70 protein-coding genes and 1 pseudogene (1 of these 71 cut by a window edge) are annotated in these 115,343 nt (G+C 72.6%); 26 read left to right on the forward strand and 45 right to left on the reverse strand.

What is annotated here, in order from left to right; translation table 11 throughout:
* Window positions 1-699 precede the first annotated feature (699 nt).
* From OG738_RS03835 to OG738_RS03845, 3 genes are read right to left on the reverse strand one after another with little or no spacing between them, the layout of a single operon-like run.
* On the reverse strand, window positions 700-1,350 hold the full coding sequence (locus tag OG738_RS03835) for a response regulator transcription factor (protein ID WP_329051250.1): 651 nt from the start codon (window positions 1,348-1,350) through the stop codon (window positions 700-702).
* On the reverse strand, window positions 1,338-2,585 hold the full coding sequence (locus OG738_RS03840; protein WP_329051252.1) for a sensor histidine kinase: 1,248 nt from the start codon (window positions 2,583-2,585) through the stop codon (window positions 1,338-1,340). The genes OG738_RS03835 and OG738_RS03840 overlap by 13 nt, the downstream gene beginning before the upstream one ends.
* 54 nt (window positions 2,586-2,639) lie before the next feature.
* Complete coding sequence (locus tag OG738_RS03845; protein WP_329051254.1) at window positions 2,640-3,038, reverse strand: hypothetical protein; 399 nt, start codon at window positions 3,036-3,038, stop codon at window positions 2,640-2,642.
* A 185-nt stretch (window positions 3,039-3,223) separates the two neighbouring features.
* On the opposite strand from OG738_RS03845, the gene OG738_RS03850 reads away from it, so the two are divergent.
* The 3 genes from OG738_RS03850 to OG738_RS03860 all read left to right on the forward strand — a co-directional run bounded on the left by OG738_RS03850 (window position 3,224) and on the right by OG738_RS03860 (window position 4,430).
* The gene (locus OG738_RS03850; protein ID WP_329051256.1) at window positions 3,224-3,658 is read left to right on the forward strand and encodes a hypothetical protein; all 435 of its coding nucleotides are present in this window, start codon (window positions 3,224-3,226) and stop codon (window positions 3,656-3,658) included.
* Between the two features lie 115 nt (window positions 3,659-3,773).
* Window positions 3,774-4,187 carry a hypothetical protein gene (locus tag OG738_RS03855; RefSeq protein WP_329051257.1) on the forward strand — a complete coding sequence of 138 codons (414 nt, stop codon included), beginning with the start codon at window positions 3,774-3,776 and terminating at the stop codon, window positions 4,185-4,187.
* Window positions 4,188-4,226: 39 nt separating this feature from the next.
* Complete coding sequence (locus OG738_RS03860) at window positions 4,227-4,430, forward strand: DUF2795 domain-containing protein (protein WP_329051259.1); 204 nt, start codon at window positions 4,227-4,229, stop codon at window positions 4,428-4,430.
* Window positions 4,431-4,524: 94 nt separating this feature from the next.
* Here OG738_RS03860 and OG738_RS03865 read toward each other — a convergent pair whose 3' ends face one another.
* Together OG738_RS03865 and OG738_RS03870 are read right to left on the reverse strand one after the other, a co-directional pair.
* A complete protein-coding gene (locus tag OG738_RS03865; RefSeq protein WP_329051260.1) occupies window positions 4,525-4,815 on the reverse strand; it encodes a hypothetical protein in 291 nt (96 codons plus the stop codon).
* Between the two features lie 8 nt (window positions 4,816-4,823).
* Window positions 4,824-5,240 (reverse strand): CBS domain-containing protein, encoded by a 417-nt coding sequence (locus OG738_RS03870; RefSeq protein WP_329051261.1) that lies wholly within the window; start codon window positions 5,238-5,240, stop codon window positions 4,824-4,826.
* 131 nt (window positions 5,241-5,371) lie between these two features.
* Here OG738_RS03870 and OG738_RS03875 point away from each other — a divergent pair, with 131 nt between their 5' ends.
* The 3 genes from OG738_RS03875 (at window position 5,372) to OG738_RS03885 (ending at window position 7,327) form a co-directional block, all read left to right on the forward strand.
* Window positions 5,372-5,713 (forward strand): DUF3140 domain-containing protein, encoded by a 342-nt coding sequence (locus tag OG738_RS03875; RefSeq protein ID WP_329051263.1) that lies wholly within the window; start codon window positions 5,372-5,374, stop codon window positions 5,711-5,713.
* Between the two features lie 152 nt (window positions 5,714-5,865).
* Complete coding sequence (locus OG738_RS03880; protein WP_329051265.1) at window positions 5,866-7,065, forward strand: zinc-dependent alcohol dehydrogenase; 1,200 nt, start codon at window positions 5,866-5,868, stop codon at window positions 7,063-7,065.
* The gene (locus tag OG738_RS03885; RefSeq protein WP_329051266.1) at window positions 7,055-7,327 is read left to right on the forward strand and encodes a DUF6480 family protein; all 273 of its coding nucleotides are present in this window, start codon (window positions 7,055-7,057) and stop codon (window positions 7,325-7,327) included. Before OG738_RS03880 ends, OG738_RS03885 begins: the two co-directional genes overlap by 11 nt.
* A gap of 36 nt (window positions 7,328-7,363) precedes the next feature.
* Here the strand turns inward: OG738_RS03885 and OG738_RS03890 are convergent, their stop codons facing one another.
* From OG738_RS03890 to OG738_RS03905, 4 genes are read right to left on the reverse strand one after another with little or no spacing between them, the layout of a single operon-like run.
* On the reverse strand, window positions 7,364-9,457 hold the full coding sequence (locus OG738_RS03890) for a xanthine dehydrogenase family protein molybdopterin-binding subunit (RefSeq protein WP_329051268.1): 2,094 nt from the start codon (window positions 9,455-9,457) through the stop codon (window positions 7,364-7,366).
* On the reverse strand, window positions 9,454-10,470 hold the full coding sequence (locus OG738_RS03895; RefSeq protein ID WP_329051270.1) for an FAD binding domain-containing protein: 1,017 nt from the start codon (window positions 10,468-10,470) through the stop codon (window positions 9,454-9,456). Before OG738_RS03895 ends, OG738_RS03890 begins: the two co-directional genes overlap by 4 nt.
* On the reverse strand, window positions 10,467-11,000 hold the full coding sequence (locus OG738_RS03900) for a (2Fe-2S)-binding protein (protein WP_329051272.1): 534 nt from the start codon (window positions 10,998-11,000) through the stop codon (window positions 10,467-10,469). The genes OG738_RS03895 and OG738_RS03900 overlap by 4 nt, the downstream gene beginning before the upstream one ends.
* Window positions 11,001-11,019: 19 nt before the next feature.
* On the reverse strand, window positions 11,020-11,970 hold the full coding sequence (locus OG738_RS03905; RefSeq protein ID WP_329051273.1) for a zinc-binding dehydrogenase: 951 nt from the start codon (window positions 11,968-11,970) through the stop codon (window positions 11,020-11,022).
* A gap of 118 nt (window positions 11,971-12,088) precedes the next feature.
* Here OG738_RS03905 and OG738_RS03910 point away from each other — a divergent pair, with 118 nt between their 5' ends.
* From OG738_RS03910 to OG738_RS03935, 6 genes are all read left to right on the forward strand, one after another.
* Window positions 12,089-12,271 carry a hypothetical protein gene (locus OG738_RS03910; RefSeq protein WP_329051276.1) on the forward strand — a complete coding sequence of 61 codons (183 nt, stop codon included), beginning with the start codon at window positions 12,089-12,091 and terminating at the stop codon, window positions 12,269-12,271.
* Between the two features lie 290 nt (window positions 12,272-12,561).
* Entirely contained in the window at window positions 12,562-13,983 is a 1,422-nt protein-coding gene (locus OG738_RS03915) for a M1 family metallopeptidase (protein ID WP_329051278.1), read from the forward strand.
* Between the two features lie 39 nt (window positions 13,984-14,022).
* Window positions 14,023-14,394, forward strand: a complete 372-nt coding sequence (locus OG738_RS03920) for a YciI family protein (protein ID WP_329051280.1) — start codon at window positions 14,023-14,025, stop codon at window positions 14,392-14,394.
* Entirely contained in the window at window positions 14,391-15,629 is a 1,239-nt protein-coding gene (locus OG738_RS03925; protein WP_329051282.1) for an RNA polymerase sigma factor, read from the forward strand. Before OG738_RS03920 ends, OG738_RS03925 begins: the two co-directional genes overlap by 4 nt.
* Before the next feature lie 93 nt (window positions 15,630-15,722).
* Complete coding sequence (locus tag OG738_RS03930; protein ID WP_329051284.1) at window positions 15,723-16,430, forward strand: dihydrofolate reductase family protein; 708 nt, start codon at window positions 15,723-15,725, stop codon at window positions 16,428-16,430.
* An 83-nt stretch (window positions 16,431-16,513) separates the two neighbouring features.
* On the forward strand, window positions 16,514-17,395 hold the full coding sequence (locus OG738_RS03935) for an aminoglycoside phosphotransferase family protein (RefSeq protein ID WP_329051286.1): 882 nt from the start codon (window positions 16,514-16,516) through the stop codon (window positions 17,393-17,395).
* 59 nt (window positions 17,396-17,454) lie between these two features.
* Here OG738_RS03935 and OG738_RS03940 read toward each other — a convergent pair whose 3' ends face one another.
* Entirely contained in the window at window positions 17,455-18,375 is a 921-nt protein-coding gene (locus OG738_RS03940; RefSeq protein ID WP_329051287.1) for a class I SAM-dependent methyltransferase, read from the reverse strand.
* 149 nt (window positions 18,376-18,524) lie between these two features.
* Between OG738_RS03940 and OG738_RS03945 the strand changes: the two genes are divergently transcribed.
* Window positions 18,525-19,130: a VanZ family protein gene (locus OG738_RS03945; protein WP_329051288.1), complete on the forward strand. Its 606-nt coding sequence runs from the start codon at window positions 18,525-18,527 to the stop codon at window positions 19,128-19,130.
* Here OG738_RS03945 and OG738_RS03950 read toward each other — a convergent pair.
* The gene (locus tag OG738_RS03950; RefSeq protein ID WP_329051290.1) at window positions 19,051-20,385 is read right to left on the reverse strand and encodes an NAD-dependent epimerase/dehydratase family protein; all 1,335 of its coding nucleotides are present in this window, start codon (window positions 20,383-20,385) and stop codon (window positions 19,051-19,053) included. The two genes, OG738_RS03945 and OG738_RS03950, sit on opposite strands and share 80 nt — an antisense overlap.
* The gene (locus OG738_RS03955) at window positions 20,382-21,350 is read right to left on the reverse strand and encodes a ScbA/BarX family gamma-butyrolactone biosynthesis protein (protein WP_329051292.1); all 969 of its coding nucleotides are present in this window, start codon (window positions 21,348-21,350) and stop codon (window positions 20,382-20,384) included. Before OG738_RS03955 ends, OG738_RS03950 begins: the two co-directional genes overlap by 4 nt.
* A 206-nt stretch (window positions 21,351-21,556) precedes the next feature.
* On the opposite strand from OG738_RS03955, the gene OG738_RS03960 reads away from it, so the two are divergent.
* Entirely contained in the window at window positions 21,557-22,186 is a 630-nt protein-coding gene (locus OG738_RS03960) for a ScbR family autoregulator-binding transcription factor (protein ID WP_329051293.1), read from the forward strand.
* 57 nt (window positions 22,187-22,243) lie between these two features.
* Here OG738_RS03960 and OG738_RS03965 read toward each other — a convergent pair whose 3' ends face one another.
* Window positions 22,244-22,861: a ScbR family autoregulator-binding transcription factor gene (locus tag OG738_RS03965; protein ID WP_329051295.1), complete on the reverse strand. Its 618-nt coding sequence runs from the start codon at window positions 22,859-22,861 to the stop codon at window positions 22,244-22,246.
* A 293-nt stretch (window positions 22,862-23,154) separates the two neighbouring features.
* Here OG738_RS03965 and OG738_RS03970 point away from each other — a divergent pair, with 293 nt between their 5' ends.
* The gene (locus OG738_RS03970) at window positions 23,155-23,919 is read left to right on the forward strand and encodes an AfsR/SARP family transcriptional regulator (protein WP_329051297.1); all 765 of its coding nucleotides are present in this window, start codon (window positions 23,155-23,157) and stop codon (window positions 23,917-23,919) included.
* Window positions 23,920-23,971: 52 nt separating this feature from the next.
* Here the strand turns inward: OG738_RS03970 and OG738_RS03975 are convergent, their stop codons facing one another.
* From OG738_RS03975 to OG738_RS04025, 11 genes are all read right to left on the reverse strand, one after another.
* Window positions 23,972-24,547 (reverse strand): hypothetical protein, encoded by a 576-nt coding sequence (locus OG738_RS03975; RefSeq protein ID WP_329051299.1) that lies wholly within the window; start codon window positions 24,545-24,547, stop codon window positions 23,972-23,974.
* 126 nt (window positions 24,548-24,673) lie between these two features.
* Window positions 24,674-25,501, reverse strand: coding sequence for an ABC transporter permease (locus OG738_RS03980; protein WP_329051300.1), 828 nt, complete (start codon window positions 25,499-25,501; stop codon window positions 24,674-24,676).
* On the reverse strand, window positions 25,498-26,424 hold the full coding sequence (locus tag OG738_RS03985; RefSeq protein ID WP_329051302.1) for an ATP-binding cassette domain-containing protein: 927 nt from the start codon (window positions 26,422-26,424) through the stop codon (window positions 25,498-25,500). Before OG738_RS03985 ends, OG738_RS03980 begins: the two co-directional genes overlap by 4 nt.
* A gap of 124 nt (window positions 26,425-26,548) precedes the next feature.
* Entirely contained in the window at window positions 26,549-36,829 is a 10,281-nt protein-coding gene (locus OG738_RS03990) for a type I polyketide synthase (RefSeq protein ID WP_329051304.1), read from the reverse strand.
* A gap of 14 nt (window positions 36,830-36,843) precedes the next feature.
* Entirely contained in the window at window positions 36,844-41,559 is a 4,716-nt protein-coding gene (locus OG738_RS03995; RefSeq protein WP_442875927.1) for a type I polyketide synthase, read from the reverse strand.
* Entirely contained in the window at window positions 41,544-46,739 is a 5,196-nt protein-coding gene (locus OG738_RS04000) for an SDR family NAD(P)-dependent oxidoreductase (RefSeq protein WP_442875862.1), read from the reverse strand. The genes OG738_RS03995 and OG738_RS04000 overlap by 16 nt, the downstream gene beginning before the upstream one ends.
* A 116-nt stretch (window positions 46,740-46,855) precedes the next feature.
* Window positions 46,856-47,698, reverse strand: coding sequence for a nucleotide disphospho-sugar-binding domain-containing protein (locus tag OG738_RS04005; RefSeq protein WP_329051309.1), 843 nt, complete (start codon window positions 47,696-47,698; stop codon window positions 46,856-46,858).
* 98 nt (window positions 47,699-47,796) lie between these two features.
* The gene (locus OG738_RS04010; protein ID WP_329051310.1) at window positions 47,797-50,352 is read right to left on the reverse strand and encodes an ABC transporter permease; all 2,556 of its coding nucleotides are present in this window, start codon (window positions 50,350-50,352) and stop codon (window positions 47,797-47,799) included.
* Window positions 50,349-51,107: an ABC transporter ATP-binding protein gene (locus OG738_RS04015; RefSeq protein WP_329051311.1), complete on the reverse strand. Its 759-nt coding sequence runs from the start codon at window positions 51,105-51,107 to the stop codon at window positions 50,349-50,351. The genes OG738_RS04010 and OG738_RS04015 overlap by 4 nt, the downstream gene beginning before the upstream one ends.
* Before the next feature lie 5 nt (window positions 51,108-51,112).
* The gene (locus OG738_RS04020) at window positions 51,113-51,361 is read right to left on the reverse strand and encodes a hypothetical protein (RefSeq protein WP_329051312.1); all 249 of its coding nucleotides are present in this window, start codon (window positions 51,359-51,361) and stop codon (window positions 51,113-51,115) included.
* A gap of 98 nt (window positions 51,362-51,459) precedes the next feature.
* Window positions 51,460-51,894 (reverse strand): hypothetical protein, encoded by a 435-nt coding sequence (locus OG738_RS04025; protein WP_329051313.1) that lies wholly within the window; start codon window positions 51,892-51,894, stop codon window positions 51,460-51,462.
* 77 nt (window positions 51,895-51,971) lie between these two features.
* Between OG738_RS04025 and OG738_RS04030 the strand changes: the two genes are divergently transcribed.
* Window positions 51,972-52,697 (forward strand): TetR/AcrR family transcriptional regulator, encoded by a 726-nt coding sequence (locus tag OG738_RS04030; RefSeq protein WP_329051314.1) that lies wholly within the window; start codon window positions 51,972-51,974, stop codon window positions 52,695-52,697.
* 39 nt (window positions 52,698-52,736) lie between these two features.
* On the opposite strand, the pseudogene OG738_RS04035 reads toward OG738_RS04030, so the two are convergent.
* Window positions 52,737-63,563, reverse strand: a pseudogene (locus tag OG738_RS04035) (SDR family NAD(P)-dependent oxidoreductase); the annotation flags it as partial.
* A 289-nt stretch (window positions 63,564-63,852) separates the two neighbouring features.
* Between OG738_RS04035 and OG738_RS04040 the strand changes: the two are divergent.
* From OG738_RS04040 to OG738_RS04050, 3 genes are read left to right on the forward strand one after another with little or no spacing between them, the layout of a single operon-like run.
* The gene (locus OG738_RS04040) at window positions 63,853-64,536 is read left to right on the forward strand and encodes a PIG-L deacetylase family protein (RefSeq protein ID WP_329051316.1); all 684 of its coding nucleotides are present in this window, start codon (window positions 63,853-63,855) and stop codon (window positions 64,534-64,536) included.
* 33 nt (window positions 64,537-64,569) lie between these two features.
* The gene (locus OG738_RS04045; protein WP_329051317.1) at window positions 64,570-65,862 is read left to right on the forward strand and encodes a nucleotide sugar dehydrogenase; all 1,293 of its coding nucleotides are present in this window, start codon (window positions 64,570-64,572) and stop codon (window positions 65,860-65,862) included.
* Window positions 65,863-65,875: 13 nt separating this feature from the next.
* Window positions 65,876-66,838, forward strand: a complete 963-nt coding sequence (locus OG738_RS04050; protein WP_329051318.1) for an NAD-dependent epimerase/dehydratase family protein — start codon at window positions 65,876-65,878, stop codon at window positions 66,836-66,838.
* A gap of 58 nt (window positions 66,839-66,896) precedes the next feature.
* On the opposite strand, the gene OG738_RS04055 is transcribed toward OG738_RS04050, so the two are convergent.
* Window positions 66,897-67,055, reverse strand: coding sequence for a hypothetical protein (locus OG738_RS04055; RefSeq protein WP_329051320.1), 159 nt, complete (start codon window positions 67,053-67,055; stop codon window positions 66,897-66,899).
* Window positions 67,052-69,631: a helix-turn-helix transcriptional regulator gene (locus tag OG738_RS04060; protein ID WP_329051322.1), complete on the reverse strand. Its 2,580-nt coding sequence runs from the start codon at window positions 69,629-69,631 to the stop codon at window positions 67,052-67,054. Before OG738_RS04060 ends, OG738_RS04055 begins: the two co-directional genes overlap by 4 nt.
* A 163-nt stretch (window positions 69,632-69,794) precedes the next feature.
* Between OG738_RS04060 and OG738_RS04065 the strand changes: the two genes are divergently transcribed.
* Window positions 69,795-70,562, forward strand: coding sequence for a thioesterase II family protein (locus OG738_RS04065; RefSeq protein WP_329051324.1), 768 nt, complete (start codon window positions 69,795-69,797; stop codon window positions 70,560-70,562).
* 118 nt (window positions 70,563-70,680) lie between these two features.
* A complete protein-coding gene (locus tag OG738_RS04070; RefSeq protein ID WP_329051325.1) occupies window positions 70,681-70,947 on the forward strand; it encodes a hypothetical protein in 267 nt (88 codons plus the stop codon).
* 175 nt (window positions 70,948-71,122) lie between these two features.
* Here the strand turns inward: OG738_RS04070 and OG738_RS04075 are convergent, their stop codons facing one another.
* The 8 genes from OG738_RS04075 to OG738_RS04110 form a co-directional block, all read right to left on the reverse strand.
* Window positions 71,123-76,411, reverse strand: a complete 5,289-nt coding sequence (locus OG738_RS04075) for a type I polyketide synthase (protein ID WP_329051326.1) — start codon at window positions 76,409-76,411, stop codon at window positions 71,123-71,125.
* Window positions 76,408-92,163, reverse strand: coding sequence for a type I polyketide synthase (locus OG738_RS04080; RefSeq protein ID WP_329051327.1), 15,756 nt, complete (start codon window positions 92,161-92,163; stop codon window positions 76,408-76,410). The genes OG738_RS04075 and OG738_RS04080 overlap by 4 nt, the downstream gene beginning before the upstream one ends.
* A gap of 108 nt (window positions 92,164-92,271) precedes the next feature.
* Window positions 92,272-93,438: a cytochrome P450 gene (locus tag OG738_RS04085; RefSeq protein WP_329051329.1), complete on the reverse strand. Its 1,167-nt coding sequence runs from the start codon at window positions 93,436-93,438 to the stop codon at window positions 92,272-92,274.
* A 38-nt stretch (window positions 93,439-93,476) separates the two neighbouring features.
* Window positions 93,477-94,739: a methylaspartate mutase gene (locus OG738_RS04090; protein WP_329051330.1), complete on the reverse strand. Its 1,263-nt coding sequence runs from the start codon at window positions 94,737-94,739 to the stop codon at window positions 93,477-93,479.
* A gap of 34 nt (window positions 94,740-94,773) precedes the next feature.
* A complete protein-coding gene (locus OG738_RS04095; RefSeq protein WP_329051331.1) occupies window positions 94,774-95,250 on the reverse strand; it encodes a cobalamin B12-binding domain-containing protein in 477 nt (158 codons plus the stop codon).
* Window positions 95,247-96,455, reverse strand: a complete 1,209-nt coding sequence (locus OG738_RS04100) for a type III PLP-dependent enzyme (RefSeq protein WP_329051333.1) — start codon at window positions 96,453-96,455, stop codon at window positions 95,247-95,249. Before OG738_RS04100 ends, OG738_RS04095 begins: the two co-directional genes overlap by 4 nt.
* A complete protein-coding gene (locus OG738_RS04105; RefSeq protein WP_329051335.1) occupies window positions 96,452-97,900 on the reverse strand; it encodes an AMP-binding protein in 1,449 nt (482 codons plus the stop codon). The genes OG738_RS04100 and OG738_RS04105 overlap by 4 nt, the downstream gene beginning before the upstream one ends.
* A 199-nt stretch (window positions 97,901-98,099) precedes the next feature.
* Window positions 98,100-99,575, reverse strand: coding sequence for an AMP-binding protein (locus OG738_RS04110; protein ID WP_329051337.1), 1,476 nt, complete (start codon window positions 99,573-99,575; stop codon window positions 98,100-98,102).
* 131 nt (window positions 99,576-99,706) lie between these two features.
* Here OG738_RS04110 and OG738_RS04115 point away from each other — a divergent pair, with 131 nt between their 5' ends.
* Window positions 99,707-99,952, forward strand: a complete 246-nt coding sequence (locus OG738_RS04115; RefSeq protein WP_284750721.1) for a phosphopantetheine-binding protein — start codon at window positions 99,707-99,709, stop codon at window positions 99,950-99,952.
* On the opposite strand, the gene OG738_RS04120 is transcribed toward OG738_RS04115, so the two are convergent.
* Together OG738_RS04120 and OG738_RS04125 are read right to left on the reverse strand one after the other, a co-directional pair.
* Window positions 99,945-100,904, reverse strand: a complete 960-nt coding sequence (locus tag OG738_RS04120; RefSeq protein ID WP_329051341.1) for an ACP S-malonyltransferase — start codon at window positions 100,902-100,904, stop codon at window positions 99,945-99,947. The genes OG738_RS04115 and OG738_RS04120 overlap by 8 nt on opposite strands.
* Window positions 100,897-101,847 (reverse strand): proline iminopeptidase-family hydrolase, encoded by a 951-nt coding sequence (locus tag OG738_RS04125; protein WP_329051343.1) that lies wholly within the window; start codon window positions 101,845-101,847, stop codon window positions 100,897-100,899. Before OG738_RS04125 ends, OG738_RS04120 begins: the two co-directional genes overlap by 8 nt.
* A 279-nt stretch (window positions 101,848-102,126) precedes the next feature.
* On the opposite strand from OG738_RS04125, the gene OG738_RS04130 reads away from it, so the two are divergent.
* Genes OG738_RS04130 through OG738_RS04140 form a run of 3 tightly spaced genes read left to right on the forward strand, consistent with a single transcriptional unit; the run spans window position 102,127 to window position 105,166 of the window.
* Entirely contained in the window at window positions 102,127-103,389 is a 1,263-nt protein-coding gene (locus OG738_RS04130; RefSeq protein WP_329051345.1) for a nucleotide disphospho-sugar-binding domain-containing protein, read from the forward strand.
* Entirely contained in the window at window positions 103,380-104,495 is a 1,116-nt protein-coding gene (locus tag OG738_RS04135) for a sensor histidine kinase (RefSeq protein ID WP_329051346.1), read from the forward strand. The genes OG738_RS04130 and OG738_RS04135 overlap by 10 nt, the downstream gene beginning before the upstream one ends.
* A gap of 17 nt (window positions 104,496-104,512) precedes the next feature.
* A complete protein-coding gene (locus OG738_RS04140; RefSeq protein ID WP_329051347.1) occupies window positions 104,513-105,166 on the forward strand; it encodes a response regulator transcription factor in 654 nt (217 codons plus the stop codon).
* Between the two features lie 56 nt (window positions 105,167-105,222).
* Here the strand turns inward: OG738_RS04140 and OG738_RS04145 are convergent, their stop codons facing one another.
* Genes OG738_RS04145 through OG738_RS04155 form a run of 3 tightly spaced genes read right to left on the reverse strand, consistent with a single transcriptional unit; the run spans window position 105,223 to window position 107,721 of the window.
* A complete protein-coding gene (locus tag OG738_RS04145; RefSeq protein WP_329051349.1) occupies window positions 105,223-105,402 on the reverse strand; it encodes an acyl-CoA carboxylase subunit epsilon in 180 nt (59 codons plus the stop codon).
* Window positions 105,402-106,967: an acyl-CoA carboxylase subunit beta gene (locus OG738_RS04150; protein ID WP_329051351.1), complete on the reverse strand. Its 1,566-nt coding sequence runs from the start codon at window positions 106,965-106,967 to the stop codon at window positions 105,402-105,404. Before OG738_RS04150 ends, OG738_RS04145 begins: the two co-directional genes overlap by 1 nt.
* Entirely contained in the window at window positions 106,960-107,721 is a 762-nt protein-coding gene (locus OG738_RS04155; RefSeq protein WP_329051352.1) for a thioesterase II family protein, read from the reverse strand. Before OG738_RS04155 ends, OG738_RS04150 begins: the two co-directional genes overlap by 8 nt.
* A gap of 148 nt (window positions 107,722-107,869) precedes the next feature.
* Here OG738_RS04155 and OG738_RS04160 point away from each other — a divergent pair, with 148 nt between their 5' ends.
* Complete coding sequence (locus OG738_RS04160) at window positions 107,870-108,274, forward strand: ATP-binding protein (protein WP_329051354.1); 405 nt, start codon at window positions 107,870-107,872, stop codon at window positions 108,272-108,274.
* Window positions 108,275-108,896: 622 nt separating this feature from the next.
* Here OG738_RS04160 and OG738_RS04165 read toward each other — a convergent pair.
* The 5 genes from OG738_RS04165 to OG738_RS04185 form a co-directional block, all read right to left on the reverse strand.
* Window positions 108,897-111,641, reverse strand: a complete 2,745-nt coding sequence (locus tag OG738_RS04165; protein WP_329051356.1) for an alkaline phosphatase family protein — start codon at window positions 111,639-111,641, stop codon at window positions 108,897-108,899.
* A 3-nt stretch (window positions 111,642-111,644) separates the two neighbouring features.
* Window positions 111,645-112,985 (reverse strand): ABC transporter permease, encoded by a 1,341-nt coding sequence (locus OG738_RS04170; RefSeq protein WP_329051358.1) that lies wholly within the window; start codon window positions 112,983-112,985, stop codon window positions 111,645-111,647.
* On the reverse strand, window positions 112,982-113,899 hold the full coding sequence (locus tag OG738_RS04175) for an ABC transporter ATP-binding protein (RefSeq protein WP_329051359.1): 918 nt from the start codon (window positions 113,897-113,899) through the stop codon (window positions 112,982-112,984). Before OG738_RS04175 ends, OG738_RS04170 begins: the two co-directional genes overlap by 4 nt.
* A gap of 394 nt (window positions 113,900-114,293) precedes the next feature.
* Window positions 114,294-114,947 carry a polysaccharide deacetylase family protein gene (locus OG738_RS04180; RefSeq protein WP_329051361.1) on the reverse strand — a complete coding sequence of 218 codons (654 nt, stop codon included), beginning with the start codon at window positions 114,945-114,947 and terminating at the stop codon, window positions 114,294-114,296.
* A 2-nt stretch (window positions 114,948-114,949) separates the two neighbouring features.
* Window positions 114,950-115,343, reverse strand: the 3' portion of a protein-coding gene (locus OG738_RS04185; protein WP_329051363.1) for a glycoside hydrolase family 11 protein. Its footprint extends 266 nt past the window's final position; 394 of the gene's 660 nt are visible here — the last part of the coding sequence; its start codon lies beyond the right edge, outside the window; it ends in the stop codon at window positions 114,950-114,952.

Below are 115,343 nucleotides of genomic sequence, written 5' to 3' on the forward strand. Positions count from 1 at the left end.
CTCTGGAGCGACGTGGGAGTAGGTCTCGATGACCCGGTTATCCAGGTGATGGCCGAGCCTCCGAGCTTGGGCAATCTCCGGCGCGCCGCCTGCGATCAGCCAGGTCTTGTGGCTGTGCCGCAGTCCGTGGAAAGTCAGCCCAGGCCGCACCGCCCGCCTTCACAGCGGCCTCCCACCCGGCTGAAACAAGAAGCGTCGCTCCGCAACAGGTGTGGTTCCCTAGCGCGGACATCTCCGGCGTCCGCCCCTAACGACGATGCAGGCGCCGGCCGCCATCCACGAAGCGCAGACCGGGGGCAACTGTAACCCGCCAGGGCGGTTGCAGTGATACCCAGAGGACAACAGTCACTGCGGAAGGAACCACGTGGGTGACCCGGAATTCACCACGGACCAGGTCGACAGTGCAATCGACCACGTGATCGACAATGGCGCCTGCAACAACGGATCGACCATTCGTTACAGCCTGGTGTTCGCCGCCGCTGGCCTGGCTGCGCCGCAGGCACCCGGAAGGGACAGCCCGGAGGCGGCTACTTTCGGATCAACGACCTGCCCGACCCCTTCGCCCAGCGCACCCCACCTGGGCAAGTCGTCAGAGCAGGACGCTTCTGGGAGGACCAGAAGCGGAGCTGCGCAAACTGGGGCACTCAACGACGCCGCGGCCAGATCTAAACTCGCCACCTACGCGACCGCATGGGAAGGTCAGGCCCGGGACGCTCCGAGGAACCGCAGCACGGCCAGGACGCGGCGGTGGTCCGCGTCGACCACGGGCAGGTCAAGCTTGGCGAAGATGTTGTTGATGTGCTTCGCCACGGCGCTCTCGCTGACCACCAGCGCCTGCGCGATGCCGGCATTGGAGCGCCCCTCGGCCATCAGGCCGAGCACCGCCCGTTCGCGGGGGGTCAGCCGCGCGAACGGGTCGCTGTCGCGCCGCAGCAGCAACTGGGCGACGACCTGCGGGTCCAGGGCCGTGCCCCCGTCCGCCACTCGCCGGACCGCCGCCACGAAGTCGGCGACATCGGCAACCCGCTGCTTGAGCAGGTAGCCCACACCGCTGGTGTTCGCAGACAGCAGGTCAGCCGCGTACCGCTCCTCCACGTACTGCGAAAGCAGCACCACCGGCGTCCCCGGCCAGCGCCGACGGATCTCCATCGCCGCCCGCACCCCCTCGTCGGTGAAGCCGGGCGGCATCCGGACGTCGATCAAGGCGAGTTCGGGCCGGTGCTCCGCCACTGCCGCCAACAGCCCCTCCGCGTCGCCGGCTTCCGCGGCGACCTGGAACCCGCCCATCTCCAGCACCTTGATCAGGCCGACCCGCAACAACACCGAATCCTCGGCGATCACCGCGCGCACGGCAGCTCCGCGGTGACGGTGGTGGGCCCGCCAACGGGGCTGCTCACCTGGAAGGCCCCGTCGAGGGAGCCGACCCGCTTGGCCAGCCCGGCCAGCCCCGTGCCGGCGGCGGCGTCGGCACCGCCCAGCCCGTCGTCGGTCACGCGCACTCGCAGCACCTCGCCGACCTGACGGACGATCACCTCTGCACGCATCGCGTTGGCGCGCTTCGTTGCATTGCTCAGCGCCTCAGAGATCACGAAGTACGCGACCGACTCCACGTTGGGCGCCACCCGCTCCTCCAGATCGACCCGCAGCCGCACCGGCAGGGGCGTGCGGGCAGCCAGCCCGGACAACGCCGCGTCCAGACCTCGGTCTTCGAGCACGGCCGGGTGCAGCCCCCGCACCAGGTCATCGAGTTCGGCGATCGCCTCCTTCGCCTCCAGGTGCGCTCTCGCGATCACCTCGCGGGCATCACCCGGCAGGTCCGGGCGGGTGGCCATGGCCAGACCCAGGTTGACTGCGAGGGACACCAACCGCTGCTGGGTGCCGTCGTGCAGGTCGCGCTCGATCCGGCGGCGCTCCGCGTCGACGGCCTCGATCAAGTCGGTCCGGCTCACGGCCAGCTGATCGACCCGCTCCTGGAGCCGCTGCGCCCGGCTGGGCCCGAGCAGGCCCGACGCCAGCCGCGCCTCGGCCCGGGCTGCTGTCCGCGCGGTCCAGGGCAGGGCGCACAGAAGGAGGAGTCCAGCCGCTGTGTAAGCCGGCAGCTGGGTCAGGTAGCCGAACCAGTCCTGGCGGATTCCGGTTGGCAGCGCCCATGACCAGGCGTAGGCGATGACGCCCGCCAGGCACGCCGCTGCCACCGCGAGCACCAGCAGCTCCAGCAGCGCGAGCAGCGGGCCCAGCACGAGGTGGTAGCCGATCTTGCGCCAAGGCCGCGTCGTCGCGAGCCACCGGGCGGTCGAGGCCCACGTCCATTGTTCCGGCGCGGTGGGCGTGAGCCGGGGGACGTCCACACCGATGAGCACCCGGTAGCGAGCCCGCTGAACGGCCGTCAGCACCGGGGTGCCGAGCAGGACCAGGGCGGCCGACACGGAAACCGTGAGGAGCCAGTTCCCCGTCCTGGCGGTAGTCGTCGCCGCCCAGGCCCACACGGGCACCAGCGCCAGGTGCGGCAGCACACCAGCGGCAAGAAAGCCGGTGTCCCGCCGCGCCCGGAGGACCGTGCGTCTCAGTCCAGCTGGAATCGTCATGGCACGACGCTAGGGCACCGCAGGAGGACGATGCCATGAAACCTGTACCCGATCTCATGGTGAACCTAGTACCAGCTGTAGATCTTGATCTTGGCCTGTGGGCGGACAGCATCTCGGGTCGGCAGGTCGGCTTCTGCCGGCCGCCGGCAGGTAGACCGAGAGGCCGCGCCAGGTCCACCTTCTGGCGGTGACCGGCGGGAGGTCCACGCCGAGCACGGCGCGCAGCCGGTTCCACTGAACCACGGTCAGTGCCGGGGACACGGCCAGCAACACGAGAGCCGTGAAGACCACGCCGCCCAAGACGATGTCCCGGGCGAACTTCACCTCGGTCAGGTGCAGGCCGAGCCAGAGTGCTGTGGTGATCCCCAGGGTGGTCAGCTGCACGGACACCCCAGCCGCGACGGACCTGAAAGCCGCCGAACCACCGGCCCGCGTGCGTCGTGCCGTGTCCATGATCCAACGCTAACCGAGACCGGGCCGACGGCACCATCATGCAGGCACCCGGGTCGGTGCGGTAGCAGGCACCACCACGAAGTCGGAACCACGGGCTACTGATCTCGGCTGGCCGCGGCGGCAAGGTTTCGCCGCAGGGCCGCCGACGCCGGCGGCATCACCACGACTTCGGTGGAGGAAATCTCATGACCGTTCGGACGATGCCCCGGCCGCCACGCACGGCGAGGCCGCCGGGTGCCCGGGCGCGACCCCGGACCAGCTGGACGCCCAGGGTGCTCGGCGCGGTCGCTGCGGGCATGGTGCCGTGGGTGTTCGTGCTGGGCCGGTCCCTGCCCGAGACCACGCAGGTACGGCATTGGCCGGCCGTGTGGATCGGACTCGACCTGACCATGGCGCTCGGCTGCGCGACCACCGCGTGCTTGGCCCACCACGGCGATGACCGCGCCCGCCTGTCGGCGTCGGCCGTCGCGGCGCTCGTGGTGATGGACGCCTGGTTCGACGTTCTCACCGCCCAGGCCGGCGCCGAATTCACCCAGGCCCTCGTCTGCGCGGTTCCGGAGCTGGCCTTGGCCGGCCTGTGTACGTGGCTCGCCCTGCGCAACGCTGAAAGGGAGTCATGACGATGAGAGCATCAGCGGCGGCGGCATGCGCGTTCGCCGCAGTGGCGTGCGTTCCGGGAACGGCCGACGCCATCGTCGGCGGCGGACCGGCCGATCAGCCGTACCGGTCGGTTCGTTGCAGTACGACAACAGGAACGACCCGAACTGGCCGGCGTGTGGGGTGTGTGGATCCACGACGGGCGTTCGAGCTCGGTCGGCACGTCTTGCGTACGGCGCCTGGGCGGCCACCGAGGGCAGCAAGCCTGTCGATCCCAGCGATCCGTCCATCTACCACATCTGGCTCGGCTCGCTGGACCGTACGAGCGGCGGGCAGGTCCGTCACGGCCGGGCGATCGCCGTACCGGACTCGTGGGCCTCGGGAGTGCGGGATGCGGAGGGCCGGGTCGGCGACGTGCAGCTCAAGCGCCACCAGCTGCCCGCCGGCTACCTGGCCGGTATCGCCGCCGCGATCGGCGGCCTGATCGCCCTGCCCTACGGCGAAGAACTGCGCCGCTGTGTCCGCGCCGCGAAGCGCCCCCGTACAGCTTGACGCGGTTTGCGCCTTCCGCGGACCGGGTAGGCGGTTTCCATGACCCACCCGGACCGCGAAACCCTGGCCCGTCACCTGGCCGACGTCGACTACCCCTGCGGCCGCGAAGAACTGCTGCGCCGCGCGGCGGCGGCAGGCGGGGGCGACAACGTGCTCGGCCCGCTCGGCAACCTCCCGGCCGACGTCGGCTTCACCTGCGAAGACGACGTGTGGAACGCCATGGCGCAGAGCCGCGCCGGCTGACCATCGGGGTCAGTCGACTTCAACTGCGCGTCAGGATGCCCAAGCGCGCTCTGGCGGCAAGGTGAAGGGCCTCCACACCCGGAGGCCCTTCACGTCACTTCACGCCGAACGCGGGTTGTTCTCCTCCGCCCGGCTCCAGCACCAGGGTCCGGCCGTCCACGACGTCGGCCGTCGCCTGGTCGGCGAACACCCGGGCGCCGGTGTCGTCGTCCACGAAGACCGTGTCGGTCGGGGTCGCGGTCGCCGACACCGACGCCGTCACGCCGGGGCTTCGGGGGTTCGCACCGGCAAGGGCGTGGATCCGCAACCCGCCTTCCGGAGCGGCGCCCGCCTCCCGGACCATCGTGACGATGGTGTCGGCCGCGTCGGGATCCATCGACAGCATCGCGCCACCTACCCGAACGAAAGCGCTTCGACGAGTTCGCCCGCCTGCGGGTTCGGCAACGCCCTCGCGACGTCGGCCTGCGCCACCACGCCGACGAGTTCGTGGCCGTCGATCACCGGCAGCCGGCGGACCTGGTGCGCGGTCATCGTCCGCAGGATCTCCTCGGCGTCGTCGTCCGCGCCGATCGTCACCGCTTCGCCCTGCGCCAGCTCGCCGACGTGCACCGCGCGCGGGTCCTTGCCCTCGGCGAGCACCTTCACCACGATGTCGCGGTCGGTCAGCATGCCCTTGAGCCGGTTGTCCTCGCCGCAGATCGGGAGCGCACCGACCCCTTCGCGGGCGAGGATCTGCGCGGCGTCGTGCACCGTGTCGGACTCGCGGGCGCAGGTCGCGCCGGGGGTCATGATGTCTCGGGCAGTCGTCATGGTCGTTCTCCTTTCGAAGGCCTTTTCGTGCGGCTACCCGGTGTGCGCGGACCTACACTCCCGACCGCCTCGTTTTCGCGACGGCCGGACGGGTAACCGCACCGGACGATCGGCATCCGGAGGTGATCGACATGGCCGCGCAGGCAGCGGTGGACGACGAACTGTGGGCGGAGTTCCACCGGGTGGTCAACATGACTTCCCGCGAACTGGCCGACTGGCTCCGCACGCGCGACGCGGGCCCCGAGACCGAGGCACTGCCCGACCGCGCGGGCACCCCGACCGGGCACGACGTCCTGGGCATCCTCCGGAAACGGAGGTCCGATGTGGACACCCACGACGCCGAGGTGATGCGGAAGGTCGTCGACCGCGTCCACGCCCAGCGCCGCGACGACCTCGAACCCACCGGTGGCGAGGACCACTGGCGGCGGCGCCTCATGTCGCTCGGCCACGACCCGCTGAAGCCGCCCGCGTAACGGCGCCGAAGTCCGCCCGGCCGGCGTCCTCCTCGACGACGACCGCCGCGGTCATCGTGGCCGATCCCGGCATCGTCGAGACGCGGTAGTGGTTTCGATGGCCGCCGACGGGGCAACCGAGCCGCGACGACCGAGCCGAGGAGGCGAAACCCGTGAAGGCAGTGGTGTGGCACGGCGTCGGGGACATCCGCGCCGAGGAGGTACCCGATCCGAAGATCCTGGAGCCGAGTGACGCCGTCATCCGGATCACCCGCAGTGCGATCTGCGGGACCGACCTGCACCTCGTGCGCGGGACGATGCCGGGCATGGTGCCCGGGACCGTGCTCGGCCACGAGGCCGTCGGCGTCGTCGAAGAGGTCGGGCCCGCCGTGCGCGGCTTCACGCCGGGCGACCGGGTCGTCGTGTGTTCGACGATCGGCTGCGGCACCTGCTCGTACTGCCGCGCCGGCTACTACGCCCAGTGCGACACGGCCAACCCGAACGGCCCCGGCGCCGGCACCAGCTTTTTCGGCGGCCCCGAGACCACCGGCCCCGTCGACGGCTTGCAAGCGGAGTACGCGCGGATCCCCTTCGCGATGACCACCCTCGTCCGAATCCCGGACACCGTCGGCGACGACCAGGCCATTCTCGTGTCGGACATCTTCCCGACGGCCTGGTTCGGCGCCCGGCTGGCCGAGGTCGGGCCGGGCGACAGCGTCCTGGTGCTCGGCGCCGGCGCCGTCGGCCAGCTGGCGATCGCCTCCGCGAAACGCCAGGGCGCGGGCCGCGTGTTCGCCGTCGACGGCATCGCCTCCCGCCTCGACCTCGCCCGCGGGCAGAACGCCGAGACCGTCGACTTCAACGCCGAGGACCCGGTGGCCGTGGTCCGGGAACTGACCGGGGGCATCGGCGTGGACCGGGTCATCGACGCCGTCGGCGTGGACGCGCAGCGCCCGGCGCGCGGACCGGCCGCCGGCCAGGGGGAAGACCTCGAAGCCGAGCGGGAGCTCGCCGCGCCCGACGCGGCGCCGGACGGTGACCAGTGGGTGCCGGGCAACGCGCCCAGCCTCGCGGCGCGCTGGGCCGTCGACGTGGTCGCGAAGGCCGGCACGATCGGCGTCATCGGCGTCTACCCGCCGGGGTTCGACCGGTTCCCGCTCGGTGAAGCGATGAACAAGAACCTCACCGTTCACCTGGGCAACTGCAACCACCGCCGGTACGTGCCCCGCCTGCTGCAGCTCGTCGCGTCCGGCGCGGTCGATCCGACGGCCTTCATCACCCAGCACGAAGAGCCGGTGAACGCGATCGACGCCTACCGGACGTTCGACCGGCGCGAGTCCGGCTGGCTGAAGGCGGTACTCGATGTCGACTGAGCGAAACCACCGCGATGACAGTCCGGCCACGGCCACGCCGCCGGACCCGGACCCCGCCGCCACGCCCGACCTGGAACCCGGCGGTGGGGTGCCGCTCGGCAGCACACCGCCGGACTCCGCGCAGACGTCGGGGTTGTCGCACCCGCAGCCGATGCCGTCGAAGGCCATGCCGGCGGCTTGGCTCGTGGTCATCGCGGTGCTGACCCTGATGGCCGCGGCCTTCGTCGTGTCGCTGGCGGCCGGGTGGCTGAAGATGTGGTGACCCCGGCGGGAAGCGCGGTGGTTGCCGCGTCGGCCGTTAGTCCGGCAGGCCCGCCAGCACCTTGTCCAGGGTGATCGGCAGATCCCGCACGCGCACACCCGTCGCGTGGAAGACCGCGTTGGCCACCGCTGCCGCCGTGCCGACGATGCCGATCTCGCCGATTCCCTTGCTGCCCATGGGGTTGAGGTGCGGGTCGTGCTCGTCGAGCCAGTCCGCCCGCAGGTCGCCGATGTCCGCGTTGGCCGCGATGTGGTACTCCGCCAGGTCGTGGTTGACGACGTGCCCGAAGCGCGGGTCGAGGACGCTGTTTTCGTGCAGCGCCATGGACAGGCCCATGGTCATGCCGCCGAGGAACTGCGACCGGGCGGTGAGCGGGTTGACGATCCGGCCCGCCGCGAACGTGCCGTGCAGCCGCGACACCCGAATCTCCCCGGTGTCGGCGTTGACGCGCGCCTCGGCGAACTGCGCGCCGAAGGCGTACATCGCGTACCGGTCCTCGTCCGGGTTCTCCGGCATGTCCGCCTGGGCTTCGGCGCCGTTTTCCGGGTCCTCGCCGTACTTGTCGCGGAACGCCCGCGCGGCCGCGACCACCGCCGAGCCCCACGACGCGGTCCCGGTCGAGCCGCCGGCGACGGTGGCGGTGGGGTGAGCCGTGTCGCCGATCCGGGCCTCGACCCGCTCGACCGGCACGCCGAGGGCGTCGGCCGCGATCTGCGGCAGCACCGTCCACGTGCCCGTGCCGATGTCGGCCGCGCCGATCTCGGCGACATACCGGCCGTCCTCGAACCGGACGACCGCCGTCGAACCCGGCATCCGCTTGGCCGGGTACACCGAAGCCGCGACGCCGGTGCCGACCAGCCAATCGCCGTCCCGCCGGACGCCCGGCCGCGGATCCCGCTCCGCCCAGCCGAAGTTCTCTGCCCCGGTGCGCAAGCACGCGACGAGGTTGCGGCTGGAGAACGGGTTCCCGGTGTCGGGGTCGCGCTCGGGTTCGTTGCGGATGCGCAGCTCGACCGGGTCGATGCCGAGTTCGGCCGCGAGCTCGTCCATCGCGACCTCGGGACCGAACATGCCCGGGCACTCCCCCGGCGCCCGCATCCACGACGGCACCGGCACGTCCAGCGCGGCGAGCCGGTGGGTCGTCGCACGGTTCGGGGCGGCGTACATCATCCGCGCGGGCAACGCCGTCTGCTCGGCGAACTCCTTGATCCGCGACGTCTGCTCGACGACGTCCAGCCCGATCGCCCGCAGCCGCCCGTCCTGGCCGGCGCCGAGCCGCATCCGCTGGATCGTCGGCGTGCGGTAGCCGGCCTGGCTGAACATCTGCTGGCGCGTGAGAGCGAGCCGCACCGGCCGGCCCGGCACCGCACGGGCGGCCAGCGCCGCGAGGACGACGTGGGCGTGCGCGGTGCCCTTCGACCCGAACCCGCCGCCGACGTACGGGCCGATCACGCGGACGTGGTCCGCCGGCAGGCCGAAGAGCTTCGAGACGGTCTGCCGCACCGGGTGGACGCCCTGCGTCGAGTCCCACAGCGTCAGCGTCCCGTTCTCCCAGAGCGCCGTCGTCGCGTGCGGTTCGAGCGGGTTGTTGTGGTACATCGCCGTCGTGTAGGTCTGCTCCACCGTGACGTCGGCGTCGCGGAGGGCGGCGTCGACGTCGCCTTCCGCGCTGTCGGTGGGGAACGACGGGTTGACCTTGTCCGGCTTGTACAGGTCGTCGCGCTCGGCGGACAACGTGACGTCGGCGGTCTCGGTGTCGTACTCGACCTCGACGAGGTCCGCGGCGTGCCGCGCGGTTTCGGAGGTCTCCGCGACCACGAGCCCGATCACCCGGCCGCGGAACGGGATCTCGCGGTCCTGCAGCACGGCGAGTTCGGCGTCTTCGGTGTCGGCGAGCCGCTCGCTCGTGAACGGCGTCAGGACGCGCAGCACGCCGTCGAGGGATTCCGCCTCGACGGTGCCGACCCGGCTGCAGCGGCCCCGCGCGATGGTGGCCTGGACGGGGTGGCAGTGCAGCGGGTTGTCGACCGGCACTTCGAAGGCGTACGGCGCCGTGCCGGTGACCTTCGCGGGTCCATCGCGGCGGGTGTGCGACCGGCCGATCGCGGCCGGTTCCAGCAGTTCGGTCATCGGCCCGGCTCCTCGGCAGTCGGATCGGCGGTCAGGTCGCGCAGCACCGCGGCGAGCGTGCGCCGGGTGAGCGGGATCTTGAAAGCGTTTCCCCCGTCGACACCGTCGAGCGGGCGGGCGTCCGCGAGTTCCGCGTCGGCGGCCGCCCGGAACAGTTCCACCGATGGCCGTTGTCCACGCAGCACCTCTTCGGCGCGGTACGCGCGCCAGGGCTGGTGCGCGACCCCGCCCAGCGCCACCCGCACGTCGTCGAGCACACCGTCCACAAGAGACACTCCGGCGGCGACCGAGACCAGCGCGAAGGCGTAGGACGCGCGGTCGCGGACCTTGCGGTAGCGCGAGCGGCGAGCCCAGGACGCGGCCGGGAGCGTGATCTCCGTGATCAGGTCGCCGTGGCCGAGCACGGTGTCGCGGTCCGGCCGGTCCCCCGGCAGGCGGTGCAGGTCGGCGAACGGCACGACGCGGTCCCCCGCCGGCCCGAGCACGTGCACCCGGGCGTCCAAAGCGAGCAGGGCCACCGCCATGTCCGATGGATGGGTCGCGACGCAGTGCTCGGACGCGCCGAGGATCGCGTGGTACCGGGTGGCGCCGCCCAGCGCCGAGCAGCCGGCGCCCGGCGACCGCTTGTTGCACGGCGTCGTGACGTCCTGGAAGTAGGAGCACCGGGTGCGCTGCAACGGGTTCCCGCCGGTCGTCGCCATGTTCCGCAGCTGCGCGGACGCGCCCGAGAGCAAGGCCTCGGCCAGCACGGGGTACCGCTCCCGGACGCGGGAGTCGGCCGCGAGGTCGCTGTTGCGGACGCCCGCGCCGATCACCAGCTCGCCGTCGTGTTCGCGGATCTCCGCGGAGGTGAGCGTCTTCACGTCGACGATCCGGTCCGGCGCCGCGACGCCCAGCTTGAGGTGGTCGACCAGGTTGGTCCCGCCGGCCAGGTACACGGCGGTCGGATCGGCCGCGACGGCCCGCACCGCGTCGGCCGCGGACTCCGGCCGGTCGAGGGTGAAGGGTTTCATCGCGACTCTCCCGCCTGCCGGATCGCGGCGACGATGCCGACGTAGGCTCCGCAGCGGCAGAGGTTGCCGCTCATCCGTTCGGCGATCTCGTCGTCGGTCCACTGTGGAGTGTCCGAGACGGACGCCGTGACGTGACTGGGCGCACCGGCGTCGAACTCGGTCAGCAGACCGGCGGCGGAGCAGATCTGGCCGGGAGTGCAATAGCCGCACTGGAAACCGTCGTGCTCCAGGAACGCCTGCTGCAGCGGGTGCAGGTCGTCGCCGTCGGCCAGCCCGGCCGCCGTCGTGACGTCGGCACCGTCGCAGGTCAGGGCCAGCACCAGGCAGGCGAGCACGCGCCGGCCGTCGAGCAGGACCGTGCAGGCGCCGCACTGGCCGTGGTCGCAGCCCTTCTTCGGGCTGGTCACGCCGAGCTGTTCGCGCAGCAGGTCGAGCAGGGTGCGCCGCGGATCGACGGCCGGCCGGTACGCCGTGCCGTCGACCCGCAGCTCGATCGTGCGGGAAGCACCCGCGGTCTCGGTGGTCGTCATAACCGCTCCTAGCGCCCGGTCAGGTGAGGTCGAGGATCGTCTTCCCGCGGCCGTGCCCGGAGTCGAGGCGTTCGTGGACCTTCCGGACCTGGTCGAGCGGCAGCACTTCCTGCACCACCGGGCGGGCCTGGCCGCGTTCGAAGACCGGGGTCAGCTCCTCGAGCCGGCGACGTTCCCGGGTGAGCATGATCCCGTGCAGCTGCTGGTTGCGCTGGTAGAGCGGGGTCAGCTCGCCCTTGGGCGGCAGGACGGTCGCGATCCGGCCGAACGCGCGGGTCGCGGCGCAGCTCTTGACCAGGTTCTCCCCGCCGACCAGGTCCAGCACCGCGTCGGCGCCCGCGCCACCGGTCCGCTCGAACGCCACGTCGACCGGGTCGTCCCGGTGGTAGTCGATCGGCTCCGCGCCGAGCTCGCGCACCAGGTCCTGGTTGTCCGGGCCGGCCGTGGCCAGCACCCGGGCACCCGCCGCGATCGCGAACTGCACGGCGAACGTGCCGACGCCGCCCGCGCCGGCGTGCACCAGCACCGTCTCACCGGGACGGACCGCGAGCCTGCGGACGATCGCCTCCCACGCCGTGCCGCCGGCCAGCGGGATCGCGGCCGCCTCCACGTGGCTCAGCCCGCGCGGCTTCGGCGCCACGATGGCCGCCGCCACGACGTTCAGCTCGGCGTAGCTGCCCGACCGCGTCGTCAGCTCGGGCGTGTAGAAGACCTCGTCGCCCACGGAGAATTCGCGGACGCCCGGGCCGACCGCCTCGACCACGCCCGACACGTCACCGCCGAGCACGGCGGGCAGCTCCAGCCCGGGCATCGCCACCCCTTGCCGGATCTTCGCCTCCACCGGGTTCGTCCCCGACGCGACGACCCGGACGAGGATCTCGCCGGGCCCCGGCTCGGGCCGGTCGACGTCCTCGACCGAGAGGATGTCCGGATCGCCGAACTCCGTCATCACCACCGCTCGCATGGACATCCCGATCAGGTACCCGGCGTCGCGACACCGAAACGAGGCACGAGCGGAGAGTTTCCGGTCCCGGCGAGCGGGTAGCCGCAGAAGCGAGGCCTGTTACCAGGGCCCGAAGGAGGTTCTGATGCGCCGAGAAAGCGATCTGCACTCGCCCCGCGAGGACGAAGACGGCCCTGTCGCGAACCCGGAACGCCGTCAGGTCCACTCCGGCGATCCGACCGAACAGGACTGGCGCGAGGTCGGCGACGAGGTGCGCCACGCCGCGGAGCAGGCGGGGCGCAAGCCGGAACAGCCCGAAACCGACTGAACCGACGCCGCGCTGCGGCCGGTCCTCGCTTCGCCAAATCGGTCGTCGTTGCGCCGCAACCGGTCGAACGCCTCGTTCACGCGCGCCGACGGGAGCACCTCCACGTCGGCGGTGACACCGCGCTCCGCGCAGAAAGGCGGCATCTCGCCGCGTTTCGGCGCTGGATTCCCACGCCAAGTTCGCCGGCCCCCACGGTCGTGGGGCGCCGGCCGGGGATCCGGGGCCGAACGCTTGATCCGCGTGTCGGATCGGTCCTACTCTTCAGCGTCGATGCTTGCCGAGGAGGACCCATGCGAGGCGCCCACCGTAGCCGTGGCCACTTGGTGATCATCTCCTGTGCGCTGTCCGCCGGTCTGCTGGCCGTGACGAGCCCGGCAGCGGACGCGGCGCCGGCGCCGCTGTACTCCCCCGGTGCGCCAGGCGCCGGGGATCCGTACTTCCCCGACATGGGCAACGGCGGCTACGACGTCAGCCACTACGACATCCGGCTGGCGTTCGACCCCGCCACCAAAGCGATCAACGCGACGACGACGATTCTCGCCACGGCCACCCAGGATCTCTCCCGTTTCGACCTGGATTTCCAGGGGCCGCTGACGATCAGCAGGCTCTCGGTGAACGGCCTGAACGCCGCCTTCACCCGCAGCGGTGCCCAGGAGCTGGTGATCACCCCGCCGTACGGTCTGCGGAAGGGCAGCCCGTTCGTCGTCTCGGTGACTTACTCCGGCGTCCCGCAGAAGATCGACGACCCCGCGCTGGGCCTCTCCGGCTGGGTCGCCACCAAGGACGGCGCGGTCGCGCTCAACCAGCCGATCGGCGCGGCGACCTACTACCCGGTGAACGACACCACCGACGACAAAGCGACCTACACCCAGACCATCACCGTGCCGACCGGGCTCACCGTGCTGGCCAACGGCGAACCCGGGCCGACCACCACGCACGATCACCTGACCACCTTCCGCTGGTCCATGAACCGGCCGATGGCCAGCGAGCTGAGCATGCTCGCGATCGGCGACTACGACGTCACCCGCGGCGTGACGGCCGGCGGCCTCCCGGACATCACCGCGATCGGCAAGTCGATCGACACCCGGCCCGGTCAGGGCGAGGTGTTCAACCAGACCACGGCGCAGATCATCCAGTGGGAATCCTCGATGTACGGGCAGTACCCGTTCGACTCGACCGGCGGCATCCTCGCCGACGTCGGCGTCGGCTACGCCCTCGAGACCCAGAGCCGGCCGGTCTACGACCAGAGCACCAGCGACGTCGACGGCGACCTGCTCGCCCACGAACTCGGCCACCAGTGGTTCGGCGACAGCCTCACTCCGGTGCACTGGTCGGACATCTGGCTCAACGAAGGCTTCGCGACCTACTCGGAGTGGCTCTACCAGGAGAAATTCAACAACGTCCCCGTGCAACAGACCTTCGCGAAGGCCTACGCCGACGAGAAGGACTGGAGCGGCGAAGTCGCCGACCCCGGACGTGATCACATCTTCGACGACCTGGTCTACACCCGCGGCGCGATGACACTGCAGGCGCTGCGCACGAAGATCGGCGACCGCGCTTTCTTCGAGGTGCTCTCGCTCTGGCCGACGGCGCACCGATACGGCAACGTCTCGACGCCGCAGTTCATCCAGTTCGTCGAGCGGCTGACCCACCGCAACCTCGGCTCGTTCTTCCACACCTGGCTCTACCAGCCGGGCAAGCCGGCACTCTGACCAGGTAGGGGGACCACGACTGAGCAGCGGAGGTTCGCGGTGAAGTACCTGATGTTGATCTACGGCAACGAGCGCATCTGGAACGGTACCGAGCCGGCCGGGCTGGCCGCGTTGATCGGCGAGGTGGACGCGTTCAACGAACGCTTGCGGGAGTCGGGCGAGCTGGTCGCCCTCAACGGGCTGGTTCCGCGCGCCCGGTCGGTTCGGATGGGGCCGGACGCGCCGGTGGTCACCGACGGGCCTTACCTGGAGGCGAAGGAGTACGTCGGGTCGTACTTCATCGTGGACGTCGACAGCGAGGAGCGGGCGCTCGACATCGCGCGGTCGTACCCGGCGCTGCGGCACAGCCGTGGTCTCGGCGGCGGCGTCGAGGTGTGGCCGTTGATGGAGCGGGGTGGCGGCGATCTGTGACGCTCGAGGAACCGGTCGAGGATCTTCTCCGTGCGCTGGTGCCTCAGGTGCTGGGCACGCTCGTGCGGCGGTACGGGGATTTCGCACGGTGTGAGGACGCGGTCCAGGAGGCGCTGATCGCCGCGGTGGACGCGTGGTCGCAGGCCGGCGTCCCGGCGTCTCCGGTGGGGTGGCTGAGCACGGTGGCCGCGCGGCGCTACGTGGATCAGGTGCGCGTCGACACCGCCCGCGCACGGCGGGAACGAGCGGTCGCCGACGCCTTGCCGCGCGACGTGCTGGCCGCGGCGCCGGCGGATCTGGAGCCGGCGCGGGACGATCTGCTGGAGCTGCTGTTCCTGTGCTGCCACCCCGCGCTGACCGCGTCCGCGCAGATGGCGCTGACCCTGCGCGCGGTGGGCGGACTGGCCACACCGGAGATCGCGGCGGCCTTCCTCGTGCCGGACAAGACCATGGGACAACGGATTTCCCGCGCCAAGCAGCGGCTGCGGGAGGTGGGTGCGCGGTTCGAGCTGCCACCGGAGCCGGAGCGCGGCCCCCGGGTGGGGGTGGTGCTGCACGTGCTCTACCTCGTGTTCAACGAGGGCTACAGCGCCAGCGCCGGGACGACGCTGCACCGGGCCGACCTCACCCGGGAGGCCGTGCGCCTGGCGCGGCGGCTGCACGAGCGGTTGCCCGGTTCCGGGGAGGCCGCGGGCCTGCTCGCGTTGATGCTGCTGACCGAGGCGCGCAGCGCGGCCCGCATCGGTCCCGACGGCGAGCTGGTCCCGCTGGCCGAGCAGGACCGGGCGCGCTGGGACCGGGCGGCGATCGCCGAGGGAACCGACCTGCTCACCCGCGCCATGGCGACGCTGCCCCTCGGCCCGTACCAGGTCCAGGCCTCCATCGCCGCCCTGCACGACGAAGCCGCCTCGGTCGAGGACACCGACTGGCGGCAGATCCTGGCGTTGTACGACATCCTGGAGCGTTCGGCCCCCAACCCGGTCGTGTCGCTCAACCGGGCGGTCGCGCTGGGCATGGTGCGCGGGCCCCAGGCCGGCCTGGCTGCCCTGCGCGAGCTGGAGACCGGTGTGCTCGCCGGCCACCACCGGCTGCTGGCCGTCCGGGCCCACCTGCTGGAACAGGCCGGCGAACGGGCGTGCGCGGCCACCGCCTTCCAGGAGGCCGCGCGGCTGGCCGGCAGCGTGCCCGAGCAGCGGTTCCTGCTCCGGCGGGCGGCCCGGTGCGCGGCCGGGTGATTTTCTTCCGCGTGGATGTAGAAAACCGCCACCGCGGCTCCGATCCCCCGTGAGCGCCCCCGCCGGGCGGCGCCACGACAGCGGAGGACCAGCATGACCAAGGTGACAGCGCAGATGTCCGTGTCACTCGACGGCTACTACGCCGGACCCCGGCACGACGGCCAGGGTGGCTGGATGGACTCGGCGGAGGCCGCCGGCTTCTTCCGGGTCACCCGGTGGCTGATCGACGCGATGGCCTGGCGGGAGCGGATCGGCTTCGCCGGCGGCGAGCGGGACACCAACTCCGACATCATCGCGGAAACGTTCGAGGCGGCGGGCGCGTACGTCATGGGACGGCGCATGTTCGAGGGCGGGGAGGTGCCCTGGGGCGACGAGCCGCCGTTCCGCGCGCCGGTCTTCGTCGTGACGCATCGTCCTCGCCAGAAGCTGGCGCGCCGAGGGGGAACGAGCTTCACGTTCGTCACCGACGGCGTCGCCGACGCGATCGAGCAGGCCCGCGCCGTGGCGAACGGCAAGAACGTCGCCATCGCCGGAGGCGGCGACCTCGTGCGGCAGGTGCTGGAGGAAGGGCTGCTGGACGAGCTCGAACTGCACGTCGTCCCGGTCGTGCTGGGTGGCGGCATGCGCCTGCTCGAGCCCGACCTGGGCCTCGACGCGAAGGAGGCCATCGAGCTCACCCCGACCCGGGTCGTGCCGACGCCCCAGGTCACGCACACCCGGTACACGGTCACCGGCCACGCGGCGCTGGTGCTCGACGACCGCGGCAGCGGCGGCGGCCCCAGCCGGCTCGCGGCGTCCTGACGCCTGACCGGCGGCTGTCAGCGGTATCGGCCCGTCCGCGGGCCGATACCCGCCTGGCGGCGTTCCGGGGGCAGACTGCCGGGATGGACATCGGAGAGCTCGGCGCACGGTTGGTGAGCCGGTTCGGTCCCGACGTCGTGGCGTGGCTCGAGGGGGTTCCGGCTCTCGCCGGGCGGCTGGCGTCCCGGTGGGGACTCCTGCTCGGTGAGCCGTTCGCGAGTGGCGCGTCCTCGGTTGTCGTGCGGTGCCGATGGCCGGACGGGACGCCGGCGGTCCTCAAGCTCAGTCCGGATCGGGTGCTGCTGACCAGGCAGGTGGAGATGCTGCGCGTCTTCGCGGCATCGGGCCGGGTGCCGGCCGTGCTCGCCATGGACGCGGAGGCGGGCGCGACCGTGCTGGAGGAAGTCCGGCCTGGCACCGAGGCCGAAGACCTGCCTCAGACGTCGTTACCCCGGCAGTGGGGAGAGTTGCTCAGCGCACTGCACGCCGTGGCCCCGCCCGCGGACTGGCCGTGGGATCTGCGCGGTCGGTGCGACGAGGCCTTCGCCCGGATCGGCCGGCGGCTGTCCGAACCGGCCATCCGCGCACGGATCGACCAGGCCACGTGGCGGCGGACGATCGGGCGCTGCGAGGCGTTGCTGGACGCGCAAACCAGGCTCGTGCTGGTGCACGGCGATCTGCATCTCGGCAACGTCCTGGACGGTGGGCCGTCGCGGGGCCTGATCGCCATCGACCCCAAGGCGTGCGTCGGCGATCCGTGCTTCGACGCCGTCGACTACGTGGTGGCGGGTGCCGGGCACGAGGGCGTCGAGGCCCGTTGCCAGCGGGTGGCGGCCGCGTGCGGGCTCGATGGGGACAGGCTCTACGCGTGGAGCCGGGTGATCGCTCCCCTGTTCGCCATCGCCTACCTCACCCATGACGGTCCGGAGCAGGCGATCGGCGAACTCCTCACCCTGGCTCGTTGATCGCGCGAAGCCGGGTGAGCTGCCGGACAGCCCGTTCCGGCTCCGCGCAGTCGTCCCGATCACCGTGGCTTCGCCTCGAGGACACCGCTGACGTAGCGCACGTCGCCCATGCGCAGGTCGTCGTCCACGAGGGGTGGGAGGGCGTTCGCGGCGAGCAGGTCACGGACGGTGGTCCCGCTCATCGTCCAGCCGCGGTCCGCCAGGTAGGGCGCCGCTTCGTTGCGCTCGCCGAAGTAGCGCAGCTTGGCCATGTCCGTGTCGAAGTTCCGGTCACGCCAGCGTTCGGAGAGGCGGTTCAGGCTGTCCTTCGTCCGGTCGTCGTCGCCCGGTCGCGGGTTGGGCCGGTTTTCGGTGGCCACCCGGCTTCCCGGCGCGCTGAGCTCGGTGATCGTGTCCAGCAGGCTGTCCTGGGCCTCGGGTGGCAGGTAGCTCAGCAGGCCTTCGGCGCTCCACGCGGCCGGCCGGGCCGGGTCGAACCCGGCGGTGCGCAGCGCGGCCGGCCAGTCGTCGCGCAGGTCGGCCGCGGCCACTCGCCGCTCGGCGGTGGGCGCGGCACCCAGCTCGGCCAGCGTGCGGGTCTTGAACTCCAGGACCGGCGGCTGGTCGACCTCGTACACCACGGTCCCGGCCGGCCAGGGCAGCCGGTAGGCGCGGGAATCCAGTCCCGAAGCCAGGATCACGGCCTGCGTGATGCCCGCGCTCGCCGCGTCGAGGAAGAAATCGTCGTAGAAGCGGCCCCGGATTTGCGCCATGTCGATCCACACGTCGCCGACCAGGTCGTCCGGGACCGCTTCGCCGGTCGCCAGCCGGATGAGGAAGTCGACGCCGACCGCCCGGACGAGCGGTTCGGCGAACGGGTCGTCGATGAGCGGACGGTCCGCGCGGGTCGCCATCGCCCGGGCCGCCGCGGCCATGGTCGCGGTCGCGCCGACGCTGGAGGCGAGGTCCCAGGTGTCCCCGTCGCGCCTGGTGGAAGTCATGTTCTGCCCTGTCCTTCGCGTTCTCGGATCGGTTCGCGAGTGACGTACCACTTTTCGGGGCCGGTGACCAGACGCCGGCTCGGCGGGTATCGCGGGCGTATCGAAAACCGGATACGCCGCCGCAACCGTCGTGCGGCTGGGATGGCGGGATGCGGCACGGCTGGTTCGGCACGTTCACCGGCGTCGCGGTGCTCTCGGTGTGCGCACTGCCGTTGGCCGCGCTGACGGTGTGGTTTCTGGCGCGCCGCCGGAGCTTCGCGCCGTGGCGCACGTCGCTGGCCGACGTCGGCATCGTGTACGGGACCGTGCCGTGGGTGTGGCTGACGCTGCTGCCGGGCAGCCGGGCGGGTCAGGTCACCGGGCGGGTGAGCCTGGTGCCGCTGCGGGACCTGGCCACGATGCCGGTGAGCCAGATCGTCGGCAACCTGCTGGTGTTCGCGGCGCTGGGGTTCTTCGTCCCGCTGCGGTTCGCGGCGTCGGTCCCGCGGGTCCTGGTGCTCGCGGCGAGCTGTTCGGTACTGGTGGAGACCGCGCAGTACGTCCTGCGGCTGGATCGGGTGTCCTCTGTGGACGATGTGCTGCTCAACACCGCCGGTGCCGGGCTGGCCGCGCTGGTGTCGCTGGAGTTGTTCGCGGCGCGGGGTCTGCGGCCGGTCGGGCCGCAGACCCCGGCCGTCAGGCCAGTGACTCGCGGTACCAGTCCGCCGCCTCGGTCAGGCGCGGGCCGAAGCCCGGGCCCGGCGAGACGCCGGTGAGGTGCCAGATGCGGTCGCTGTCGTACCAGTGATCCCGCGTGAGCAGGGAATACTGGTGGTCGGTCAGCGACGGGAGCGCCGCGCGCGTGCGGGCGTGGTGCTCGGCGAGCGGCAGGTCCGCCAGCGGGACCGGGAGGTCGAGCAGCTCGCACACCGCCGTGACCAGCCGGCGCATCCGCACCGGGCGGGGATCGGCCACGTGGAGGACCTCACCAGCCCGGCTGAGCCGCGGACTCAGCGCCAGCACGGCGATCGCCGCCGCGAGATCGGCCACGGCCACGAGCGACGTGCGCGCCACGCCGCCCGCCGCCCACGCCGGAACCGCCCGCACCCAGCGGACCAGCGCCGGCACCACGTGCCGGTCACCGGGACCGTGCACCAGATGAGGCCGCAGGACGGTGCCCCCGGCGGCCAGCACCAGCCGCTCCCCGGCCAGCCGGCTCCGGCTGGTGGGCGACGCCGGGTCCGTGACCAGCTCGGCGCCCGTGGTCGCGGGATCCCGCGGGCGCTCGCCGGACGGCTCGTTCCGGCGGGTCGATGTATCGCCCGCCGACCCGCTCCGGCCGGTCGATCCCCCCGGGGCGACGGCCACCCCCGGCTTGACGTGCCTGTGTTCGCCCGCCAGGTTGCGGCCGGTCGACGGCTCCGGCCCATTCGGCAGACGCTCATCCGGCGACCGGTTCCGGCTGGTGGACGGCCCCAGATCCGCAGCCGCCCCGCACCTCTGGCGCACGACCACCGACCCGCTCCGGCCGGCCGACGGCCCCAGATCCACCACCAGCCCGGACCCGCTTCCCTGCCGCATGCCCACCGGCCCGCTCCCGCGAATCCGGGACCCGCGATCCCCCGCCGGCCCCGTCCCCGGCACCGCCGCTCCCCGGTGCACGCCGTCGCGGTAGACCGCGCACGTGCTCAGGTACAGGACCTTCTCCGTGCCCGCCCTTCGGGCCTCCGCCAGGAGCTTTGCCGTTCCCCCTTCGTTGACCGCCCGGCACCGGGCGGGGTCGCCGCCGACCTGGGATGCCAGGTGCAGCAGCGTGGTGATGCCCGTGCACAGCCCCGCCAGGCTCGCCGCGTCGGTGAGGTCGCCGGGCCACGTCGTCACGCCCGCTTGCGTCATCCAGCCCGGCACCGGTCTCCGGGCGAGGACGCGGACCCGGGGGCCCATTCCTCGCCCGGCCAGCTCCCGCAGCACTGCCGTGCCGATGAAGCCGGTTGCGCCGGTGACCAGGATGTCCGGCCCGACGGCCGTCACGACAAGCGCATTCCCAGCGTGGCGCGCGCCGCCGTCGCGCCCTTCTGGCGGACCTCGACCCGGACCGTCCGGGTGGGGTCCGGTCCCACCGGGTCGACGTCGACCACCAGCAGGCACTCCGAGTCGAACTCCACGTACGTGTCGAACCGGAACTCCGCGCTCGCCGGCAGGGCGTACGGGTCGCCGAGCGCCAGCAGGGCCGCCTGCCGCGCGCCTTCGGCCAGCACCATGCCCGGCACGTGGTCGGCCGGGTGGTCGAAGAGCACCGCGTGGTCCGGGTCGAACCGCAGTGCCCAGGTGCCGTCCCTCGGCGTCGCCGCCACCAGGACGTCCTCGGCGCGGTCGCGGCCGACCGAGGCCGGGGCGACCGCGGGCAGGACCGCGGCCTGGAACGGCGTCGCCGCGAAGTGGTCGCCCCGCACGCGGCGGTAGACCGCCGAGGACACGCAGCGCCAGCGCTCCGACGCGGTGCCGATCCGCTGGCCGTCGCGGAAGCAGTCGAAGTCCAGGCGCATGCCGCCGACGTTCTTGCCGCGGTACTCGACGTCGTGCGCGCCGGCCCGCAGGACGACGTCGACGGGACGGCCCAGGGTGGCCAGGCCGGTCTCGACGACCGAATAGTCCTTGCGGTCGGAAAGGAAGCTGTGGCTGAGCGGCACGCCGTACGCCCGGTGCGCGATCAGCAGCGCCGCCTGGCGGATCGTCTCCGCGTACAGCATCGGGTCGTGGAACACCGGCGTCCGCGGCCCGAAGAAGCTGTGCCGGCGCGGCCACTGCGCACCCACCTCGAACCGGCCTTCGCCGAGGATGTTCAGGTCGGTGACGAAGACCTCCGAGACCGCCGCGCGGTGCACGAGGCTCCGCGGGATCGTCTGCTGGAAGTCGACGGCTCGCGCCGCGGGCGTGCCGATGATCTTGGTTTCCGGTGTTTCGCGCGCAGATTCCTGAAGGATGGTGCCGACCATGACGGTCCTCCTAGAATGAACTACCCCAGTACCCCAGTACTCCCCCGCACCAGTTGTAGCGGAATCGGACACCTAAAACCATACCAACCGAGCGGTTTTTTTTAGTGGCTTTCCCTCGTGCCGGGACGTAGACTGGCCGCTGACGCATGAGGTACCGCCGAATGGTCTACTGTGGACCGGCCGGCCACGAGCGAGAGGGGCTGGGTGTGGCTCGCCAAGAGCGTGCGGAGCAGACGCGGAACGCGATCCTCGAGGCGGCGGCCTCCCGGTTCGACGCGGTCGGCTTCCTCGGCGCGAGCCTGTCGGACATCCTGACCGAAGCGGGTGTCACGAAGGGTGCGCTGTACTTCCACTTCAAGTCGAAAGAAGACCTGGCCGACGCGCTGATCGACGAGCAGTTCACGGTCTCGGACCCGCTCGCGGAGATCGAAGACCCCGGGCTGCAGACGGTCATCGACCTCACCCAGGGCATGGCGGCCAGCCTGCAGTCCGACGTCCGGGTGCGCGCCAGCATCCGGCTCGTCATCGAGCAGGGCTCGTTCATCACGCCCGCGAACAACGCCTACAAGCGCTGGGTCGACACGATCCACGGCTGCCTGCTCGCCGCGAAGGCGGCGGGTGACCTGCGCAAGGAGATCAACGCGCACGACCTCGCGCAGTTCGTGCAGGCGTCGTTCACCGGGATCCAGCTGAGCTCGCAGGTGCTCACCGGGCGGGCGGACCTGCTGGAGCGGATCACGTTCATGTGGAACATGATCCTGGCCGCGGTGGTCCCGCCGCGGCGGCTGCACCGGTTCCTGCCGCAGGGTTCGCTCCACGAGCCGGCTCCGGTCTGAGCACCACGGCGACGGGCGGCCGGGCACCACGCCGGACCGCCCTCTTTCACCGTTCCGTCACGCTCCGGCACCCGCCGTCGGCCGCGGGGAGCGCTCCGCCGGCTCGATGAGCCGCCACAGCTTGCCCAGCGTCGCCGCGAGGTCGCTGTCCGGCACGACGATCCGGCTGGACACCACGGATTCGAGGCCGACGCAGGTGACCACCACCAGCAGCTCCGCGGTGTCGAGCGGGACGTCGGCGCCGAGCTCGCCGCCGTCGATCGCCTCGGCCACGTACTCGTGGACCTGGGCCAGCCAGGATCGGGAGAACACGACGAACCGCTCGTCCACGGACCCCATCTCGCGCGCCATGCGGAAGCTCGCGCCGACCTTCGGGTCGGTGTCGAGCCAGTGCATCAGCGCGCGGCTGAGCTCGGCGAGGCGCCGCAGGGCCGGGCGCGACGCGGCGAGCTGCCTGCCCACGTGCGCGCGCAGCACGCCGGTCGCGGCGACCTGCACTTCGTCGCAGATCTCGTCCTTGGAGGAGAAGTGGAAGTACAGGCCGCCCTTGGTGACCCCCGCCGCCTGCGCGATGCCGACCATGCTGGTGGCCGCGTAGCCGTCCCGGTGCAGCAGCTCGGCCGCGGCCTCCAGCAACAGGCGCCGCGTCTGTTCCGAGCGTGCCTGCTTGGTCACCCGTCGGTCCCCCTGGTCGTGCCGTCCGGCACGCGGGAGCCCGGCGCCTTGCCGTCAGTTTACATACCAACCGCCCGGTTTACAACGAGCGAAACCCCTAGAACCCGCGTGTAGCAACGAAGTCGCCGCCCCACCGGCAAACAAACCGACCGACCTCCCGGTTTTGTCTTGAAAACCGGGTGGTCGGTTTAGTACGCTGCCGGAGTGGGACCGGGCAGATGGGCGCTGGAGGACACACTGGGGGCGCCGGGCCGGGCAGATCCGATCGACGCGGACACCGGAGGGCACTGGACATGGACTACGAGATACTGGGGCAGCTGAAAGTCGGCGGGCGGCCCGGGGTCAGCGCCCCGCGGGCACGCAAGATCGAGACGTTGCTCGCCGTGCTGCTGGTCAAACGCAACCAGGTGGCGACGACCGAGCACCTGATCGGCGAGCTCTGGGGAGAGCACCCGCCGGCCCGGGCGAGCGCCGCCCTGTACGTCTACGTCTCTCAGCTGCGGAAGCTGTTGCGCGGCACGGGAGACGACGCGGACGACAGCCCCGTCGTGACGAGCCCGCGCGGCTATTCACTGCACGTCACCGACGGCGAGCTCGACGCCGACCGCTTCACGCGCCACTACGAGCGGGGCCGGGCCCTGTACTGGGACCGCAACTACAAGGAGGCCGCGGCCGTCCTGCGCGAGGCCGCGAATCTATGGCGCGGCGAAGCGTTCGGCGGCTTCACCGACTCCCCCGACGTCCAGGCCTACGCCGCTCTGCTGGAGGAGACCCGGCTGGAGTGCCTGGAACTGCTGATGGAGACCGAGCTGCTGATCGGACGGCACCGCGAGGTCGTCGGGCAGCTTTCCGCGCTGGCGAAGGAACACACGCTGCGCGAGACGTTCTACGAGTACCTGATGACGGCCCTGCTGCGGTCGAACCGGCGGGCCGAGGCGCTGGAGACGTTCGCCTCCGCCCGCAACCACCTCGTCCAGCAGCTGGGCATCGAGCCCGGCAGCTCCCTGCGGAAGCTGCACCACAGCATCCTCGTCGGCGAGCTGTCGGACGCGGTCTGAACCACGTCCGGCCCAGGGCCCGGTCCACCGCCACCGGCGGGGACCGGGCCTTTCAGCTTCGGTAGAGGGAAACGACCTGCGCACCGCACGCGGCGGGCTCGCCGTACCAACCGCCCCAGCGACTGTCGAGCGCGAGGTCGGCCAGCTCGGCCATCAGGTCCAGCTCCGCGGGCCACACGTAGCGCAGCGGGACGCCGTCGGCCAGGAACAGCGTCTGGCGGGCGCAGTCGTGCCCGGTGACGAGCGGGTGCGCCGCCCAGCGGGCCGGGTCGGGGTGGAAGCCGTGGACGACCAGGCCACCGCCGGGCCGCAGCAGCGCCGCAAGCCTGCGGACCGTGCGCACCTGCTCACGCTGCACGAGCAGCCGCGAGAGGACGTCCGAACCGGCGTAGACGACGTCGAAGCGCTGGGCAGGCAGGCTGTCGAAGCCCGCGTCGGTGACGGCGTACCCGTCGGCCGCGAGCGCGTCCGCCACCGGGCCACCGCCCGGGACGAGCACGCGAGGACGGCGGGCGACGCGGTCGGCGACCTCGGCGAGGAACGCCGCCGCGCCGGCCGGATCGGCGGCCAGCGGGGCGAACCAGGCGTCCAGGGTCACGGCCGGCTTTTCGGCGATGCGGGTCGGCATCGGGGCCACCTCTCACGGACTGGTCGGATGCTCTCTACGCAGAGTGCCGGACCGACCTAAAGTCGACCTTGCGCACGCGAAAGGCGGCCCGTGCCGGAGCACGGGCCGCCTTCTGCCGGGAGGTGCTCAGCCGCGGGAGCGCTGGTGGAACTTCCGGATCGCGAGATACGCGGCCCCGACGGTGATGACGGTCCACCAGGCCAGCGCCAGCCAGCCGGTCGAGCCCAGGTCCGTGCCGTTCACCAGCCCGCGGACGGCGTCGATGAGCACGGTCACCGGCTGGTTGTCGACGACCACCCGCAGCACCGAGGGCATCGACGCCGTGGGCACCAACGCACTGGTGGCGTAGGGGACGAAGACGAGGATCATGCCGAGGCCGCCCGCGCCTTCGACGGTCTTGGCGATCGAGCCCAGCAGTGTCGCCAGCCAGAACACGCCGGTCGCGAACAACGTCAGCAGGCCGATCGCGCCGAGCCAGCCGAGCACGCCGGCCGCGGGGCGGAACCCGACGGCCAGGCCGACCGCGACCATCACGACGAACGAAAGCAGACTGCGCAGCACGCCGGAGACGACGTGGCCGACGAGCACGGCCGGGCCCGCCATGGGCATCGACCGGAACCGCTCGACCAGGCCCTGCGTGAGGTCCGCGGCCACGCCGACCACCGTGGACGTCGAGTTGAAGGCGATGCTGATGGCCAGCAGGCCGGGCAGCAGGTAGTCGACGTAGGCCATGCCGGGCACGGTGATCGCGCCGCCGAACATGAAGCGGAACAGCAGCAGGAGCACGATCGGCAGCGAGACCGCCTGGATCAGCATCTCCGCGTTGCGCGCGATGTGCTTGACGTTGCGCCCGATCAGCACCCGGCAGTCGGACAACGCCAGCGCGAACGACGAACGGCTCGGGGTGTCGGGGAGCTGCGTTCCCTCGACCTCCCTGGACAGGGTCTGGGTCATCGCTTCTCTCCCGCGGTTCCGGTAAGGGTGTGGAAAACGTCGTCCAGGGTCGGCTCGGACAGCTCGAGGCCAGTGGTCTCGAGGCCCGCGTCGGCGATCTGGTTGAGCACCCGCCGGACCTGGCCGGGCTGGTCGATGGCGACGCTGACCGTGTCGTCGATCAGCACGCCGCCGGCGACGCCGTACGCGCGCTCCGCCTCGGCGGCGGTGGCGAAGGTGAGCTTGAGGCGCTCGGTGCCGACCTTGCGCTTCAGCTCGGCCGCGGTGCCCTCGGCGACGACGCGGCCCTGGTCGATCACCGCGATCCGGTCGGCCAGCTGGTCGGCCTCCTCGAGGTACTGCGTGGTGAGCAGGATCGTGGTGCCGCCGTCGAGCAGCTCGCGGATCGCGTCCCACATCGCCGAGCGGCTGCGCGGGTCGAGGCCGGTGGTGGGCTCGTCGAGGAACAGCACCGGCGGCGAGGTGATCAGGCTGATCGCCAGGTCGAGCCGGCGGCGCATGCCGCCGGAGTAGGTCTTGACCTGGCGGTCGGCGGCTTCGGTCAGGTCGAACTGCGTGAGCAGCTCGGTGGCGCGGGTCTTCGCCTCGGCCGCGCCCAGGTGGAACAGGCGGGCCATCATCCGCAGGTTTTCGCGGCCGGTGAGCAGCTCGTCGACCGCGGTGTCCTGGCCGGTGAGGCCGATCTGCTCGCGCACCTTCCGCTTGGGGCCGCCGAGATCGTGGCCGTTGATGGTCACGGTGCCGCCGTCGGCGTCCAGCAGGGTGCTGAGGATCCGCACGGTCGTGGTCTTCCCGGCGCCGTTCGGGCCCAGCAGCGCGAACATCGTGCCGCGCTGAACGCTCAGGTCGACGCCTTCCAGGACGTCCACGTCGCCATAGGACTTGCGCAGCCCCCGTGCTTCGATTGCGTAGCCGGTGACCATCGGTTACCTCTCCTCATTCGGGTCGAGCTTTGTCGGTGAAGCCGGGGTCTCTTCCAGTGGGCCACAACCCGTTGGGGCCGGGCAATAATGGCCGGGTCGGGTCCGGATAGGGGTGGCGCCGGGGCTAGTCGTCGTCCCCACCGCCGATCGCCATGCTGATCAGGGCGTCGGTGTCGAGGTCGTCGATCGTGGCCTCTTCGACGGCTTCGGCCTCTTCCTCTTCGGGCAAGCGCACGCCGGCCAGCTCCAGCAGCCCGTCCAGGAGCCCCGCGGCCCGCAGCTTCTCCAGCGGGATGCCCGCCAGCGCGTCGCGGACCCCTTGCTCGGTAACGGCTTGCTCGGGCACCTCGACCTCGGCCGGCGCCAGTTCGCCGACCAGGTGCTCGGCCAGGATCCGCGGGGTCGGGTAGTCGAAGATCAGGCTCACCGGCAGCTTCAGGCCGGTGACGAGGCTGAGCTTGTTGCGGAACCCGGTGGCGGACAAGGAGTCGAAGCCGACTTCGTTGAACGAGCGGTCCGGCTCGACCGCCTCCGGCCCGGCGTGGCCCAACAGCGCCGCGGCGTGCGTGCGCACCAGGGTCAGCACGGTCGGGACGCGCTTGGCCACCGGCAGGCCCGCGAGCTTGCGAGCCAGCGTCTCGGTGTCCTCGGCCGCGTCCTGCGCCGCGCGGCGGCCGGGCGTGCCCGCGAGTCCACGCAGGACGGCGGGCAGGTCGTCGTCGCCCGACGAGGTGAGCACCCGGGTGTCCAGCGCGATCGGCACCAGCAGCGCTTCCGCGGCACCGGCCGCCGAGTCCAGCAGCCGCAGTCCGTCCTCAGTGGACAGTGCGGTGATGCCGGTCTCGCCGATGCGGTGCGCGTCCGCGTCTTCCAGTGCCTCACCCATGCCGCCGGCCCACAGGCCCCACGCGAGCGAGGTGCCCGGAAGGCCTTCGGCCCGGCGCCGGGCCGCCAGCGCGTCCAGGAACGCGTTGGCCGCGGCGTAGCTGCCCTGCCCCGGCGCGCCGAGGACGCCCGCGGCCGAGGAGAACAGCACGAACGCGGTGAGGTCCAGCTCTCGGGTCAGCTCGTCGAGCACCGACGCCGCGTCGGCCTTCGGCCGCAGCACGGTGTCGAGCCGCTCCGGAGTCAGGGACGTCAGGACACCGTCGTCGAGGACGCCCGCGGCGTGCACGACGGCCCGCAGCGGCGCCTCCGCCGGGATCCCGGCCAGCAGCGCGGCCACGGCGTCGCGGTCGGCGACGTCGCAGGCGGCCAGGGTGACGTCGGCGTCGAGCGCGGCAAGTTCGGCCGCGCCGGGAGCGTCGGCTCCCCGGCGGCTGACCAGCAGCAGGTGCCGCACGCCGTGTTCGGCGACGAGGTGGCGCGCCACGGCCGTGCCGAGCGCGCCGGTGGCGCCGGTGACGAGCACCGTGCCCTCGGCGTCCCAGACCGGCGCGGCCGCCGCGTCGGCCGCCCGGGCCAGCCGCGGCACCAGCACCGCGCCCGCCCGCAGCGCCACCTGCGGCTCGTCGGAAGCCGCCACCGCGGCCAGCGTCCGGCCGGTCGGGGTGCCCGCGCCGAGGTCGACCAGGGCGATCCGGCCCGGGTGCTCGGCCTGCGCCGAGCGGACCAGGCCCGCGACCGCGGCACCGACCGGGTCGGGGTTCTCCCCCGCCTCGGCGGCCACCGCACCCCGGGTCACGACGATCAGCGACTCGCCGGAGCCGGCCAGCCAGGTCTGCAGCTCGCCGAGCACACGGTGCAGCTCGGCATGGACGTCTTCGCCGCCCACGGGAAGCACGGCCAAGCCAGTCGCCTCCGCGGCCGAAACCGCTTTGGCGCCCAAGGCTTCGGTGAGGCCGAAGGAGTCGGGACCCAGCACGGACCAGTCGGTGACCTCGGCGACCGCGTCCAGCTCGGCGGGTTCCCAGGCGACGCGGAACAACGAGTCGCCGCCGTCGGAAGCCGCGGCCTGCGGAACGGCGGACATCGGACGCAGCAGCAACGACTCCACCGACGCGACCGGAGCCCCGGCACCGTCGGCGACGTCCAGCGCGACCGCGCCGGTGCCGACCGGGCGGACGTGGACCCGCAGCGTCGTCGCGCCGACGGCGTGCAGCCGCACGCCCTCCCACGCGAACGGCAGGGCCGGTTCGCTGCCCGCCGCGCCCGAGACGCCGATGGTGTGCAACGCGGCGTCGAGCACGGCCGGGTGGACGCCGTAACGGTCCACATCGGACACCGAAGCCGGGAGCCGGATCTCGGCGAACGCCTCGCCGTCGCGCTTCCAGGCCGCGACGAGCCCGCGGAACGCCGGCCCGTACGCCAGGCCGTCGGCGGCCAGCTCCTCGTAGGTGCCCTCCAGGCGCACCTGCTCGGCGCCGGCGGGCGGCCAGGCCGTCAGGTCGAAGTCCGCCTTCTGAACGGCCTTGGCGAGCTTGCCGGTGGCGTGCCGCGTCCACGCGGCGCTCGAGCCTTCCGGCCGCGAGTGGACGCTGAACGCGCGGGTGCCGTCGGCGCCCGGTGCGTCGAGGGCGAACTGGACGCGGACGCCGGTCCGCTCCGGCACGACCAGCGGGTACTCCAGGGTCAGCTCGTCGAGCCGCGGGCAGCCGGCCTCGTCACCCGCGCGGATCGCCATCTCGACGAACCCGGTACCGGGGAACAGGATCGCGCCGCCGACGACGTGGTCGGCCAGCCACGGGTGGGTGCCCACGGACAGCCGTCCGGTGAACAGCAGCCCGTCGGCGCCCGCCAGTTCGAGGGCCGCCCCGAGCAGCGGGTGGTCCTCCTGACTCACCGAGCCGGTGGTGCTCTCCAGCCAGAAACGCTGACGCTGGAACGGATAGGTCGGCAGCGCGACGGGCCGGGCGTCGGTGGGCTCGTAGATCGCGGCCCAGTCGACGTCGACACCGCTGACGTGCAGCTGCGCGACGGCGGTCAGCGCGGCCACGGCCTCGTCGTTCTCCTTGTGCAGCATCGAGGCCAGCACCTCCGGCTGTTCGTCGAAGCAGCCCGCGGCCATCGCGGTCAGCGTCGCGTCCGGGCCCAGCTCGAGGAACCGGGTGACGCCGTCGGCCGCAACACGGGTGACCGCGTCCAGGAACCGGACGCCTTCGCGAACCTGCGACACCCAGTACTCCGGCGAGGTCAGGTCCGCGGACTCGCTGACCGTCGAAACCATCGGGATCCGCGGCGACGCGTAGGTCAGGTCCGAAGCGACCGCGCGGAACTCGTCGAGCATCGGGTCCATCAGGCGGGAGTGGAACGCGTGCGACACCTTCAGCTGCTTGGTGCGCTCGAACTTCGCCGCCACCTCGGCCACCGCGTCGGCCGCGCCCGAGATCACGACGGCGTTCGGGCCATTGACCGCGGCGATGTCGACGCGGTCGTCGCGCACCTCGCCGGGCGTCGCTTCGATCGCCACCATCGCGCCGCCGGTGGGGAGCGCCTGCATCAGCGCACCACGGGCGACCACCAGCTTCGCCGCGTCTTCCAGGGAGAACACGCTGGCGCAGTGGGCCGCGGCGATCTCGCCGATCGAGTGCCCGAGCAGGACGTCCGGCTTGACGCCCCACGACCGCACCAGCCGGAACAGCGCGACCTCCAGCGCGAACAGCGCGGGCTGGGTGTAGCGGGTTTCGTCCAGTTCCTCGACGACCGAGCGGATCGGGCGGTCGAGGTGGCGGTCCAGCTCCGTGCAGACCTCGTCGTACGCGGCGGCGAACGCCGGGAACTGCTCGGCGAGCCGCGTGCCCATGCCGGCGCGCTGCGAACCCTGGCCCGCGAACAGGAACGCCGTGCGCCCGCCCGCCGTCGCGATGCCGCTGACGACGCCGCGTGCCTCTTCTTCGTCGACCAGCGCCGCGAGGCCGCGGACGAACTGCGGCGACCGCTGACCGATCACCACGGCCCGCCGGTCGAACGCGCTGCGCGTGGTGGCCAGCGAGAACCCGATGTCCGCGAGGCTGCCCTCCGGCTCTTCGTCCACATAGGACATGAGTTGCTCGGCCTTGGCCCGCAGTGCGGCGGCGCCGCGGCCGGAGACCGGCCAGGCGACCGGGCCCTCGTAGTCGTGGCCGCCGGTGACCTCGCGGCGGTCGCCTTCTTCGAGGATCACGTGGGCGTTGGTGCCGCTGACGCCGAACGACGAGACACCGGCCCGGCGCGTGTGTCCGTTGGGCAGCCACTTCACCGGCTCCACCAGCGCCCGGACCGCGCCGGACGACCAGTCGATCTCCCGGGAAGGACGGCCGACGTGCAGCGTCGCGGGCAGCTCGCCCTGGCGCATGGCCATGACCATCTTGATCACCCCGGCCGCGCCGGCCGCGGCCTGCGTGTGGCCGAGGTTCGACTTGACCGAGCCGATCCACAGTGGACGGTCGGCCGAGGTCTCCTTGCCGTAGGTGGCCAGCAGCGCCTGGACCTCGATCGGGTCGCCCAGCTTCGTGCCGGTGCCGTGCGCCTCGACGGCGTCGACGTCGGCCGCGGTGATGCCCGCGTCGGCCAGCGCCGCCCGGATCACGCGCTGCTGCGCCGGGCCGTTGGGGGCGGTGAGGCCGTTGGACGTGCCGTCCTGGTTGACCGCGCTGCCCTTCAGCACCGCGAGCACCGGGTGGCCGAGGCGGCGGGCCTCGGACAGCCGTTCCAGCACGACCACGCCGACCCCTTCGGACCAGGTGGTGCCGTCGGCGTCGTCGGAGAAGACCTTGCAGCGGCCGTCGGCGGCCAGCCCCTTCTGGCGGCTGAACTCGACGAACGTCTCGGGTGTCGCCATCACGGTCACGCCGCCGGCCAGGGCCAGGGTGCAGTCGCCGCCGCGCAGGGCCTGGGCGGCCAGGTGCATCGCGACCAGCGACGACGAGCACGCCGTGTCGACGCTGACCGCCGGGCCCTCCAGGCCGAGCGTGTAGGACACCCGGCCGGTGACGATCGAGCCGGCGCTGTTCGCGCCCACGTAGTCGTGGTACTGGACGCCCGCGTAGACGCCGGTCGGGCTGCCCTTGAGCGAGGACGGGTCGATGCCCGCGCGCTCGAGGGCCTCCCAGCACGCCTCCAGCAGGAGCCGCTGCTGCGGGTCGATGGCCGGGGCTTCCTTCGGCGAGACCCCGAAGAACGTCGCGTCGAAGTCGCCGGCGTCGTGGACGAACCCGCCGCGGGCGACGTACGTCGTTCCGGGACGGCGGCCGGTCGGGTCGAGCAGGCCGTCGACGTCCCAGCCGCGGTCGGCGGGGAAGTCGCCGATGGCGTCGCGGCCGTTGGCGACCAGGTCCCACAGCTGCTCGGGCGAGGTGACCCCGCCGGGCAGGCGGCAGGCCATGCCGACGATCGCGATGGGCTCGTCGGACGCCACCGAGGTCACCCCGGCGATCCGGTCGGCGGTACCGGTCAGCTCGGTGAGCAGGTGCGCCGCCAGCGCCGACGGCGTCGGGTGGTCGAAGATCAGGGTCGCGGGCAGCCGCTGCCCGGTCGCCGCGGTGAGGCCGTTGCGCAGCTCGATCGCGGTGAGCGAGTCGAAGCCGAGCGACTGGAACTGCGCGGACGGCTCGATCTCGTGCGCGCCGCCGTAGCCGAGCACGGTCGCGGCGTGGCCGCGGACCAGGTCCAGGACGGCGTCGGCCCGGTCCGCCTCCGGCAGGGCCCGGACGCGGGCCGCGAAGGAGTCTTCCGTCGCGATCGCCGTGGCCGCGACGCGCCGGGTGGGTCGTCCGGTCAGCTCCTCCAGGGTCTTCGGGATCCGGTCCAGCTTCCGCAACGTGGGCAGATCGAGCTGCACCGGCACGACGGCGGCCTGGCGGGAAGCCAGCGCGCGGTCGAAGAGATCGAGAGCGTCCGAAGTGGACAGTGGCACGATGCCGCCCGCCCCGAGACGCGCGATCTCGGCCTCGGTCAGGGTGCCGCCCATGCCGCCGACCTCGCCCCACAGGCCCCAGGCCAGGGACAGCGCGGGCAGGCCGTGTGCGACGCGGTGGGCGGCGAGGCCGTCGAGGAACGCGTTCGCGGCGGCGTACCCGCCCTGGCCCGGCGCGCCGAGCACGCCGGAGACCGAGGAGAACAGGACGAACGCCGAAAGCGCGGTGTCGCGGGTGAGTTCATGCAGGTTCAGGGCGCCGTCGACCTTCGGCCGCAGCACGGTGTCGACGCGCTCGGGCGTGAGCGCCGTGACGACGCCGTCGTCGAGGACGCCGGCCGCGTGCACCACGGACGTGAGCGGGTGCTCGGCCGGGATCCCGGCCAGCACGGCGGCGAGGGCGGCGCGGTCGGCGACGTCGCACAGCGCGATGTCGACGTGGACGTCCAGCTCGGCGCCCAGGCTCGCCAATTCGGGCGTGCTGCGGCGGCTGACCAGCAGGAACCGCCGGACGCCGTGCTGCCCGGCCAGGTGCCGGACGAGCGCGCCGCCGATCGCGCCGGACGCGCCGGTCACCAGGACCGTGCCGCCCGGGTGGAAGTACGCCGGTTCGGCCGCCGCCGCGGTGCGGACCAGCCGCGGGACGAGGACGGTGCCGAACCGGACGGCCGCCTGCGGCTCCCCGGTGGCGAGGACCTGGGGCAGGACTTCGGCCACGGTGCTTTCCGCGTCGAGATCCAGCAGCACGAACGTGTCCGGGTTCTCCTCCTGCGCCGAGCGCACGAGGCCCCAGGCCGCGGCGGCGGCGAGGTGGGTGACTCCCCCGGCGGCCGCGACGGCGCCGCGGGTGACGACGACCAGGCGCGCGTCCTCCGGGTGCTCCTCGGCGAGCCAGTTCTGCAGTGCGGCGAGCACGCGGTGGGTCAGCTCGTGCGTGTCCGTGCTTGCGCACTCGAAGACCTCGACGGCCGACGCGTCCACAGCGGACTCGGCGGGGGTCCGCTGCCACTCGATCCGGTAGAGCGGGGCTTCGGCCGCGACCGGCGCGGTGAACGCGCGGAACACGGTCTCGGCGACGGTGGCGACGGGTGCGCCGGTGGTGTCCGCGAGGGCGACCGAGAAGCCGTCCTCGGTGGTCGGCGTGAACCGCACCCGCAGCGCCGAGGCGCCGGTGGCGTGCAGTTCGACGCCGGTCCAGCAGAACGGGACGCGGCCGACCCCGCCGTCTCCCCCACCCGCGACGCGCAGCGCGTGCGTGCAGGCGTCGAGGGCGGCCGGGTGGAGGCCGAAGCGTTCGGCGTCGCTGTCCTCAGGCAGGGCGACCTCGGCGAAGATCTCGCGGCCGCGCTTGAAGACCGCGCGCAGGGAGCGGAACAGCGGGCCGTAGGTGAGGCCGGTGTCGGCGAAGTCGTCGTAGACGCCCTCGATCGCGACGGGCTCGGCACCGGCAGGCGGCCACTCGGTCAGTTCGGTACCTCGGTGCGTCTGCGGGGCGACGGTGCCGTCCGCGTGCAGCAGCCACGGCTCGTCGGTGTCCTCCGGGCGCGAATGGATCTGGACCGCGCGGACCCCGTTCTCGTCCGCGGCCCCGACGGTCACCTGCACCTGGACGCCGGTGCGCTCCGGGACGACCAGGGGGCTGCCAAGCGTGAGTTCCTCGATCCGGCCGCAGCCCACCTGGTCACCGGCACGGATCGCCAACTCCAGGAACGCCGTGCCGGGCACGGTGGCGACGTCGCCGAGGCGGTGCCCGTCGAGCCACGCGTGGGTCTCGAGGGAGAGCCGGCCGGTGAGCACGACGCCGTCGGTGTCGGCGAGCGCGATGGCCGCGCCGAGCAGCGGGTGCCCGGCGGACGTGAGGCCGGCGGCGGTCACCTCGTCGCGGTTGGCGCGGGCGTCGAGCCAGTAGCGCTTGCGCTGGAAGGCGTACGGCGGCAGGTCGGCGCGCCGGGCACCGCGGCCCTCGAACACCGCGGCCCAGTCCGGGGCCAGTCCGCTGACGTACAGCTCGGCCAGCGCGGTGAGCGCGGCCCGCGGCTCAGGACGGTCCTTGCGCAGGACCGGCACGATGACGGCGTCGAAGCTCTGACGGGCGAGGGCGGACAGCACGCCGTCCGGGCCGACCTCGACGAACCGCGAGACGCCCTGGGTGCCGAGCGCGGTGAGCCCGTCGTGGAACCGGACGGCCGCGCGGACGTGCGAGACCCAGTACTCCGGCGTCGCGACCTCTTCCCCGGCCAGTGCCCCGGAGACGTTGGAGATCAGCGGGATCGTCGGCTGGGCGTAGGTCAGCGTGCGGGCGACCTCGGCGAACTCGGCCAGCATCGGCTCCATCAGCGGCGAGTGGAACGCGTGCGACACCTTGAGCTTCGACGACTTGCGGCCGTCGAACTCCGCGACCGCAGCCGCGACGGCGCCCTCGGTACCAGAGAGCACGACGGAGTCCGGGCCGTTGATCGCCGCGATGCTGACGCCGTCGGTCAGGTGCGGCGCGACCTCGTCCTCAGTGGCCTGCAGCGCGACCATGGCACCACCGGTGGGCAGCGCCTGCATCAGCTTCGCGCGGGCGGCGACCAGCGTGCACGCGTCGGCCAGGGACAGCACCCCGGCGACGTGCGCGGCGGCCAGCTCGCCGACCGAGTGGCCGAGCAGGAAGTCGGGCTTCAAGCCCCACGACGACAGCAGCCGGAACAACGCGACCTCGATCGCGAACAGCGCAGGCTGGGTGTAGCCGGTCTGGTTGATCAGGCGTGGCTTGTCGAAGACGACCGTCTTGAGTGGACGGTCGAGGTGCTGGTCCAGCTCCGCGCAAACCTCGTCGAACGCGGCGGCGAAGACCGGGAACGCGGCGGCCAGCTCGGCCCCCATGCCGGCGCGCTGGGCGCCCTGGCCGGAGAACAGGAACGCGGTGAGCCCCTCGACCGGTGTGCCGGTGACGACGTTCGACGACGGCTCACCGTCGGCGAGGGCGGCGACTCCGGCCTTCCCGTCGAGGACCACGGCGCGGTGGGACAGCGGCGAGCGGGACGTCGCCAGCGAGAACCCGAGGTCGAGCGGCGATAAACCGTCCACAACGGACAGCAGCCGGGCCGCCTGCGCCTTCAGGGCCGCGGTGCCGTGCCCGGAAAGCGGCCACGGGACCGGCACTTCGGCGGGCCAGCTCGGCGTCGGCTCTTCGACGTCGACCGCAGGTGCCTCTTCGACGATCACGTGCGCGTTGGTCCCGCTGACGCCGAACGAGGAAACCCCGGCGCGACGCGGCTTTTCGCCCGCGACCCACGGTTGCTCCTCCGTCAGCAGCGAGACGTTCCCGGCCGTCCAGTCGACCTCGGTGGTCGGCTCGGTGACGTGCAGGGTCTTCGGCAGGACGCCGTTGCGCAGCGCCTGCACCACCTTGATCACGCCGCCGACCCCGGCCGCGCCCTGGGCGTGCCCGATGTTCGACTTGATCGAGCCGAGCCACAGCGGCCGGTCGCGGTCCTGGCCGTAGGTGGCGAGCAGGGCCTGTGCCTCGATCGGGTCACCGAGCGTGGTGCCGGTGCCGTGGCCTTCGACAGCGTCCACATCGGACGCCGCGAGCTGCGCGTTCGCCAAGGCCTGGCGGATCACCCGCTGCTGGGACGGGCCGTTCGGCGCGGTGAGGCCGTTGGACGCGCCGTCGGAGTTGACCGCGGAACCGCGCACGACCGCGAGGACGGGGTGGCCGTTGCGGCGCGCGTCGGACAGCCGCTCCAGCAGGAGCGTGCCCGCGCCCTCGGCCCAGCCGGTGCCGTCGGCGCTGTCGGAGAACGGCTTGCAGCGGCCGTCCGCGGCGAGCCCGCGCTGGCGGCTGAACGCGACGAACGGGCCCGGGCGCGACATCACCATCACGCCGCCGGCCAGCGCCAGCGCGCAGTCGCGCTGCCGCAGCGCCTGCACGGCCAGGTGCAGCGCGACCAGCGAAGACGAGCAGGCCGTGTCGATCGTGACGGCCGGGCCTTCCAGGCCCAGCGCGTAGGCGATGCGGCCGGAGATGACCGACCCGGCGTTGCCGGTGCTCAGGTAGTCCTGGACCTCGCCGGCGAGCACAGAGGGCGGCAGTTCGTCGTAGTAGTCCTGGTCGCCGCTGCCGAGGAAGACGCCGACCTGCTGCTTGGCCAGGGAATGCGGGGCGATGCCGCCGCGCTCGAAGGTCTCCCACGCCAGCTCCAGCACGAGCCGCTGCTGCGGGTCCATGGCGAGCGCCTCGCGCGGCGAGATGCCGAAGAAGGGCGCGTCGAACTGGGCGACGTCGTGAAGGAAGCCGCCCTCGCTCACGTAGCTCGTGCCGGGGCTGTCCGGGTCGGCGTCGAACATCGAGTCCAGGCCCCAGCCGCGGTCGGTGGGGAACGGGCCGATCGCGTCGCGGCCCTCGGCGACCAGGTCCCAGAGGTCCTCCGGCGAGCGGACGTCGCCCGGGTACCGGCAGCCCATCGCGACGATGGCGATCGGCTCGGCGTCCGCGGCTTCGACCTCGCGCAGCCGCTCCCGCGTCTCCTGCAGGGTGGCGGTCACCCGCTTCAGGTAGTCGACCAGCTTGCTTTCGTCAGTCATCGTGGGGATACCTCTCAGGCGCCGAGCTCGTTGTCGATGAGGGCGAACAGCTCATCCGTGGTCGCGGTCTCCAGCACGTCGGTGGCCTTCGTGCCGGACAGGGTCTTGTGCAGGGTGGTGACCATCGCCTGCAACCGGGCGACGATCCGGGACCGGTCGATCTCGGCGGCGTCCAAAGTGGACGCGACGGCCTCCAGCCGGTCCAGTTCCGCTTCCAGCGGGACCGCGGCCTCGCCACCGAGCCGCGTCCACAGGTGCTCGGCGAGCGCCTGCGGGTTGACGTGGTCGAACGCGACGGTCGCCGGGAGCTTCAAGCCGGTGGCGGCGCCGAGCCGGTTGCGCAGGTCGACCGCGGTCACCGAGTCGAAGCCCAGCTCCTTGAACGCGCGGGCCGGGTCGACCGCCGAGCCACCGTCGTAGCCGGCGACCACGGCGACCTGGCCGCGGACCAGCTCCAGCAGCGTCCGCTGCTGCTCGGCGGGGGTGAGCGCGGCCAGCTTCGCCTTCAGGTCGCCGTTGTCCGCCGGGGTTTCGGTCTTGTCCTCGGCGACCTCGGGCAGCGCGCGCAGCAGTGGCCGCGGGCGGGCGAGCTGGTACACCGGGGCGAACGCGGCCCAGTCGATGTCCGCGACGACCAGGTGGGTTTCGTCGTGGTCGAGGGCCTGGCCCAGTGCTTGGACAGCGAGTTCCGGCGCCATCTCGGCGAGGCCCATGCGGCGCAGCAGGCCGGACGCCTCGGCGTCGACCATGCCCCCGCCGCCCCAGGAGCCCCAGGCGATCGCGGTCGCGGCGCGGCCCGCGGCACGACGGCGGCGGGCGAGCGCGTCGAGGTAGGCGTTGCCCGCGGCGTAGGCGGGCTGGCCGGAGGTGCCCCACACGGCGGCGCCGGAGGACATCAGCACGAACGCGTCCAGCTCGGTGTCGCCGAGCAGCTCGTCGAGCAGCGCCGCCCCGGTGACCTTGGCTCGGGTGGCCGCGGCGAACTCCGCTGGGGTGACGTCGGCCAGGGGCGACTCGGCGGTGAGCACGCCGGCGGCGTGCACCACGGCGGTCGGCGGGTACTCCTCCAGCAGCGCCCGCAGCTGCTGCTCGTCGGAAACGTCGCAGGCCACCACGGTCACGCCCAGTTCGTCGACCAGCTCACGCGCGCCTTCGGCGTCGAGCCCGCGACGGCTGGTGAGCACGATGTGCTCGGCGCCGCGGCCGGCCAGCCAGCGGGCGACGTGCGCGCCGACCGCGCCGGTGCCGCCGGTGACCAGGACCGTGCCCCGCGGCCGCCACTCCTCCGCGGTGCCCTTCAGCGGGGCGCGGACCATGCGCCGGGCGAACACCCCGGACGACCGGATCGCGACCTGGTCCTCTCCGTCCACACCGGACACGATCGCGGCCAGGCGGGGCGCGTCGGCGGGGCCGTCGACGTCGACCAGGCCACCCCAGGTGGCGGGCAGGTCGAGCGCGGCGACCGTGCCGAGGCCCCACACCGCCGCGGCGGCCGGGTCGGCGTCGGAGAAGGCGTCCACCGCGACGGCGCCGCGGGTGACGACCCAGGTGGGCGCGTCGACGCCGGTGTCGCGCAGGGCCTGCAGCAGCGCGATCGTGGCGGCGACGGCGGTGCTGAGCGCGGGGTGTTCCGGGTGCTCGCGGGTGTCCAGGGCGAGCAGCGACAGCACGCCGTCGAACGGCCGCAGCGCCGTGGCTTCGGTGAGCAGCCCGGTCAGGGCTTCGCGGTCGGCCGTGGCGATGACGCGCACGACGTCGCCCTGCTCGGCGAGCGCGTCGGCCAGCTCGGCCGCCGCGGGGACGTCCGCGGGCACGACGACCAGCCAGGTGCCGGTCAGCCCGCCGGTGACGCTCACCGGCGCCCAGGAGACGCGGTAGCGCCAGGACTCCACAGTGGACAGCTCGGTGCGGCGGCCGTGCCAGGTGGCCAGGGCCGGGACGACCTCGGCCAGCGGGGCGGCTTCGACGCCGAGCCGGGCGGCCAGAGCGTCGACGTCGCCGCTCGTGACGTCCTGCCAGAAGTCCTGGTCGGCACCATGGACGGGCACCGGCGCGGCTTCCTCCTCGAGCCAGAAGCGCTTGTGCTGGAACGGGTAGGTCGGCAGGTCGGTGATCCGGCCGCCGGGCACCAGCGACGCCCAGTCCGCCGCGCCACCGCGGACCGAGTGCTCGGCCAGCGAGGTCGCGAACCGCGTGAGGCTGCCTTCGTCGCGGCGCAGGGTGCCGGTGACGGACCCGTGGTGCCCGCCTTCGTCGAGCGTTTCCTGGATGCTCATCGCGAGCACCGGATGCGGGCTGACCTCGACGAACCGCGTGTATCCCGCGTCGGCGAGCTTCGCCACCACCGGCGCGAACCGGACCGTGGTGCGCAGATTGGTGAACCAGTACTCGGCGTCCATAGTGGACCCTGGTTCTCCGGTCACCGTGGAGGTCATCGCGACGCTCCCCGCGCCGGGCGTGATCGGACCGAGGTCGGCCAGCAGGCGGTCGGCGAGGTGTTCGACGTGCGCGGAGTGCGACGCGTAGTCCACCGGCACGCGCTTGGCGCGGAACCCCTCGGCGACGAGCTGGTCACGCAGCTGGTCGAGGGCGTCGCCGTCGCCGGACAGCACCGCCGACGTGGCGCCGTTGTCGGCGGCCAGGGAGATCCGGCCGTCCCAGGCGTCGAGCCGCGTCAGCAGCTCGGCGGCGGGCAGCCCGGCGGCCAGCATGCCGCCGCCACGGCCGCCGAGGACGTCCCCGATCGCCTTGCTCCGCAACGCGACCACGCGTGCACCGTCCCGAAGGGACAGTGCACCGGAGACGGTCGCGGCGGCGATCTCGCCTTGCGAGTGCCCGATCACCATGTCCGGCTCGACGCCGTGCGCGCGCCACAGCGCGGCCAGCGAGACCATCACCGCCCACAGCATCGGCTGGACGACGTCCACGCGGTCCGCGGGTGGCGTGCCGGGCTCACCGTGCAGGACCGCGAGCACCGACCAGTCCGTGAACTCGTGCAAGGCGGCGTCACACTCGGCCATCCGCGCGGCGAACGCCGGCGACTGCCGGATCAGGTCGATCGCCATGCCGGTCCATTGGGAGCCCTGGCCGGGGAAGACGAACACGGTCTTGCCGCGGACGTCCGCGGTCCCGGTGACGACGTCCGGTCGCGAACCGCCCACGGCCAGCGCCTCCAAGGCCTGTCGGGCGTCCGTTGATACCACCACGGCGCGATGGTCGAGCTTCGCGCGTCCGGTGGCCAAGGTGTAGGCCACATCGGCAAGGTCACCGTCCACTCGGGACGCCAGCCGGGCGGCCGCCTCGGCCAGCGCGGCGGGGGTCTTGGCCGACAGGACCAGCGGCGTGACCGCGGGCTTGGGCGGCTCGACGGCGTCGGTTTCGGGCGCCTGCTCCAGGATGACGTGCGCGTTGGTGCCGCTCACGCCGAACGACGAGACCGCCGCGCGGCGCGACCGGTTCACCTCGGGCCAGTCGCGCGGCTCGGTGAGCAGCTCGACGGCGCCGGCCGTCCAGTCGACGTGCGTCGACGGCGTGCCGACGTGCAGCGTGCGCGGCGCCTTGCCGTGGCGCAGTGCCTGGATCACCTTGATGACCCCGGCGACGCCGGCCGCGGCCTGCGGGTGCCCCATGTTGGACTTGATCGAGCCGAGCAGCAGCGGTGCGCCGGTGGCGCGCTGGCCGTAGGTCTCCATCAGCGACTGCGCTTCGATCGGGTCGCCGAGCGCGGTGCCGGTACCGTGCGCCTCGACGAGGTCCACATCGGACCGCGACAGCCCGGCGTCGGCCAGCGCGGCCTCGATCACCCGGACCTGCGACGGGCCGTTGGGCGCGGAAAAGCCGTTGCTGGCACCGTCCTGGTTGACCGCCGAGCCGCGCAGCAACGCGAGGACGCGGTGCCCGTTGCGGCGCGCGTCGGAAAGCTTCTCCAGGACGAGGACGCCGACGCCCTCGGCCCACGACGTCCCGTCGGCATCGTCCGAAAACGACCTGCTGCGCCCGTCCGCGGCGAGCCCGCGACGGCCGCTGAAGTCGACGAACATCTCCGGCGTGCCCATGACGGCGACCCCGCCGGCCAGCGCGAGGGTGCAGTCGCCGTCCCGCAGTCCCTGCGCGGCCATGTGCAGCGCGACCAGCGACGAGGAGCACGCGGTGTCCACCGACACGGACGGGCCTTCGAGGCCGAGGGTGTAGGAGACCTGCCCGGAGACGAGGCTGCCGTCGGGGCTGCCGCCGCTGTAGTCGTGGTACATCACGCCCGCGTAGACGCCGGTCGGGCTGCCCTTGAGCGCGTGCGGGTCGAGCCCGGCGCGTTCGAAGGCCTCCCACGAGGCTTCGAGGAGGATCCGCTGCTGCGGGTCGGCGCGGCGGGCGTCACGCGGGCTGATGCCGAAGAACTCGGCGTCGAAGTCCGGGGCGTCGTAGAGGAAGCCGCCGTGGCGCGTGTAGGTCTTGCCGGGCCGGTCGGGGATCGGGTCGTAGATGCCCTCGACGTCCCAGCCGCGGTCGGCGGGGAACTCCCCGATGACGTCGCGGCCCTGGTCGACCAGGTCCCACAGGTCCTCCGGCGTGCGGACGTCCCCCGGGTAGCGGCAGCTCATGCCGATGACGGCGATGGGTTCGGCGTGCTGGGCCTCCAGCTCCTGCACGCGACGCCGGGCCGCCTGCAGATCCGCCGTCGCGCGCTTCAGGTAGTCGCGGAGCTTGTCCTCGTTGCTCATGAGATACCCAATTCCTCGTCCAGCACGGCAAAGAGCTCGTCGTCGGTGGCTTCGTCCAGGTCGGCTGCTTCGGGCCCGCCGGTGTTCGCCTCGGTCCACTTGCGGGACAGCGCCTCGAGGCGGGCCGTGACCTTCGCCGTCGAGCCGTTGAGCGATCCCGCGCCGGCCAGGAGGGCTTCGAGGCGGTCGATCTCGGCGAGCAGCGAGTCGGCCGCGCCGCGGGCCGGGCCCAGCAGGGCGTGCAGCCTCTTGGCCAACGCCGCCGGGGTCGGGTGGTCGAACACGATCGTCGCCGTCAGCTTCAGTCCGGTCAGGGCGCCGAGCTGGTTGCGCAGCTCCACCGACGTCAGCGAGTCGAAGCCCATCTCCTGGAACGCCCGCTCCGGCTCGACGAACCCGAGCCCCAGGACGGCCTTGACCTGCGCGGACACCACCTCCAGCAGGTACGCCTCGCGCTCGGACTCCGGGAGCGTCGCGAGCCGGGCCGTGACAGCGCCGTCGGCCTTCGCCGCCGCGCGGCGGGGGGCTGCCGGGCGGACCATGCCACGCAGGACCGGGGGCAGCGAGTCCGCGCGGGACCGCAATGCCGCGACGTCCAGCTTCACCGGCGCGAGGACGGCGTCCTCGGCGACCAGGCACGCGTCGAACAGCGCGAGGGCGTCGGCGGTGGCCATCGGCGGGGTGCCGAGGCGACGCAGCCTGCGGAAGTCGGCCTCGCCGAGTTCGCCGGCCATGCCGCCGTCCTCGGCCCAGGCACCCCAGTCCAGTGCCGTCGCCGGCAGGCCCTGCGCGTGACGGTGGCGGGCGAGTTCGTCGAGGAACGCGTTGGCCGCGGCGTACCCCGCCTGCCCGGCGGCCAGCACCGTGCTCGCGGCCGAGGAGAACAGGATGAACGCGTCGAGGTTTCCGGTGCACTCGTGGAGGTTCCAGGCGCCGTCGACCTTCGGGGCGAAGACGCGGTCGAGTTCCTCGTCGGTGAGGTTTTCGATGCGGCCCGCGGCCGGGACGCCCGCCGCGTGCACCACCGCGGTCAGCCGAACGCCGTCGACCAGCGCCGCGACGGACGCGCGGTCGGTGACGTCGCAGCTCGCGATGGTGACCTCGGCGCCAAGACCCGTGAGTTCGTCGCGCAGCTCGGCCGCACCGGGTGCGTCCATGCCGCGACGACTGGTCAGCAGCAGGTGCCGGACGCCGTGGTTCGTCACCAGGTGCTTCGCGACGACGGCACCGAGGCCGCCCGTGCCGCCGGTGATCAGGACCGTGCCGTCGAGGTTCCAGCCCAGCTCGCCGGCCGGCGCGGCCGCGACCAGGCGGGGCACCAGGACCCGGCCGTCGCGGACGGCCACCTCGGGTTCACCGGAGGCCAGCGCGGCTTCGACGTCGTCGCCGTCGATCAGCACGAACCGGCCCGGGTGCTCGGCTTCGGCCGCCCGCACCAGGCCCCACACCGTGGCGAGGGCCGGGTCGACGTCCTCGCCGTCGACGGACACCGCGCCGCGCGTGACGACGGCCAAGCGCGTTTCGGCGTCCAGCTCCCGGATCGCGGTGAGCACCTGCCGGGCGGCCGCGCGAGCCCGCTCCGGCACTGGTCCGTCCAAAGTGGACACTTTGAGCACCCGTGCAGTGCCCGGTGCGCCTCCGACGGCCAGCTCCCAGGCCATGCGGAAGAGCGAGTTCGGGGCCGGCTTGGCGAGGGAGATCGCCCGTGCCGCCAGCGAACCGACCGACAGCACCGGCATCCCGGTCGAGTCGGCGATCCGCAGCGTGATGGCCTCCGGGCCGGTCGGCGCCACGTGGACGCGCAGGGCGCCGGCGCCCGCGGCGTGCCACGTCGTGCCGCTGAACGAGAACGGCAGCATCGGCGCCGCTTCCCCGGCTTCGGGTGCCGGGCCGAGCAGCTGGGCGTGCATCGCGGCGTCGAACAGCGCCGGGTGCAGGCCGTACTCACGAGCGCCGTCCGAGAGGACGACCTCCGCGTAGACTTCGTCGTCGTCCGTCCACATCGCACGCAGGCCCTGGAACGCCGGGCCGTAGTCGTAGCCGAGGTCCGCGAGCCGGGCGTACGGGTCGGTGAGCGGGACCTCGGTCGCACCCGCGGGCGGCCATTCGGTGAGGTCGAACGCGGGCGCGTCGGCACCGGTCGTGAGGAAGCCCTCGGCGTGCCGGATCCAGGCGTCGTCACCGTCCCGTCGCGAGTGGACGGTCAGGCGCCGTCGGCCGGCTTCCTCGGCTTCCACGGTCACCTGGACGGCCGCGCCCGAGGTCAGCGCCAGCGGGGCCTGCAGGGTGAGTTCTTCGATGCCGGTACAGCCGACCTCGTCGGCGGCGGCGCGGGCCAGTTCGACGAACGCCGTGCCGGGCAGCAGGATCGTGCCGAGGACGACGTGGTCGGCGATCCAGGGCACGGTGTCCGCCGACAGCCGTCCGGTCAGCACGACCGTGTCCGACTCGGGCACCCGGACGACCGCGCTGAGCATCGGGTGCGCGGCGGGCTGCTGGCCGTGGTCGGTGGCGTCGCCGGTCGCGGTGGTGGCCGGGAGCCAGTAGCGGGTGCGGCGGAAGGCGTAGGTCGGCACCTCGACGCGGCGGGCACCGGCGTAGAACGCCGGCCAGTCCACCGGAATCCCGCGGGCGTGCAGGGTGGCGACCGCGGTGACGACGGCGTGGGCCTCGTCGCGGTCCTTGCGCAGAGCCGGGACGAAGGCGAGCGCCTCGTCGTCCAGGGCGGTGCTCGCGGCGGCAGTCAGCACCGGGGCGGGACCGATCTCGACGAACGTCCGGACGCCGTCGGCGGCGAGGGCGCGCACGCCGTCGTCGAACCGGACGGTCGCGCGGACCTGCTCCACCCAGTACTCCGGCGTGGTCAGGTCGGCGTCGGCGGAGACCGTGGAGACGATCGGGATCGACGGCTTCGCGTAGCCGAGCTTCGCCGCCACGGCCGCGAATTCGACCAGCATCGGCTCCATCAGCGGTGAGTGGAACGCGTGCGAAACACGCAGCTCCTTGGGCCGTTCGAAGGGCGCGACGACGGCGGCGACCTCGTCCGCGGCACCCGAGACGACCAGGGAACGGGGGCCGTTGACCGCGGCGATGCTCACCCCGGCCGTCAGCAGCGGGGTCACCTCGGCCTCGGTGGCCGCGATCGCGACCATCGCGCCGCCCGCGGGCAGGGCCTGCATGAGCCGGGCGCGGGCGGCGACGAGCGTGCAGGCGTCGTCGAGCGAGAGGATCCCGGCGACGTGCGCGGCGGCCAGCTCGCCGATCGAGTGGCCGAGCAGGTGGTCGGGCTGCACGCCCCACGATTCCAGGAGCCGGTAGAGCGCGACCTCGAACGCGAACAGCGCGGGCTGCGTGAACCCGGTCTGCTGCAGGGCTTCCGCGTCGTCGAAGACGGAACGGGCCAAGTCCAGGCGGGCGCACACCGCGTCGAGTGCTCCGGCGAACACCGGGTACTTCGCGGCGAGGACCGTGCCCATTCCGGCGCGCTGCGCGCCCTGACCGGTGAAGAGGAAGGCCGTCCGGCCGGTGCCGCGGCGGCCGCGGACGACGTTCGGCGCGGGTTCACCGGCGGCCAGCGCGCTCAGCCCGGCTCGCAGCTCGGCGGGCTCGGAGCCGACGACGACGGCGCGGTGGTCGAGCGCCGAACGCGTCGTGGCCAGCGAGAACCCGATGTCGGCCAGGTCTCCGGCGTGGTCCACGAGCTGCCGCGCCTGAGCGGCGACGGCATCGGCAGAGTCCGCCGACACCGGCCACGCGACCACGGGAACTTCGGCCGCGGCTGGCTCCTCGGGCGCGGGTTCGGCCTGCTCGATGACGACGTGGGCGTTGGTGCCGCTGATCCCGAACGACGACACCGCGCCCCGGCGAGGCCGCTCGACCGCGGGCCAGGCGCGGGACTCGGTGAGCAGCTCCACCGCGCCGGCCGACCAGTCGACGTGCGGCGACGGCGCGTCCACGTGCAGGGTCTTCGGCAGGACGCCGTGCCGGATGGCCTGGACGACCTTGATCACGCCGCCGACCCCGGCGGCCGCCTGGGTGTGGCCGATGTTGGACTTGAGCGAGCCGAGCCACAACGGCCGCTCGCGGTCTTGGCCGTAGGTGGCCAGCAGGGCCTGCGCTTCGATCGGGTCGCCGAGCTTGGTGCCGGTGCCGTGGCCTTCGACCAGATCGACGTCCGATGTGGACAGTCCAGCGGTGGCGAGGGCCTGGCGGATCACGCGTTGCTGCGCCGGTCCGTTGGGGACGGTCAAGCCACTGGACGCGCCGTCGGAGTTGACCGCGCTGCCGCGCACGACGGCGAGGACGTCGTGGCCCAGGCGCTGGGCGTCGGAGAGACGCTCGACGACGAGCACACCGACGCCCTCGCCCCAGCCCGTGCCGTCGGCACCGGCGGCGAAGGCCTTGCAGCGGCCGTCGTCGGACAGGCCGCCCTGCTCGGTGAAGTAGACGAACGTCTCGGGCGTGGCCATCACCGTGACGCCGCCGACGAGGGCCAGCGAGCAGTCGCCGCGGCGCAGTGCCTGCGTGGCCCAGTGCAGGGCGACCAGGGACGACGAGCAGGCGGTGTCGACCGACACCGCGGGGCCTTCCAGCCCGAGCGCGTAGGCGACGCGGCCGGAGACGACGCTGCCGGCGGCCGCGTGGCCGAGGTAGTCGTGGTACATCACGCCGGCGAAGACGCCGGTGCTGCTGCCGCGCAGGGTGTCCGGGACGATGCCCGCACGCTCCAGCGCGGTCCAGGACGTCTCGAGCAGCAGCCGCTGCTGGGCGTCCATCGTGAGCGCCTCGCGGGGCGAGATCCCGAAGAACTCGGGGTCGAACTCGGCGGCGTCGCGCAGGAAGCCGCCTTCGCGCGTGTTCGTGGTGCCGGGCCGTTCGCCCGCGGGGTCGTAGAGGCGGTCGAGGGGCCAGCCGCGGTCGGCCGGGAACGCGCCGATGCCGTCGGTCCCGGTGGCGACCAGCTCCCAGAGGTCCTCCGGGCTCGAGACCCCACCGGGATAGCGGCAGTCCATGCCGACGATCGCGATGGGCTCGGTGTCACGCCGCCGGACCTCCTGCAGGGCGCCCTTGGCCTCGCGCAGGTCGGCGGTCGCGCGCTTGAGGTAGTCGAGCAGCTTCCGCTCGTTTTCGGCGCTCACGCCATTACCCCCTGGGAAACGGCCAGAAGAACGGTACTCACGTAATCGACCCACCTAACCGCGAAAAAGAGTGGAAGGTGCCACGCCGAAAACGCTACCGACGGCCGTGGGGCCGCCCCACCCCTAACGGCCCCACAATCAGCGGCTCAGGGAGCCGACCGGGTCTGCCGCTACCCGAGCGAGGCGACCACTTCGCGCGGCGCGGGCAGGGCGGCGATTTCGTCCCGAAGCGCGTTCGCCGCAGTACTCAGCGAAGCCAGCTCGGGAATGTGCTCAGCAGCACCCACATACCCGGCTCCGGCCGCGGCGATCCGCGCACCGATCGCCGTCTCCGTCAGGGAAAGCTGGGGCACGCCCTGCGTCACCGCCGCGAGCGCGAGGGACGCGTCTCCGTCGTGGACGACCGCCGCGCACGTCGGCAGGAGCGCCGCCGGAGGTGCCGCGTCGACCAGGCGGACGTTCGGCGGCATCGACACCCCGGCCGGGATCCGCGACGAGTCCGTCGCCCACACCGCCTCGGCGTCGACACCGGCGACGGCGTCGAACACCGGACCGGCGAGCGTCGCGTCCGTGAGCGACAGCAGCACGCGGCTGCGCCTTGCCTTGCGCCGCAACCACTCCGGCACCACGACCGGACCGAAGTAGGGCACGTGCCGGACCGGGCGCGCGTCGGAAGCGTCGCGCAGCGACGGCGGTACCGTGTCGAACGTCGTCTGGGCCTCGGACGGGCCAGGCTCGTCGAGCGGGCCCAGCAGCCGGATCGCGACGGCGTCGCCGACCGGCGTCCCCGCGGCCGACACCACGACGTCGGGTCGCCACAGCTTCGCGAACTCCACCAGCGCTTCGGGTTCGGCGAGGTCGACGGCGACGCACCCGGTGCGGAGGATCTCGTCGACGAACGATGCCTCTCCGGCGATCTTCACGTCGTGACCCGCCGTGCGCAGCGCCCACGCGAACGGCACCAGGTTGTGCAGCCGCGCGGGCGACGGCGCGGCGGCCAGGAGTACGCGCATGGGATCCACTCCAGAAAAGGGAAACCGGGCCGGCCCGGTGCGGATGGTCGTTTTCGACACTATCCGCACCGGGCCGGCCCGCTAACCCCTACAAATCGCTACTGCCCCGGCAGCGTCACCGCTTCGATCGGGCTGCGCCGCATCGCCAGCCGCGCGGAAAGCGCGGTGACCGGCCAGACGATCAGGAACACCGCCGCGATGACCGCGAGGAACACCCACAGCGGGCCGATCGGCACGATGGTGCCGGATGAAATCGCCATCGGAATGACGGTGAACAGCGAAATCCCCGTCCCGAGCACCAGGCCAAGCACGGCCAGGATGCCGCCCTCGATCATCAGCATCGAGCGGACCTGCCCGCGCCGCGCCCCCGCGAGCCGCTGCACGCCGAACTCGCGACGCCGTGAAAGCACCGCCACGGCCAGGGTGTTCACCGCCGCGATCGCCGCGTACGCGATGGCGAGCACGGCCAGCAGGAAGTGGATCATCGCCTCGATGTCGGCACTGGCGGCGAAGCTCTCGGTCACCGCGTCGGAATCTCCGACCGTGGCGCCCGGCCAGTCCGCCGTCGCCGCGGTGACCGCCGAGACGACTGCCGCTGCATCCTGGCCGTCCGCCGCGCGGACCAGCAGCCTGCTCGCCACACCGGACGTCGTGTGCGGAGCGAGCAGCGCGGCCGGCAGCACGATGCTGGGGTAACCCGACGGGCTGTCCAGCAACGCGACGATCTTCACCTTGGCCTGCGCCCCGTCGCCGAGCCGCATGGTGATCTGGTCGCCGAGCTTCAGGTCGAGGTCGTCCGCGACGCCTTCGGGCAGCGCCACCGTTTCGCCGGTGAGGTCCGCCAGCGAACCGGACGTCACCGGCGTCGCCAGCACGCCGTTCGCGTCCCGGACGTCGAGGCCGAGCAGCCGGCCCGGGTCGCTGCCGTTGCCGTCGTAGGGCTCTTCGATCCAGCCCTGGCTGGTCACCAGCGGCGACACCGACCCGACGCCCGGCGCCTGCCGGACGGCGTCGGCCAGCGCGGGCGAGACCGCGCCCGTGCCACTGGTCACCACCGCGTCGGCTCGCAGCTGGTCGGCGTAGGCGCCGATGATGGCGTGCTGCTGCGTGGTTTCGGCGTAGACGTTCCCGAGCGCGACGGCGGTGGCCAGCGTGATCGGCGTCAGCACCGCGGCGAACGCCACGGCGCGGGTGCGCGAGTTGATCACCGCGAGCACCGCGTCCCGGCCGCCGATCCGCCGGATCAGCGGGCCGAAGCGGGTGGCGACGAACGCCATCAGCTCCGGGCCGATCAGCGCGACGGCGATCGAGCCGGTGAGCACGGCCGGACCGCAGACGGCGGACGCGATGTCCACCGGCATGAACAGGGTCGCGACAGCCAGCAGCGCGGTGACCCCGGCGAACACCTTCGCGCCGAAGCGGCGGACGTCGTTCACCTTCGCGGGCGGGATGGACGCCTCGGCGAGCGCCTGCAGCGGCCGGGCCCGCGCCGCGGGCAACGCGGCGAACCACGCGGCGGCGAACGAGATACCGAGCGAGAGCACGAGGCCGCCGCCGAAGCCGATGATGCCCTGCTGGAACTCCAGCTGGGGCGGGAGCATGCCGTTGCCCGTGGTGAAGCTGAAGATCTCCGTGCCGACGAAGCGGCCGCCGGCCAGCCCGGCGAGCGCGCCCAGCGCCGCCACGACCATCGTCTCGGCGAGCACCATGCGGTGCACCTGACGCGGCGTCGCGCCGGTGGCCCGCAGCAGCGCGAGCTCCTGCTGCCGCTGGCGCACGGTGAGGCTGATCGTGGCCGACACCACCAGCGCCATGACCACCAGGACCATGCCGCCGAAGACGCCGGCGAGCAGGATCAGCGGCAGCTGGGCGCCGTCGATGCCGGGGAACTCGGCGGACCCGCGGTCCGCGCCGGTCAGCACGTTCAGCCCGGGCACCTTCTCGGCGATCCGGGCGGCGAGCTCACCGGCGTCGACGCCGTCCGCGGGGAAGATCCCGGCCAGGTCGACCGTGCCGGGGTGCACCGAGAACTGCTGGGCGTCGGCGGGCGAGAAGAACAGGGCGGGTCCGGTCGTGTCCGCGTGCGCGACGCCGACGACCGCGAAGTCCCGCGGCTGCGCGCCGTTCACGGCGATGGCGATCTGGCCGCCGGTGCGGACCCCGGCGCTCGCGGCCGAAGCTTCGTCGAGCACGACCTGGCCCGTGGCGCGCGGCTGCACACCGTCCACAAGGGAGTAAGGCGCGAGCGCGGCCGAGTCCCACCCGTGCCCGGCGAGCGGGGTGTCGGCGCTCTGCGGCCCGGACGGGGTGACGACGACCGCGGCGAACGTGGTGTCCGGCACGACCTGCCGCACGCCCGGCACGGACGCGAGCTGGGCCAGCTGCCCGGCCGGGATGCCCGAGCGCTCGCCGTAGGGAACGACCTGCGACTCCTCGTCCGGCAGCTTGAACCCGGCCGAGCCGGTCACCACGACCGGCGCGGCCGCCAGCCGCTGCGGCTGGGCGTCGAGCGACAGTGCGGTTTCGAACAGGCCACCGCACGCGATCAGCAGCGAGCAGCCGACCAGGACCGCGACGAACGTCGCCAGCGAGGCGGCCGCGCGGAACCGCAGGCTGGCCAGCGCCATCCGCAGGACCACCCGCCGCGGGCTCACTGCCGCCCCCTCGCCTGCTTGGCCCGGGCACCGAGGCGCGCCAGCTCCGCGGCGACCATCTCGACGGCCGGCGTGGCCATCTTCGTCACGATCTGCCCGTCCACCAGGAAGAGCACCTCGTCGGCGAACGACGCGGCGACCGGGTCGTGGGTGACCATGACGATCGTCTGGCCGGCGTCGGCGAGCTCGCGCAGCAACCCGAGCACCTCGAGCGCGGTGGACGTGTCCAGCGCGCCGGTCGGCTCGTCGGCGAAGGTGACCGCCGAGCGGCCGGCGAGCGCGCGGGCGATCGCCACGCGCTGCTGCTGACCGCCGGACAGCTCGCCGGGACGGTGCCGGACCCGCTGCGACAGGCCGACGCGCTCGACGACCTGGGCGATCCACGCCCGGTCCGGTTCCTTGCCCGCCAGCAGCATCGGGAGCGTGATGTTCTCCTCGACGTTCAGCGCGGGCATCAGGTTGAACGACTGGAACACGAACGCCACGTGCTCGCGGCGCAGTTCGGTCAGCTGGGTTTCGTTGCGGCCCTTGAGGTCGACGCCGACGAGCGTGACCCTGCCTTCGTCGGGCCGGTCGAGGCCGGCGGCGCAGTGCAGCAGCGTGCTCTTGCCGGACCCCGACGGCCCCATCACCGCGGTGAAGCTGCCGGCGGGGAAGTCCACGCTGACCCCGGCGAGCGCGACCACGCCGCTCTCGCCGCGCCCGTACGTCTTCTTCACCGAGTCCAGCCGGACGGGCGACCCGGTGGTCGTCATGGTCGTCATCCCCGCGCGATCCGTTCGGTCGAGCGGTTGCGAGTCGCGTAGTACCAGGGCACCACGATGAGCGCACCGCCGATCAGCGGCCAGATCCAGAACGGCGAATGCAGGCTGAGCGTCGCGAAGCACATGATCAGCCAGACCAGCAGGTTGATGCCGGTCGCGGCGAGCCACACGATCGCGATCACTTTGAGGGCCGTGCGGCCGCCGGCCGTGGAACCATCTGTCGTCTCGGCCATCTCGGCCCCCATCTCAGGTACGGACGAATTGTGTATGGATTACACAGTTTAGCCTAGTGAGGTCTCCAGGGGAACCCGGACCCCTACCGCCGGGATTCAGGGGGTGCCGGTCAGCCGTCGCCGAGGCGCATCCGGCGGTCGCGTTCCCGCGTGGACCACAGGCCGAGCACGAGCAGGCCGCCGCCGAGCACCGGCCACAGCACCCACGGCCCGTCCCACTGGCCGCTGACCATCCCGATGGTGAGGTAGACCACGAGGTTGACCAGGCTGACCACGACCCAGACCGCCAGCCCGACCCGCGGGGCGGCCTCCAGGATCGGCGGCACGGCGGACGCGGACCGCCCGGAGACGGCGCTGTCCAGCTCCGCGTGCGTGGTGGCCGTCCGGACGCGGGCGAGCCTGACCTCGGCGTCTTCGCAGCGACCCTCGGCCCGCGCGTGCTCGATCCGCGTGACGGCGAGCTTGCGGTCCAGCTCGGTGACCCGCGTACGCTCCGGCCACAGGAGCCGGCCGACGGCCGTGGCCACCGGCCTGTTCTCGCTCACGTCCGCTCGCCCTCCGCTCAAATCAGTGTAAGACTCTCACAGTTTACTGCCGGAGCACTCGCCAGGGAAGACGCACCATGCTGGACAGGGACACCACACCGGAGCTGCCCCCCGGGATGACCCTCGCGTGGGGCGGCGCGCCACCGCCGCGCCGCGGGCCGAAGCCGTCGCACTCGGTGGCGCAGATCGTCGCGGCGGCCGTCGAACTCGCCGACGCCGACGGCGTCGGGAACGCCTCGCTCCCGAACATCGCCCACGAGGTGGGCGTGACGACCAACGCGCTGTACCGCTACGTCAGCTCGAAGGAGGAGCTGACGGTCCTGCTCGCCGATGCGGGCTGGGGTCCGCCGCCGCCGGGACTCGCGTCCTCGGGTGACTGGCGCGCCGACGTCCGCGACTGGACGCGCGCGGTCGTCGACCGGCTGCTGACCCGGACCTGGCTGCTGGACCTGCCCATGCGCGGCGACCCGGTGACCCCGAACCGCTTGGCGTGGACCGAAGTGCTCCTGCGGGCGTGCGCCGCGGCGGGTGTCCGCGGCGAGCACCTGCTCGGCTGCGAGACGATGGTGACGGGGTTCGCCACCGCCGCGGCCGTCCGCCTCGCCAGCCCGGCGACGCCGGCGGAGGCGTCGGCCGTGCGAGACCACCTCGCGTTCCACCTCCCCCGGCACGGTTCGGACGAGCTGGCGGCCCTGGTCGCCGGCGGCCGCTACCCGGCCACCGCCGAGGACCGCGAAGCGTTCCTGAGCGCCGGCTTGGAACCCGTCCTGGCCGGGGTCGCCGGGCTGGCCGGTCGTGAGTGAGAAACAGCGTTCTAACCCTGTTTCTCACTCACGACCGGGTCAGTCCAGGCTGGTGAGCCACTCGGCCACCGTGGCGGCCGTGGTGGGTGCGTCGGTGTCGATCAGCGTGAAGTGGTGGCCCGTCGCGATCTTCACCTCGTCGGCGTGCGACCACGTCGTCTGCCAGCTGCGGGCGTCCGCGTCGAACGGGTCCGCCGCGCGTACCAGCAGCGACGGCGTCTCGAGGCCGCTGATCGCGATGCGGGGCAGCAGGTCCATGTAGCGGGCCATCGCCGTCAGCTTCGCCCGGTCGAAGGAGCCGTACTGCGACTCGTTGGCCAGCATGCCCTTCGCCAGGTCCGCCGCGCCGTCGCCGATCGCGTCGTCGCCGTTGATCACGTACGTGTCCAGGAGCACGATGCCCGCCGCCGGGGTGCCGCCGCGCTCCAGGCACTCCGCCACGGCGTGCACCAGGATGCCCGCCGAGGAGTACCCGAGCAACGCGAACGGCCGGTCGCCCGCGGACTTGCGCAGGCTCTCCGCCAGCACCTCGACGATCGCCTCCGGGGTCGACGGAAGTGCTTCTCCCGGCAGGAAACCCGGCATCGGCACGGCGTGCAGCGCACGGCCCTCGGGGAACCCGGCGGCCAGCTTGGCGTACTGGTAGACGCCCCCGGTCGCGACCGGCGTGCTGAAGCAGAACAGCTCCGCGCCGGCCGCGCCTTCCTTGAGCCGCACCGGGGCCGGCAGGCCGTCGATGTCGGCGGGTGAGGTGAAGGCCGGCCGCAGGTTCGCCACCGCGGCCAGCATGCTCAGCCCGTCCTCGACCCGCCCGGCCCGGACCGCGTCGGCGAAGACGTCCGCCAGCGCGTCGGGTTCGCCGGGCTGCTCCGCCACGACCTCGCCACCGTCCAGTTCGGACAGCAGGTGCGCGGCCAGTCCCGCGGGGGTCTGGTGGTCGAAGACGACGGTCGGCGGCAGCCGCAGGCCGGTGTCCTCGGTGAGCCCGTTGCGCAGTTCGACGGCGGTCAGCGAGTCCAACCCGGACTCGAGGAAGTGCCGCTGCGCTTCGATCGCGCTGCCGCCGGCGTAGCCGAGCAGGGCCGCGGTCCGGTCCAGGACCAGGTCGAGCACGGCCCGTTCCCGCCGCAGCGGTTCGAGCCCGGCCAGCCGCTCCTGCAGCGTCGGACCGCCCGTCGACGCCGTCCGCCGGGTGGGCGGGACCAGCGCCCGGAAGACCGGCGGCACGTCGCCGGAGTCCGCGCCATCGACCTTCATCGGCACCAGCAGCGCCTCGGGCCGGGCGACCGCCGCGTCGAACAGCGCCAGTCCTTCCACTGTGGACAGTGGTGACAGGCCGGTGCGCACCATCCGCGCCCGGTCGGCCTCGGACAGTGTCGCGGTGTCCTCCCACAGCCCCCACACGAGGGACTGCGCGGGAAGGCCCTGGGCGCGACGGTGCGCGGCCAGCCCGTCCAGGAAGCTGTTCGCGGCGGCGTAAGCGCCCTGACCGGCATTGCCCAGCAGGCCGGCGACGGACGAGAAGAGCACGAACGCGCCCAGGTCCGACGTCAGGCGGTGGAGGTTGAGCGCGGCGTCGACCTTCGGCCGCAGGACCGCGGCCAGCCGGTCGGGGGTCAGCGACGGGAGGGTCGCGTCGTCCACGACCGCGGCCAGGTGCACGACGGCGGTCAGCGGGTGCTCGGCCGGGATCGCGGCGAGCACCCCGGCCAGCGCGTCGGCGTCGGCGGCGTCGCACGCGGCGACCGTGACGGCCGCACCCAGCTCGGTCAGCTCGTCGACCTGGCCGGGAGCCGCGCCGCGGCGGCTGACGAGCAGCAGGTTCCGCACGCCGTGCTCGGTCACCAGGTGCCGCACCAGCTGGGCGCCGAGCGCGCCCGTGGCGCCGGTGACGAGCGTCGTGCCGTCGGGGTCGAACGTCGTGGCGGAAGCCTCGGCCGACGGCGCGAGACGGGTCAGCCGCCCGCCGTACGCCACGCCGTTCCGGACGACGAACTGCGGTTCCCCGGCCGCCACGAGGCGCGGCAGCAGGGCCGCCGAATCGGCGTGGACGTCGATGTCGGCGAGCACGAACCGGCCCGGGTTTTCCGACTGCGCGGAGCGGATCAGGCCCCACACCGCCGCACCGGCCAGGTCGGTGACGTCCTCGCCGTCGAGCGCGACCGCGCCGCGGGTGACGACCACCATCGTGGCCCGCGACCCGCTCAGCCGGTCCCGCACCCGGTCGAGCACGTGGGCCAGGGTCGCCGCCGCCGAGTCCGAAGTGGACAGATCCAGGATCTCGACGTCGGGACCCGAAGCAGCCGGCACCGGGACCGGCTGCCACGCCCAGCCGTGCAGCGACTTGGGCGGCCGGACCACCGAGAGGTCCGTCGCCCCGGCCCGCAGCACGAGCGAGCCGACCGACGCGACCGGGCGGCCCGTCTGGTCCGCCAGCTCGAGCGACACGGAGTCGGCGCCCAGCGGGACGACCCGCACGCGCAGCCGGGACGCGCCCGCCGCGTGCAGCTCGACGCCCGTCCACGCGAACGGCAGGCCGCCCGCGACCGTCACGGTGTCGCACAAGCCGATCGCGTGCAAGGCCGCGTCGAAGACCGCCGGGTGCAGCCCGAACCCGGCGGTGCCCGCCTCACCCGGGACGACCTCGGCGAACACCTCGCCGTCGCGGGTCCAGGCCGCGGACAGGCCCTGGAACGCGGGCCCGTAGCCAAGTCCGGCGGCGGCGAATCCGTCGTAGAGCCCGTCCAGGTTCAGCGGCTCGGCTCCGGCGGGCGGCCACGCCGTCAGCCCGGCCGGCTCGGCGCCGGCGGCAGGGGCCAGCACACCGGCCGCGTGCCGGACCCACGGGTCGTCGCTGTCGGTCTGCGAGTACACCGAAACCGCGCGGTGGCCCGAAGCGTCCGGTTCGTCGACGACGACCTGCAGCCGCACCTTGCCCAGCTCGGGCAGCACCAGCGGCGCTTCCAGGGTCAGCTCGTCGAGCCGCGGGCAGCCCGCTTCGTCACCGGCTCGCACGGCCAGTTCGACGAACCCCGCGCCCGGGAAGACGATCGCGGCGCCGACGGTGTGGTCGGCCAGCCACGGGTGCGTGTGCACCGAGATCTGCCCGGTCAGCACCACCTGCGTCGAGCCCGCCACCGCGAGCGCGGCGGCGACCAGCGGGTGCTCGGTCGAATCGAGCCCGGTCGCGGTGAGGTCGCCGGTGGCGTGCAGGGCTTCCATGTCCACGTCGGGCCAGTACCGGCTGCGGTGGAAGGCGTACGGCGGCAGCGCGACGCGCTCGGCACCGCGGAACAGCTTCGCGCCGGTCAAGCCGAGGCCGTGGGCGAAGAACCGGCCCGCGGCCAGCTGCGCACCCCGGACTTCTTCCTGCGTCTTGGCCCGCAGCGGGATCATCACGGCGTCGCGCGGGTCCCCGGCCAGGCAGCCCTGGGTCATCGCGGCGAGGGTGCCGTCGGTGCCGAGCTCGACGTACCGGCTGACTCCGGCGGCTTCGAGGGCGCGGACGCCGTCGAGGAACCGGACGGACTGGCGGCAGTTGGCCACCCAGTACTCCGGGTCGGTCCAGCGGTCCGGCTCGACCGCGGCGCCGTCCACTGTGGACACGATCGGGATCCGGGCGGGTTCGTAGGTGAGTTCCCCGGCGATCTCGCGCAATTCGTCGAGGATCTCGTCGAGCAGCGGCGAGTGGATCGCCTGGCTGATGGCCAGCCGCTTGGTGCGGCGGCCGAGCGCCGTGAAGTGGTCGGCGATCGCGAGCACGTCGGCCTCCGCGCCGGAGACCACCAGGGACGTCGGGCCGTTGATCGCCGCGATCCCGCAGGCGGCGGTGAGCAGCGGCGTCACCTCGGCCTCGGCGGCTTCGACCGCGACGACGGCACCGCCGGAAAGCTCCTGCATGAGCTGGCCGCGGTGCGCGACGAGCTTCACCGCGTCCTTCAGCGAAAGGACTCCGGACACGTGGGCCGCGGCGATCTCGCCGACGGAGTGGCCCATCAGCACGTCCGGACGCAGGCCCCACGACTCGACCAGGCGGTAAAGCGCGACCTGCATGGTGAAGAGAGCTGCCTGGGTGAACGCCGTCCGGTCGAGCAGCTGGGCGTCGGCCGAGCCCTCCTCGGCGAACATCACCTGACGCAGCGACCGGCCGAGGTGGCCGTCGAAGAGCGCGCTCGTCTGCGTGAAGGAGTGCTCGAAGACGCCGAACGCCTCGCACAGCTCGCGGCCCATGCCGGGCCGCTGGGTGCCCTGGCCGGGGAACAGGAACGCCGTCTTGCCGCCACGGGCGGTCCCCCGCACGACGGCGGGTGAGTCCTCGCCCGCGGCCAGCGCGGTGAGCCCGGCGAGGAAGTCGTCCCCGACGACGGCGGCGCGGTAGGGCAGCACCGGCTCGCGGACGGCCAGGGAGAAGCCCACGTCCAGCGGGTCCAGGTCCGGGTTCTCGGTGAGGTGGGTCAGGAGCGCGGCGGCCTGCAGCGGCAGGGCTTCCGGCGTGCGCGCAGTCAGCAGCCACGGCGGCAGCACCGAGGGACGCTCCCCCGCGGCACGCACCGGCTCGACCGCTTCGGACGGCGGCGCCTGCTCCAGGATCACGTGCGCGTTGGTGCCGCTGTAGCCGAAGGCCGACACACCGGCACGACGCGGGTGTCCCCGGTCCGGCCACGGGATCGTCTCGGCGAGCAGCCGGACGGCGCCCGCGGACCAGTCGACGTGCGGCGACGGGTCGTCGCCGTGGCGGGTCATCGGCAGCTCGCCGTGGCGCATCGCGAGGATCATCTTGATCACGCCGGCGACCCCGGCTGCGGCTTGCGCGTGCCCGATGTTCGACTTGACCGAGCCGAGCCACAGCGGCTCGTCGTCGGACCGGTCCCGGCCGTAGGTGGCGAGCAGGGCGTTGGCCTCGATCGGGTCGCCCAGCGTGGTGCCGGTGCCGTGGCCCTCGACGGCGTCCACTTCGGACGTCGTCAGGCCCGCGAGCTTGAGCGCGCGCTTGATCACGCGTTCCTGCGACGGGCCGTTCGGGGCGGTGAGACCGTTGGACGCGCCGTCGGAGTTCACCGCGCTGGACCGGACCACGGCGAGGACCTCGTGCCCGTTGCGCCGGGCGTCGGAGAGCCGCTCGACCACGAGCAGGCCGACGCCTTCCGCCCAGCCGACGCCGTCGGCCGCGGCCGAGTAGGGCTTCGACCGCCCGTCGGAGGCGGTGCCGCTGTTGTCGAAGTGCACGAACGGTTCCGGCGAGACCAGCGCGGCGACGCCCCCGGCCAGTGCCAGCGAGCAGTCGCCCTGCCGCAGCGCCTGGACGGCCAGGTGCAGTGCCACCAGCGACGACGAGCAGGCGGTGTCGATCGACACCGCGGGGCCCTCCAGCCCGTAGGTGTAGGCGACCCGGCCCGACACGACGCTGCCGAGCGCGCCGGAGCCGCGGAACAGGCCGTTGTGCTCGACCGTGCCGAGCGGGCCCGGGTCGTAGTCGGACTGCATGACGCCGGCGAACACGCCGGTGTCGGTGCCCTTGAGCGACAGCGGGTCGATGCCCGCGGACTCGCACGCCTCCCAGCACGCTTCGAGGAGCATCCGCTGCTGCGGGTCCATCATGACGGCTTCGTTCGGGCTGATGCCGAAGAAGCCGGCGTCGAAGTCGGTGGCGCCGGTGACGAACCCGCCGTTGGGCTCCTTGCCCGCGGCGGCCGCCATGCCGAGCCAGTAGCCGAGGTCCCACGAGCGGTCTTCCGGGAACCGGGAAGTGCCGTCACGCCCGGCAACTACCAGGTCCCACAGTTCGTCGGGAGTGCTGACGCCGCCGGGGAAGCGACAGGCCATGCCGACGATCGCGATCGGCTCGTCGGTGCTCGCAGTGACTTCTTCGGTCTCCGCCGGGTCGCCGAGCTCGCCGAGCAGCGACTCGTGCAGGTGGGCCGCGAGGTCGCCCGCGGTCGGGTAGTCGAAGACGAGCGTCGCGGTCAGGCTCAGGCCGGTGGCCTCGTTGAGCGCGTTGCGCAGCTCGACCGCGGTCAGCGAGTCGAACCCGAGGTCCTTGAACGCGCGGTCGGCGTCGACCAGGTCGGCCGAGCCGTGGCCGAGCACCGCGGCCGAGTGCCGCACGACCAGCTCGAGCAGGTGGTCGCGGCGCTTCTCCGCGGGCAGCCGGATCAGCTTGCCCAGCAACGAGTCCGCGCCCGCCGCACGGCCGGACACCGTCCGCCGCGCCGCCGGGACGAGGCCGCGCAGCAGGTCGGGAACCCCGCCACCCGCGTCCCGCAAGGCGGGCAGGTCGAGCTTGATCGGGACGTACTCCGCACCCGCACCGCCGACCGCGGCGTCGAACAACGCCAGGCCCTCGTCGACGCCGAAGGCGCCGAGGCCGCGCTTGCCGTGGGTCTCCCCGGCCATCCCGGCCGCCGACTCCCACATGCCCCAGGCCAGCGAGTGCCCCGGCTTGCCCTCGGCGCGGCGCGCCGCGGTGAGCGCGTCCAGGAAGGCGTTGGCGGCGGCGTAGTTGGCCTGGCCCGGTGCGCCGAGCACACCGGCGGCCGAGGAGAACGTCACGAACGCGGTGAGGTCGCCGGCCAGCTCGTGCAGGTGCCAGGCGGCCAGGGCCTTCGGGTCGAAGACGCCGTCGACGCGCTCGGGCGTCATCGACGCGAAGACACCGTCGTCGAGGACACCGGCGGCGTGGACGACCGAGTTGATCGGGTACTTCTTCAGCAGAGCCCGGACTTTCGCCCGGTTGGCGAGGTCGGTGGCCACGACGGTCGCTTCGGCGCCCAGCTCGGCCAGTTCGGCCACGAGTTCCGGCGCGCCCGCGGCGTCCGGACCGCGACGGCTGACGAGCACGAGGTCCTTGACGCCGTGCTGCCGCACGAGGTGCTTCGCGACGACCTTGCCCAGCGCGCCGGTACCACCGGTGACGAGGACCGTGCCCCAGTCCGGCGCTTCCCCGGCCTCGGGTGTTGACCGGGCCAGTCGCGGCACGGTCACCTGTTCGCCGGTGACACGGACGGAGGTCTCATCGGCGACGGCGATCGCGGCGAGCTGCTCCGGCGTCGCGGTGCCCTCGACGAGCACGAGCCGACCCGGGTTCTCGACCTGGGCCGAACGGACGAGCCCGGCGACGGTGGCCCCGGCGAGGTCGCCGTGCGTCACCACGAGCAAGCGACCTTCAGCCTCCTGCACTGTGGACAGTGCACTGTGGACAGCCTTCTTCGCCGCGACCGCGGTCGTTCCGGGCTTGACCTCGTACACCGTGAAGTCCGCTTCGGAGACGTCCGGCAGTGTCGCCGGGACCCAGTCGACGCGGTAGAGCGAGTCGGTGCCGCCGGGCTTCGCGCGGGCCGCAGCGAGCTGTTCGTCGCTGATCCGGCGCAGGCCCAGCTGCCCGACCCGGGCGACCGGCGCCCCGGCCGAGTCGGCCAGGCGCAGCTCGACCGTCTGCGGCCCGGACGGGCGGACGTGCACGCGCAGCGCGGCCGCACCCGCGGCCAGCAGCTCGACGTCCGACCACGAGTACGGCAGCGTGGTGCCCTCTCCCGCGGCACTGCTCAGGCCGACGGCGTGCAGCGACGCGTCGAAGACCGCGGGGTGCAGGCCGAACGCTTCGGCGCCGAGCCGGTCCTGCTCGGGCAGGGCGACTTCGGCGAAGATGTCGTCGCCGGCGCGCCAGGCCGCGCGCAGGCCCCGGAAGATCGGGCCGTAGGCCATGCCCGCTTCGGCGAGCAGGTCGTACATGCCGTCGAGGTCGACGACCTCGGCACCGGCGGGCGGCCACGCGCTCAGGTCGAACGACGCGGCGGCCGTGGCGGGGGCCAGGGTGCCGTCGGCGTGCCGGGTCCAGCCCGCGGTCACGGCCAGGTCGTCCGGTCGCGAGTGGACACTGATCGGGCGGGACCCGTCGGCGGCGGGCTTGCCGATCCGCACCTGGATCCGCGCCGCGCCCTTCGCGGGCAGCACCAGCGGGGCGTGCAGGGTCAGGTCGCGGACGCGGCCACAGCCGGCCTCGTCACCGGCGCGGACCGCCAGCTCCACGAAAGCGGTGCCGGGCAGCATGATCGCGCCGCCGACGACGTGGTCGTCGAGCCACGGGTGGGTGGTGGCGGAGATCCGGCCGGACAGCACCAGGCCGTCGGCGTCGGCCAGCAGGGTGGCCGCGCCGAGCAGGGGGTGGTCGACCGGGTCGAGGCCGATCGAGGAGACGTCACCGGACTCGGACGAGACCTCCAGCCAGTACCGCTGGTGCTGGAAGGCGTAGGTCGGCAGGTCGGCCCGGCCCGCGCCGCGGGCGCCGGAGTGCGCGGCCCAGTCCGGCACGACGCCGCGGACGTGCAGGGTCGCGAGCGCGGTGGCGATGGCGACGTCCTCGGGGACGTCCCGGCGCTGCCCCGCGACGGCGACCGCGGTGTCGGCGGACTGCGGGACGGCGGCGGTCAGCGGCGCGTCCGGGCCCAGCTCCAGGAACCGGTTGACGCCTTCGGCCGCCAGCGCGCGCACGGCGTCGGCGAACCGGACCGGCTGCCGGACGTTGCGCACCCAGTACTCGGGATCGGTCAGCTCGGCGGACACCTCGCCGCCGGTGACGCTCGAGACGACGGTCAGCTCGGGCTGCGCGTACGTGAGACTCTTTGCCACAGACCGGAATTCGGCGAGCATCGGTTCCATCAGCCGCGAGTGGAACGCGTGCGAGACCTTCAGCCGCGTCGTGCGCCGTCCGGCGTCGACGAACTTGTCGCCGATCGCGATGACCGCGTCTTCGGCACCGGACAGGACGACCGAGCGCGGGCCGTTGACGGCCGCGACGTCGACTGTCCCTTGTGGATCGAACGCGGCGACCTCGTCCGGCGTCCCTTCGACGGCGACCATCGCGCCGCCGACGGGCAGCGCCTGCATCAGGCGGCCACGGGCAGCGACCAGCTTCGCCGCGTCGGCAAGCGAGAGCACCCCGGCGCAGTGCGCTGCCGCCAGCTCCCCGATGGAGTGGCCGCAGACGGCGTCCGGGACCAGGCCCCACGACGCGACGAGCCGGAACAGCGCGACCTCGAAGGCGAACAGGGCGGCCTGGGTGTTCCCGGTCTGCGACAGGGCGTCCGCGTCGGTGTCGATCACCTCGCGGATCGGGCGGTCGAGGTGCCGGTCCAGCTCGGCGCAGGTCTCGGCGTACGCCTGGGCGAAGGCCGGGTACTTCGCCAGCTCGTGGCCCATGCCGGGCCGCTGGGAACCCTGACCGGAGAAGAGGAACGCGGTGCTCGTCTCGCCGCGGGCGACACCGGTCAGTGCGCCCGGCTCACCGTCCGCGAACCCGCGCAGGGCGGCGACCAGCTCGTCACGATCGCGCGCCACGACGGCCGCGCGGTGGTCGAGGTGTGTGCGCCCGGCGGCCAGCGTGGCCGCGACGTCGAGCAGCTGCGCGGGGTTCTCGTCGAGGTCGGCGAGCAGGCGGACAGCCTGCGCGCGCAGGGCCTGCGGCGTCCGGCCGGACAGCACGAACGGGATCGCGGCGTCGTCGCGCGGCGCCTCGACAGCGTCTTCGGGGTCCGGCGCCTCTTCGAGGATGACGTGGGCGTTGGTGCCGCTCAGGCCGAAGCACGAGACGGCGCCGCGGCGCGGGTGGCCGTTGCGCTCCCACGGCCGTCGCTCGGTGAGCAGCTCGACCTGCCCGGCGCTCCAGTCGACCTGGCGCGTCGGCTGGTCGACGTGCAGGGTCTGCGGCAACACCCCGTTGTTCAGGGAGAGGACGATCTTCAGCACGCCGGCGACGCCGGACGCGGCCTGGGTGTGGCCGAGGTTGGACTTGACGGAACCCAGCCACAGCGGCGAAGTCCGCTCCTGGCCGTAGGTCGCGAGCAGCGCGCCCGCCTCGATCGGGTCGCCGAGCTTGGTCGCGGTGCCGTGCGCCTCGACGACGTCGACCTCGTCGGGGCTGACGCGGGCGTTGGCGAGGGCCTGGCGGATCACGCGCTGCTGGGCAGGACCGTTGGGCGCGGTCATGCCGTTCGACGCGCCGTCCTGGTTGATCGCGGTGCCGCGCACGATCGCGAGCACCGGGTGGCCGTGGCGGCGGGCGTCGGACAGCTTTTCCACCAGCAGCATTCCGCAGCCTTCGGACCAGCCGGTGCCGTCGGCGGAGTCGGCGAACGCGCGGCAGCGGGCGCTGCGGGCGAGCGTGCCGTCGAGGCTGAACTCGACGAACGTGCGCGGCGTCGACATCACCGAAACGCCACCGGCGAGCGCGAGCGAGCACTCGCCGCTGCGCAGTGCCTGAACGGCCATGTGCAGCGCGACGAGCGACGACGAGCACGCCGTGTCGATGGTGACCGCGGGCCCTTCCAGGCCGAAGGTGTAGGCGAGCCGGCCGGAGATGACACCGGAGGACCCGTAGCTGCCCTGGTAGTTGTGGTACATCGTGCCGGCGAACACGCCGGTGGGGCTGCCCTTCACCGAATGCGGCGCGATGCCGGCGCGTTCGAAGGCCTCCCACGAGGTTTCCAGCAGGAGCCGTTGCTGCGGGTCCATGAGCAGGGCCTCGCGCGGGCTGATGCCGAAGAGGTCGGCGTCGAAGTCCAGGGCGTCGTGGAGGAACCCGCCCTCCCGCACGTAGCTCGAGCCAGGGCGCTCCCCGGCCGGGTCGTAAAGTCGGTCCAGGTCCCAGCCGCGGTTCGCGGGGAACTCGCCGATCGCGTCGACGCCGCCGTCCAGCAGCCGCCAGAGCGCCTCTGGGGTCGTGGCGCCGCCCGGGAACCGGCAGGCCATGCCGATGATCGCGATCGGTTCCCGCGCGGCTTCGGTCAGCCGCCGGTTCTTCTCGCGCAGCCGTTCGCTCTCCTTGAGGGAGGCACGGAGCGCACCGACCAGCTTTTCTTCGGAGTTGCCCACGAGTCCTCTTTCCTTCCACGTCGCCTGCGCTGGAAAGGGGGATCGTGCGCGCCCCCACAGCAATACGGCTGACGATACGAGCGCACCGCGGGCGCACCCACCCCTAATGGCCCCGGACCACGCGGGAATCGCGCCCCTAGGGCGTCGGTCCGCGCCCCGCCAAGGTCCGCTTTAGACGGTCTTTAGGGGTTGTCGGTCGCGACCGGCGGATGTCAGATTTCCGGGAGACATTCCTGCTCGTGATGCCGTGCGACGGCACTTCCATCAGCACCAAGACTGGGGATCCGGTATGCACAGGAAAATTAGCAAGCTGCTGGTCGTGGGAGCGCACGGCGACGACGAGACGCTCGGCGCGGGCGGCACCATCGCCCGGCTCGCCGACGAGGGCGTGACGATCTCGCTCTGCATCCTCACCAACGACGACGGCTCGCGCTCGGCGACCGGCACCGGGGTCGTCAACCGCACCGCCGCGATCGAGCTGGCCGCGAAGACGCTCGGCATCGACCGCGTGCGCATCCACGAATTCGGCGACAACCGCCTCGACACCGTCAGCCACCTCGAGCTGAACCGCGTGGTGGAGAACGAGGTCCGGGACTTCGAGCCCGACACGATCCTCACCACCAGCATGTGCGACCTGAGCACCGACCACGCGCTGGTCAGCCGCGCCGCCCGGGTGGCGGGCCGGCCGGGCAAGGGCAGCGTGCAGGAGGTGCGGACCTTCGAGATCCGCTCCGCCACCGACGTCGGCGAGGCGTCCGGGCTACCGGTGACCTTCCGCCCCAACTGCTGGCAGCGCCTCGAGGAGACGCACGTGGAGCGCAAGATCGAGGCGCTGCGCGCGTACGGCAAGGAACTCGAGCCGTGGCCCCACCCGCGCAGTGAGCGGGGCGTGCGCGCCCTCGCCGAATACCGCGGTTCGCAGATCTCCACCGAGCTCGCCGAAGCCTTCGAAATCGTCCGGGTCGTGCACTGACCCTTCCACCGTGCAAGAGACGGGTGAACCGCAATGACGAGTACTGTCGCTGAACACGAAATCCTGGCCGAGCTGAACGAACTGACCTCCGTCGCGGTGATCGGGATGGGCTACGTCGGCCTGCCGACCGCGCTCGGCCTGCACGAGAGCGGGGTCGCGATCATCGGCATCGACCTTTCGCAGAACCGCCTCGACGCGATCCGCTCCGGCGCGGTCGACCTGATCGAGGCCGACCACCGCCGGCTCGAGAAGGCCGTGCACCAGGAGGACTTCCAGCTCACCGCCGACCTGGCGCGGCTGGCCGAGGCCGACGCGGTGCTGGTGTGCGTGCCGACCGGGCTGGACGAGTACCTGATGCCCGACCTCGGGCCGCTGGAGAGCGCGTGCGCGGCGCTGATCGCGCACGCCCGGACCGGCCAGACGCTGATCCTCACCTCGACCAGCTACGTCGGCACCGCCGGGCGGCTGCTGGTGAAGCCGCTGGTCGCCAAGGGCTTCAAGATCGGCCGCGACATCTTCGTCGCGTCCAGTCCCGAGCGCATCGACCCCGGCAACGTCACGCACACGCAGCAGGAGACCCCGCGCGTCCTGGGCGGCGTGACGCCGGCCTGCACCGCGATGGCGCAGCGCGTGATCAACCTGCTGACGCCGAAGGTGCACTGCGTCAGCTCCGCCGAGGTCGCCGAGCTGACGAAGCTGTACGAGAACACCTTCCGCGCGGTGAACATCGCGCTGGCCAACGAGTTCGCGGAGATCAGCGACGGCTTCTCGATCGACCCCATCGAGGTCATCGACGCCGCCGCGAGCAAGCCCTACGGCTTCATGGCCTTCCACCCCGGCCCCGGCGTCGGCGGGCACTGCATCCCGTGCGACCCGCACTACCTGCTCTGGCAGCTGCGCGCGACGCAGCACAACGCGCCGCTCGTCACCCAGGCCATGCACGCCATCGCCGAGCGGCCCAAGCAGGTCGTCGACCGGGTCGTGAGCACGTTGTCCCGCAACGGGAAGGGCCTCGCGGGCACCCGGGTGCTGGTGGTCGGCGTGACGTACAAGCCCGGTGTCCAGGACGTCCGGTCGTCGTCCGCTTTGGACATCATCGACCTGCTGACGGCGAAGGGCGCGAAGGTCGGCTACCACGACCCGCTGGTGCCGACCATCCGCGTCACGGGCGGCCAGCTGGACAACGTCGCCGCGCCGGACCCCGGCGACTGGGACGTCGCGCTGATCCACACCGTCCAGGGCGGCCACGACTACGACTGGCTCGCGCGGTGCGCGATCGTCATCGACGCCACCTACCGCTTCGACCCCGCGCTCTTCGCGAACTGAGAGGACATCCGACGTGCGTTACCTCATCACCGGCGGCGCCGGCTTCATCGGCTCCCACCTGACCGAGCACCTCCTGGAGCGCGGCCACGAGGTCGTCGCGCTCGACAACCTCAGCACCGGCACGCTCGACAACCTCGCCGGGGTCCGGGACCACCCGGGCTTCCGCTTCGTGCGCGGCTCGGTGACCGACCCCGCGGCGGTCGAGGCGTGCATGGCCGGCATCGACGCGATCTTCCACCTCGCGGCCGCGGTCGGCGTCTTCACCATCCTGGACAAGACGATGGAAAGCCTCCGCACCAACCTGCACGGCACCGAGACCATGCTGGACGCGGCGCTGCAGCACGACGTCCCGATCCTGGTCGCGTCCACGAGCGAGATCTACGGCAAGAACACCGCCGACGGCCTCACCGAGGAGGCCGACCGGATCATCGGCTCGCCGCTGAAGAACCGCTGGTCCTACGCCGAGGCGAAGGCGCTCGACGAGACGTTCGCCTACCTGTACGCGGTCGAGCACGGCCTGCGCACGGTGATCGTCCGCCCGTTCAACACGGTCGGCCCCCGCCAGACGGGCCGCTACGGCATGGTCATCCCGCGGTTCGTGAAGCAGGCGCTGGCGGGCGAGCCGATCACGGTCTTCGGGGACGGCCAGCAGACGCGCTGCTTCTGCCACGTCCACGACGTCGTCCCGGCGCTGGTGGCCCTGCTGTCCGACGAAACGGCGTACAGCAAGGTGTTCAACCTCGGCAGCACCGAGCAGACGACGATCGCCCAGCTCGCCGAGCGCGTGATCTCGGCGACGGGTTCGACGAGCACGATCGCGAAGGTGCCGTACGAGGAGGCGTACGGCGACGGGTACGAGGACATGCAGCGCCGGATCCCGGACTGCACGAAAGCGTTGGGCCAGATCGGCTTCGCGCCGACCCGGACGCTGGACGACATCATCGCGGCGGTCGTCGCGGACCAGCGCGGCTCCTGAGCTTCTTTTCGTCGACGCGGAAGGCCACCCCGGTCCCCCGGGGTGGCCTTCCGTCGTTTCACGGCTGTGCCGGGCCGAGCTTGCGGTACACCGTCTCCAGGAGCCCGGCCGCCTCGTCCGGCGGGATGCCCAGCGCCTCCGCGATCGCGTCGAGCGCCGTCGCGTCCGCGGCCAGCTCGGCCACCCGCAGCTCGGCCTCGGTGAGCAGCACGGTCACTGCGCGCCCTCGGCGTCGGCGAACTCGCCGGCCAGCGCGGCCCGGCCGGCCACGCCGAGCTTGCGGTACACGCGGGTCAGGTGCTGTTCCACCGTGCTCACCGTGATGTACAGCGTCTCCGCGATCTGCCGGTTGGTGCGCCCCTCCACGGCCAGCTCGGCCACCCGCAGCTCCGCCTCGCTCAGCACGGACGCCGACGGCGACGCCGGTTCCGGGCGCGCCACCGGGCGGGGCGCGGCGGCCGGCCGGGACCGGCCTTGGCGCGGCACGTGCACCTGCTTCACCAGGCTGCCGGCGCGTTCGGCGCGCTGGCTCAGGTGGTTGATCGTGCGCAGGGTCTTCGCCAGCTCCAGCCGGTCGCCGGCCGCCTTGAACGCCTCCGCCGCCCGGTTCAGCAGCCCCGGGCGCGCCGCCGCGTCACCGGCCAGCGCCAGCACGCGCAGGGCGGACCCGCGCGAGTACGCGTCACCCGGGGCGGCCAGTGCCTGCTTGGCCAGCTCGACCGCGACGGCCGTGTTGCCCAGCCCGAGGTTCGCCTCCGCGAGGTCGGCCTGCCACGGCAGCACCCCCGGCAGCTCCAGGTCCTGCTCGCGCAGGATCCGGCGGCACTGCTGCAGGTCGCTCACGGCCGCCAGGCCGCGGTTGGTCGCCAGGTGGAAGTGGCCGCGGGCCCGCAGGTACCGGACACCGCCCAGGGTCGTCCAGGCCGCGTCCGGCAGCGGGTGCCGCAGCACCGCCGCCGCGTCCTTGAACGCTCCCGACGCGGTGTGCGCGATCAGCAGCGTGGCCAGCGGGTAGCTGATCGCGACGCCCCAGTTCGGCGCGTCCAGCATGCCCAGCGCCCGGTTCGAGAGGTCCACGGCGCCCGGGACGTCGCCCCGCCGCAGCCGCAGGCTCGCGCCGATCGCGTCCAGCATCGCCTTCCACGTGATCGCGCCGCGGTATTCGGCTTCCTCGCTGAGCGACGTGCACCAGCCTTCCGCGCGGTCGGCCTTGTCGTCGTGAGCCAGCGCGAGGATCGCCGTCGCCAGCGCCTCCAGGGAGGTGTCCGAAAGCCGGCAGTTCTGCAGGATCCGTTCCGCGCACGCCGATGTCGCCTCGGTGCCTCCGGTGCGCCACACCGCGGCCAGCGAGTTCGCCGTGTGCAGCCAGGGATCGCCCGGTTCGGCCGTCGTCGTCGAGACGCCGTAGTGCCAGTGGCCGGCGAGGACGAGTTCGGCCGAGGTGCGCGGGTCGAGCGGTTCGCCGTCGTGCTCGAGCGCGGCGAACGAGCGCTCGAAGGTGTCGCGGTCGCCGAGCCACAGCGACTGCCGCGCGAGGCCGATCCGGTCGGAGCGGTCCAGCGAGCCCGCCTCGCGCAGCGACCGCAGGTGCGGTGCGGCGGCGGCCGGGTTGACGCGCCAGGTGATCTTGGCGAGCAGCTGCGAGATCGTCTGCTGCTCCCACCGGGCCTTCGCGACCGACGCGGCGAGCTTGAGGCAGCGGGTGGCGAACTCGATGTCGTCGCCGAGCATCACCTGCTCCGCCGCCGCGACCAGCACCGGCAGCGCCCAGTCGGCCGCCGTCTCACCGGCCGCGACGAGGTGCCGCGCGACCTCGGCGGGACTCAGCCCGCGAGCGTGCTTCACCTCGGCGGCCCGCACGTGCAGCCGGACCTTCTCCGGCCCGCGCAGCCCGCCCACCACCGCGGCCGCGGCCGACGGCCGGAGCCGGACGCCCGCGACGAGGCCCGCGTCGGCGAGCCGTCCGGTGGACGTCTCGGCTTCCAGCGGGTCGACCCCGGCGACGATGGCGACGGCCTCGGTCGTGACGTCGCTGTCCAGCACGGCGATCGCGGTCGCCACCTCCCGCAGCGGCGAGCCGTAGCGGTGCAGCAGCCGCTGCACGGCCTCGGAGTAGGCCGAGCCGGTGTCCGCGCTGCCGCGGTGGGCGTCGACCAGTGCCCGGACCAGCAGCGGGTTGCCGGCGCTCAGCTCGTGGATCCGCTCCGGCAGCCCGTCGCCCTGCACCAGCTCGGCGATCGCCTGGACCGACCACGGCGTCAGCTCGACGTGCCGGTGCGGCAGCGAGGTGAACGGCGAATCGGCGTACGACCCGTCGGCGTGGTTGAGGACCAGCAGCAACGCCGCGGACGGCGCCCGCCGCTGCAGGCGCAGCAGCAGCCGCGCCGAGGTCTCGTCCACGTGGTGGACGTCGTCGACGGCCACCAGCACCGGGCGTTCCCTGGCCAGCCGGTGGATCGCGCTGCACAGCCCGGCGATCCGGTCGTCGACGCCGTCGCTCCCCGGGTGCCCGGTCAGCGACGGCGGCAGCAGCGGGCTCGCCAGCAGCTGGTCGATCACGCCACCGTCCACGGCCCGTTCGTCGGCGGCGCCGGCGGCGGTCAGCGTGACGATGCCCAGTTCCTTCGCCCGCACCACCACCTGGTGCTGCAAGTGTGTCTTCCCGCTGGCGGGTCCCCCGCCCACCAGCACCGTCTCCCCCACCCCGGCGTCGCATTCGATCAGGAGGTCCTCGAGAAAAGCCAAGGCCCCCTGCGGATTTTCACGGCGGTTCTGCCCCCAGATCACGCCCATCGCAAGCTCCTCGAAGCAGGCGGTTGTCTTCCTGCCCTGACGACGTTCGCAGCAGGCGCCTAAGCAGGGCCAACCGCAACCTAAAGTCACCCAACGGAGTGAATCGCACACAGCTTCGGTAGGGGTTGCCAGCGCCCGGAAAGCCCCGAACACTTCGGAAACTGTGACTGCCCTGAACGAACGAACGAGCCGGTGGATCCGGCGCTTCCACGCGGCCGACCACGCCGCGGTGCGGCTGGTCTGCCTGCCGCACGCCGGCGGGTCGGCGACGGCGTACTTCCCGTTCTCGCGCGCGGCCGCCGGCGCCGGGCTGGACGCCGACGTCGTCGCCGTCCAGTACCCCGGCCGTCAGGACCGGCTCAGCGAGGCCTGTTACGACGACGTGGACGCCATGGCCGACGCGATCGCCGACGACCTCGGGCCGTGGTTCGACCGGCCGGTGGCGCTGTTCGGCCACAGCATGGGCGCGACGCTCGGCTACGAGGTCGCCCGCCGGCTCGAGGCGCGGGGCGTGCGGCCGCTGGGCCTGTTCGCGTCGGCCTGCCGGGCGCCGTCCGCCCAGCGGATCGAGTACGTCCACCAGCGCGACGACGACGGCCTGATCGCGGCGCTCAAGGAGCTCAGCGGCACCGACAGCGCGGTCCTGGGCGACGACGAGCTGCTGCGCATGGTGCTGCCGGCGATCCGCGGCGACTACACGGCGGTGGAGACGTACCGCCACCGCCCCGGGCGGGAGCTGGCGTGCCCGATCCACGTGCTGGTGGGCGACGACGACCCGGTGACGGAGATCGCCGAGGCGGACGCCTGGCGCGCCCACACGACGGGCGAGTGCGTCGTGGAGGTGTTCCCCGGTGGGCACTTCTACCTGAACGCGCAGCTGGAGGGCGTCCTGACGAGCGTGGCGGCGCGGGTGCGTGCGTGGGCCCCCTAGGGGTGGGGTGGGGAAACCCCAGGCGGAGTTCAGGTGCGGACCCCATGGTCCGGCCGAGCCCGGTCCGCGAAACTGGGTACAGCGAAGAAAACCGACCCGCCCCTCGGAGGTAGTCATGATGGCGATCCAGACCGTTCCCGGTGTCACCCAGCGGATGCTCCCCAACGGCCACCTCCAGCTCAGCTGCCGCGGCACCAGCCGCCAGGTCGACTGCGAGCCGGTGGCCGCGGCGATGTGGATCGCGCTGAAGCAGCACCACGGCGACGTCGACCGGGCCAGCGCGGTACTGGCGGCGCTGTGGGAGACCGACGTCGACGACACGCGGTACGACATGATGCTGCTGGCCGGGTCACTGTGCTCCCTGGGACTGCTCGCCGAGGTGTGATCGCCCCGCGGCGGACGCCTGGGGGCGTTCGTCCGGGGTTCGTTCCCGGCTCGCGTCGAGCGTGGCGCTCCGCGAGACGTCCCCGAATTCTTCACCTGGGCAACGAAAAGGACCGCCTCCGACGCCGTTGGCGGAAGCGGTCCCTGATCCCGGCCGGGGGAGGCAGCCGGGAGGCTCAGCCTGGTGACTCCAGTTCCTCGTCCAGCAGCGCGAACAGCTCGTCCGCACCGGCCTCCTCGAGGTCCCGGTCGGCCGGGGAGAACGTCGCCACCAGCTCCCGGAGGCGGCCGACGACCGCGGCGCGCGAGTCGGCATCCAGTGCGCGCAGCTCGGTCTCCAGGTCCGTCAGCCGGACCTCCACCGCGGACGGCGGGTCAGCCAGCCCGGCACCGAGGAACTCCGCCAGCGCAGCCGCCGACGGGTGGTCGAAGATCAGCGTCGCCGGCAACCGCTGTCCCGTCACGGACTCCAGGCGGTTGCGCAGCTCGATCGCCGTCAGCGAGTCGAAACCCAGCTCGATGAAGCCCTTGCGCGGGTCGATCGCGTCCCGGCGCTCGTGGCCCAGTACCACCGCCGCCGTGCCGCACACCAGGTCCAGCAGCGCGCGACCGCGTTCGGCCGCCGGGAGGGCGACCACCCGGGCCCACGCGTCGTCCACGACTTCGGCTCGGCGACGGACGCCGCCGCGGACCAAGCCGCGCAGCATCGCCGGGACGCTGTGCGCGTCGGCCCGCACCCCGGCCATGTCCAGCCGCACCGGCACCAGCGCCGGCTGCTCGGTCCCGAAAGTCGCGTCGAACAGCGCAAGCCCGTCCGCGAACGACAAGCCCAGCACACCCGAGCGCGCCATCCGGATCAGGTCGGTGTCCGCCAGCTCGTTCGACATGCCGCCTTCGGACCACAGGCCCCATGCCAGCGACACCGCGTGCCGCCCCTGGGCGGCCCGGTGGTGGGCCAGCGCGTCCAGGAAGACGTTCGCCGCCGAGTAGTTCGCCTGTCCCGCCGCGCCGAGCGTGCCGCCCGCCGACGAGTACAGGACGAACGGGATGTCCAGCGAAGCGGTCAGCGCGTGCAGGTTCCACGCCGCGTCGACCTTCGGCCGCAGCACCGCGTCCACGCGCTCCGGCGTCAGTGCGAGCAGGACGCCGTCGTCGACGACGCCCGCCGTGTGCACGACCGCCGCCAGGTCGACCCCGTTGAGCAGTTCGACCACCGCGTCCCGATCCGCCAGGTCACACGCCTCCAAGGAGACCGTCGCACCCAGCTCGGTCAACGACGAAACCAGCTCCGCGGCACCCGGCGCCGAAGCACCGCGACGGCTCGTGAGGAGCAGGTGCTTGACGCCGTGGTCGGTCACGAGGTGCCGCGCGATGAGCTGACCCAGCACGCCGGTACCGCCGGTGACCAGCACGGTTCCGTCGGGGTCCAGCTCGGCCACGCCAGGCGTCGGCACGAACTTGGCCAGCCGGTGCACCAGCACCGCGCCGTCCCGCACCGCGACACCCGGCTCGTCGGCGTACATCGCCCCGAGCACCGCGTCCAGCGGCACGTCACCACCATCGACGTCCACGACCATGAACCGGTCGGGGTACTCCAGCTGCGCCGTCCGGATCACGCCCCACAGCGCGGCGTGCGTCAGGTCGTCGACGCCCTCGCCGGGGCGCGTCCCGATCGCCCGGCGGGCCACGACGACCAGCCGGGACGACGCCAGCGACTCCTCCGCGACCCAGGCCTGGGCCAGGGCCAGCAGCCGATGCGTCGCCTCGCGAGCCGCGAGCGGGGACGCCGTCTCAGGCGCCACGAACGGCACGAACACCACATCCGGGGCCACCCCGGCGGAAACGAGCGCCGGAAGGTCCACATAGGACTGTCCCGGCAGCCCGAAACCGGAACCGAGCACCGCGGACGAGACACCCGAAACGGCGTCACCTGCGAACGGCTGCCACTCGACGCGGAAGAGCGAGTCGTCCACCGCCGAGCGCGTCGCGCGGAACGCGTCGGCCGCGATCGGCCGCAGCGACAGCGATTCGACGCTGAGCACCGGCGCGCCGGTGGCGTCCGTCGCGGTCAGCGACACGGTGTTCTCGACGTCCGAGGAAATCAGCACTCGCAGTTCGGCCGCTCCGGCGGCGTGCAGCGACACGCCCGACCACGCGAACGGCAGCACCGGCTTGTCCTCGGTCGGCCCGGCCAGGCCGATCGTGTGCAGCGCGGCGTCGAGCAGGGCCGGGTGCAGGCCGAACGCCGAGGCGTCCGCATCCTCCGGCAGCGCCACCTCGGCGGCCAGCCGGTCGCCGTCCTGCCACACGCGGCGCAGCCCGGCGAACACCGGCCCGTAGTCGAAGCCCTGCGCGGCGAGGTCGTCGTAGCGGGAGGTCACGTCGATCTCGGTCGCCCCGGCGGGCGGCCACTCGGCCACTGCGGCCGGGGTACCAGCCGAAGCGGACAGCCGCCCGGAGCCGTGCTGCACCCACTCCGAAGAGTCTTCGGACTGCGAGAAGATGCCAAGAGAGCGCTGCTCCGACTCGAGAGCGCCCACGACGACCTGCAGCCGCACCGCCCCGTCCGGAGGCAGAATCAGCGGCGCGGCCAGGGTCAGCTCGTCGAGCCGCCCGCAGCCGACCTCGTCGCCCGCGCGGACCGCCAGCTCGACGAACGCCGTCCCGGGGAACACGAGCGAACCCTGCACGACGTGGTCGGCGAGCCACGGTTGCGCCTTCGCCGAAAGCCGGCCGGTCAGCACGACGCCACCCGAGTCGGCCGCGACGACGACGGCACCCAGCAGCGGGTGCTCCGCGTCGCGCTGCCCGACCTCGGCGACGCCGCGGACGCGGGCGCCGGTCGGATTCTCCAGCCAGTACCGCTTGCGCTGGAACGCGTACGTCGGCAGCTCGACCACCGAGCCGCCGGCGTAGAACGCCGAGAAGTCCACAGTGGACCCATGGACGAAGAGCGACGCGACCGCGGCGGCCGCCGACTCGGCTTCGGGCCGGTCCTTGCGCAGCACCGGGACGAACGTCGCGTGGTCGTCGGCGCCCAGACACGTCTGGCCCATCGCGGTGAGCACCGCCGACGGGCCGACCTCGACGAACGTCGTGACGCCCGCGTCGAGCAGCGTGCGGATCCCGTCGGCGAACCGGACGGCGTCACGCACCTGGCTCACCCAGTACTCCGGTGAGGTCAGATCGGCGTCCGGCGAAACCGTCGAGACGATCGGGATCTCCGGCGTGCGGTAGGTCAGATTCCGGGCGATGAACGCGAAGTCGGCCAGCATCGGCTCCATCAGCGCCGAGTGGAACGCGTGCGAAACCTTCAGCCGCGAAGTCTTCTCGAACTTCTCAGCGACGGCGAGCACCGCATCCTCGTCACCGGAGAGCACCACGGACGCGGGTCCGTTGACGGCCGCGATCGACACGCCATCAGTCAGCAGGGGAAGAACGTCCGCTTCGGCGGCCGCTACGGCGACCATCGCGCCGCCGGTGGGCAACGCCTGCATCAAGCGAGCCCGGGCGGTCACCAGCGTGCAGGCGTCCTCGAGCGAAAGCACCCCGGCGACGTGCGCCGCGGCCAGCTCGCCGATCGAGTGCCCCAGCAGGTAGTCCGGCTGGACGCCCCAGGATTCGAGCAGGCGGAACACCGCGACCTCGACGGCGAACAGCGCGGGCTGCGTGTACCCGGTTTCGGCCGAGCCGAGCACGGTCTTCAGCGGCACGTCCAGGTGCTTGTCCAGTTCGGCGGCCACCAGGTCGAAGACCTCGGAGAACGCGGGGAACGCCGCCGCCAGCTCCAGGCCCATCCCAGCGCGCTGCGCGCCCTGGCCGGTGAACAGGAACGCCGTGCGCCCCGCCCCGGCGACACCCTCGACCACGCCCGCCGGACGGCCCGCCGCGTACTCGGTGAGCGCGCGGATCGCACCGGCCCGATCGGCGGCCACGACCCCGGCACGGTGCTCGGCCAGGGTGCGCGTGGTCGCCAGTGAATAGCCGATGTCCACAGCAGAGGCTTCCACGGTGGACAGCCTGGCCGCCTGCGCCCGCAACGCATCCGGGTCGTTGGCGGAGAAGAGCCAGGTCACCGGACCATCGTCCGCGGACGAGACGGCCACCGGGTCGCCCTGCTCGACGATCACGTGCGCGTTGGTGCCGCTGATGCCGAACGACGACACCCCGGCCCGCCGCGGCCGCCCGGTCTCCGGCCACGGCCGTTCCGCGGTGAGCAACGAAACTGTGTCGGTCCACTCGACGTGCGGCGACGGCTCTTCGGCGTGCAGCGTGCGCGGGAGGACGCCGCGCCGCAGCGCCTCCACCATCTTGATCACGCCGCCGACGCCGGCGGCCGCCTGCGTGTGGCCGACGTTCGACTTGAACGACCCGACGTACAGCGGCCGCTCGGGCGTGGCCGCCTTGCCGTAGGTCGAGATCAGCGCCTGCGCCTCGATCGGGTCACCCAGCTTGGTGCCGGTGCCGTGCGCCTCGACGGCGTCCACATCGGACAGTTCCAGCCCGGCGTCGGCCAGTGCCGCGCGGATCACCCGCTGCTGCGCGGGCCCGTTCGGCACGGTGATGCCGCTGGACGCGCCGTCGGAGTTCACCGCGCTGCCGCGCAGCACGGCCAGCACGTGGTGGCCGTTGCGACGCGCGTCGGACAGCTTCTCCAGCAACAACATTCCGGCGCCCTCGGAGCAGCCGACGCCGTCGGCGCCGCTGCCGAACGCCTTGCACCGGCCGTCCGGCGCCAAGCCCTGCTGCTCGCTGAAGTAGACGAACATGTCCGGCGTCACCATCACGGTCACGCCGCCGGCCAGCGCCAGCGAACACTCGCCGCGGCGCAGCGCCTGTGCCGCCCAGTGCAGCGCGACCAGCGACGACGAGCATGCGGTGTCCACCGACACCGACGGGCCTTCGAGGCCGAGGGTGTAGGAGATGCGGCCCGAAACGAGACTCCCGTCGCTGCTCCCGGCGCCGTAATCGTGGTACATGACGCCCGCGAAGACGCCGGTCTTGCTGCCGCGCAACGTCGACGGCACGATGCCCGCGCGTTCGACGGCCTCCCACGCCGTCTCCAGCACGATCCGCTGCTGCGGGTCGAGCGTGCGGGCCTCGCGCGGGGAGATCCCGAAGAACTCCGGCTCGAAGTCGGCGGCGTCGTGGAGGAAGCCGCCCTCCTTCGAGTACGTCGTCCCGGGCCGCCCCGAGGGGTCGAAGAGCGACGCGGTGTCCCAGCCCCGGTCCGTCGGGAACTCGCCGACGGCGTCGGTGCCGCCCGCGACGAGGTCCCACAGCTCTGCAGGCGTGGTGACGCCGCCGGGGTAGCGGCAGCCCATGCCGATGATCGCGATCGGCTCGCTCATCGCCGCGGTGAGCTTCTGGTTGTCCGCCTTGAGCCGCTCGTTGTCCATCATGGACTGCCGCAGCGCGGCGACGATCTGCTCGGTGGACGGCGCGCTTTTCGATGGGCCGGTCACTGGGAGTCCCCTCGGTCGTCGGTCTGGGTGCCGGCCAGCGCGGACCGGACCAGGTCGGCCAGGTCCATCCCGGCGATGGCGGCCACTTCGTCGGTTCCGTTCGCCTCGGCCACTTCCTCGACCGGCTCGCCCAGCTCGGGCAGCAGCTCCCCGAGCAGGAACCGGGTCAGCGGCAGCGGGCTCGGGTAGTCGAAGATCAGCGTCGCCGGCAGGCGCAGCCCGCAGGCCGCCCCGAGCCGGTTGCGCAGTTCCAGCGCGGCCAGCGAGTCGATGCCCAGGTCGGTGAAGCCCTTCTCGACGCCGACCGCCGACGCGTCGTCGTAGCCGAGGACGGCCGCCGCGTGCTCGCAGACCAGCTGCAGCAGCGCGGATTCCCGCTCGTCGGCCGACATCCCGGTCAGCTTCTCGGCGAAGCCCGCCTCGGGCGCCGCCGCCACCGGGCCGGCCGCGGCGGCAGCCCGGCGCGGAGTGGCCGTGACCAGGCCGCGCAGGAGCGGCGCGATCCGGTCGGCCTCCCGCAGGTCGGCGAGCTTCACCGGCACCAGCGTCGGCTCACCGGCCGCCAGCGCGGCGTCGAAGAGCGCGAGCCCGTCGGCGACGGTCAGCTCCGCGACCCCGGACCGGGCGATGTGCGTCAGGTCGACGGCGTCGCCGCTGCCCTCCCACGGACCCCAGGCCAGCGACGTCGCCGGGAGCCCCAGCGCCGCGCGGTGTTCGGCCAGCGCGTCGAGGAAGACGTTGCCCGCCGCGTAGTTCGCCTGCCCGGCGGCCAGCAGCAGCCCGCCCGCCGAGGAGTAGAGGACGAACGCCTTGAGGCCCAGCGAAGCGGTCAGCTCGTGCAGGTGCCAGGCCGCGTCCACCTTGGGCCGCAGGACGTTCTCGACCTGCGCCGGGGTGAGTGCGCTCAGCACCGCGCTGTCCATCTGCCCGGCGGCGTGCACCACGGCGGTGAGGTCGGGCAGCGACTCGATCAGCGACGCCAGCTCGGCCCGGTCGGTGACGTCGCAGGCCGCGACGGTCACCGAAGCGCCCAGCTCCTCGACCAGCTCACGCGCACCCGGCGCGTCGAGACCGCGACGGCTGGTCAAGACCAGCTTCCGGGCGCCGCGGGCGACCAGGTGCCGGGCGAGGTGCCCGCCGAGGAGACCGGCGCCGCCGGTGATGAGCACCGTGCCGTCGGCGTCCCACTCGACCGGGTCGCCGACCGTGGTGACCTTGGCCAGCCGCGGCACGCGGACCTCGCCGACCCGGACGATCGCCTCCGGCTCACCGGACGCGACCACCGCGGGCAGCGCCCGCATCGACTGGGCCAGGTCGTCGACGTCGACCACCTGGAGCCGCCCGGGGTTCTCCGCCTGCGCGGCCCGCACGAGACCCCAGGCCGGGGCTTGCGCGAGGTCCGGGCTCTCCGCCACGGCGTTGCGCGTGACGAGCAGGAGCTTGCCCTCGAACTTCTCGAGCCAGGCCTGCAGCTGCCGCAGGGTTTCCTGGACGGTCGTGTGGACCCGGGCCGGGACATCGCCTTCGGCCGAGCCCACCGGCAGGACCAGGACGTCGGCCGCCACTGGCTGCTCGTGGGTCGGGACGCCCAAGCCGAGGTCGTCGGAGCCCAGTACCGCCCAGCCTTCCAGGGACTTGACCAGCCGGACCCCCGCCGCGGGCTGCCAGTCGATCCGGTACAGCGAGTCGGGCACCTTCGCGCCCAGCTGCCCCTCCGACACCGGCCGCGTCACCAGCGACTCGATCCAAGCGACCGGCGAGCCGGTCCCGTCGGCCAGCGCGAGCGAAGCGTCCTTGCCCGCCGTGCCCTCCTTGCGGACCCGCACCCGCAGGGTGGTGGCCCCAGCGGCGTGCAGCGAGACCTGGTTCCAGGCGAACGGGATCGTCGTCTCGGTCAGCGCCTTCGGCCCGCCGGGGACGAGGAAGTCCGTGGCGCCCAGCGCCGAGTCGAGCAGGCCCGGGTGCAGGCCGAACTCGCTTGCCGCGGTGCCCTCGGGCAGCGCCACCTCGGCGAACACCTCCCCGTCACGCAGCCACACCGCGCGCAGGTTCCGGAACACCGGGCCGTAGCCGAAGCCGAGCCCGGCCAGGTCGTCGTAGAGCCCGGTGAGGTCGACGACTTCGGCGCCCTCCGGCGGCCACACCGAGAGGTCGAACTCCGCCGGCTGTGCCCCGGTGGCCAGCATGCCGGCCGCGTGCTGGGTCCAGACGTCCTCGATGCGGGAGTGCACCGACAGGTCACGACGGCCGTCCGCGCCGGGAGCGCCGACGACGACGCGGATGTCGACGCCGCCCTCCTCGGGCAGCAGCAGCGGGGCCTGCTGGGTCAGCTCCTCCAGGACGTCACAGCCGGTCTGGTCGGCGGCGTGCAGGGCCAGCTCGACGTACGCGGTGCCCGGCAGCATCGTCCGGCCCAGCACCACGTGGTCGGCCAGCCACGTCTGGCGGTCGACGGCGAGCCGGCCGGTGAGCACGGCACCGCCGTCCGGCAGCTCCACCAGCGCGCCCAGCAGCGGGTGCCCGGCGGACTTGGCGCCCAGCGATCCGACGTCACCGGCCCGCTTAGTCGCGTTGAGCCAGTACTCCTTGTTCTGGAAGGCGTAGGTCGGCAAGTCCACAGTGGACGCACCGCGCCCGGCGAACACCGCCGCCCAGTCGGGCTTCGCACCACGCGAGTACAGCGTGGCCAGCGCGGTGAACAGCGTCGGCACCTCGTCGCGGCCCCGGCGCAGCGCGGGCACGCCCACGACGCGGTCGGGCCGGTCGGCGGCCGACGTGTCGCACTCGCGGGCCATGCCGGTCAGCACCGCGTCCGGGCCCAGCTCGACGAACCGGGTGACCCCGGCCGTGAGCAGCGCGCCGACGCCGTCGGCGAACCGGACCGCCTCGCGCACGTGGTTCACCCAGTACTCCGGCGAGCAGAGCTGGTCGGCGGTGGCGATCCGGCCGGTCACGTTGGAGACGACCGGGATGCCCGGCGCCGAGTACGTCAGCTTCTCCGCCACCACGGCGAAGTCGGCCAGCATCGGCTCCATCAGCGAGGAGTGGAAGGCGTGCGAGACGACCAGCTGCTTCACACGCCGTCCGGCTTCCTTGAAGGCGGCCATCGCGGCCCGCACCGCGGCCTCGGGACCGGAGATGACGACGGCGCGCGGACCGTTGACTGCCGCGATGTCGACCTCGGCCGGGAGCGCCGCACGGACCTCGTCCTCGGTGGCCGCGATCGCCGCCATGGCTCCCCCGGCGGGCAGGGCCTGCATGAGGCGGCCGCGGGCGGCGACCAGTGCGCAGGCGTCGGCCAGCGAGAAGACCCCGGCGACGTGCGCCGCGGCCAGCTCGCCGATCGAGTGCCCGGCGACGTAGTCCGGCGTGAGGCCCCACGACTCGAGCAGGCGGTAGAGCGCGACCTCGATCGCGAACAGCGCGCACTGCGTGTAGGCGGTCTGGTTGAGCAGCGGGCTGCCGTCCCGGATGACGTCCTTCAGCGGGACCTCGGTGTCGAACAGGCCGCACGCCTCGTCGAAGGCGCCCGCGAAGACCGGGAAGGCCTCGTACAGCTCGCGGCCCATGCCCGGCTGCTGCGCGCCCTGCCCGGTGAAGAGGAACGCGGTCAGGTCGGCCGCGCTGGTCGTGCCGGTGACCGTGCCCGCCGGGGTCCCGCCGGTGGCGAGACCGTCGAGCGCCTTCAAAGCGGCGTCCCGGCCGGCCGCCAGTACCACCGAGCGGTGGTCGAGCGCGGCCCGGCCGGTGGCGAGCGAGTAGCCGACGTCGGTGAGATCGAGGGCCGGGTTGGCCCGCAGGTGCGCGGCGACCCGGGCGGCCTGGTCGGCGAGCGCGGCGGCCGTGGCCCCGGCGATCGGCAGCGGCACCGACGCCAACGGCGGCGCCGTCCGACGCGGACGCTCCACAGTGGACGGCGGCGCCTCTTCGATGATGATGTGCGCGTTCGTGCCGCTGATGCCGAACGACGAGACACCCGCACGGCGCGGGCGGCCGTTGGGCAGCCAGGGCCGGGCCTCGGTCAGCAGCTCGATGTCACCCGTGGTCCAGTCGACGACCGGCGACGGCGCGTCGACGTGCAGCGTCTTCGGCAGCGTGTTGTGCCGCAGGGCCTGCACGACCTTGATCACGCCCGCCGCGCCACCGGAAGCCTGCGCGTGGCCGATGTTGGACTTCACCGAGCCCAGGTACAGCGGCTGGTCACGGTCCTGGCCGTAGGTGGCCAGCAGCGCCTGCGCCTCGATCGGGTCACCCAGCTTCGTGCCCGAACCGTGCGCCTCGACGGCGTCCACTTCGGACGGTGTCAGGCCGCCCGCCGCGAGGGCCGCGTGGATCACGCGCTCCTGTGACGGCCCGTTCGGTGCGGTGAGGCCGTTGGACGCGCCGTCCTGGTTGACGGCGCTGGAGCGGACCACGGCTAGCACCTCGTGGCCGTTGCGCTGAGCGTCGGAGAGCCGTTCCAGCAGGAGCAGGCCCGCGCCCTCGGCCCAGCCGACGCCGTCGGACGCCGCGGAGAAGGACTTCGACCGGCCGTTGGGCGAAAGCACGCCCTGGCGGCTCGAGTCGACGAAGAGATCCGGCTGCGAGAGCAGCGTGACACCGCCGGCGAGCGCCAGCCCGCACTCCCCCGCCCGCAGCGCCTGCACCGCGAGGTGCAGCGTGACCAGCGAAGACGAGCACGCCGTGTCGACGGTCATGCACGGGCCTTCCAGCCCCAGCAGGTAGGAGATGCGGCCGGAGACGACCGCGCCCGAGCTGCCGTTGGGGATGTAGGCGGCGACGTCGGCGGGCGCGCCGGGGACGCGGCTGCCGTAGTCGTCGTACATCGCGCCGGTGAAGACGCCGGTCATGCTGCCGCGCAGCGCGGTCGGGTCGATGCCGGCCCGCTCGATGGCCTCCCACGCGGTCTCCAGCAGGAGCCGCTGCTGCGGGTCCATGGCCAGCGCCTCGCGCGGGCCGATGCCGAAGAACGCGGGGTCGAACAAGGTGCCTTCGTGGAGGAAACCGCCTTCGCGGGCGTAGGTCTTGCCGCGCTTGCCACGCTCGGGGTCGTAGATGCTGTCGATGTCCCAGCCGCGGTTGGCCGGGAACTCCGACACGGCGTCGACCTCGTCGACCAGCAGCTGCCAGAGGTCCTCCGGCGACCGGACGCCGCCGGGGTACCGGCAGGCCATGCCGACGATCGCGATCGGCTCCTGCATCGACGCGTTGGTCCGGGTCGTGGTGGCCGGGACCTTGGCGACCGCGCCGAGCAGCTTGCCCTTGACGAAGTCGGCCACCGCCTTGGCGGTCGGGTGGTCGAAGATCAGCGTCGCGGGCAGGGTCAGGCCGGTCGCGGTGCCGAGCAGATTGCGCAGCTCGACCGCGGCCAGCGAGTCGAAACCGAGCTCCTTGAACGCGCGGGTGCCGTCCACTTCGGACTTGTCCGCGTAGCCGAGCACGGTGGCCACCTGGGTGCGGACGATGTCGAGCAGCACGCGGTCACGCTCGGTGTCGGCCAGCCCGGCCAGCTCCGCGGCCAGCGCGTTGTCGGCCGCCTTCACCGCCTTGGCGGTCCGGCGGCCCTTCGGCGGGACGAACCCGCGCAGCAACGCGGGCAGGTCGTCGGTCCGGGCCCGCAGCGCCGCGACGTCCACGCGCAGCGGGGCGATCACGGCGTCTTCGGTGGCGGTCGCCGCGTCGAACAGCGCGAGTCCCTGCTCCGCGGTGACCGCGGGGAGGCCGAGCCGCGCCATCCGGGCGAGGTCCGCCTCGGCCAGCTCGCCGCCGAGGCCGGTGTTCTCGGCCCACAGCCCCCAGGCCAGGGCCGTCGCCTTGAGCCCGGCCGCCTTGCGGTGCTCGGCGAGCCCGTCGAGGAACGCGTTGGCGGCCGCGTAGTTCGCTTGGCCCGCGGGCAGCACCTGGCCACCGGCGGAGGAGAACAGCACGAACGCGGCGAGATCCTGCGTCAGCTCGTGCAGGTGCCAGGCGGCGTCGACCTTGGCCCGCAGGACCGAGTCGAGCCGCTCGGGGGTCAGCGAGTCGAAGACGCCGCTGTCGGCCGTGCCCGCCGCGTGCACCACGGCCGTGAGGTTGCCGATCGTCCCGAGCAGCTCGGCCACGGCGGCGCGCTCGGTGACGTCGCACGCGGCGACGGTCACGGTCGCGCCCAGGTCGGTCAGGTCTTCGACCAGCTGCCGGGCACCCGGCGCGCCGAGCCCGCGGCGGCTGGTGAGGACCAGGTCGGTGACGCCGTGCTCGGCCACCAGGTAGCGCGCCAGCAGGCTGCCGAGCCCGCCGGTGCCGCCGGTGATCAGCACGGTGCCGCCGCCCCAGGGTCGTGAGTGAGAAACAGGGTTAGAACCCTGTTTCTCACTCACGACGGTCTTGGCGTAGCGAGGCACGAGCGTCGCGCCGTCGCGGATCGCGGCCTCCGGCTCACCGGAGGCGACGACCGCCGCGACGGACGCGGCCGTGGTGTCCGCGTCGGCGTCGACGACGAACACCCGCCCGGGGTGCTCGGCCTGCGCCCCGCGGGCCAGGCCCCACAGCAACCCCTGCGTGACGTCCACAGTGGACTCGCCAGCGGGCACTGCGTCCTGGGTGACCACGGCCAGCTTGGTGATCCCGAAGCGGGCGTCGGCCAGCCAGGCCTGCAGTTCGGCGAGCAGCCACGCGGCGTTCTCGCGGGCCGCCTCCGGGACGTCGCCGGTGCGCTCGGGCACGGTCAGCGTGATGAGGGACGGCACCGGCTCACCGCGGTCGATCGCCGCGGTGAGGTCGGCGAACCCGGCGTAGGTGGCGGCCACCCCAACCCGGCCGCGGCCGACGGCGACCACTGCGGCGTCGGACTGCGGCACGGACACGGGCGGCCAGGCGATCTTGAGCAGCGATCCGTCCACTTCGGACGACGCCGTCAGCTCGCGGCGGACCGGGCGTGAGACCAGCGAGTCGATGGTCGCGACCGGACGGCCCTCGCTGTCGGCCACCTCGATGGCCGACACCTCGTCGCCGTTCAGCCGCTCGATCCGCACCCGCAGCACCGAAGCGCCGGCGGCGTGCAGCGTGACGCCGTTCCAGACGAACGGCAGCAGCGTCGCGCCACCCGGGTCGCCGAGGAGGTCGGCGTGCATCGCGATGTCGAGCAACGCCGGGTGCAGCCCGTACGCGCTCGCCGTCGACGCCGCCGGTTCCGGCAGCGCGACCTCGGCGAAGACCTCGTTGCCCCGCTTCCAGGCGGCCGTGAGCCCCTGGAAGGACGGACCGTAGCCGTACCCGCGCTCTTCGAGCAGGTCGTAAGCACCCTCGACGACGACGGGGTTCGCCCCCGGCGGCGGCCATTCGGTGAGCCCGGCGGGCTCGGGCCGCGGCGCCGCGGAGAGCGTGCCGATGGCGTGCTGGGTCCACTCGTCCCCATCGATCGCGCGGGAGAACACGGTGACCGGGCGGCGGTCGCCGTCGGCGGGACCGACCACGACCTGCAGCGCGACCGCGCCGTCCGGCGGCAGGACGAGCGGCGCCTGCAGCGTCAGCTCTTCGACCGTCGAGTGCCCGACCTGGTCGCCGGCGGCGATGGCCAGCTCGACGAACCCGGTGCCGGGCACCAGGATTGCGCCCTTGACGACGTGGTCGGCCAGCCACGGCACCGACCCGGCCGACAGCCGGCCGGTGAGCACCGTGGTGTCCGAACCGGACAGCGGCACGACCGCACCCAGCATCGGGTGCGGCAGCGGCTGCTGCCCGACCGAGGTGACGTCGCTGGACGGCGTCGCGTCGAGCCAGAAACGCTTGTGCTGGAAGGCATACGTCGGCAGGTCGAGCCGGACCGGCCCGTCGCCGAGCACGCGGTCGAGCTTGGCGGCACCGCGGGTGTGGAGGCGGCCGAGCGCGGCCAGCGCGGTGCGGACCTCGTCCCGGTCGCGGCGGCCGAAGGGCACGAACGCGGCGTCGGGCTCGATCTGCGGACCGAGGGCGGTCAGCACGCTGTCGGGTCCCAGTTCGAGGAACGTCCGCACGCCGTCGGCGACCAAGGCGGCCACCGCGTCCCCGAAGCGCACGGCTTCGCGGACGTGAGTGACCCAGTAGTCCGGCGACGTCAGGTCGCCGCCGTACGAAACCGTCGAGAAGATCGGGATCCGCGGTGCGTGGAACGTCAGTCCGGCGGCGATCTCGCGGAACTCGTCGAGCATCGGGGCCATCAGCGGCGAGTGGAAGGCGTGGCTCACGCGCAGCCGGCGCGTCCGAATGTCGGCGACCGACGCCGCCCGCTCGATCCGCGCCACGACCTCGGCGACACCGGAGACGACCACCGACTCCGGGCCGTTGACGGCGGCGACGCTGACCTCGTCCTCGTGCCCGCGCAGCAGCTCCCGCGCGGTTTCTTCGGACGTCGCCAGCGAAACCATCGCGCCCGGCGGCTCGCTCAGCGAACCCATCAGGCGGCCGCGAGCCGCGACCAGGGTCGCGGCGTCCTCGAGCGACAGCACCCCGGCGACGTGGGCCGCGGCCAGCTCGCCGATCGAGTGCCCGGCGAGCGCGTCGGGGACGATCCCCCACGACTCGGCGAGCCGGAAGAGCGCGACCTCGACCGCGAACAGCGCGGTCTGCGTGTACTGCGTCTGGTCGAGCAGGCCGCGGTCGGCCAGTGCCGTCGTGCCGAAGACGACGTCGCGCAGCGGGATGTCGAGCAGCGGGTCGATCGCGGCGTAGACGGCGTCGAAGGCTTCGGCGAACACCGGGTAGGTGGCGTGCAGCGCCTGGCCCATGCCAACGCGCTGGGCGCCTTGCCCGGAGAACAGGAACGCCAGCTTGCCCTCGGTGACGACGTCGCCGCCCTGCTCGCCGGTGGCCAGCGCGTCGAGGCCGTCAGCCAGTTCGGCGGCGGTCCCGGCAATCACCACTGCCCGCTGCTCCAGCGCCGACCGGGTCGAGACCAGCGAGCGGGCCAGCTCGGCGACGGTGACGTCTTCGTGGTCGGCGAGGTACGCGCGCAGCCGGGCGGCCTGGCCACGGACCGCGGCCGGGGTGCGGCCGGAGAGCGCGACGGGGACGACCGCTTCGGGCTGCGGCTCGGCGGGGTGCTCGGCGGCGGGCGGTGCCTGTTCGATGATGACGTGGGCGTTGGTGCCGCTGATGCCGAACGACGAGACGGCGGCCCGGCGCGGGTGGCCGTTGGGCGACCAGTCGCGCGACTCGGTCAGGAGCCGCACCGCACCGGTGTCCCAATCGACCACAGTGGACGGACGGTCGACGTGCAGGGTCCGCGGCAGCTGCTCGTTGCGCAGCGCCATGACCATCTTGATGATGCCCGCGACCCCCGCGGCGGCCTGGGTGTGGCCGATGTTGGACTTGATCGAGCCGAGCCACAGGGGCTCGTCCTCGGAGCGGTCCTGGCCGTAGGTGGCGAGCAGGGCCTGTGCCTCGATCGGGTCGCCGAGCGTGGTGCCGGTGCCGTGGCCCTCGACGGCGTCCACTTCGGACGGTTCGAGACCCGCGTCGGCCAGTGCCTTCGTGATGACGCGCTGCTGCGAGGGGCCGTTCGGGGCGGTGAGGCCGTTGGACGCGCCGTCGTGGTTGACCGCGGAGCCCTTGAGCAGTGCGAGGACCGGGTGGCCGTTGCGCTGGGCGTCGGAGAGCCGCTCGACGAGCAGCATGCCCGCGCCCTCGCCCCAGCCGGTGCCGTCGGCCGAGTCGGCGAACGAGCGGCAGCGGCCGTCGGCGGACAGGCCGCGCTGGCGGCTGAAGTCGACGAAGGTGTCCGGAGTGGACATCACCGTGACGCCACCCGCCAGTGCGAGTGTGCACTCGCCGCGGCGCAGTGCCTGAACCGCCCAGTGCAGGGCGACCAGCGACGACGAACACGCCGTGTCGACGGTGACCGTCGGACCTTCCAGACCGAGGGCGTAGGACACGCGGCCGGAGACGACGCTGGCGAGGCTGCCGTTGCCGAGGTAGCCCGCGATGTCGTCGGAGACCGTGCCGAGACGGGTGCCCCAGTCGTGGTACATGACGCCGGCGAACACCCCGGTCGCGCTGCCGCGCAGGGAAACCGGGTCGATCCCGGCCCGCTCGAACGCCTCCCAGGACACCTCCAGCAGCAGCCGCTGCTGCGGGTCCATCGCGGCCGCCTCGCGCGGGCTGATCTCGAAGAAGTCGGCGTCGAACTCGGCGGCGTCGTGCAGGAACGCGCCGTGCTTGACGTAGCTGTGGCCGGGCTTGCCGGGCTCGGGGTCGTAGAGCGCGTCGACGTTCCAGCCGCGGTCGGCTGGGAACGGCGTCAACGCCTCTTCGCCGTCCGCGACGAGCCGCCACAGGTCCTCCGGCGTCGCGACACCACCGGGATAGCGGCAGGCGATGCCGACGATGGCGATCGGCTCCTCCGGGTCGGCCGTGGTCACCGGCGCGACCGGCGTGGTGGGGGCCAGCCCGGCGACGCGCGTGACGAGGTATTCGGCCAGCGCGCGCGGGGTCGGGTGGTCGAAGACCAGCGTCGCGGGCAGCCGCAGACCGGTGACGGAGTCGAGGATGTTGCGCAGCTCCACCGCGGCGAGGGAGTCGAAGCCGATCTCGCCGAACGGGCGGGACGGGCTGATCGCCGACGGGCCGTCGTGGCCGAGCACGGCCGCGACGTGGGTGCGCACCAGGTCGAGCACCGCGCGGTCGCGGTCGGCCTCCGACAGCGAGGCGAACCGCTCGGCGAACTGCCGCTCCGGGGTGAGTTCGCCCGCGGTCGCGGCGATGCGACGCCGGTTCGCGGGGACGAGGCCGCGCAGCAGCGACGGGACGTCGTCGCGGGCGCTCAGGGCGGCGCGGTCGACGCGGGTCGGCACGACAGTGGCCGTCCCCGAGGTGATCGCGACGTCCAGCGCAGCCAGGCTTTCGGCCGCGGTCAGCGGGGCGAGGCCCAGCCGCCCGATCCGGCTCAGGTCCTTTTCCGACAGTCCGGCACTCATGCCGAGCGCGGCGCCGCCGTCGGTCCACAGGCCCCAGGCCAGCGACGTCGCGGGGAGGCCCTGCTCACGGCGGTGCTCGGCGAGTGCGTCGAGGAAGGTGTTGCCGGCCGCGTAGTTGGCCTGGCCCGCGCCGTCGACCAGCCCGGCCGAGGAGGAGAACAGGACGAACGCGGCCAGGTCCGCAGTCAGCTCGTGCAGCGCCCAGGCGGCGTCGACCTTGGGGGCGAGGACGGCGTCGAGGCGCTCTTCGGTGAGCGAGCCGATCAGGGCGTCGTCGAGCACGCCGGCGGTGTGGACGACCGCGGTCAGCGGCTGCTCGATCTTCTTGAGCGCGGCCGAGAGCGACCGCTTCTTGGTGACGTCACAGGCGATGACCTGCACCGTCGCGCTCGTCCCCAGCTCGGCGATCAGTTCGGCCGCGCCGGGAGCGTCGCTGCCGCGCCGGCTGAGCAGGACCAGGTGCCGGACGCCGTGGGTGGTGACGAGGTGGCGCGCGACCTGCGCGCCGAGGCCGCCGGTGCCGCCCGTGATCAGCACGGTGCCGTCCGGCTGCCAGGCCGGTGCGTCGGCGGGCAGGCGGACGAGCCGCGGGGCCAGCACCCGGTCGCCGTCGACCCGCAGCTCCGGCTCGCCGGACGCGAGCGCGGTGGTCAGCGTCGCGGCCGTGGTCTCGCCCTCGATCAGGACGATCCGGCCCGGCTGCTCGGCCTGCGCCGAGCGCACCAGCCCGCGCACGACGGAGTCGGCGAGCGAGCCCGGGGTCCGGATCACCAGCTTGGCGGTGGCGAAGCGCTCGTCGGCAGCGAACTCCTGCAGGAGGGCCAGCACGCGGTGGGCGGCCTGCTTCGCCGCCGCCGGGATGCTGCGGCCCTTCGCGGCGACCGGCACGACGATCGTGTCCGGCACCTCGGTCAGCTCGGCCAAGCCGGTCACCTCGGCGACCGGGATGTGCCCTTCGGCGGCCGCGACCGGCGTCCATTCGACGGTGTGCAGCAGGTCCCCGGCTCGCGGGCCCAGGTCGGCGCCGCGGACCGGGCGGGAGCGGAACGACTCCACCGAGAGCACCGGTGTCCCGGCCGCGTCGGTGACCTCCAAGGCGACGCCGCCGGTGGCGGGCGACGTGATGCGCACCCGCACCTCGGCCGCGCCGGAGGCGTGCAGGCGCACACCGGTCCACGCGAACGGCAGCCGGATCTCGTCGGCCTCGCGGGCCTCGCCCGGGGCGAAGTCGGTGGCGTGCAGAACGGCGTCGAGCAGTGCCGGGTGGATGCCGAAGGAGTCGTCCCGAGTGGGCAGGGCGACCTCGGCGTACACGACGTCATCGCGCTGCCACGCGGTACGCAGGCCCTGGAACAGCGGGCCGTAGCCGTAGCCGTGCGCCGCCAGCTCTTCGTACAGCGCGTTCGTGGCGACGACCTCGGCGCCGGACGGCGGCCACTCGGTGATCGGCGCGGGCTCGGCGGCCGGGGCTTCGGCGAGGACGCCGACGGCGTGGCGGGTCCAAGCCGCGTCCTGCTCGGTCCGCGAGTAGAACTCGATGGTGCGGCGGCCGTCCTCGACCGGGCCGACCACGGCCTGCACCTCGACCCCGCGGCCGTCCGGGACGGACAGGGGTGCCTGCAGGGTCAGCTCGTCGACGACGTCGCAGCCCGCGCGCTCGGCGGCGTGCAGGGCCATCTCGACGAACGCGGTGCCGGGCAGCAGGGCCGTGCCGGCGATGGTGTGGTCGGCGAGCCACGGGTGGGACCGCAGGCCGATCCGGCCGGTCAGGACCAGGCCGTCGTGGTCGGCCAGGCCGATCTCGGCGGCCAGCAGCGGGTGCCCGGAGGCGAGCTGCCCGAAGTCGGCGGCGCCGGACGCGGTGAGCCAGAAGTGCTTGCGCTGGAAGGCGTAGGTCGGCAGGTCGACGGCGTTGGCCGGGCCGAAGAACGCGGTCCAGTCGATCCCGACGCCCCGGGTGTGCAGCCGGCCGAGCGCGCCGGCGAGCGCCGGGACCTCGGCGTGGCCGCGGCGCTGCGCGGGCACGAAGGCGATGTCGGGGCCGTGCGGACCGGTGGCGGCCATGGCCGCCAGGACGGCGTCCGGGCCGACCTCGAGCGCGGTGGTGACGCCGGCCGCGGCGAGCGCGGCGACGCCGTCGGCGAACCGGACCGGCCGCCGCACGTGGTAGAGCCAGTAGCCGGGCGAGCACAGCTCTTCGGCGGTGGCCAGGCGGCCGGTGACGTTCGAGACGACCGGGATCGACGGCGGCGCGAACTCGACGACCGCCAGTACTTCCCGGAACTCGGCGAGCATCGGCTCCATCAGCGGCGAGTGGAACGCGTGCGACACGCGCAGCTCGCTCGTCTTGCGGCCCTGCAGGCGGAACACCTCGGCGACGGCGTCGACTTCGGCGCGCTCGCCGGACACCACGACCGACGTCGGGCCGTTGATCGCGGCGATGCTCGCACCCTCGGTGAGCAGCGGGCCGACCTCGTCCTCGGTCGCGGCGATCGCGACCATCGCCCCACCCTCGGGAAGAGCTTGCATGAGACGTCCACGCGCGGCGACGACCAGACAGGCGTCCTCGAGCGACCAGACACCCGCGATGTGCGCGGCGGCCAGCTCGCCGATCGAGTGGCCGAGCAGGACGTCCGGCTTGACGCCCCACGACTCCAGCAGCCGGGCCAGCGCGACTTCGACCGCGAACAGCGTGCACTGCGCGTACTGGGTGCCGTTCAGCTCGTCGGCGTCGTCGCCGAAGAGGACGTCACGCAGCGGGCGGTCCATCTGCACGTCGAGGTGGTCGATGGCCTCGTCGAAGACCTCGGCGAAGAGCGGGTAGGCGAGATACAGCTCCTTGCCCATGGCGAGCCGCTGCGACCCCTGGCCGGTGAACAGCATCGCGAGCTTGCCCGGCGTGCGTTCACCGGTGACGACGGAGGAGTCCTGCTCGCCCGCGGCGAGCGCGCGCAGGCCGCGGACGGCGTCCTCGGCGCTCTCGGCGACGACCACGGCACGGTGGTCGTGCGCGGCGCGGGTCCCGGCCAGCGAGAAGCCGACCTCGGTGAGGTCCGCCGACTCCACAGTGGACACGAGCTTGGCCGCCTGCGCCCGCAGAGCTTCCTCGCTGCGGGCCGAAACGACGAGCGGCACGACCGGAACGGGCTCGGTGACGCCCTCCTCCGCGGTCGCGGGTGCCTGCTCGATGATGACGTGCGCGTTGGTGCCGCTGACGCCGAACGACGAGACACCCGCGCGGCGCGGCCGCTCGACCGCGGGCCACTCGCGGGCCTCGGTCAGCAACTCGACCTCGCCCGCGGTCCAGTCGACGTGCGGGGTCGGCGCGTCGACGTGCAGGGTCTTCGGCAGCCGGCCGCGGCGGATCGCCTCGACCATCTTGATCACGCCGGCCACGCCGGCCGCGGCCTGGGTGTGGCCGATATTGGACTTTATCGAGCCGAGCAGCAACGGCGTCTCGCGGCTTTGGCCGTAGGTGGCGAGCAGCGCCTGCGCCTCGATCGGGTCGCCGAGCCGGGTGCCGGTGCCGTGCGCCTCGACAGCGTCCACTTCGGACGCTTCGAGCCGCGCGTCGGCGAGCGCGCGGTGGATCACGCGCTGCTGCGACGGGCCGTTGGGTGCGGTGAGGCCGTTGGACGCGCCGTCGGAGTTGATGGCGGTGCCGCGGACGACCGCGAGCACGGTGTGGCCGTTCGCGACCGCGTCGGAGAGGCGTTCCAGCACCAGGACGCCGACGCCTTCGGCGAACCCGGTGCCGTCGGCGGCCGCGGCGAAGGCCTTGCAGCGGCCGTCTTCGGCGAGGCCGCGCTGGCGGCTGAAGGCGGTGAACGTGCCGGGTCCGCCCATGACGGCGACCCCGCCGGCGAGGGCGAGCGGGGTCTCGCCGCGACGCAGGGCCTGCACGGCGAGGTGCAGCGCGACGAGCGAGCCGGAGCACGCGGTGTCGACGGTGAGCGTCGGACCTTCGAGGCCGAGCGCGTAGGCGACGCGGCCGGAGACGACGCTCGGTGCGTTGCCGGTGAGCAGGTAGCCGTCGAGACCGTCGGGGGCCTCGTGCAGGCGTGGGCCGTATTCCTGGGCCTCGGCGCCGATGAAGACGCCGGCGGGCGTGCCGCGCAGCGTCGTCGGGTCGATCTTGGCGCGCTCCAGGGCTTCCCACGCCGTCTCGAGAACGAGCCGCTGCTGCGGGTCCATCGCGGACGCCTCGCGCGGGGCGATGCCGAAGAAGCCCGCATCGAACTCGCCCGCGTCGGGCAGGAAGCCGCCCGCGGTCACGTAGCTGCTGCCCGGGCGGTCCGGGTCCGGGTCGTAGAGGCCGTCGAGGTCCCAGCCGCGGTCGGTCGGGAACCCGGTGATGGTGTGGACCTCGTCGGCGACGAGCCGCCAGAGGTCCTCGGGCGAGGCGGCCCCGCCCGGGTAGCGGCAGCCGATGCCGACGATCGCGACCGGCTCGTCCGGGTCACCCGCGACCGAAGGTCCACTGTGGACGACCTCGGCGCCGAACACCGCCGCGTGCAGGAAGCGCGCGACGGCGACCGGCGTCGGGTGGTCGAAGGCCAGGGTGACCGGCAGCTCCAGCCCGGTGGCCTCGGTGAGCCGCGCGTGCAGCTCCACCGCGGCCAGCGAGTCGAACCCGTGGTCGGAGAACGCCTTTTCGGGATCCAGCACCGCCGGGACGTCCGGGCGGGCCGCCAGGAGCGCGGCCCGCGTGGCGTCGTGGACGACGTCGGCCAGGAATGCCGCGCGGTCACCGGAGGGCAGTTCGGTCAGCCGCTCCGCGAACCCGGACGCCCGATTCGATTCGGTTTCAAACTCACGCATTCCGCACTCCACCGCTGTAGCGAGCCAGCACTCATGGTCGTCTTTTTCGATCGTAGGTCGGCGCGCTGCGCGGCCGGATCCCCTGAAAAGCGTTCTAGGGGCGGGAAGTCACCAGGCGATGCGCAGCAGCGAAGGCCCGCGCACGATGACGCCGTACTCCCACTTCACGCCCTCGCGCCCGTCCGCCAGCCGCAGGTCCGGGAACCGCGCCAGGATCGCCTTCAGCGCCTCCTGCAGTTCCAGCCGCGCCAGCTGCGCGCCGATGCAGTGGTGCGGGCCGTGGCCGAACGCCACGTGCGGGTTCGGCTTGCGCGTCAGGTCGATGCGGTCCGGGTCGGCGAACACCTCCGGATCGCGGTTGGCCGCGTGCAGCGCCGGGAGCACCGGGTCGCCCGCGCGCACCACGACGTCGCCGAAGCGGATGTCCTCGGTGGCGTAGCGGGCGAACATCGCCGCGGTGTTGATCGGCACGTACCGCAGCAGTTCCTCGATCGCCGTCGGCATGATGTCCGGGTTCGCCCGCAGCTGAGCCAGCAGTTCCGGCTGGGTCAGCAACGTGAAGACGAAACTCGGCAAGGCTGTCGACACCGTCTCGACGCCACCGGTCAGCAACCCCGCCCCGGCGATCGAGATCAGCTCGTTCTCGGTCAGCTTGTCCCCCGCGTCGCGGGCGTAGACCAACGCGCCGAGCAGGTCGTCGGTCGGCTCCTCGCGCCGCTGGGCCACCAGCTCGGCGACGTAGTTGTCCAGCTGGTCGCCGTAGACGTCGAGCACGTCGCCCTTGGCCGTGGCGTCGCTGACGAGCGCCTGGGTCCACTCGCGGAAGATCTTGTGGTCCTCCTGCGGCACCCCGAGCAGGTCGCAGATCACGGTGACCGGCAGCGGCCGCGCCAGTTCCTCGACGATATCGACTCCGCCGGCGCTGTCACCCTTCGTCTGCATGTCGTCGAGCAGGCGGTTGACCAGGTCCTTCACGCCGTCGCGCATCTGCTCGAGGCGACGCGCGGTGAACGCCTTGCTCACCAGGCGGCGCAGCCGGGAGTGGTCCGGCGGGTCCATCCCCATGATGCCGTCGCCCATCTGCTGGCGGCGCATCCGCGGCTGGTCGAGGCCCTGCGCGAGCTCCCGGCTGAACCGCGGGTCGGTCGTCACCAGCTTGACGTCGGCGTACTTCGTCGCCAGCCACGCCGGTTCGCCGAAGGGCAGCTGCACCCGGCTCATCGGCTCTTCGCGCTGCAGGACGTGGTACTGCTCGGAAACGGAGATCTCGTGCATGTCGAACGGATACGCACGGACTGTCCGGCGTGAACTCGTCACGACTCGCCCCCAATCGCTCTCATCGGTTGCTCCAGCGCCTCGGCGTCGAAGGTGTTCTGGACGTGGGAAAGCGCCGACATCAGCGTCGACGAGGTGATCCGGCCCGCGTGGTGGCTCTCCACCACGCGGCGCAGCGGCAGCGACCCGAGCTGGGACCAGCCGAGCCGGCCCGCCGGGTCGAGGTAGCTGCGTGCCTGCCCGGCGTTGTCCGGGTGCAGGCAGTACGGGACGTCGAGCAGGCCGCGTTTGAACGCGACCACGATCGCGCGGCCCAGGTCGGCATGGCTGTTCAGCACGGCGTCGACGAGCGCGTACGCCTCGCGGTAGACCTGGTTGTCACTGTCCACAGTGGCCTTACCGGAGACCGTCCGCGCCGCCGCGCCCGCGTGTTCCAGCGCTGCGACGTTCTCCGCGACGGTCGGGATCCGGTGCGCCTCGGCGGTGGTCTTGACGATCAGCCGTTCCGACCCGGTGCTCACGGCCAGCTCCGCCGCCGTCCCGAGCAGGCTCCGCGCGCCGTCGGACGTCCGCGGGAACAGGCCCATGTAGGCGTAGATCACGACGTGCCAGGTGGCCTCGGGCAGCAGCTCGGCGCACAGCCGGCGCAGCGCGGAGACCGCCTCCTGGTCCTGCGTCATGTTCGTCTGCTGCGCGTAGCTCACCGAAATACTGCGCACACCCTTGCGGTAGAAGAACAACGCCTCCAGCACCGACAGCGCCACCAGCTCGCTCGGCGGGCAGAGCTGGCCCATCATGCAGCCGCCGAACGTCTCCAGGTGCGGCCGGCCACCGGCGGCCAGCAGGAGGTCGCAGCACTCCGCCCAGTTGCGCACGCTCTCGTCGAGGGGCGTCCGGCTGTAGGGCAGGCAGTAGGACACCGGGCCGCCCTCGGTGGCGTGCAGGCCGGCGGCGATCATCGCGCGGAAGATGTCCGCGGGCCGCGCCGAACCGTGGCGCACCTGCACCGGGAAGTCCGGGCCTTCGAGGCCGTCGAGCATCGCGCGGGTGACCTCGGCCGGGTGGTTGACGATCGGGTAGCCGTTGAGGGCGATCCCGTTGCGCAGCGCGTGCGCCACGGACGCGGTGTCGCAGACCCGGGTGTAGCTGTCGAGCGTCACAGTGCCGACGGTCGCGGCGGCCGCACTCTTCGTGGCGGCCAGCCCGGCGCGCATGACGGCCGGATCCGCGAACCCCATGCGGGGCTGCACGACGAGTTCGCCGGCAGCATGACGTCGCGCGACGAACTCTTCGAAGCTCATGCCGCCTCCGCGGGAAGAAGCACGTCGGCGGTGCTCACGCCTCCACCTGGGTCGCCCCGGCCGAAAGCGTCGCGGCGAACCGGCGGAACGACGCCGCACCCTGCTGGTCGTCGAAGACCGCGTCGAACCCGGCGAGCAGCAACTGCGCGGTCTCTTCCGCGGTCAGCGCGCCGCCGACGCCGAGCTTGCCGCCGATCACCACCGGCATCGCCCGCAGCTCGGGGAACGCCCGCAGCCGCTGGATGACGCGCAGGCCGTCCTGGTGGCCGTGGCCGTTGACGCTGCTCAGCACGAGCATCGCCGGGCGGCGGCTCAGGCACTCCGACTCCAGCAGCTCGTCCGGCACGCACGCGCCGAGGTTCACGACGTCGAAGCCCAGTTCGCCGACGAGCAGTTCGAGGTAGACCAGGTTCCACGTGTGCGCGTCCGAGGCCATGCTGCTGACGATCACCGTGCGCCGGGAAGGCCCGGTGGCGACTCCGCCGCCGTAGGAGTGCAGTTCTTCTGTCATGGCGAAACCTCGTAGACACGCTGGTAGTCCAACCGCGACACCGAGACGACCTCGTCGCCGCGCACCACGACCTCCGTCGGCGCGGGCCGGCCGAGGAAGCTGATCAGGCTCGCGGTGACGCCGTAGGCGCCGACGTTGGGCACGGTGACGACGTCGCCGGGAGCCAGCTCGGGCAGCTTCGCCGCCTTGGCGAGCGAGTCGCCGGGAGTACACAGTGGACCGACGAGGCTGCCCGGCACGTCACCGGCTTCCTCGATGCCGACGGCCGCGGGCAGCAGCCGCCCGATCCCGGACAGCCCGCCGACGACGTTGATCCCGGCGTCGAGGACGACGAACCGGCTGCCGCGGCTGTCCTTGACGTTCACCACGCCGGCCAGCAGCGAACCGCAGCTGCCGGACAGGTAGCGGCCGGACTCGCAGGCCAGCTCGATCCCGCCGGCGCGCCACTCGGGCAGGTGCAGGTCGAGCAGCGACTCGAGGCCCGAGCGGAGCTTCGGGTAGTCGGTGCGCGGGCCCGGGACCGCGTACGGCGAGGAGAACCCGCCGCCGATGTCGAGGATCTCCAGGGGCAGCCCGACCTCGTCGCGCAGCCGCGCGGCCGAGGTGAGGACGAACTCGTACTCGCCGAGCAGGGCGTCCTCGTCCTGGGCGTTGCTCATGGTGAAGAAGTGCGCGCCGACGACCCGGGCGCCCGGTACCGCCTTCAGTGCGGGCATGATCTCGGGCAGCGTCTCGGCGTCGATGCCGAACTGCGACGGGCGGCCCATCATCCGGATGCCGGTGCCGCCGCTGCTCGCGGTGGTGTTCACGCGCAGCAGCGCGGACGCGGTGACGCTGTGCTTCTCCGCGGCGGCCCCGACGTGCTGCAGGTCGGTCAGCGACTCGACGGAGAACAGCCGGACACCGGTGGCGATCGCGTGCTCCAGCTCGGCGTCGGTCTTGCCGGGTCCGGTGTAGAGGATCCCGGCCGGGTCGAACCCCGCCTGCAGTGCGTTGGCCAGCTCGCCGGTGGAGCTGATCTCCGCGCGGCAACCGCCGCGGCGCAGCTCGCGGGCGATTTCGGGATGGGGGTTGGACTTAAGCGCGTAGAACAGCTGGAAGCCTTCGGGCAGCATGCCGAACAGCTGGTCGCGCGACTCGGCGACGACGTCGAGGTCGTAGACGTAGGTGGGCGTGCCGTGTTCGGCGGCGATGTCGCGGCTCATTTGCGGGCGCCTTCCACGAGCAGGGCGAGTTCCTTCGTGGCGTTCTTGCCGTGCGCGGTGAGCGGGAACTCCTCGACGACGTGGCACAGCGACGGGACCTTCTGCGGCTCGAGGCGCTTGGCCAGCTCGCGCAGGACCGTCGTGGGCGGCAGGTCGGTCTCGACGCAGAGGGCGAGGTCCCGCGTGTCGCTCGGCGGGATCGCACCGGCCGCGCGGACCCCCGGAATGTCCATCGCCGCCGCCTCGATTTCCAAAGTGGACATCCGGATGCCCTTGCGCTTGAACATGTCGTCGCGGCGACCCTCGAAGTAGAGGTAGCCGTCGGCGTCGAGGCGGCCGTAGTCGCCGGTGTGCAAGCGGAGCTCGCCGGTGGCCTCGTCGCGACGGAAGGCGCGGGCGGAGATCTCCGGCGCACGCCAGTAGCCGGGCATGACGTGCGGGCCCGCGGCGACGATCTCGCCGATGTCCCCGGCCGGCAGCTCGGTGCCGTCGGCGGCGAGGATCAGCACGGACGTGCCGGGCAGCGGCAGCCCGGACGAGCCGGGACGCTCGGTGTCCTCTTCGGGAGGCATGATCGTGATCCGCTTGCACTCGGTCTGCCCGAACTGGCGGACGACTTTGGCTCGCGGGAAGGCTTTCCGAAGCTGGGCGATGGTGGCGTCGGGCAGGGCGGCGCCGGTGTTGGTGAACAGCCGCACGGGCGCGGCCGGTGCGGTGTCACGGGCGGCGAGCGTGGCGATCATGGTGGCGAGCGACGGGACGATCGGCACGACGGTGGCCCCGACCTCGCGCATCCGCTGCAGCAGCCGCAGGTCCGACTCGGCGTCGGCGAGCACGATCTCGCTGCGGCCGACGGTGGCCATCAGGACTTTGTAGAGGCCGTAGTCCCACGACATCGGGAACCGGCAGAAGACGACGTCGTCGCGGCGGTAGCCGAGGACTTCCTGGATCGCGCGAGTGGCGAAGGTGACCTGGCGGTGCGGGCCGATCACGCCCTTCGGCGCGGCGGTGCTGCCGGAGGTGTAGACGAGAACGGCGATGTCGTCTTCGCTCACCTCAACGGCTTCTGCTTTGGTGCCGCGGGCCGTCTCGACCTCTGTCCAAAAGGGACTGAACTCGTCGAGGGTGAGCACCAGCACGGGTTCGGCGTTGGCCACGACGGAGTCGAAGTGGAACTTCTTCATCGCCGGGTTGATGGGCACGAACACCGCGCCGCGGCGCGAAGTGCCGTAGAAGAGGGCGACGAGCGCGCGATCGGTGGGCAGCTGCACGACGACGCGGTCGCCGTGCCCGACCCCGCGGCGCGCGAGCACCACGGCGACGGCGTGGCTCCACGCGTCGAGCTCCGCGTAGGTCCACGCACCGGCGCGGTCGCGGACCGCCGACGCCCCGGCCGCGTCGGCCGCCGCGGCGTCGAGCAGAGAATGGACCAAGGAATCGTTCACGACTGCCACTCCTCGAAGGATCACCGTGCCGGGCGGAAGACAGCCCTCCGACGCTCCGAAAGCTAGCGGCGCCGACCTGCGGATCCACACCCCTAACGGCCCCTAACCACCCTCCCGGGCCCGGGCACGCCAAAGCGGTCGTGAGTGGGAAACAGTGTTCTAACCCTGTTTCCCACTCACGACCGCTGCGGGAGACTGCTCAGACGGGGGCCGGGGCCAGGAGGTCGGCGGCGCGGGCCGCGAGGGTCTTGCGGTCGATCTTGCGGTTGGAGTTCAGCGGGAACTCCTCGACGTGGCGGTAGTGCCGCGGGATCACGCCCTCCGGCAACACCGCCCGCAGCGCGCGGACCAGCTCCAGCACCGGGCGTTCCCCGCCCGTGTAGAACACGAACAGCTCGGTGCCCGCGTCCCCGGCCACCCCCAGCGCCACCGCGTCCTGGATGCCGCAGTCGCGCAGGGCGTGCTCGACCTCCGTCAGCTCGATGCGCCAGCCCAGCACCTGGACCTGCGAATCCAGCCGCCCGAGGTAGGCGAGATCCGTGCCGGAGAGGCGACGGCAGCGGTCGCCGGTGCGGTAGAAGCGCTGGCCGTCGTGCTCCAGGAACCGGCCCTGCTCGTCGGCCGGGTCCAGGTAGCCCGGGGTCATCTGCGGTCCCGCGATGCACAGCTCGCCCTCGTCGGGGTCCGAGCCCAGCAGCACGTAGTCGTGCCCCGCGTGCACGGAACCGATCGGCACCACGCCGTTCACCGCGACGCGCGGGGTCTCGACGTCGTCCCAGCGGTACCCCGACACGGTCACCGTCAGTTCGGTGGGCCCGTACAGGTTCTCCACGATCGACGACGACGCCGCGGCTCGCCAGTCGGCCGTGTCCCGCACGGTCAGCGCCTCGCCCGCGAAGAAGCTCCACCGCAGCCCGGGCAACGCGCCCGGGGTCAGGCCGCCGGTGCGGCGCACGAGGTCGATCGCACTCGGCGTCGAGAACCACACGGTGAGCCCGCGTTCGGCCGCGAACCGCGGCAGGTTCCGGTACGCCCCGCCCGGCAGCACGACCGCCGGCGCGCCCGCGCCCCACGCGCAGAACAGGTCGAACATCGCGCAGTCGAAGTTCAGGTCGAACGTCTGCGAGAACACGTCGTCCGGGGTGAAGTCGTAGCGCTCGTCCAGCAGGCCGAAGTAGTGGTCGAGCGCCGCGCGCCCGATCCGGACGCCCTTGGGCCGCCCGGTCGAACCCGACGTGAACAGCACGTACGCGGTCTCCGACGTCGGCGTCAGCGGCGCCGACAACGCCTGCGACGCCCGCGGCTCGCCGAGCACCGGAACGCCCTCCGGCGCCACCGCGCGACCCCGCTCGTCCGCGACGATCACGTCGACCCCGGCGGCTTCGACCATCTGGGCCGTCCGCGCGGCCGGGAAGTCCGGGCGCAGCGGGACGATCGTCGCGCCGGCGTACAGCCCCGCGAGAATCCCCGCGTACGCCGTGACCCCCTTGCCCGCCAGCACCCCTACGGTGCGGGCGCCGCGTTCGGCGAGCGCGCCGCCCCACCGCAGCGCCAGCTCGTGCAGCCGTTCGTAGGTCAGCGCCTGGTCACCCACGTGGACGGCCACGCCGCCACCGGAGCGTTCGAGGCCGCGCAGGAACCGCGTGTGCGGCCCGCTGGGGAGACTCGTGTCCATCGTCGTCCTCCGCATTAGTAATAGGGGTGCCGATGCGTCGATCCGGGACGGCGACGCGCGGTAGAGTCCAAAACCGAACCGGGCGGTCGGTTTCCTCTCGGTAGATCCCAACCTAGCGATCCGGAGTAGCCATGTGGGACAGCACTTTCGACGAGACGCTGCGCTCGTACCTCCCGTTCCTGCCTGCCGAGGAGGCGTTGACCGCCGAGACGCCGCTGCGGGAGTACGGGCTGGACTCGCTCGCCACCGTGGAGCTGCTTTCCGTGCTGGAGCAGAGCTACAACGTGCGGTTCGAGGACGACGCCCTGAACCTGGAGACGTTCGAGAACCCCGGCCGGCTGTGGACCACGCTGGCCGCCCTGCAGCCCGCTAGCTGACGCGCGAGGGTCCTGCGCCCCGGCGGCGGGGCTGCAGGGCCAGGCGCGGGTTCACCGTCACGACCTCGAAGCGGCTCGTGGTGACGCGGACGCGCCCGAACAGCGTGTCGGGCCCCGCTACCCAGAGCTTGCGCACGCCGTTGTCCGCCAGCGTCGACACGACGTCCGGCCAGCGCAACGGCTTGACGATGCTGTCCAGCAGCATCGTGCGCACCTGCTCGCCGCTGCGCAGGATCGCGCCGTCCTGGTCGGCGACGATCGGCAGCAGCGGGTCGTGGAAGTCCAGGTCGCCCAGCACTTCGTCTTCCGCCTTGCGCCGCAGCGCGCCGAACGCGCGCGAGTGCAACGGCGGCCGCATCGTGTAGAGGGAGAGCCCGCCCATGCTGCGGACCGTCTGCTTGAGCCAGTCGAGGTTCTTCTCGCGCAGCGAGACCATGTAGAAGTCGTGGTCGATGTAGCACGAGATGTCGAACCACTCGCCCTTCCCCTCCAGCTGGGACAGGGCGTCCGTCAGCTTCTCCTCCGGGGTGCGGACGAACGAGTGCGTCACGACGTCGGTGTACTCGGTCGCGAAGAACTCGGTGAGGCAGCGGGCGAGCTCCGCCGTCATCCACACCGCGTCTCCGAAGGTCAGCGACCCGGCGTACACGCTGGCCGGCTTCTCCCCGAAGCTCGGACCCGTGCAGTAGTCCGGACTCATCCCCTGCTCCTCCTCGGCCCACTGGGCCAGGGCGACGCAGGTGAGCATGAACCCGACCTGCGCGTAGGCCGAGTAGTCGCCCTCGGTCTCGCGGAAGCGGTCGACCAGCGAATAGCCGAGCCGGTCGTTCGCCTGCGCGATCAGCTTGCGGGCGAAGGGATTGATGAGCAGGAACTTGCCGAAGTCGGCGAAGCGGCACGGGCTCATCCCGGGGAAGACGACCGCCGATCCCGGCCGGGTGGCCTCATCCATGGCTGGCGACCTCTCGTTCGGCGACCCGGCTCGCGGGTGCGGTGGGCTGGATGTCCTCGAGGAACCCCAGCAGGACTTCGCGGAACCGCTCCGGCTCCTCGAGGTGCGGGACGTGGCTGGAGTCCTCGAAGATCTCCCAGCGCACGTCGTGGATCCGGTCGAAGTACGGCTGGATCGTGACGGGGGTGGCTTCGTCGTGCCGCCCGGACACGAGCAGCGTCGGCACCTCGATGTCGTCGAGGTGGTCGATCACCGAGTAGTCCTTGAGCGTGCCGGTGACGGTGAACTCGCTGGGGCCGTTCATCGTGGCGTAGACGGTGTTGTCGTCGGCCATCTCCATGAACGAGGCCAGGTAGTCGGCCGGCCACGGCAGCACGCGGCAGACGTGCCGGTCGTAGAACGCGCGCATCAGCTCGAAGTACTCCGGCGCGTCGGTGGTGCCGGCGGCTTCGTGCGCCCGCAGCTGGTCGTCGACGCCGGGGGGCAGCTGTGCCCGCAGCACGTCCATCTCCTGGCGCCACAGCGGGTACGACGCCGGCGAATCGGCGATCACCAGCCCGCGCAGGCCGTCCGGGCGCTGCGCGGCGTGCCGCGCGACGACCAGGCCGCCCCACGACTGTCCGAAGAGGACGTAGTTGTCCTCGATGCCCAGGTGCTGCACCAGGTTGTCCAGCTCGTCGCCGAACAGCTCCGGCGTCCAGAAGTCCGCGCCCTTGCCGGGCAGCCGCGTCGAGCCGCCGCTGCCCAGCTGGTCGTAGTGGACGACCGGCCACCCGTGCTCGGCGAGCGAGCAGAGGTTCAGCAGGTAGTCGTGCGTGCTCCCCGGCCCGCCGTGCACCACGACGACGGCGGGCAGCTCGCCCCCGGCGGTGCCGGTGACCCGGTACCAGGTGCGGTACCCGCCGAAGGGAACCCAGCCCTTCGCGATGGGTGCCACGGCCATGCTCATCACCTCTTCGCTTCCCTCGCCCCGGCGCACGCGGCCGGACCCACGTTCCTGTCTAGTCGCCGCGAGCCCGTCGGAACCAGCCCCTAAGGGGCGTCTAAAGCCGTTCTAAGCCTGCTCGACCTGCCTAGCGCATGACGGAGCGCAGCGGAAGGAATCCTTGCCGGAACAGGGGTTCGGACCCCTACCGGTGGGCTGCCGGGTCGGCCTGGCGGCGCGGCGGCACTACCTTTTCCTTGTAGCGGTGTTCCGCCCCCGAGTTCGGAGAGTGCGTCGATGCGCGTCATGATGATGGTGTTCCCGACGAGGACGCACGTCTACAGCATGGCTCCGGTGGGCTGGGCGCTCGCCGCGGCCGGGCACGAGGTGCGCTTCGTCGGCCAGTGCAACCCGCGCGAGGTGGCGTCGTTCGCCGAAACCGGCCTCGACGCGATGTGGTTCGGCGACGAGCTGGACATCGCGCGCCACCGGCAGCTGCAGATGGACGGCGACAACGCCATGCAGGGCGGCTTCCGCATCTCCGAGAGCCGGCCCGAGCGCTACACCGAGGAGTACGTCCGCACGGTCTACGAGCACTGGGTCGAGGTCTTCCGCTGGACCACCCCGGATTCCCTGCTCGACGAGCTCGTCCGGTTCGCCAAGGGCTGGCAGCCCGACCTGGTCGTGTGGGATCCGATGATCTACGCCGCCCCGATCGTCGCGCATGTCCTCGGCGTGCCGCACCTGCGGATGATGTACGCGGCGGACCAGACCGCGCGGATCGCCGCGCAGTACCGCGACCTGCGCGCGGCCCACCCCGAGGACACCGCGCCGGACCCGTTCGTCGAGTGGATGTCCGCCGCCGTGGGCCGGTTCGGCGCGTCGTACGACGAGGCCCTGCGCCACGGAGTCAAGACCCTCGACTGCCACCCGTCCTACCTGCGCTACGACGGCGTCGACGTCGACTACGTGCCGGCGCGGTTCATCCCGCAGAACAAGCCGATGGCGATCCCGCGGTGGGTGCTCGAAAAGCCCGAGCGCCGGCGGGTCATGCTGACACTGGGCATCTCGAACCGGCAGGTGCTCGGCGTCGAGGAGACGTCGGTGGCCGACCTGCTCGACGGCCTCGCGGACCTCGACGTCGAGGTGATCGCGACGCTCAACGCGGCCCAGCTCGCGTCGGTGCAGAAGATCCCGGACAACGTGCGCGCGGTGGACTTCGTGCCGATGAACGAGCTCCTCGCGAGCTGCTCGGCCATCATCCACCAGGGCGGCGGGGCGACGATCGGCAACGCGGTCGTCAACGGCGTCCCGCAGCTCGTCATCCCCGGTACGACGTGGAGCGAGCGGGTGTCCGCCGTCGCGCAGGAGAAGCGCGGCAACGGCCTGGTGCTCGACCTCGAGGACGTCACACCGCAGTCCGTCCGAAGTGGACTGGAAAGACTGCTGGACGAACCGTCCTTCCGGGACTGCGCGCTCGAGGTCCGGGACGAGATGCTCGCGACGCCGACGTTGGACGACCTCGTGCCGGAGCTGGAACGGATCGCGCGATGCCGGTGACCGGGCGGCCGAAGGTGGTGCGCACCATCGGGTTCCTCATCGGGAGCCTGCCGGTGCGGATCGCCACCTTCGTGGTCGTGCTGGTCACCATGCTGCTCGGGATCGCCACCACCATGCTGTGGGTCGGCATCCCGATCCTGATCACGGCCACGTCGATGGTCCAGGGCTTCGCCGACTTCGAACGCCGCTGGGTGCGCACCATGCTCGGCGTCGACGTCCCGCCGCCGCGGCGCCGCGAACACGGCCCCGGGCTGCTGCAGACGTGGCAGGTCCGGCTGGTGGACCAGGCCACCTGGCGCGAGGTGAACTACGTGCTGCTCGCGTTCCCGCTGGGCATCGTCGAGTTCGTCGCCGGGATCGTCTCGGTCGCCGTGCCGCCGTTCGGGATCTTCGTGGCGCCGCGGATCGGCGCGATGCACGCCGCGCTGACGGCGTCGATGCTGGGGCCGGACCGGACGCAGCAGCTCGAAGCCCGCACGCGGCAGCTGACGGACTCGCGCGCCCGCGGCGTCGATGCCGTGGAGGCCGAACGCCGGCGCATCGAACGCGACCTGCACGACGGCGCGCAGCAGCGGCTGGTGGCCGTCGCGATGAGCCTGGGCCGCGCGCAGCTGAAGCTCGACCTGGATGACCCCGCCGCTGTGCGCGAGCTGATCGGCGCGGCGCACGCGGACGCCAAGCTCGCGGTGTCCGAGCTGCGCGACCTCGCCCGCGGGATCTACCCGCCGGTGCTGCAGGACCGCGGCCTCGACGCGGCGCTGTCGTCGCTGACCGCGCGGATGCCGATCCCGGTCGACGTCGAGGTGAGCGTCGACCCGCGCCCGCCCGCGCCGGTCGAGACCACGACGTACTTCATCGTCAGCGAGACGCTGACGAACATCACGAAGCACGCGGGCGCCGACCGCGCATCGGTGCGCGTGACCCGCGACGACGAGACCGTGGTCGTCGAGATCGTCGACAACGGTCACGGCGGCGCCGACGTCCGCCCCGGTGGCGGCCTGGCCGGCCTCGCCGACCGGGCCGCGACCATCGACGGCGTGCTCACCGTGGTCAGCCCGGTGGGCGGCCCCACGGTGGTGCGCGCCGACCTGCCCGTCCGCTGGTGAACTCCCGGGAGAGCGAAATGCGTGTCGTCATCGCCGAAGACTCGGTCCTGCTGCGGGCCGGCGTGCAGAGCCTGCTCGCCGACGTCGGCATCGAGACCGCGGCCGCGGTGTCCAACGGCGACGACCTGCTGGTCGCCGTGCGCGAGCACCAGCCGGACCTCGTCATCGCCGACGTCCGGATGCCCCCGACGTTCACCGACGAAGGCCTGCGCGCGGCGATCGCGGCGCGCAAGGAGGTGCCGGGCCTGCCGGTGCTGGTGGTGTCGCAGTACGTCGAGGGCAGCTACGCGGTCGACCTGATCGCCGAGGGCACGTCCGGCGTGGGCTACCTGCTGAAGGAGCGCGTCGCCGACGTGGCGGACTTCCTGGAGGCGGTCCGCCGGGTGGCCGACGGCGGCTCGGCGATCGACCCGGACGTCGTCGCCCAGATGCTGTCCCGCAACCGCGACCCGCTCGAACGCCTGACGGCTCGCGAGACGGAGGTCCTCGGGCTGATGGCCCAGGGACTGTCGAACGCGGCCATCGCGAAGGGCCTGGTCGTCACGCAGGGCGCGGTGGAGAACCACATCAGCAACATCTTCGCGAAGCTCGGCCTCGAAGCCAGCCGCGACCAGAACCGCCGCATCCGCGCGGTACTGACCTATTTGGACAGCACGACCGTCCGCACCTGAGGTCGTGAGTGAGAAACGGTGTTCCAACCCTGTTTCTCACTCACGACAACTTGCACTCAGCGGCGGGTCCGCCAGCTCGTCGCCGGCTGGAACCGGGGCCGTTGCCGCGGGCGCGCGGTCTGGGGCTCGGTGGGCGCGGCGGGCTGGGCGCCGACCGCGGCCAGGACCGCGATCAGCACCGCCAGCTCGGTCTCGTCGGGCGCGCCGCGCAGGACCCGCACCACCGGCTCGCCCATCAGACCGGCGGGTTCCCGTGCTTGCGCGCCGGGAGGTCGGCGTGCTTGGTGCGGAGCATCGCGAGCGAGCGGATCAGCAGCTCCCGCGTCTCGCCCGGCTCGATCACGTCGTCCACGAGGCCGCGCTCGGCCGCGTAGTACGGGTGCATCAGCTCGGTGCGGTACTCCTTGATCTTCAGCGCGCGCACGGTTTCCGGGTCATCGGCGGCGTTGATCTCACGGCGGAAGATCACGTTCGCGGCGCCCTCGGCGCCCATCACGGCGATCTCGTTCGTCGGCCAGGCCAAGGAAACGTCGGTGCCGATGGAACGCGAGTCCATCACGATGTACGCGCCGCCGTAGGCCTTGCGCAGGATGAGCTGTACCCGCGGCACGGTGGCGTTGCAGTAGGCGTAGAGCAGTTTCGCGCCGTGCCGGATGATCCCGCCGTGTTCCTGATCGACGCCGGGCAGGAAGCCGGGGACGTCCACCAGCGTCACGAGCGGGATGTTGAACGCGTCGCACGTCTGCACGAACCGGGCGGCCTTCTCGCTCGCTTCGATGTCGAGCACCCCGGCGAGCACGGCGGGCTGGTTCGCGACGATCCCGACGACGTGACCGTCCAGCCGGGCGAGCGCGCACACGACGTTGGTCGCCCAGCCCGCGTGCACCTGCAGGAACTCGCCGTCGTCGACGATCTCCGCGAGGACGTCGCAGATGTCGTAGGCGCGGGCCGGGTCGGTGGGCACGACTTCGAGCAACCGGTCGGTGCGGCGGTCGGCCGGGTCGGCGGTGGGCACGTGCGGCGGAGCCTCGTTGTTGTTGGCCGGCAGCAGCGACAGCAGGTACCGGACGTCGGCCAGGCAGGTCGCCTCGTCGTCGTAGGCGAACGCGGCGACGCCCGAGGTCTCCGCGTGCACGTCGGCGCCGCCGAGGCCGTTCTGCGTGATCTCCTCGCCGGTGACCGCCTGCACGACGTCGGGGCCGGTGATGAACATCTGCGAGGTTTCGCGGACCATGAAGACGAAGTCGGTCAACGCGGGCGAGTACGCCGCGCCGCCCGCGCACGGGCCGAGCATCACGGAGATCTGCGGGATCACGCCGGAGCAGCGGGTGTTGCGCCGGAAGATGCCGCCGTAGCCGGCCAGCGCCGTGACGCCCTCCTGGATCCGGGCCCCGGCGCCGTCGTTGAGCGACACCAGCGGCGCGCCCGCGGCCTCGGCGAGGTCCATCACCTTGTGGATCTTCTGGGCGTGCGCCTCGCCGAGCGCGCCACCGAAGATGCGGAAGTCGTGGGCGTAGACGAAGACCGTCCGGCCGTCGACGGTGCCCCAGCCGCAGACGACGCCGTCGGAGTGCGGGCGGCGCTGCTCCAGGCCGAACCCGGTGGCGCGGTGCCGTCTCAGGGCCTCCAGCTCGGTGAACGAGCCCCGGTCGAGGAGCAGCTCGATCCGTTCGTGCGCGGTCAGCTTGCCGCGGTCGTGCTGGCGCTGCGTGGCGGCGTCGTCGGGCCCGCGACGCGCGGCGTCCTTGATCTCCCGCAGTTCGGTGAGCCGGTTGGCGAACGCGACGGGTGCCTCAGGCATGGACGGCTCCCAGCTCGTCGGCGAGCCGCCGCAGGATGACGTCCTGGTGGCGGGTGAGGAAGAAGTGCCCGCCGGCGAGTTCCACCAGCTCGAAGCTGCCGGCGGTGTGATCGGCCCAGGAGGCGACCTCGTCGACGGTGGCCATCGGGTCGTCGGTGCCGGTGAAGGCCACGATCGGCGCGTTCAGGGGCGCGCCCGGGGTGTACCGGTAGGTCTCGACGGCGCGATAGTCGTTGCGCACGACGGGCAGGATCATGCGGACGACGTCGTCGTCGCCGAGCAGGTCCGCGTCGGTGCCGCTCAGCCGCCGCAGCTCGGCGATGACGCCCTCGTCGGTCCGGGTGTGCACGCTCTCGTCCCGCACCCGCGAGGGCGCGCGCCGCCCGGAGACGAACAGCGCGGCGACGTCTCTCCCGGCCCGCTCGAGCCGGCGGGCCGTTTCGTAGGCGACCATCGCGCCCATGCTGTGCCCGAAGAGGGCGAGCGGCCGGTCGGCGTGGTCATGCAGTAGTCCGGCGACCCGCTCGGCCAGCGCGTCGATGCTGGTCAGGAAGGGTTCGTGCCGCCGGTCCTGCCGCCCCGGGTACTGGACGGCGAGCACTTCGATGTCCGGGGCCAGCGCCTTCGCCACCGGGAAGTAGAACGGGGCCGAGCCGCCGGCGTGCGGCAGGCAGACCAGCCGCGCCTTCGCCTCGGGTGCCGCGGCGAACCGGCGGAACCAGTTCTCCCCGGCGTGGTCCAGGGGGGCGACCATGTCGTCCCACCGCCTTTCCTCTCGGAGGCTCCTCCCGGCCAAGCTAGCCAGCGCCGACGCGGGCCAACGACCCCTAAGCCCCCCTAATGCCGCGGGTAAACGCCGCCGATCGGGGTAAGCGGGGTGACAGGAGGAACGCAGAGTGCGCGTGAGCTGGAGTGGAGCCGACCAGGCGGGATGGCACGTCCTGGACGTCGCCGGCGCCGACCGGACGGGCCTGAGCGCGGCCCGCAGGTGGGCCGAGGCCAAGCTCGGCAGGCTCCGCGAGACAGACCTGGTCGACACGCTGATCGTGGTCGTAGAGCTGCTGGAGAACGCATACCTCCACGGCGGCGGCCCCCGGCAGCTGCGCATCCACCACGCACACAACCCGTGCGAGGTGACGGTGGCGGTGGCCGACCACGGAGCAGGCGGAGAGCCAAAGCTGCGCGTCCCCGACCGCGGAGGCGGCCGAGGGTTGCTGCTGGTCGACCAGATTTGCCTCGACTGGGGCGTGAGCCACCACGACGACGGGAAGCTGGTGTGGGCGCGGGTGGAGTGCGCGGAGGGGTAGCGCGTGCGTCTGGCGGTGCGCCTTCCCAGCGTGGGCCAGCTGCTGGCTCCGGTCCTCTCGAGACGTGCATCGGACCTTTTACGGAGTACCGACGGCCGCCGCGGCTGCGCACCTGCCTATCCGGCGACATGAGCAGAGGCCCGGGGACGACAGTTGCGGAACTGTCCTTGCCGGGAAGGCGGCTACTGCCGCTTCAGCGGACCCGACGGCCGCGCGCCCACCCACGGCTCCCGACCGGCCTAGCCATTGGCAGGTAAGGATTCCGTTTCCGTGGAGTGCACGCAGCTCCCCTTGCGGCTCCCCGGGCACGGATCAAAATTCAAGCGCCTACCTTCGACTGACAGGCCGACAACGCGCTGCTTGACAAGCTGTTGCCGGCCTCTCCGAACGCAGAACTCAAGCGAAGTCCGGAGTCGGCGAATGCGTTGACTGGCGCGGTTGTACGTCTCGCTCGGATAGCCGTTGCGGTCAAGAAAGCCCTCGATCCGCAGCACGTCCTCAACCCCAGCAAGGTCTTCCCCGCAGGGACGCCCGCATGATCGTCCGCACCACCGCCTGAGCCGGGACCTGTCGTGAGTGAGAAACAGGGTTAGAACCCTGTTTCTCACTCACGACATCTTGGTCAGCCGTCCGATTCCGCGGCCGGGAGGTAGGCACCCGGCACCTGCTCGGGCGCGAACACCTGGTTCTCACCCGGGTAGGGCAGCTGCCAGCCGTGCGTCTGGTACCACGTGAAGTGGTTCATCTGCGCGGGGTTGGCGTAGTCGGCGACCGCGCTCGGGCCGGTCAGCCGCTGGTGCGTCGTCCACTCCTGCCACTGGGCCGCCACCTGCTTCTTGTCCGCGGGCACCGCCGACGACGGCACCGGGGCCGCTGCCGGGTCGGCCGGGGCCGGGGTGTCCGGCCCACAGGACGGCTGGGTCGCCAGGCCGCCCGTCAGGGACGTGCGGTTCGGCAGCGCGGTGAACGGCGTGTAGTCCGGCTTCGGGGTGAAGGCCGCACTCATCGGCGTCGCCGCGCTGTCCTTCTGGTTCATCGGCTTGACCCCGAGGATCTGCTCGATCGTCCGGATCATCGTGATCTGCGAGTAGTAGTGGCTGTCGACGACGCCGTGCTGGGCGTACGGGCTGATGATCTGCACCGGCGCCCGGTGGCCGTCGACGTGGTCGAGCCCGGCCTGGGAGTCGTCCTCGACGACGAAGATCGCCGAGTCCTTCCAGTACTGGCTGTGCGAGATCTCGTCGACGATCTTGCCGACGGCGAGGTCGTTGTCGGCGACCTGGGCGGCCGCGTTCGGCGGGCCGCCGGTGTGGTCGCTGGACAGCCAGAACATGTTCAGGTTGGCCGGGCCGTTCTTCTCGAAGTCGTTCTTCCAGATCTGGTACCGGTACTGGTCCGGCACCGACGTGTCGAACTTCGGGAAGCCCGGCACCGAGACGTTGTTCAGCGACGGGATCGGCGACGACGACACCAGCGGATAGGCCGTCGGCTGACCGGTGGCCGCCATGTTCTTGGCGTCGCAGTACAGGTTCTGCCAGCTCGCCGCGGCGGGCTTGGTCAGGAACTGCTGGAACTCGCCGAAGTCGCGGACCGACTTCCCGGCCGCCTGCGCGCCGGTCCAGAGGAACCCGCTGCTCTGGTGGCCGAGGGCGTCGTCCTCGGTGTCGTAGCTGCGCAGGTACTCACCGGCCGAGGACTCGGTGTACTCGGGGTTGTCGGCCTGCATCAGCCAGTTGTGGCCCTCGGCGGAGTTCGTGCCGATGTCGTAGGTGTTGTCGTACAGCCCGAACTGCTTCTCCAGCGCGTGCTGGTTCGGCGTCACGTTCTCGCCGAACTGCGTCACCGACGGGTCGCCGTTGCCGCGCGCGTCGTCCCCGAAGACCTGGTCGTAGGTCCGGTTCTCCTTGACCAGCAGGAAGACGTGCTTGATGGTCGACGGGTCGCCGAGCCGCGCCGGGACCGGGACGGCCTTGCGATGCCCGTTGTCCTGCGCCACCTGGACCGAGTTGTCCGTCCAGCCGTTCTGCTTGAAGACCTGGCCGGTGTAGCCGCGGATCGCGCGGTCGTCCGGCAGCCGGAACCTCTGCACGCTCGACGTCGTGTCGTGCGTGCCGTGCCCGGCGGCCGTGGTGGGCCGGCGGGCGTCGATGCCGCGGGTGTTGGAGACGACGACGTCCTTGCCGACCGTGGTGATCGCGGTCGGGAAGTAGTCCGTCGGCAGCAGGCCGACGTAGCTCACCGGCTCCTGCGCGCGGCTGTAGCGGTAGACGGCGACCGCGTTCGCGCGGCCGAGCGTGACCAGCAGGTGGCCGTCGTCGGTGAGGGTGACGCCGTCCGGCTCGTACCCGACCGAGGCCTGCGGCCACGGCTGGGTCGCGATGGTCTGGACGACCTTGTCGCGGCCGGTGTCGATGACCGAAACGGTGTTGCTCGCGGTGTTCGTGACGAACACCGCGCCGTTCTTGAAGTACACCGCGGTCGGGTGGAGGCCGACGTCGACGCTCTTCGGCGCGGCGGCCGCGTTCGCCAGGTCGATGACGCTGACCGTGCCGCTGGTGGTGGCGCCGGTGAACTGGCTGGCCGGCACCTGGGTGTCGTACGAGTTCAGCGTCGGCTCGCCGGGCTTGGCCGTGCGGCCGCCTTCGTTGCTGACGTACAGCTTGGTGCCGACGCGCACCAGGTCACGCGGCGCGTTGCCGGTGGCCCAGCTCTGCTTGATCGCACCGGTCGCCGCGTCGAGGGCGACGACGCGGTTCTGGCCGTTGACGGCCGAGTACACGGTCGTGCCGTCGGGCGAGAACACGGCCTGGGCCACCAGCGCGTGCTTGGTGCCGTCCGCCGGGATCTTGACCGAGACCGGAGCCGCGACCGTGCCGTCCGGGTTCACCGTGAACTTGGTGTAGCCGTCGGTCTGCGCCAGCCACAGCGACTTGCCGTCCGGCGAGTACGACGGTCCTTCCTGGCCGACGTCGTTGCCGGCGATGCGCAGGTTCGCCGTCGCGGAGTTGCCGACCAGCTGCTGCACCTTCCAGCTCTTCAGGTCGACGATGGTCAGCGCGATCCCGCCGTCGGTGGTCAGCGCGGCGAGGTGGGCGCCGTCCGGGCTCACCGAGGACGCCATGATCTTGCCGTTGTTGACGACCAGCCGGTCGCCGATCGGCTTGAGGTACTGGTCGGCGGAGACGACCTGGCCGTTCTCGGTGACCTGGCCGACCTGGTCCTCGCCGAACTGCGCTGTCGACGCGACGCCGACACCGGTGCCGGTGGCGACGAGCACGAGCGTGGCGGAGCCGGCCGTCGCGTAGCGCAGCCGATGGCCGCCCAGCCGGCTTTTCCCGGCACGCCGTCTGCGGCGTGTTACCTGCATCGGTTATCCCTTCGGGGTGGAGGAGAGCAGCTCGACGTTCCCGTCGAACTGCCAGAGCGGGTTGGGTTGGTCCCCCACGGGGGTCCGCACCTGGAAGTAGCCGTTCACTTCCTTCGGTCCGTCGCCGTCGGCGACGTACCGCCCGTCCGAGGTGATGTCCAGCTGGTAGATCGCCGACCCCGTCGCCGCGATGCCCGGCAGGTGCCAGGAGACGACGCACCGCCAGTCGTTGCCGGGGCCGTCGGGCTCGACCAGGCCGTCGCCCTTGGTGCACGCGGCCGTGGCCCCCAGCTGCGCCTCCGTGACGTCGGGCCGGTTGAGCTGCCCGGCCTGCAGCCGGTAGAGGTGGGCGAACGCGGTGGCGACCGACCGCTGGACCTTGTCGAGGCCGATCCCGGACCCGGTGGCCGGCGAGGCGAGCGCGACGATCCCGGCCGTGACGGCCAGCAGCGCGACCAGCGGCAGAACCCCGACGGTCAGCGCGCTGCGGCCCGAGCCGTCATGGGCCGGGTTGGTGAAGTCACGGCGCACGAAGAGGACGTACGCCAGCGCGGTCGCGACCACCGCCCACGCCAGGCTCACGGCGACCGCGATCAGCAGCGGCCCGAGCTGGGCCGGGTCGGTGAAGAGGCCGTTCCACGCGATGAAGGCGTAGCTGGGCAGGGCGAGGCGGACGGCGACGGGCAGCGGCAGCAGCTGAGCCAGCGCGAGCACGAGCGCGACGACGGCGGGCAGCAGCAGGCCCATCGGCGACCGGCCCCAGACGACCGAGCCGAGCAGCCCGATCGCGCCGAGCGCCAAGGTCGGCGCGAAGACGCAGACCCACGCGAGCAGGACGCGGACCGCGGCGTCGCCGGAGGTCAGCGAGTGGCCGTCGAGGCCGACCAGGGGCCGGTTGCCGGCGGCGAGCACCCCGCCCACCGCGCTGGAGACGGCCATCCCGGCCACGAGCACGACGAGCACGGTGAGGGCGGCAAGCGCTTTCGCCGCGAAGATCCGCCGGGTAGAGCGGACGGCGACGAGCAGGTGGCGCCAGGTGCCGAGCCGGTCTTCGGAAGCGAAGACGTCCCCGGCGACCACCGACGTCAGCAGCGGGAGCGCGTAGGTGCCCGCGAACCCGAGCATCACCAGCGGGCCGGCCCAGCCCGTGGCGTTCATCCACCGGCCGAAGAGCGTGTCGACGGGCAGCGAACTCTGTTCGCTGACCACGGCGACGAACAACGCGGGCGCGATCCAGCAGGCGAGCACGAGCAGGCGGATGCGCCAGGCGGCGAACAGCTTGACGAGTTCGAAGCGGTAACCGCGGGCCACGGGAACGGGCCGCGCCTCGGCGACGACGGTCATCGGGTGGCCTCCGGCTGTTCGGTGAGGGCGAGGAAAGCGGCTTCCAGCGGGGAGACGACCGGGGCCAGCTCGCGCACCGCGATGCCGTCCTTCGCCAGCCGCAGCACCAGCTCGTCGAGCGCGGGCACCAGCGCGCGGACCACGAACGCGTCGGCGTCCCCGCCGGCCAGGCGGACTCCCGGCGCACCCGCGACCAGGGGCCGCGCGGCCTCCGGGTCGGACGTGCGGAGGCGGTAGTCGAGTTCGCCGTTCTCGGCGGAGAGCTTGCCCAGCGGGCCGGTGAAGACGACGCGGCCGGTGGCGAGGATGGTGACCTCGGAGCACAGCGCTTCGAGGTCGTCCATCCGGTGGCTGGAGAGCACCACGGTGGAGCCGGCGGCGGCGAGCCGCTCGAGGACGCCGTGCACGTGCTTCTTGCCGGCCGGGTCGAGGCCGTTGGCCGGCTCGTCGAGCACCAGCAGCCGGGGCTCGGTAAGCAGCGCGGCGGCCAGGCCGAGCCGCTGCCGCATGCCGAGGGAGAAGCCGCGCACGCGGTCGTCGGCGACGTCGGTGAGCCCGACTTCGCCGAGGACGTCGTCGATCTTCGCGCCCCGCCGGTCGCCGCCGCGGAGGGCGGCCAGCGCGGCGAGGTTCTGCCGGGCGGTGAGCGAGGGGTAGAGCCCGGGGCCGTCGACGAACCCGGCGACGCCGTCGAGCGTCTTGCCGACCGGCACGCCGAAGATCTCGAGCCGCCCTTCGTCGGCGACGGCCAGGCTCAGCAGGAGCCCGAGCAGCGTCGTCTTGCCGGCGCCGTTCGGGCCGACCAGGCCGTGGATCTGGCCCGGCGCCACGTCGAAGTCGATGCCGTCGAGGGCGACGACGTCGCCGAAGCACTTGGTGATCCCGCGCGCTCTCACGGCCAGGGGTACGTCCATCGGTCTCTTCACCTTCGTTTCCGCGGCCTGCGCAAGAAACTTAGGCACCGCAAATGACGTCGACGGGCGACCCGGGTGAACGCCGACCGAACGGCAGTCGACCGGCGGCCACCGGACCGGTGAAATGTCCGAGTTAAGCCTCAGCCTTACGCCGAGTTAACCATCACTTTGCCTTGTCCGTCCACAGTGGATCCTCGGACCCCTCCCCGCCGCCTGCCGGCCGGGGTCCGAGTCCGCCGCACCATCCTCGCCGGCGGTGCAGACCACCGCCGGCGAGCCTGAAGTGTCCACAGTGGACATGCGGCCTTCCGTCCGCACGCCGTCCACGTGGAGTGGTACGCGAACCGAGGAAGGTGGCGCGGCGGGTTCCGGGGCCGCCGCGCCACCGGCGGCCTCAGCCCGGGGCCACCGCCCGGCCCGTCTGAGGCGAGATCATCCCCGCGCACAGCCCGCGGCTCGCCAGCGTCTGCGCGATCCGCGGGATCGCGGCCAGCGTGTTGGCGGGCCATTCGTGCATGAGGATGATCTGGCCGTTGCCGAGGCGGGCGTTGGCCTGGACGATCGCGTCCACGCTCGCGCCGTTCCAGTCCTGCGAGTCGACGTCCCAGATGATCTGCCGGAGACCGTACTTGGCCTCGACCGCCTGCAGCGTCGCGTTGGTCTCGCCGTAGGGCGGCCGGAACAGCTTCGGCGTGCCGCCACCCGCGGCCGCGATCGCCTGCTGCGTCCGGGAAATCTCGGAGTCCATCTGGGACTGGCTCTCCTGCGTCAGGTGCGGGTGGGTGTAGCTGTGGTTGCCGACCCACATGCCCGCACCGACCTGGGCCCGCACCTGCGCCGGATAAGCGGCGGCGTACTGGCCTTCGTTGAACATCGTCGCCCGCAACCCGTTCTGCCGCAACGCGTTCAGCAGGGCGGGCGTGTGCGCGTTCGACGGGCCGTCGTCGAAGGTGAGGCCGACGTAGCCGGCGCAGGTGGCAGCTTGCGCCGGGCCGACGGCGGCGGCGCTCGTCACGGCCAAGGCGGCCGCCAGGATCCAGGGACGCATGGTCAGCCCACCGTCAGGGTGGAGTTGCCACTGCTCTGGTACCCCTCGGTGGCGAGGATCATGTAGTAGTTGAAGCTGCCGAGCCGCATGCCGGCACGCGCCCAGGCGTCGAAGTGGTTGCCGGTGGTGATGGTCCCGCCGGTCTTCTTCTGCTGCCGCACGGACCAGTACTGGTTGAAGGTCTTGGTCCCCTCGACCGACGGCGCGTTGTAGCGGGTGGTCTCGTAGATGTCGTAGGTGCCGCCGTCACTGGTGACGGTGCCCTTGTAGGTCCCGGTCGGCCGGTAGGTGCCCCAGTTGTCGACGATGTAGTACTCGACGAGCGGGTTCGACGTCCAGCCGTAGAGGGAGAGGTAGCCGTTGCCGGAGGGGTTGAAGCTGCCGGAGTAGTTCACG

The organism is Amycolatopsis sp. NBC_01488, assembly GCF_036227105.1.
In the GTDB taxonomy this organism is placed as follows: Bacteria; Actinomycetota; Actinomycetes; order Mycobacteriales; family Pseudonocardiaceae; genus Amycolatopsis.

Coding starts and splice junctions, on each gene's coding strand:
- OG738_RS03860 (WP_329051259.1), top strand. CDS start 4,227: ATGACCCACCCGGACCGCGAAACCCTGGCCCGTCACCTGGCCGACGTC.
- OG738_RS03915 (WP_329051278.1), top strand. CDS start 12,562: ATGCGAGGCGCCCACCGTAGCCGTGGCCACTTGGTGATCATCTCCTGT.
- OG738_RS04070 (WP_329051325.1), top strand. CDS start 70,681: ATGGCGATCCAGACCGTTCCCGGTGTCACCCAGCGGATGCTCCCCAAC.
- OG738_RS04180 (WP_329051361.1), bottom strand. CDS start 114,947: ATGCGTCCCTGGATCCTGGCGGCCGCCTTGGCCGTGACGAGCGCCGCC.
- OG738_RS04045 (WP_329051317.1), top strand. CDS start 64,570: ATGACGAGTACTGTCGCTGAACACGAAATCCTGGCCGAGCTGAACGAA.
- OG738_RS04030 (WP_329051314.1), top strand. CDS start 51,972: ATGCTGGACAGGGACACCACACCGGAGCTGCCCCCCGGGATGACCCTC.
- OG738_RS04130 (WP_329051345.1), top strand. CDS start 102,127: ATGCGCGTCATGATGATGGTGTTCCCGACGAGGACGCACGTCTACAGC.
- OG738_RS04120 (WP_329051341.1), bottom strand. CDS start 100,904: ATGGATGAGGCCACCCGGCCGGGATCGGCGGTCGTCTTCCCCGGGATG.
- OG738_RS03895 (WP_329051270.1), bottom strand. CDS start 10,470: ATGAAACCCTTCACCCTCGACCGGCCGGAGTCCGCGGCCGACGCGGTG.
- OG738_RS04080 (WP_329051327.1), bottom strand. CDS start 92,163: ATGCGTGAGTTTGAAACCGAATCGAATCGGGCGTCCGGGTTCGCGGAG.
- OG738_RS04115 (WP_284750721.1), top strand. CDS start 99,707: ATGTGGGACAGCACTTTCGACGAGACGCTGCGCTCGTACCTCCCGTTC.
- OG738_RS03990 (WP_329051304.1), bottom strand. CDS start 36,829: ATGACTGACGAAAGCAAGCTGGTCGACTACCTGAAGCGGGTGACCGCC.
- OG738_RS04165 (WP_329051356.1), bottom strand. CDS start 111,641: ATGCAGGTAACACGCCGCAGACGGCGTGCCGGGAAAAGCCGGCTGGGC.
- OG738_RS03975 (WP_329051299.1), bottom strand. CDS start 24,547: ATGCCGACCCGCATCGCCGAAAAGCCGGCCGTGACCCTGGACGCCTGG.
- OG738_RS03885 (WP_329051266.1), top strand. CDS start 7,055: ATGTCGACTGAGCGAAACCACCGCGATGACAGTCCGGCCACGGCCACG.
- OG738_RS04140 (WP_329051347.1), top strand. CDS start 104,513: ATGCGTGTCGTCATCGCCGAAGACTCGGTCCTGCTGCGGGCCGGCGTG.
- OG738_RS03845 (WP_329051254.1), bottom strand. CDS start 3,038: ATGGACACGGCACGACGCACGCGGGCCGGTGGTTCGGCGGCTTTCAGG.
- OG738_RS03985 (WP_329051302.1), bottom strand. CDS start 26,424: ATGGTCACCGGCTACGCAATCGAAGCACGGGGGCTGCGCAAGTCCTAT.
- OG738_RS03970 (WP_329051297.1), top strand. CDS start 23,155: ATGGACTACGAGATACTGGGGCAGCTGAAAGTCGGCGGGCGGCCCGGG.
- OG738_RS04060 (WP_329051322.1), bottom strand. CDS start 69,631: ATGGGCGTGATCTGGGGGCAGAACCGCCGTGAAAATCCGCAGGGGGCC.
- OG738_RS04005 (WP_329051309.1), bottom strand. CDS start 47,698: ATGCGCGTACTCCTGGCCGCCGCGCCGTCGCCCGCGCGGCTGCACAAC.
- OG738_RS03955 (WP_329051292.1), bottom strand. CDS start 21,350: ATGGTCGGCACCATCCTTCAGGAATCTGCGCGCGAAACACCGGAAACC.
- OG738_RS04170 (WP_329051358.1), bottom strand. CDS start 112,985: ATGACCGTCGTCGCCGAGGCGCGGCCCGTTCCCGTGGCCCGCGGTTAC.
- OG738_RS03865 (WP_329051260.1), bottom strand. CDS start 4,815: ATGCTGTCGATGGATCCCGACGCGGCCGACACCATCGTCACGATGGTC.
- OG738_RS03850 (WP_329051256.1), top strand. CDS start 3,224: ATGACCGTTCGGACGATGCCCCGGCCGCCACGCACGGCGAGGCCGCCG.
- OG738_RS04085 (WP_329051329.1), bottom strand. CDS start 93,438: ATGCACGAGATCTCCGTTTCCGAGCAGTACCACGTCCTGCAGCGCGAA.
- OG738_RS04145 (WP_329051349.1), bottom strand. CDS start 105,402: ATGGGCGAGCCGGTGGTGCGGGTCCTGCGCGGCGCGCCCGACGAGACC.
- OG738_RS03940 (WP_329051287.1), bottom strand. CDS start 18,375: ATGACTTCCACCAGGCGCGACGGGGACACCTGGGACCTCGCCTCCAGC.
- OG738_RS03870 (WP_329051261.1), bottom strand. CDS start 5,240: ATGACGACTGCCCGAGACATCATGACCCCCGGCGCGACCTGCGCCCGC.
- OG738_RS04095 (WP_329051331.1), bottom strand. CDS start 95,250: ATGACAGAAGAACTGCACTCCTACGGCGGCGGAGTCGCCACCGGGCCT.
- OG738_RS04015 (WP_329051311.1), bottom strand. CDS start 51,107: ATGACGACCACCGGGTCGCCCGTCCGGCTGGACTCGGTGAAGAAGACG.
- OG738_RS04090 (WP_329051330.1), bottom strand. CDS start 94,739: ATGAGCTTCGAAGAGTTCGTCGCGCGACGTCATGCTGCCGGCGAACTC.
- OG738_RS03840 (WP_329051252.1), bottom strand. CDS start 2,585: ATGACGATTCCAGCTGGACTGAGACGCACGGTCCTCCGGGCGCGGCGG.
- OG738_RS03980 (WP_329051300.1), bottom strand. CDS start 25,501: ATGACCCAGACCCTGTCCAGGGAGGTCGAGGGAACGCAGCTCCCCGAC.
- OG738_RS04175 (WP_329051359.1), bottom strand. CDS start 113,899: ATGGACGTACCCCTGGCCGTGAGAGCGCGCGGGATCACCAAGTGCTTC.
- OG738_RS04100 (WP_329051333.1), bottom strand. CDS start 96,455: ATGAGCCGCGACATCGCCGCCGAACACGGCACGCCCACCTACGTCTAC.
- OG738_RS04040 (WP_329051316.1), top strand. CDS start 63,853: ATGCACAGGAAAATTAGCAAGCTGCTGGTCGTGGGAGCGCACGGCGAC.
- OG738_RS03905 (WP_329051273.1), bottom strand. CDS start 11,970: ATGTCCATGCGAGCGGTGGTGATGACGGAGTTCGGCGATCCGGACATC.
- OG738_RS04150 (WP_329051351.1), bottom strand. CDS start 106,967: ATGCCTGAGGCACCCGTCGCGTTCGCCAACCGGCTCACCGAACTGCGG.
- OG738_RS03935 (WP_329051286.1), top strand. CDS start 16,514: ATGGACATCGGAGAGCTCGGCGCACGGTTGGTGAGCCGGTTCGGTCCC.
- OG738_RS04020 (WP_329051312.1), bottom strand. CDS start 51,361: ATGGGGGCCGAGATGGCCGAGACGACAGATGGTTCCACGGCCGGCGGC.
- OG738_RS03900 (WP_329051272.1), bottom strand. CDS start 11,000: ATGACGACCACCGAGACCGCGGGTGCTTCCCGCACGATCGAGCTGCGG.
- OG738_RS03930 (WP_329051284.1), top strand. CDS start 15,723: ATGACCAAGGTGACAGCGCAGATGTCCGTGTCACTCGACGGCTACTAC.
- OG738_RS04110 (WP_329051337.1), bottom strand. CDS start 99,575: ATGGACACGAGTCTCCCCAGCGGGCCGCACACGCGGTTCCTGCGCGGC.
- OG738_RS03945 (WP_329051288.1), top strand. CDS start 18,525: ATGCGGCACGGCTGGTTCGGCACGTTCACCGGCGTCGCGGTGCTCTCG.
- OG738_RS04135 (WP_329051346.1), top strand. CDS start 103,380: ATGCCGGTGACCGGGCGGCCGAAGGTGGTGCGCACCATCGGGTTCCTC.
- OG738_RS03910 (WP_329051276.1), top strand. CDS start 12,089: ATGCGCCGAGAAAGCGATCTGCACTCGCCCCGCGAGGACGAAGACGGC.
- OG738_RS04125 (WP_329051343.1), bottom strand. CDS start 101,847: ATGGCCGTGGCACCCATCGCGAAGGGCTGGGTTCCCTTCGGCGGGTAC.
- OG738_RS03890 (WP_329051268.1), bottom strand. CDS start 9,457: ATGACCGAACTGCTGGAACCGGCCGCGATCGGCCGGTCGCACACCCGC.
- OG738_RS04155 (WP_329051352.1), bottom strand. CDS start 107,721: ATGGTCGCCCCCCTGGACCACGCCGGGGAGAACTGGTTCCGCCGGTTC.
- OG738_RS03875 (WP_329051263.1), top strand. CDS start 5,372: ATGGCCGCGCAGGCAGCGGTGGACGACGAACTGTGGGCGGAGTTCCAC.